General features: G+C 66.8%; 100 protein-coding genes, 4 tRNA genes and 1 other RNA gene (2 of these 105 only partly in view). 44 read left to right on the forward strand and 61 right to left on the reverse strand.

Annotated features, from left to right (window positions below; translation table 11 throughout):
• On the reverse strand, window positions 1-299 hold the start of the coding sequence (locus tag ACPYN9_RS03375) for a replication-associated recombination protein A (RefSeq protein WP_424463906.1). Its footprint begins 1,027 nt before the window's first position; only the first 299 of its 1,326 coding nucleotides appear in the window; it begins with the start codon at window positions 297-299; its stop codon lies beyond the left edge, outside the window.
• A 69-nt stretch (window positions 300-368) separates the two neighbouring features.
• On the opposite strand from ACPYN9_RS03375, the gene ACPYN9_RS03380 reads away from it, so the two are divergent.
• Window positions 369-1,148: a peptidylprolyl isomerase gene (locus ACPYN9_RS03380; protein WP_424463908.1), complete on the forward strand. Its 780-nt coding sequence runs from the start codon at window positions 369-371 to the stop codon at window positions 1,146-1,148.
• Window positions 1,149-1,296: 148 nt separating this feature from the next.
• The gene (locus tag ACPYN9_RS03385) at window positions 1,297-2,529 is read left to right on the forward strand and encodes a DUF349 domain-containing protein (protein ID WP_424463910.1); all 1,233 of its coding nucleotides are present in this window, start codon (window positions 1,297-1,299) and stop codon (window positions 2,527-2,529) included.
• A 589-nt stretch (window positions 2,530-3,118) separates the two neighbouring features.
• Here the strand turns inward: ACPYN9_RS03385 and ACPYN9_RS03390 are convergent.
• The 14 genes from ACPYN9_RS03390 to ACPYN9_RS03455 all read right to left on the reverse strand — a co-directional run bounded on the left by ACPYN9_RS03390 (window position 3,119) and on the right by ACPYN9_RS03455 (window position 18,178).
• Window positions 3,119-5,353 carry a RelA/SpoT family protein gene (locus ACPYN9_RS03390; protein WP_424463911.1) on the reverse strand — a complete coding sequence of 745 codons (2,235 nt, stop codon included), beginning with the start codon at window positions 5,351-5,353 and terminating at the stop codon, window positions 3,119-3,121.
• An 85-nt stretch (window positions 5,354-5,438) separates the two neighbouring features.
• Complete coding sequence (gene secF, locus ACPYN9_RS03395) at window positions 5,439-6,509, reverse strand: protein translocase subunit SecF (protein WP_424463913.1); 1,071 nt, start codon at window positions 6,507-6,509, stop codon at window positions 5,439-5,441.
• Window positions 6,509-8,269: a protein translocase subunit SecD gene (secD, locus tag ACPYN9_RS03400; protein ID WP_424463915.1), complete on the reverse strand. Its 1,761-nt coding sequence runs from the start codon at window positions 8,267-8,269 to the stop codon at window positions 6,509-6,511. The genes secF and secD overlap by 1 nt, the downstream gene beginning before the upstream one ends.
• A gap of 58 nt (window positions 8,270-8,327) precedes the next feature.
• The gene (yajC, locus tag ACPYN9_RS03405; protein WP_424463917.1) at window positions 8,328-8,723 is read right to left on the reverse strand and encodes a preprotein translocase subunit YajC; all 396 of its coding nucleotides are present in this window, start codon (window positions 8,721-8,723) and stop codon (window positions 8,328-8,330) included.
• Between the two features lie 123 nt (window positions 8,724-8,846).
• On the reverse strand, window positions 8,847-9,881 hold the full coding sequence (ruvB, locus tag ACPYN9_RS03410; protein ID WP_424463918.1) for a Holliday junction branch migration DNA helicase RuvB: 1,035 nt from the start codon (window positions 9,879-9,881) through the stop codon (window positions 8,847-8,849).
• Window positions 9,878-10,501: a Holliday junction branch migration protein RuvA gene (gene ruvA, locus ACPYN9_RS03415; RefSeq protein ID WP_424463920.1), complete on the reverse strand. Its 624-nt coding sequence runs from the start codon at window positions 10,499-10,501 to the stop codon at window positions 9,878-9,880. The genes ruvB and ruvA overlap by 4 nt, the downstream gene beginning before the upstream one ends.
• 4 nt (window positions 10,502-10,505) lie before the next feature.
• Window positions 10,506-11,132, reverse strand: a complete 627-nt coding sequence (gene ruvC / locus ACPYN9_RS03420) for a crossover junction endodeoxyribonuclease RuvC (protein ID WP_424463921.1) — start codon at window positions 11,130-11,132, stop codon at window positions 10,506-10,508.
• 5 nt (window positions 11,133-11,137) lie between these two features.
• Entirely contained in the window at window positions 11,138-11,902 is a 765-nt protein-coding gene (locus tag ACPYN9_RS03425; protein WP_424463923.1) for a YebC/PmpR family DNA-binding transcriptional regulator, read from the reverse strand.
• Window positions 11,903-12,051: 149 nt separating this feature from the next.
• Window positions 12,052-13,356, reverse strand: coding sequence for a M18 family aminopeptidase (locus tag ACPYN9_RS03430; protein WP_424463925.1), 1,305 nt, complete (start codon window positions 13,354-13,356; stop codon window positions 12,052-12,054).
• A gap of 50 nt (window positions 13,357-13,406) precedes the next feature.
• Window positions 13,407-14,003: a pyridoxal 5'-phosphate synthase glutaminase subunit PdxT gene (gene pdxT, locus ACPYN9_RS03435; protein WP_424463926.1), complete on the reverse strand. Its 597-nt coding sequence runs from the start codon at window positions 14,001-14,003 to the stop codon at window positions 13,407-13,409.
• A 6-nt stretch (window positions 14,004-14,009) separates the two neighbouring features.
• A complete protein-coding gene (gene pdxS, locus ACPYN9_RS03440) occupies window positions 14,010-14,927 on the reverse strand; it encodes a pyridoxal 5'-phosphate synthase lyase subunit PdxS (protein ID WP_424463928.1) in 918 nt (305 codons plus the stop codon).
• Between the two features lie 119 nt (window positions 14,928-15,046).
• Window positions 15,047-15,619 carry an HIT family protein gene (locus tag ACPYN9_RS03445; RefSeq protein WP_424463930.1) on the reverse strand — a complete coding sequence of 191 codons (573 nt, stop codon included), beginning with the start codon at window positions 15,617-15,619 and terminating at the stop codon, window positions 15,047-15,049.
• Window positions 15,616-17,538 (reverse strand): threonine--tRNA ligase, encoded by a 1,923-nt coding sequence (gene thrS / locus ACPYN9_RS03450; RefSeq protein ID WP_424464123.1) that lies wholly within the window; start codon window positions 17,536-17,538, stop codon window positions 15,616-15,618. Before thrS ends, ACPYN9_RS03445 begins: the two co-directional genes overlap by 4 nt.
• Before the next feature lie 214 nt (window positions 17,539-17,752).
• Window positions 17,753-18,178 carry a hypothetical protein gene (locus ACPYN9_RS03455; RefSeq protein WP_424463932.1) on the reverse strand — a complete coding sequence of 142 codons (426 nt, stop codon included), beginning with the start codon at window positions 18,176-18,178 and terminating at the stop codon, window positions 17,753-17,755.
• Window positions 18,179-18,425: 247 nt separating this feature from the next.
• On the opposite strand from ACPYN9_RS03455, the gene ACPYN9_RS03460 reads away from it, so the two are divergent.
• Window positions 18,426-19,514: a fatty acid desaturase family protein gene (locus ACPYN9_RS03460; RefSeq protein ID WP_424463934.1), complete on the forward strand. Its 1,089-nt coding sequence runs from the start codon at window positions 18,426-18,428 to the stop codon at window positions 19,512-19,514.
• A 66-nt stretch (window positions 19,515-19,580) separates the two neighbouring features.
• Here the strand turns inward: ACPYN9_RS03460 and ACPYN9_RS03465 are convergent, their stop codons facing one another.
• Window positions 19,581-20,408 (reverse strand): alpha/beta fold hydrolase, encoded by an 828-nt coding sequence (locus ACPYN9_RS03465; RefSeq protein WP_424463936.1) that lies wholly within the window; start codon window positions 20,406-20,408, stop codon window positions 19,581-19,583.
• Between the two features lie 104 nt (window positions 20,409-20,512).
• Here ACPYN9_RS03465 and ACPYN9_RS03470 point away from each other — a divergent pair, with 104 nt between their 5' ends.
• The gene (locus ACPYN9_RS03470) at window positions 20,513-21,076 is read left to right on the forward strand and encodes a TetR/AcrR family transcriptional regulator (RefSeq protein WP_424463938.1); all 564 of its coding nucleotides are present in this window, start codon (window positions 20,513-20,515) and stop codon (window positions 21,074-21,076) included.
• A gap of 37 nt (window positions 21,077-21,113) precedes the next feature.
• Here the strand turns inward: ACPYN9_RS03470 and ACPYN9_RS03475 are convergent, their stop codons facing one another.
• From ACPYN9_RS03475 to ACPYN9_RS03490, 4 genes are all read right to left on the reverse strand, one after another.
• Window positions 21,114-22,043, reverse strand: coding sequence for a helix-turn-helix domain-containing protein (locus ACPYN9_RS03475; RefSeq protein ID WP_424463940.1), 930 nt, complete (start codon window positions 22,041-22,043; stop codon window positions 21,114-21,116).
• A 317-nt stretch (window positions 22,044-22,360) separates the two neighbouring features.
• Window positions 22,361-22,432: transfer RNA gene (locus ACPYN9_RS03480), tRNA-Val, on the reverse strand.
• 6 nt (window positions 22,433-22,438) lie between these two features.
• Window positions 22,439-22,509, reverse strand: a tRNA-Cys gene (locus ACPYN9_RS03485).
• Between the two features lie 64 nt (window positions 22,510-22,573).
• A tRNA-Gly gene (locus ACPYN9_RS03490) sits at window positions 22,574-22,645 on the reverse strand.
• Between the two features lie 344 nt (window positions 22,646-22,989).
• On the opposite strand from ACPYN9_RS03490, the gene ACPYN9_RS03495 reads away from it, so the two are divergent.
• The 6 genes from ACPYN9_RS03495 to ACPYN9_RS03520 all read left to right on the forward strand — a co-directional run bounded on the left by ACPYN9_RS03495 (window position 22,990) and on the right by ACPYN9_RS03520 (window position 28,987).
• Window positions 22,990-23,062, forward strand: a tRNA-Val gene (locus ACPYN9_RS03495).
• Window positions 23,063-23,764: 702 nt separating this feature from the next.
• Window positions 23,765-24,607: a ribose-phosphate pyrophosphokinase gene (locus ACPYN9_RS03500; protein ID WP_424463942.1), complete on the forward strand. Its 843-nt coding sequence runs from the start codon at window positions 23,765-23,767 to the stop codon at window positions 24,605-24,607.
• Window positions 24,608-24,634: 27 nt separating this feature from the next.
• Window positions 24,635-26,176 (forward strand): nicotinate phosphoribosyltransferase, encoded by a 1,542-nt coding sequence (locus ACPYN9_RS03505; RefSeq protein ID WP_424463944.1) that lies wholly within the window; start codon window positions 24,635-24,637, stop codon window positions 26,174-26,176.
• The gene (locus ACPYN9_RS03510) at window positions 26,173-26,802 is read left to right on the forward strand and encodes a hypothetical protein (RefSeq protein ID WP_424463945.1); all 630 of its coding nucleotides are present in this window, start codon (window positions 26,173-26,175) and stop codon (window positions 26,800-26,802) included. Before ACPYN9_RS03505 ends, ACPYN9_RS03510 begins: the two co-directional genes overlap by 4 nt.
• A 261-nt stretch (window positions 26,803-27,063) precedes the next feature.
• Window positions 27,064-27,744, forward strand: coding sequence for a hypothetical protein (locus ACPYN9_RS03515; RefSeq protein ID WP_424463947.1), 681 nt, complete (start codon window positions 27,064-27,066; stop codon window positions 27,742-27,744).
• 223 nt (window positions 27,745-27,967) lie between these two features.
• Window positions 27,968-28,987 carry a hypothetical protein gene (locus ACPYN9_RS03520; protein ID WP_424463949.1) on the forward strand — a complete coding sequence of 340 codons (1,020 nt, stop codon included), beginning with the start codon at window positions 27,968-27,970 and terminating at the stop codon, window positions 28,985-28,987.
• A 131-nt stretch (window positions 28,988-29,118) separates the two neighbouring features.
• Here the strand turns inward: ACPYN9_RS03520 and ACPYN9_RS03525 are convergent, their stop codons facing one another.
• The 5 genes from ACPYN9_RS03525 to ACPYN9_RS03545 all read right to left on the reverse strand — a co-directional run bounded on the left by ACPYN9_RS03525 (window position 29,119) and on the right by ACPYN9_RS03545 (window position 31,738).
• Entirely contained in the window at window positions 29,119-29,355 is a 237-nt protein-coding gene (locus ACPYN9_RS03525; RefSeq protein WP_424463951.1) for a hypothetical protein, read from the reverse strand.
• A gap of 2 nt (window positions 29,356-29,357) precedes the next feature.
• Window positions 29,358-29,738 carry a hypothetical protein gene (locus ACPYN9_RS03530; RefSeq protein WP_424463953.1) on the reverse strand — a complete coding sequence of 127 codons (381 nt, stop codon included), beginning with the start codon at window positions 29,736-29,738 and terminating at the stop codon, window positions 29,358-29,360.
• A complete protein-coding gene (locus ACPYN9_RS03535) occupies window positions 29,735-30,406 on the reverse strand; it encodes a hypothetical protein (protein ID WP_424463955.1) in 672 nt (223 codons plus the stop codon). Before ACPYN9_RS03535 ends, ACPYN9_RS03530 begins: the two co-directional genes overlap by 4 nt.
• 32 nt (window positions 30,407-30,438) lie before the next feature.
• Entirely contained in the window at window positions 30,439-30,669 is a 231-nt protein-coding gene (locus tag ACPYN9_RS03540; protein WP_424463957.1) for a hypothetical protein, read from the reverse strand.
• 235 nt (window positions 30,670-30,904) lie between these two features.
• Window positions 30,905-31,738, reverse strand: coding sequence for a hypothetical protein (locus ACPYN9_RS03545; RefSeq protein ID WP_424463958.1), 834 nt, complete (start codon window positions 31,736-31,738; stop codon window positions 30,905-30,907).
• A gap of 392 nt (window positions 31,739-32,130) precedes the next feature.
• Between ACPYN9_RS03545 and ACPYN9_RS03550 the strand changes: the two genes are divergently transcribed.
• From ACPYN9_RS03550 to ACPYN9_RS03560, 3 genes are read left to right on the forward strand one after another with little or no spacing between them, the layout of a single operon-like run.
• Window positions 32,131-32,628 (forward strand): hypothetical protein, encoded by a 498-nt coding sequence (locus ACPYN9_RS03550; protein WP_424463960.1) that lies wholly within the window; start codon window positions 32,131-32,133, stop codon window positions 32,626-32,628.
• 9 nt (window positions 32,629-32,637) lie between these two features.
• Window positions 32,638-33,867 carry an amidohydrolase family protein gene (locus ACPYN9_RS03555; protein ID WP_424463962.1) on the forward strand — a complete coding sequence of 410 codons (1,230 nt, stop codon included), beginning with the start codon at window positions 32,638-32,640 and terminating at the stop codon, window positions 33,865-33,867.
• A gap of 39 nt (window positions 33,868-33,906) precedes the next feature.
• Window positions 33,907-34,794: a DUF5996 family protein gene (locus ACPYN9_RS03560; protein WP_424463964.1), complete on the forward strand. Its 888-nt coding sequence runs from the start codon at window positions 33,907-33,909 to the stop codon at window positions 34,792-34,794.
• A 70-nt stretch (window positions 34,795-34,864) separates the two neighbouring features.
• On the opposite strand, the gene ACPYN9_RS03565 is transcribed toward ACPYN9_RS03560, so the two are convergent.
• Together ACPYN9_RS03565 and ACPYN9_RS03570 are read right to left on the reverse strand one after the other, a co-directional pair.
• A complete protein-coding gene (locus tag ACPYN9_RS03565; RefSeq protein ID WP_424463966.1) occupies window positions 34,865-35,083 on the reverse strand; it encodes a DUF3263 domain-containing protein in 219 nt (72 codons plus the stop codon).
• Between the two features lie 77 nt (window positions 35,084-35,160).
• Window positions 35,161-35,724, reverse strand: a complete 564-nt coding sequence (locus ACPYN9_RS03570) for a hypothetical protein (RefSeq protein ID WP_424463968.1) — start codon at window positions 35,722-35,724, stop codon at window positions 35,161-35,163.
• Window positions 35,725-35,865: 141 nt separating this feature from the next.
• Here ACPYN9_RS03570 and ACPYN9_RS03575 point away from each other — a divergent pair, with 141 nt between their 5' ends.
• Window positions 35,866-36,069: a hypothetical protein gene (locus ACPYN9_RS03575; RefSeq protein WP_424463969.1), complete on the forward strand. Its 204-nt coding sequence runs from the start codon at window positions 35,866-35,868 to the stop codon at window positions 36,067-36,069.
• 79 nt (window positions 36,070-36,148) lie between these two features.
• Here the strand turns inward: ACPYN9_RS03575 and ACPYN9_RS03580 are convergent, their stop codons facing one another.
• A complete protein-coding gene (locus ACPYN9_RS03580; RefSeq protein WP_424463971.1) occupies window positions 36,149-38,554 on the reverse strand; it encodes an ATP-dependent DNA ligase in 2,406 nt (801 codons plus the stop codon).
• A gap of 93 nt (window positions 38,555-38,647) precedes the next feature.
• Between ACPYN9_RS03580 and ACPYN9_RS03585 the strand changes: the two genes are divergently transcribed.
• Window positions 38,648-39,691 (forward strand): Ku protein, encoded by a 1,044-nt coding sequence (locus ACPYN9_RS03585; protein ID WP_424463972.1) that lies wholly within the window; start codon window positions 38,648-38,650, stop codon window positions 39,689-39,691.
• A gap of 125 nt (window positions 39,692-39,816) precedes the next feature.
• Entirely contained in the window at window positions 39,817-42,603 is a 2,787-nt protein-coding gene (locus tag ACPYN9_RS03590; protein WP_424463973.1) for an ExeM/NucH family extracellular endonuclease, read from the forward strand.
• Window positions 42,604-42,717: 114 nt separating this feature from the next.
• Here ACPYN9_RS03590 and ACPYN9_RS03595 read toward each other — a convergent pair whose 3' ends face one another.
• From ACPYN9_RS03595 to zapE, 4 genes are all read right to left on the reverse strand, one after another.
• Window positions 42,718-43,605, reverse strand: a complete 888-nt coding sequence (locus ACPYN9_RS03595; RefSeq protein WP_424463975.1) for a hypothetical protein — start codon at window positions 43,603-43,605, stop codon at window positions 42,718-42,720.
• A gap of 167 nt (window positions 43,606-43,772) precedes the next feature.
• Window positions 43,773-44,273 carry a DUF456 domain-containing protein gene (locus ACPYN9_RS03600; RefSeq protein WP_424463976.1) on the reverse strand — a complete coding sequence of 167 codons (501 nt, stop codon included), beginning with the start codon at window positions 44,271-44,273 and terminating at the stop codon, window positions 43,773-43,775.
• 114 nt (window positions 44,274-44,387) lie between these two features.
• Complete coding sequence (locus ACPYN9_RS03605) at window positions 44,388-45,620, reverse strand: ammonium transporter (protein ID WP_424463978.1); 1,233 nt, start codon at window positions 45,618-45,620, stop codon at window positions 44,388-44,390.
• A 161-nt stretch (window positions 45,621-45,781) separates the two neighbouring features.
• The gene (gene zapE, locus ACPYN9_RS03610) at window positions 45,782-46,798 is read right to left on the reverse strand and encodes a cell division protein ZapE (RefSeq protein ID WP_424464125.1); all 1,017 of its coding nucleotides are present in this window, start codon (window positions 46,796-46,798) and stop codon (window positions 45,782-45,784) included.
• A gap of 167 nt (window positions 46,799-46,965) precedes the next feature.
• Between zapE and ACPYN9_RS03615 the strand changes: the two genes are divergently transcribed.
• The gene (locus tag ACPYN9_RS03615) at window positions 46,966-47,409 is read left to right on the forward strand and encodes a SufE family protein (protein WP_424463979.1); all 444 of its coding nucleotides are present in this window, start codon (window positions 46,966-46,968) and stop codon (window positions 47,407-47,409) included.
• Here the strand turns inward: ACPYN9_RS03615 and ACPYN9_RS03620 are convergent.
• Window positions 47,406-48,587 carry an alpha/beta hydrolase family protein gene (locus ACPYN9_RS03620; RefSeq protein WP_424463981.1) on the reverse strand — a complete coding sequence of 394 codons (1,182 nt, stop codon included), beginning with the start codon at window positions 48,585-48,587 and terminating at the stop codon, window positions 47,406-47,408. The two genes, ACPYN9_RS03615 and ACPYN9_RS03620, sit on opposite strands and share 4 nt — an antisense overlap.
• Window positions 48,588-48,691: 104 nt before the next feature.
• Between ACPYN9_RS03620 and ACPYN9_RS03625 the strand changes: the two genes are divergently transcribed.
• The 4 genes from ACPYN9_RS03625 (at window position 48,692) to ACPYN9_RS03640 (ending at window position 53,962) form a co-directional block, all read left to right on the forward strand.
• Window positions 48,692-49,297 (forward strand): DUF3000 domain-containing protein, encoded by a 606-nt coding sequence (locus ACPYN9_RS03625; protein ID WP_424463982.1) that lies wholly within the window; start codon window positions 48,692-48,694, stop codon window positions 49,295-49,297.
• Window positions 49,287-50,513 carry a ribonuclease D gene (locus ACPYN9_RS03630; protein ID WP_424463984.1) on the forward strand — a complete coding sequence of 409 codons (1,227 nt, stop codon included), beginning with the start codon at window positions 49,287-49,289 and terminating at the stop codon, window positions 50,511-50,513. Before ACPYN9_RS03625 ends, ACPYN9_RS03630 begins: the two co-directional genes overlap by 11 nt.
• 93 nt (window positions 50,514-50,606) lie before the next feature.
• Complete coding sequence (locus ACPYN9_RS03635) at window positions 50,607-51,815, forward strand: thiolase family protein (protein WP_424464127.1); 1,209 nt, start codon at window positions 50,607-50,609, stop codon at window positions 51,813-51,815.
• A 5-nt stretch (window positions 51,816-51,820) separates the two neighbouring features.
• Window positions 51,821-53,962 carry a 3-hydroxyacyl-CoA dehydrogenase NAD-binding domain-containing protein gene (locus tag ACPYN9_RS03640; protein ID WP_424463986.1) on the forward strand — a complete coding sequence of 714 codons (2,142 nt, stop codon included), beginning with the start codon at window positions 51,821-51,823 and terminating at the stop codon, window positions 53,960-53,962.
• A gap of 78 nt (window positions 53,963-54,040) precedes the next feature.
• Here ACPYN9_RS03640 and ACPYN9_RS03645 read toward each other — a convergent pair whose 3' ends face one another.
• The 5 genes from ACPYN9_RS03645 to dut form a co-directional block, all read right to left on the reverse strand.
• Window positions 54,041-55,192: a glycerol dehydrogenase gene (locus tag ACPYN9_RS03645; protein WP_424463988.1), complete on the reverse strand. Its 1,152-nt coding sequence runs from the start codon at window positions 55,190-55,192 to the stop codon at window positions 54,041-54,043.
• 155 nt (window positions 55,193-55,347) lie between these two features.
• Window positions 55,348-58,164, reverse strand: a complete 2,817-nt coding sequence (gene acnA / locus ACPYN9_RS03650; protein WP_424463989.1) for an aconitate hydratase AcnA — start codon at window positions 58,162-58,164, stop codon at window positions 55,348-55,350.
• A gap of 119 nt (window positions 58,165-58,283) precedes the next feature.
• Window positions 58,284-59,033, reverse strand: a complete 750-nt coding sequence (locus ACPYN9_RS03655; protein WP_424463991.1) for a DUF3159 domain-containing protein — start codon at window positions 59,031-59,033, stop codon at window positions 58,284-58,286.
• Window positions 59,030-59,779, reverse strand: a complete 750-nt coding sequence (locus tag ACPYN9_RS03660) for a DUF3710 domain-containing protein (RefSeq protein WP_424463992.1) — start codon at window positions 59,777-59,779, stop codon at window positions 59,030-59,032. Before ACPYN9_RS03660 ends, ACPYN9_RS03655 begins: the two co-directional genes overlap by 4 nt.
• Complete coding sequence (gene dut, locus ACPYN9_RS03665) at window positions 59,766-60,227, reverse strand: dUTP diphosphatase (protein ID WP_424463994.1); 462 nt, start codon at window positions 60,225-60,227, stop codon at window positions 59,766-59,768. Before dut ends, ACPYN9_RS03660 begins: the two co-directional genes overlap by 14 nt.
• A gap of 75 nt (window positions 60,228-60,302) precedes the next feature.
• Between dut and ACPYN9_RS03670 the strand changes: the two genes are divergently transcribed.
• Window positions 60,303-60,767, forward strand: coding sequence for a DUF3093 domain-containing protein (locus tag ACPYN9_RS03670; protein WP_424463996.1), 465 nt, complete (start codon window positions 60,303-60,305; stop codon window positions 60,765-60,767).
• 73 nt (window positions 60,768-60,840) lie between these two features.
• Here the strand turns inward: ACPYN9_RS03670 and ACPYN9_RS03675 are convergent, their stop codons facing one another.
• The gene (locus ACPYN9_RS03675; protein WP_068483549.1) at window positions 60,841-61,137 is read right to left on the reverse strand and encodes a DUF4193 domain-containing protein; all 297 of its coding nucleotides are present in this window, start codon (window positions 61,135-61,137) and stop codon (window positions 60,841-60,843) included.
• 213 nt (window positions 61,138-61,350) lie between these two features.
• On the opposite strand from ACPYN9_RS03675, the gene sepH reads away from it, so the two are divergent.
• On the forward strand, window positions 61,351-62,445 hold the full coding sequence (gene sepH, locus ACPYN9_RS03680) for a septation protein SepH (protein WP_424463998.1): 1,095 nt from the start codon (window positions 61,351-61,353) through the stop codon (window positions 62,443-62,445).
• Between the two features lie 17 nt (window positions 62,446-62,462).
• Here sepH and ACPYN9_RS03685 read toward each other — a convergent pair whose 3' ends face one another.
• On the reverse strand, window positions 62,463-63,614 hold the full coding sequence (locus ACPYN9_RS03685; RefSeq protein WP_424463999.1) for an alkaline phosphatase family protein: 1,152 nt from the start codon (window positions 63,612-63,614) through the stop codon (window positions 62,463-62,465).
• Between the two features lie 71 nt (window positions 63,615-63,685).
• On the opposite strand from ACPYN9_RS03685, the gene ACPYN9_RS03690 reads away from it, so the two are divergent.
• The gene (locus ACPYN9_RS03690; protein ID WP_424464001.1) at window positions 63,686-66,217 is read left to right on the forward strand and encodes a DNA gyrase/topoisomerase IV subunit A; all 2,532 of its coding nucleotides are present in this window, start codon (window positions 63,686-63,688) and stop codon (window positions 66,215-66,217) included.
• Between the two features lie 92 nt (window positions 66,218-66,309).
• On the opposite strand, the gene ACPYN9_RS03695 is transcribed toward ACPYN9_RS03690, so the two are convergent.
• Complete coding sequence (locus ACPYN9_RS03695; protein ID WP_424464002.1) at window positions 66,310-68,409, reverse strand: DNA gyrase/topoisomerase IV subunit B; 2,100 nt, start codon at window positions 68,407-68,409, stop codon at window positions 66,310-66,312.
• Window positions 68,410-68,630: 221 nt separating this feature from the next.
• On the opposite strand from ACPYN9_RS03695, the gene ACPYN9_RS03700 reads away from it, so the two are divergent.
• Together ACPYN9_RS03700 and ACPYN9_RS03705 are read left to right on the forward strand one after the other, a co-directional pair.
• Entirely contained in the window at window positions 68,631-69,311 is a 681-nt protein-coding gene (locus ACPYN9_RS03700; protein WP_424464003.1) for an alanine racemase C-terminal domain-containing protein, read from the forward strand.
• Window positions 69,308-70,360, forward strand: a complete 1,053-nt coding sequence (locus tag ACPYN9_RS03705; RefSeq protein WP_424464005.1) for an alanine racemase — start codon at window positions 69,308-69,310, stop codon at window positions 70,358-70,360. Before ACPYN9_RS03700 ends, ACPYN9_RS03705 begins: the two co-directional genes overlap by 4 nt.
• 41 nt (window positions 70,361-70,401) lie before the next feature.
• Here the strand turns inward: ACPYN9_RS03705 and ACPYN9_RS03710 are convergent, their stop codons facing one another.
• Together ACPYN9_RS03710 and ACPYN9_RS03715 are read right to left on the reverse strand one after the other, a co-directional pair.
• Window positions 70,402-71,160 carry a type 1 glutamine amidotransferase gene (locus tag ACPYN9_RS03710; protein ID WP_424464007.1) on the reverse strand — a complete coding sequence of 253 codons (759 nt, stop codon included), beginning with the start codon at window positions 71,158-71,160 and terminating at the stop codon, window positions 70,402-70,404.
• On the reverse strand, window positions 71,157-72,440 hold the full coding sequence (locus tag ACPYN9_RS03715) for a Mur ligase family protein (RefSeq protein WP_424464008.1): 1,284 nt from the start codon (window positions 72,438-72,440) through the stop codon (window positions 71,157-71,159). The genes ACPYN9_RS03710 and ACPYN9_RS03715 overlap by 4 nt, the downstream gene beginning before the upstream one ends.
• A 227-nt stretch (window positions 72,441-72,667) precedes the next feature.
• On the opposite strand from ACPYN9_RS03715, the gene ACPYN9_RS03720 reads away from it, so the two are divergent.
• Complete coding sequence (locus ACPYN9_RS03720) at window positions 72,668-72,907, forward strand: DUF7455 domain-containing protein (protein ID WP_424464010.1); 240 nt, start codon at window positions 72,668-72,670, stop codon at window positions 72,905-72,907.
• A gap of 105 nt (window positions 72,908-73,012) precedes the next feature.
• Here ACPYN9_RS03720 and ACPYN9_RS03725 read toward each other — a convergent pair whose 3' ends face one another.
• The 3 genes from ACPYN9_RS03725 to ACPYN9_RS03735 form a co-directional block, all read right to left on the reverse strand.
• Entirely contained in the window at window positions 73,013-74,413 is a 1,401-nt protein-coding gene (locus ACPYN9_RS03725) for an RNA polymerase sigma factor (protein WP_424464012.1), read from the reverse strand.
• A gap of 131 nt (window positions 74,414-74,544) precedes the next feature.
• Window positions 74,545-75,861, reverse strand: coding sequence for an MFS transporter (locus ACPYN9_RS03730; RefSeq protein ID WP_424464014.1), 1,317 nt, complete (start codon window positions 75,859-75,861; stop codon window positions 74,545-74,547).
• 118 nt (window positions 75,862-75,979) lie between these two features.
• Entirely contained in the window at window positions 75,980-76,894 is a 915-nt protein-coding gene (locus ACPYN9_RS03735) for a proteasome assembly chaperone family protein (RefSeq protein ID WP_424464016.1), read from the reverse strand.
• A 102-nt stretch (window positions 76,895-76,996) separates the two neighbouring features.
• On the opposite strand from ACPYN9_RS03735, the gene ACPYN9_RS03740 reads away from it, so the two are divergent.
• From ACPYN9_RS03740 to sucB, 3 genes are all read left to right on the forward strand, one after another.
• Entirely contained in the window at window positions 76,997-78,463 is a 1,467-nt protein-coding gene (locus ACPYN9_RS03740) for a leucyl aminopeptidase (protein WP_424464018.1), read from the forward strand.
• A gap of 91 nt (window positions 78,464-78,554) precedes the next feature.
• The gene (lpdA, locus tag ACPYN9_RS03745; protein WP_424464020.1) at window positions 78,555-79,955 is read left to right on the forward strand and encodes a dihydrolipoyl dehydrogenase; all 1,401 of its coding nucleotides are present in this window, start codon (window positions 78,555-78,557) and stop codon (window positions 79,953-79,955) included.
• A gap of 32 nt (window positions 79,956-79,987) precedes the next feature.
• The gene (gene sucB / locus ACPYN9_RS03750; RefSeq protein ID WP_424464022.1) at window positions 79,988-81,466 is read left to right on the forward strand and encodes a 2-oxoglutarate dehydrogenase, E2 component, dihydrolipoamide succinyltransferase; all 1,479 of its coding nucleotides are present in this window, start codon (window positions 79,988-79,990) and stop codon (window positions 81,464-81,466) included.
• A gap of 18 nt (window positions 81,467-81,484) precedes the next feature.
• Here sucB and ACPYN9_RS03755 read toward each other — a convergent pair whose 3' ends face one another.
• Window positions 81,485-83,155, reverse strand: coding sequence for a hypothetical protein (locus tag ACPYN9_RS03755; protein ID WP_424464024.1), 1,671 nt, complete (start codon window positions 83,153-83,155; stop codon window positions 81,485-81,487).
• Window positions 83,156-83,270: 115 nt separating this feature from the next.
• Between ACPYN9_RS03755 and ACPYN9_RS03760 the strand changes: the two genes are divergently transcribed.
• Window positions 83,271-83,990, forward strand: coding sequence for a DUF4191 domain-containing protein (locus tag ACPYN9_RS03760; RefSeq protein ID WP_424464026.1), 720 nt, complete (start codon window positions 83,271-83,273; stop codon window positions 83,988-83,990).
• A 37-nt stretch (window positions 83,991-84,027) separates the two neighbouring features.
• On the opposite strand, the gene ACPYN9_RS03765 is transcribed toward ACPYN9_RS03760, so the two are convergent.
• Complete coding sequence (locus tag ACPYN9_RS03765; protein ID WP_424464028.1) at window positions 84,028-84,453, reverse strand: RDD family protein; 426 nt, start codon at window positions 84,451-84,453, stop codon at window positions 84,028-84,030.
• Between the two features lie 166 nt (window positions 84,454-84,619).
• Between ACPYN9_RS03765 and glnA the strand changes: the two genes are divergently transcribed.
• Window positions 84,620-86,044: a type I glutamate--ammonia ligase gene (gene glnA, locus ACPYN9_RS03770; protein ID WP_424464029.1), complete on the forward strand. Its 1,425-nt coding sequence runs from the start codon at window positions 84,620-84,622 to the stop codon at window positions 86,042-86,044.
• Between the two features lie 130 nt (window positions 86,045-86,174).
• Window positions 86,175-86,504, forward strand: coding sequence for a hypothetical protein (locus ACPYN9_RS03775; RefSeq protein WP_424464031.1), 330 nt, complete (start codon window positions 86,175-86,177; stop codon window positions 86,502-86,504).
• A gap of 47 nt (window positions 86,505-86,551) precedes the next feature.
• On the opposite strand, the gene ACPYN9_RS03780 is transcribed toward ACPYN9_RS03775, so the two are convergent.
• Together ACPYN9_RS03780 and ACPYN9_RS03785 are read right to left on the reverse strand one after the other, a co-directional pair.
• Window positions 86,552-89,569 carry a bifunctional [glutamine synthetase] adenylyltransferase/[glutamine synthetase]-adenylyl-L-tyrosine phosphorylase gene (locus ACPYN9_RS03780; RefSeq protein WP_424464032.1) on the reverse strand — a complete coding sequence of 1,006 codons (3,018 nt, stop codon included), beginning with the start codon at window positions 89,567-89,569 and terminating at the stop codon, window positions 86,552-86,554.
• Between the two features lie 3 nt (window positions 89,570-89,572).
• A complete protein-coding gene (locus ACPYN9_RS03785; RefSeq protein WP_424464034.1) occupies window positions 89,573-90,910 on the reverse strand; it encodes a glutamine synthetase family protein in 1,338 nt (445 codons plus the stop codon).
• A gap of 75 nt (window positions 90,911-90,985) precedes the next feature.
• Between ACPYN9_RS03785 and panB the strand changes: the two genes are divergently transcribed.
• Complete coding sequence (gene panB, locus ACPYN9_RS03790; protein ID WP_424464035.1) at window positions 90,986-91,813, forward strand: 3-methyl-2-oxobutanoate hydroxymethyltransferase; 828 nt, start codon at window positions 90,986-90,988, stop codon at window positions 91,811-91,813.
• A gap of 28 nt (window positions 91,814-91,841) precedes the next feature.
• On the opposite strand, the gene ACPYN9_RS03795 is transcribed toward panB, so the two are convergent.
• Entirely contained in the window at window positions 91,842-92,030 is a 189-nt protein-coding gene (locus ACPYN9_RS03795) for an SPOR domain-containing protein (RefSeq protein WP_424464037.1), read from the reverse strand.
• A gap of 12 nt (window positions 92,031-92,042) precedes the next feature.
• Here ACPYN9_RS03795 and map point away from each other — a divergent pair, with 12 nt between their 5' ends.
• Both map and ppgK read left to right on the forward strand, forming a co-directional pair.
• Window positions 92,043-92,915, forward strand: coding sequence for a type I methionyl aminopeptidase (gene map / locus ACPYN9_RS03800; protein ID WP_424464038.1), 873 nt, complete (start codon window positions 92,043-92,045; stop codon window positions 92,913-92,915).
• 44 nt (window positions 92,916-92,959) lie between these two features.
• Window positions 92,960-93,742, forward strand: coding sequence for a polyphosphate--glucose phosphotransferase (ppgK, locus tag ACPYN9_RS03805; RefSeq protein WP_424464040.1), 783 nt, complete (start codon window positions 92,960-92,962; stop codon window positions 93,740-93,742).
• 68 nt (window positions 93,743-93,810) lie between these two features.
• Here the strand turns inward: ppgK and rnpB are convergent.
• An RNA gene (gene rnpB, locus ACPYN9_RS03810) (RNase P RNA component class A) lies at window positions 93,811-94,195 on the reverse strand.
• 325 nt (window positions 94,196-94,520) lie between these two features.
• Here rnpB and ACPYN9_RS03815 point away from each other — a divergent pair.
• The 3 genes from ACPYN9_RS03815 (at window position 94,521) to ACPYN9_RS03825 (ending at window position 98,035) form a co-directional block, all read left to right on the forward strand.
• Window positions 94,521-95,837 carry an ABC transporter substrate-binding protein gene (locus ACPYN9_RS03815; RefSeq protein WP_424464042.1) on the forward strand — a complete coding sequence of 439 codons (1,317 nt, stop codon included), beginning with the start codon at window positions 94,521-94,523 and terminating at the stop codon, window positions 95,835-95,837.
• A gap of 108 nt (window positions 95,838-95,945) precedes the next feature.
• Window positions 95,946-97,076, forward strand: a complete 1,131-nt coding sequence (locus ACPYN9_RS03820) for a carbohydrate ABC transporter permease (protein ID WP_424464044.1) — start codon at window positions 95,946-95,948, stop codon at window positions 97,074-97,076.
• Entirely contained in the window at window positions 97,073-98,035 is a 963-nt protein-coding gene (locus ACPYN9_RS03825; protein WP_424464046.1) for a carbohydrate ABC transporter permease, read from the forward strand. The genes ACPYN9_RS03820 and ACPYN9_RS03825 overlap by 4 nt, the downstream gene beginning before the upstream one ends.
• A gap of 261 nt (window positions 98,036-98,296) precedes the next feature.
• Here ACPYN9_RS03825 and ACPYN9_RS03830 read toward each other — a convergent pair whose 3' ends face one another.
• The 3 genes from ACPYN9_RS03830 to ACPYN9_RS03840 all read right to left on the reverse strand — a co-directional run bounded on the left by ACPYN9_RS03830 (window position 98,297) and on the right by ACPYN9_RS03840 (window position 101,251).
• Complete coding sequence (locus tag ACPYN9_RS03830) at window positions 98,297-99,445, reverse strand: ABC transporter ATP-binding protein (protein WP_424464048.1); 1,149 nt, start codon at window positions 99,443-99,445, stop codon at window positions 98,297-98,299.
• Between the two features lie 148 nt (window positions 99,446-99,593).
• Entirely contained in the window at window positions 99,594-100,328 is a 735-nt protein-coding gene (locus ACPYN9_RS03835) for a zinc ribbon domain-containing protein (protein ID WP_424464050.1), read from the reverse strand.
• A gap of 98 nt (window positions 100,329-100,426) precedes the next feature.
• The gene (locus ACPYN9_RS03840; RefSeq protein WP_424464051.1) at window positions 100,427-101,251 is read right to left on the reverse strand and encodes a Nif3-like dinuclear metal center hexameric protein; all 825 of its coding nucleotides are present in this window, start codon (window positions 101,249-101,251) and stop codon (window positions 100,427-100,429) included.
• A 174-nt stretch (window positions 101,252-101,425) separates the two neighbouring features.
• Between ACPYN9_RS03840 and ACPYN9_RS03845 the strand changes: the two genes are divergently transcribed.
• A complete protein-coding gene (locus tag ACPYN9_RS03845; protein WP_424464053.1) occupies window positions 101,426-102,412 on the forward strand; it encodes a LacI family DNA-binding transcriptional regulator in 987 nt (328 codons plus the stop codon).
• Window positions 102,413-102,442: 30 nt separating this feature from the next.
• Here ACPYN9_RS03845 and ACPYN9_RS03850 read toward each other — a convergent pair whose 3' ends face one another.
• The 6 genes from ACPYN9_RS03850 to ACPYN9_RS03875 are packed head-to-tail and all read right to left on the reverse strand — an operon-like array spanning window position 102,443 to window position 108,675.
• Window positions 102,443-103,369, reverse strand: a complete 927-nt coding sequence (locus tag ACPYN9_RS03850; protein WP_424464055.1) for an aldose epimerase — start codon at window positions 103,367-103,369, stop codon at window positions 102,443-102,445.
• 3 nt (window positions 103,370-103,372) lie between these two features.
• Window positions 103,373-104,827, reverse strand: coding sequence for a phytoene desaturase family protein (locus ACPYN9_RS03855; protein ID WP_424464056.1), 1,455 nt, complete (start codon window positions 104,825-104,827; stop codon window positions 103,373-103,375).
• Complete coding sequence (locus ACPYN9_RS03860; RefSeq protein WP_424464057.1) at window positions 104,824-105,351, reverse strand: hypothetical protein; 528 nt, start codon at window positions 105,349-105,351, stop codon at window positions 104,824-104,826. Before ACPYN9_RS03860 ends, ACPYN9_RS03855 begins: the two co-directional genes overlap by 4 nt.
• Window positions 105,348-106,139 carry a glycosyltransferase gene (locus ACPYN9_RS03865; RefSeq protein WP_424464058.1) on the reverse strand — a complete coding sequence of 264 codons (792 nt, stop codon included), beginning with the start codon at window positions 106,137-106,139 and terminating at the stop codon, window positions 105,348-105,350. Before ACPYN9_RS03865 ends, ACPYN9_RS03860 begins: the two co-directional genes overlap by 4 nt.
• Entirely contained in the window at window positions 106,136-107,608 is a 1,473-nt protein-coding gene (locus ACPYN9_RS03870; protein ID WP_424464060.1) for a PIG-L family deacetylase, read from the reverse strand. Before ACPYN9_RS03870 ends, ACPYN9_RS03865 begins: the two co-directional genes overlap by 4 nt.
• The gene (locus tag ACPYN9_RS03875; RefSeq protein WP_424464062.1) at window positions 107,605-108,675 is read right to left on the reverse strand and encodes an acyl-CoA dehydrogenase; all 1,071 of its coding nucleotides are present in this window, start codon (window positions 108,673-108,675) and stop codon (window positions 107,605-107,607) included. Before ACPYN9_RS03875 ends, ACPYN9_RS03870 begins: the two co-directional genes overlap by 4 nt.
• 208 nt (window positions 108,676-108,883) lie before the next feature.
• Between ACPYN9_RS03875 and ACPYN9_RS03880 the strand changes: the two genes are divergently transcribed.
• The 4 genes from ACPYN9_RS03880 to ACPYN9_RS03895 form a co-directional block, all read left to right on the forward strand.
• A complete protein-coding gene (locus tag ACPYN9_RS03880; protein WP_424464064.1) occupies window positions 108,884-110,689 on the forward strand; it encodes a glycoside hydrolase family 15 protein in 1,806 nt (601 codons plus the stop codon).
• Window positions 110,679-111,566, forward strand: coding sequence for an SMP-30/gluconolactonase/LRE family protein (locus tag ACPYN9_RS03885; RefSeq protein ID WP_424464065.1), 888 nt, complete (start codon window positions 110,679-110,681; stop codon window positions 111,564-111,566). The genes ACPYN9_RS03880 and ACPYN9_RS03885 overlap by 11 nt, the downstream gene beginning before the upstream one ends.
• A 99-nt stretch (window positions 111,567-111,665) precedes the next feature.
• Window positions 111,666-112,466 (forward strand): SDR family NAD(P)-dependent oxidoreductase, encoded by an 801-nt coding sequence (locus ACPYN9_RS03890; protein ID WP_424464066.1) that lies wholly within the window; start codon window positions 111,666-111,668, stop codon window positions 112,464-112,466.
• Between the two features lie 77 nt (window positions 112,467-112,543).
• Window positions 112,544-112,749, forward strand: partial view of an SDR family oxidoreductase gene (locus tag ACPYN9_RS03895; protein WP_424464068.1) — the beginning only. It continues 688 nt past the right edge of the window; the window shows 206 of its 894 coding nt (coding positions 1-206); its start codon is at window positions 112,544-112,546; its stop codon lies beyond the right edge, outside the window.

Genomic DNA, 112,749 nt, shown 5'->3' on the forward strand with positions numbered 1-112,749 from the left:
TCGTCCATGACCTGACGCACGTCCTTGACGCCTGCCGAGATGGCCGAGAGCTGCGTGAAGCGCTTACCTGAAGTGTGCGCGATCGCCTGCGCGAGCGTGGTCTTGCCGGTTCCGGGGGGTCCCCACAGGATGACGGACGTCCCAGCCCGCGCGTCCTGATCCGGCGAAGCGAGCGCGCGCAGCGGTGAGCCGGGCCGCAGCAGGTGCCGCTGCCCCACGACCTCGTCGAGAGATCTCGGGCGCATCCGCACCGCAAGGGGCGCAGTCGTGCCCGCAAGGCTTGGCGCGTCACCGGTCATGAGGCCCGATGTTAGTAAACTCCCCTCTGGTGCCTGCACGGCATGCTGAAGACGAGCGAATGAGGCACAGTGGCAACTTCGGATAAGAACACCCGAGAGCAGCGTCGGCGTACCCGCGAGTACGAGGCGCGCGTCGCCGTCCACGAGCGCGGCGTTCGTCGACGGAGCCGGGACAACCGAGTCTGGACGATCGCTCTCGTGGTGGTCGCACTCGTGGTTGGCGCACTGCAGGTCTTCTACTTCACCGGAGGACCAGGAGCATCCGCACCGGTCGCCGACGCGACCGCGACGCCTACCGCCACGCCGGCCAGCGAGGCTCCCGATCCTTCCCTCGCCGAAGACCGCACCTGGACCGGTGAGATGACCTTCAACGACGACATCACGCTGGACATCGAGCTCGACGGTGCCGCCGCCCCGCAGGCCGTCGCGAACATGGTCGCGCTGAGTGGCGAGAACTACTTCACCGACACCTCCTGTCACCGCCTCACGACGGAGGGCCTCTTTGTGCTGCAGTGCGGCGACCCGACGGGCACCGGCACTGGCGGACCCGGCTACAGCTGGGGCCCCATCGAGAACGCGCCGGAGGACGGTGTGTACCCCGCCGGGACCATCGCGATGGCCCGCCAGGGCGGCAACGCCGAGAGCATGGGCAGTCAGTTCTTCATCGTGTACGAGGAGACCACCCTGCCAGGCGACGCGGCAGGCGGCTACACGGTCATGGGCCAGGTTACGGGCGGCCTCGACCAGCTCATCTCCGGGATCGTTGACGAAGGTGTCGATCCAGCATCTGGCGCCGGTGACGGTGCACCGCTTGCTCCAGCGGTGATCACCTCGCTCTCGTTGAAGTAGCGCGTCGATCGCTCCCGCGTGCGGCATCGAGACTCCCGCCGCACCGAGAGACTGGGCATGCGCTGGTGAAGGAATCCTCCGCAGTGTCCTAGCATGGGGAGTCAGTCGCGCAAGCTGCGCAAACGCCTACCGTGAGGGAATACCCGCCATGTCTGCACTCCCCCAGAATCCGTGGGGCCGCGTCGAAGAAGACGGCACCGTGTACGTGATCGAAGAAGGTACTGAGCGCAAGGTCGGCCAGTACCCCGACGGCACGGCCGAGGAAGCTCTCGCGTACTTTGTCCGCAAGTTCTCCGACCTCGAAGGCCAGGTCTCGCTGCTCGAGCAGCGCGTCAAGAACGGCGCGCCCGCCTCCGACATCGCGAAGTCGGCCAAGCACCTCAGCGCGCAGCTCTCCGGGGCGAACGCCGTGGGTGACCTCGCCGCGCTTCGCTCGCGCCTCGAGGCGCTCGGGGGCACGGTGAGCGAGCTCACGGAGCAGCAGCGCGAGGCCCAGCAGGAAGAAATCGCTGCCGCGCTTCAAGAGCGTGAGGCGATCGTCGTCGAGGCCGAGCGCCTGGCTGCCCAGCCGCCGGCGTCCATCCAGTGGAAGCAGACGACGGCGAGTATCGACGAGCTCTTCTCGAAGTGGAAGGCCCACCAGCAGGACGGGCCCCGCCTGCCGAAGGCCGAAGCCAACGCGCTGTGGAAGCGCTTCCGCGGTGCACGCAGCACGCTCGAGCGTGAGCGTCGCGCGTTCTTCGCTGAGCTCGATGCGAGCCACAAGACGGCCCGGGATGCGAAAACCAAGATCCTCGAACGTGCCGAGGCCCTCGCTCCTCGGGGTGCTGACGGTGTCGCCGAGTACCGGCGTTTGCTCGACGAGTGGAAGGCCGCCGGGCGAGCTGGCCGCAAGTACGACGACGCGCTGTGGAACCAGTTCAAAGCGGCTGGCGATGTGCTCTTCCAGGCGAAGGGCGAGGTCGACGCGGCCGAGAACGAGGAGTACGCGGCGAACTACGAGGCGAAGGCTGCACTCCTTGAGGAAGCGTCCCCCATCCTCCAGCTGACCGACCGGCGCGCCGCGCGCGAGAAGCTTGCCGATATCCAGCGGCGCTGGGACGAGATCGGACGCGTTCCGCGCGAGAACTTCAAGGCGACAGAAGACCGCCTCCGCGCCATTGAGCAGCACGTGCGCAAGCTCGACGACGACCACTGGCAGAAGTCGAACCCAGAGCGTCAGGCGCGAAGCCAGGGGCTGCACAGCCAGCTCACTGAGGCGATCGAGAAGCTCGAGGCCGAGCGTGCCGACGCCGAGGCGCGTGGCGACCAGCGTGCCGTCAAGGAGGCCGAAGAGGCCCTTGAGGCACGACGGGTCTGGCTCGGAGCGATCGGTAGCTGAGCGGCGCACTCTCCACAGCTCGCTGAGCTGTTCGGAGTAGGCCGGCAGAGTGGGGCAGGATGCGAACGTGCATCCTGCTCCATTGCTTCGTCTGCCGGAGGTCGAGCTCCAGGCGATGGTGCGAGACGGGCACATCGTCCGGTTCGGTCACCCCGGTGCGGTCGGGTACATCTCGGTCGCCGAGCGCATCACCGCAGCAGACCGAGCGAGGACGCTGCAGCCGCTGCTCAGCGGGAGGTTCGCCGTTGGCGGGGCCTCGGCAGTCTGGGTGCACGCCGGGGGCCCAGCCCCCAGCCACGTCACGCTGGCGACACCGCGCGGTTTTCGGCCGCCGAAAGACGCCACGACCTGGGTGAGATACCGGTCGACCGCACCGTCCGACGACGCCGTCGTTGTACTCGGGGGTGTGCGCGTCGTGCGACCGTGGCGAGCGCTGCTCGACCTGCTGCATGACCCGGCGGCGACCCAAAACTCAATCGACCGAGCGGTGCACCTGCTCGGCCTTGACCCGGAGGCGTTGCTCGCACGGCAGGCCAGCGGTCGGCGTCCTTTCGCGACACAGGCCAGGCAACGCGCCGCCCTCGCGAAGCTACTGCGTCTTGACTCTGTACACGTCGTAGACCCCGTCGATGCGCCTGACGGCGTTGAGCACGCGGTCGAGGTGCGTGGTGTCCCCCATCTGGAAGGAGAACTTGCTGATGGCCAGGCGTGCCTTTGAGGTGTGCACGGTGGCGGACAGGATGTTCACGTGGTGCTCGCTCAGCACTCGAGTCACGTCGCTGAGCAGACCGGAGCGGTCGAGCGCCTCGACCTGGATATTGACAAGGAAGACGCTCGATGAGCTCGGCGCCCACTGCACCTCGATCATGCGTTCGGGCTCGCGGAGCAGGCTGGCCACGTTATTGCAGTCGGCGCGGTGCACCGAGACGCCCTGACCTCGGGTCACGAAGCCGAGGATCTCGTCTCCGGGCACCGGCGTGCAGCACTTGGCCACCTTGACCAGGATGTCGGGTGCTCCGCGCACGAGCACACCGGAGTCGCTTGTGGTCGGGATGGTCGTGCCTGGCGTGAACTGCGGGGCCTCGTCGGCTGCGGGAACATCCTGTTCCTGACGCAGGGCGGCCTGCAGCTTCTCCATGACCGACTGGGTCGAGACGTGACCGTCCCCGACGGCGGCGTACAGGGCGGTGACGTCGAGGTAGCGGAGATTGGAGGCGACCGAGGAGAACGCCTCCTGCACGTGGTCCTTGTTGAGCGGCAGGCCTGCCTTGCGGAGGGCCTTCGCGACGGAGTCCTTGCCCTGCTCGATGGCCTCGTCTCGGCGTTCTTTGGAGAACCACTGTCTGATCTTGTTCTTGGCGCGAGCACTCGCGACGAAGGTCAGCCAGTCCTGCTTCGGGCCCGCGTCGGGATTCTTCGAGGTGAAGACCTCGACGACATCGCCGTTCTGCAGCTTCGAGTCCAGGGGAAGCAGACGCCCGTTGACCTTGGCGCCCATCGTTCGGTGTCCCACATCCGTGTGGATCGCGTAGGCGAAGTCGACGGGCGTCGCGCCGGCGCTCAGCCCGATTACCTTGCCCTGTGGCGTGAAGACGTACACCTCCTTCGCCCCGAGGTCGAAGCGAAGGGAGTCGAGGAACTCCCCCGGATCGGTCGTCTCCTGCTGCCAGTCACTGAGGTGCTTGAGCCACGCCATCTCGGTGCGCGTCTCGTCGGCCTTGTCCTGCTTGCCGGACTGGGCGTTCTGCTTGTACATCCAGTGCGCGGCGACGCCGAACTCGGCGCGACGGTGCATCTCGACGGTTCGGATCTGGATCTCGACGGGTTTGCCGTCCGGACCGATGACCGTCGTGTGCAGGGACTGATAGAGATTGAATTTAGGGGTCGCGATGTAGTCCTTGAAGCGACCCGGCATCGGGGTCCACCTCGCGTGGATCGCACCGAGCACGCCGTAGCAGTCGCGCACCGAGTCGACGATGAGACGGATGGCAGTGAGGTCGTAGATCTCGTCGAAGTCGCGACCGCGCACGATCATCTTCTGGTAGATCGAGTAGAGCTCTTTCGGGCGACCGTAGACATCGCCGCGCATCTTGAGCTGGCGCAGGTCCGACTGCACCTCAGCGATGACGCGTTGCACGTATTTCTCGCGCTCCGGCTGCCGGTGTGCGACGAGGTTCTTGATCTCGGAGTAGATCTTGGGGTTGATGACCGCGAACGAGAGGTCCTCGAGTTCGTTCTTCATCGCCTGGATACCCATGCGGTGCGCCAACGGCGCGTAGATCTCGAGGGTCTCCTTGGCCTTGCTCTTGGCCTTCTCCGGAGACATGAAGCCCCAGGTGCGGGCGTTGTGGAGTCGGTCAGCGAGCTTGATGACGAGGACACGGATGTCCTTCGACATCGCGACGACCATTTTCCGGACGGTCTCGGCCTGTGCGTTGTCGCCGTACTTCACCTTGTCGAGCTTGGTGACGCCGTCGACGAGCATCGCGATCTCGTCGCCGAAGTCAGAGCGGAGCTCCTCGAGGGTGTACTCGGTGTCTTCGACGGTGTCGTGGAGGAGAGCTGCGGCGACCGTGATCGATCCGATGCCCAGATCGGCCAAGATCTTCGCGACCGCGACGGGGTGGGTGATGTACGGTTCGCCGCTGCGACGGAACTGCCCCTCGTGTGCGTCCTTCGCGACCTCGTAGGCGCGTTGCACGAGCGCGGTGTTCGCGCGCGGATCGTGCTTCCTCAGCGATTTGAGGATCGGCTCGAGGACGTGCACGGGCTGCTTCGCGAACATTCGCGGCATTCGCCAGCGCAGCGAGGAGACTTCACTCATGCAGCACCTCCATGTGAATCATCACCCTGGTCGGCGCGAGCACGCGGACCAGGGTGATGACAAGCTATCACCGTGCGGGCTGTTCTCAGGACGCCGAGGCCTTCGGCGCCGGCTCAGCGGTGTCGGCGTCTTCGTCTAGGTCCTCGTCGTCCTCGATCGAGGCCTCCGAGCGGTCCTTCTGTGCGCGAGCTCGTGCCGTGAGGATGCGCTTGTCGGTTCGAGCGATCTCCGGCTCGCGTGAGCGAAGCGCTGCGTACAGCGGACCGGCGAGGAAGATCGTCGAGAGCGCTCCGACGAAGATGCCGATGAAGAGCGCGAGGGCGATGTCGCGGAGCGTGCCAGCGCCCATCAGGAAGGCGCCGATGAAGAGGATCGCGCCGACGGGGAGCAGCGCCACGACCGACGTGTTGATCGATCGCACGAGCGTCTGGTTGATGGCCAGGTTCACGAGCTCACCGAAGGTGCGCGAGGACTCCGCGTTGTAATCCTCAGCGTTCTCACGGATCTTGTCGAACACCACGACGGTGTCGTAGAGCGAGTAGCCGAGGATCGTGAGGAACCCGATGACCGCCGCTGGCGTGACCTCGACACCGGTGACGGCGTAGACGCCGGCTGTGACGACCAGGTCGTGCGCGAGGGCGACGAGTGCCGCGATCGACATCTTCCAGGTGCGGAAGTAGAGCGACATGAGGACGGCGGCGATGGCGACGAAGACAGCGAGGCCGATGACCATCTGGCGGGTGATGTCCTGCCCCCAGGACGGCCCGATGGTCGAGAGGTTGACGTCCTCAACGGGAACCGAGTACGCCTCTGCGAGCAGGGCGCGAAGCTCGGTGTTGGCGTCTTCGGACAGCGAGTCCGTCTGCACTCGGATCGCGCCGTCGCCGAGTACGGCGACCTTCGCCGGTGTCGGCGTGAACTCCGCTGCTGCCGCGATCGCGGGCTCCTGCTCATCCGTTGCCGGTTGCGAAACGAGGAACTCCGATCCGCCGGTGAACTCAATGCCGAGCTCGAGCCCGCCTCGGAAGATCGGGACCAGGATCGAGATCAGGACGGCGATGCCCGCGATGGCGAACCAGATCTTTCGCTTTCCGACGAAGTCGAAGGAGCGCTCACCGGTGTAGAGGTCGTTGCCGAGCGTCTGGAACTTGCTCATCAGGCCTTCTCCCCATTGCTTGTCGTCGAGGTCTGATCTGGGGTCGTGGACCCGGCCGCGACGAGGTCGTCGTTGGCCTTCTTCGCGGCCTCTGCTTTTCGCTCGGCGAGCGTCTGGCGCTTCGTAGCCTCGCGGCTCGCGCCGCGCTTCTTCTGCTCAGGAGCACGGAACGTGCCGCGGCCCCGGTAGACCGCACCCAGCGAGCGGGGGTCGAGGCCGGATGCCGGGTGGCCGTCTGCGAAGAACGAGGTGCGTGCCAGAAGGCGCATCAGCGGATGCGTGAACAGGGTGACCACGATGATGTCGATGATCGTCGTGATGCCGAGGGTCAGCGCGAAGCCTCGGACGTTGCCGACCGCGACAAACAGCAGCACGATCGCGACGAGGAAGTTGACCGCGTCGGAGGCGAGGATCGTGCGGATGGCGCGAGTCCAGCCGCCCTCGACTGCCGAGACGAGGCCCTTGCCGTCGCGCAGCTCGTCCTTGATTCGCTCGAAGTAGACGATGAAGGAGTCAGCAGTGATGCCGATGGCGACGATGAGGCCCGCGACACCCGCCAGGGAAAGCCGGTACCCCTCTTGGTTGGAGAGGTAGGTCACGACGATGTAGGTCAGTGTCGCCGCAATCGCGAGCGACGCAACGGTCACCAGGCCGAGGGTTCGATATTGGAAGAACGAGTACACGACCACGGCCGCCAGACCGATCAGACCGGCGATGAGGCCGTTGACGAGCTGGGAGCTACCGAGGGTCGCTGAGATCGTCGAGGTGGACTGTGCGACGAAGTTGAACGGCAGCGCGCCGAACTTGAGCTGGTCGGCGAGTGCCTTCGCGCTCTCCTCGTTGAAGTTGCCGGAGATCTGCGGCTTGCCGTCCGTGATGGCCGCGTTTGTCGTCGGCGCGACGATGACCTTGTTGTCGAGCGTGACGGCGAACCGGTTCTGGTTCTCAGTGAGGCCGACGAGTCGCTCGGTCACCGCGGCGAACTCCTGCGTGCCCTGGGCGTCGAACTCGATGTTGACCGCCCACTGGTTGGTGGTCGCACCCGTGCTGGTCGTGGTGAGGCCGCTCGAGGCGTCAGCGATGCGCTCACCCGTGACCTCGACCGGACCAAGGACGTACTTCTCGGTTCCGGTGTCGTCGCAGGTGATGAGTGGCTTGGTGGGGTCGATCTCTGCGGCGGGCGCGAGATCGGCGCAGTTGAACTGCAGGAAGTCGACGTAGGTCTGCTCGGTGACCCAGTTCAGGTCGCTCGCGTCGGTCGGCTCGGCCGTCGGTGTGGTCGAGAGCTCTTCTGGAAGCTGGTCCGCAGGAATCGCCTGGCTGTTCGCCGCCTGGTCTGCGACGAGCACCGCACGGAACTCGAGCTTCGCAGAGTTCTCGATGCGGTCGCGCGTGAGCTGATCCATCTCGCCGGGAACGGAGACGACGATGTTCCGGCCGCCCTGCGTGGTGATCTCAGCTTCCGAGACGCCTGACGCGTCGATGCGCTGACGGATGATCGAGACCGCCTGCTGCATCTGCTCGGAGGAAGGATCTGCCTGCCCCTCGGGCAGCTGTGCCGCGAGAACGACCTGTGTCCCGCCCTCGAGGTCGAGCGCGAGACGCGGAGTCCACTGACCGCCCTGGGTGGCGACCGCCAGCCAGTTGAGGCCAACGAGGGCAAGGATGAGGATCAAGAGCCACGTGAGCGTGCGCCAGGCGCGCTGGACGATGCCAGCACCCCGACCACGACGCGCCGATGACGTTGTCGACTTCGCCAAGAGAGTTCTGCCTTCTGACCTCGAGACGAGGCCCGTGCGTGAGAGGTGAGGGAGTCGCCTACGCCTTGTTGATGTTCGGACCGGACTCGGAGCCGTTGTCGCCGTCGCGACGCTCCGCCTCGGCGTCAGCCTCGACGTCGGAGCGCTCCTCGACCGTCTCGTGCTCGGCGAGCGCCGAGGCGTCGTCCGGAACCGCTGGGGTGAGGATGTTGGCGATCGTCATCGAGTGCACGCGCAGCCGGGTGCCCGGCTCGGACTCAATGGTCGTGATGTTGTTGTCCTCATCGATGTCGACAATGGTGCCGTAGACGCCGCTCTGCGTCATGACGTCGGCGCCGATGACAGCGCTGCTGCGCATCTCCTGCTGCTGCTGAGTCCGCTTCTTGTTGCTGCGCCACATGAAGAAGATCATGACGCCGAGGAGGACGAGGGGAAGAAGAAGCGTGAGATCCATTGGGTGCCTTTCTGGCAGTCCGTACTACGACTATGCACGCCCGGAACGACGGCAAACGCATCTAGTGTACGTCGCACACGGTCGGATGTCGCTCAGCTGAGTGTCGAAGGTTGTGCGGCGGCGCTAGAGGTCGAGCACAGGTCCCTGCGATGCCGCTCCCCCTGGCAGGGCTCGACCGAGATGCGCGTACGCGTGCTGTGTCGCGACGCGTCCACGCTGGGTTCTCGTGACCAGCCCCGTTCGCACCAGGAAGGGCTCCACCACACTCTCGACCGTCTCCGCTTCCTCGCCCACCGAGACGGCCAGCGACCGGACGCCGACGGGACCTCCGCCGAAGCGATCGATGAGCGCCTGCAGCACCGCTCTGTCGAGGCGGTCGAGGCCGAGCGCGTCCACGTCGTACACCAGGAGTGCGTGCTGCACCGCCTGCTCGTCTGCGTCGGTCTCGTGCACCAGTGCGTAGTCGCGCACGCGCCGCAGGAGCCTGTTGGCGATGCGCGGTGTGCCGCGGCTGCGTGTCGCGATCTCCGCCAGGGCCGCGTCGTCGATGCGGAGGTCGAGGAGGCGCGCTGCTCGCGCGAGCACTCGCTCGAGCTCCTGGTCTTCGTAGAACTCGAGGTGCGCCGTGAAGCCGAAGCGGTCGCGAAGGGGGTTCGGGAGGAGCCCCGCGCGCGTGGTGGCTCCGATCACGGTGAACGGTGCAAGCTCGAGCGGCACGCTCGTGGCTCCGGCCCCCTTGCCGACCATGATGTCAATGCGGAAGTCCTCCATCGCGAGGTAGAGCATCTCTTCGGCCGTGCGCGCCATGCGATGGATCTCGTCGATGAAGAGCAGCTCACCCGGCACCAGGCTCGAGAGCACGGCGGCGAGGTCGCCGGCATGCTGCAGTGCTGGGCCGCTCGTGAGACGAATCGGCTGCCCGGTCTCCTCCGCCACGATGAGCGCGAGTGTGGTCTTGCCGAGTCCGGGAGGTCCCGCGAGCAGGATGTGGTCGGGTGTGCGGCTCTGCATCGCCGCGGCCTTCAGCAGCAGCTCCAGTTGCACGCGCACCTTCGCCTGGCCGACGAACTCCGCGAGGTTCGCTGGCCTGAGCGCGCCCTCGAAGGCGATCTCAGCTTCGGACTCCGGTGCCTCGGGGATGCGCGATGCGTCGGTCATGAGCGGCTCCCGGCGGGCCCGAGCAGCTTGAGCGTGGCGCGGAGGAGCGTCGCCACGTCTGGGTTTTCGCCGTCGAGGGCCTTGGCGGCGTCTTCGACAGCTGGGGCTGCTTGACGTTCTGCGTAGCCGAGCCCCAGGAGCGCCTCGACGACATCACGGCGGAGCGCTACGGAACCGCTCGCGGCTCCCTGCCCGTCGGGTGCGGTCCCCGGTGCGGCGGCGAGCGCGATCTTGCCCGCGAGCGACAGGATGATGAGCTTGGCCGTTTTCGGGCCGATGCCGCTGACGGCGGTGAAGGCCTTGACGTCCTCGTCGGCGACGGCGCGGGCCACTTGCTCCGGTTCGAGCTGCGCGAGCACCCCGAGCGCGGACTTCGGACCGACGCCGGTCACCGTGATGAGGTGCTCAAAGATCTCCAGCTCTTCCGGTCGTTGGAAGCCATAGAGCGTCCAGGCGTCCTCGCGCACCACGAGGTGGGTGCGCAGCAGCACCTCGGTGTCCAGGCGGAGCTGCAGTGCATGCGCCGGAGTCACGTGCACCTGGTAGCCGACGCCAGCGGCCTCGATCGTGACCGTGGTGGCGGTCCGGTACAGCACCTGGCCGCGAAGGGAAGCAATCACCGGACTACCGTACGCGGCGGTCGCGAGATTTTGCGGCACGCTCGGCGGCGAGCCACGCGCTCTGCGCCGCGGTCGGCGCATCCCTCTGGTGGGAGGCATTGCCGGACTGCTGCGGCGCGGACGCTCGCGTGGCGGCGGCGCTGGCGGCGCCGAGGGGGGACTTCCAGGCGGAGCAGATGGCCAGAGCGAGCGCGTCGGCGGCGTCGGCCGGCTTCGGGATGGCGTCGAGCCTCAGGATCCGCTGCACCATAGTTCCGACCTGCTGCTTTTCGGCGGATCCGTAGCCGGTGACAGCCGCCTTGACCTCGGATGGCGTGTGGAGCGCTGAGGAGATGCCCCGCCGCTCCGCGGTGACCAGCACCACGCCCGAGATCTGCGCGACCCCCATCACGCTCGGCAGGTTCTGCTGGGCGAACACGCGTTCCAGCGCGATCGAGTCAGGCTGAAAGTCGTCGAGAATCTTGTCGATGCCGTCGGACAGCACGCGAAGCCTGCGCGGCAGCTCGTCGCCCGGAGACGAGGTGACGACGGAGACGTGCACGAACTCCAGACGCTGGCGTCCGTGCACGTCGACGATGCCGAGACCGCAGCGGGTGAGACCCGGATCGATGCCCAGGATGCGCCGCGGCACGCTGGCTACTCGTCGTCTTCTGAGAGCTGCTGCTGGACCTCGGCCGAGACGTCGATGTTCGTGAAGATGTTCTGCACGTCGTCGCTGTCCTCGAGCGCGTCGATGAGCCGGAACACCTTGCGAGCGGTTTCCACGTCCGCTTCAACCTTGACGTTCGGCACGAACTCGGCGTCAGCGGAGTCGTAGTCGATGCCGGCGGCCTGGAGCGCCTCGCGAGCACTGACCATCTCGCTCGCCTCGGTGCGGATCTCGAACACGTGGCCGTGGTCGATGACCTCCTCCGCCCCCGCATCAAGCACGACCTCGAGGACGTCGTCTTCGGTCGGGGTCTCCTCGTGCGGGACGACGATGACGCCCTTGCGCTCGAAGTTGAAGGCCACCGAGCCTGGGTCTGCCATGTTGCCGCCATTGCGGCTCATCGCTGTGCGGACCTCCGCCGCTGCGCGGTTCTTATTGTCGGTGAGGCACTCGATCAGCAGGGCGATGCCTCCGGGCCCGTAGCCCTCGTACATGATCGTCGTGTAGTCGACCGACTCGCCGGTGAGGCCGGCACCGCGCTTCACCGCGCGGTTGATGTTGTCGATCGGGACGCTCGTCTTCTTTGCCTTCTGAATGGCATCGGCGAGCGTGGGGTTGCCGGAGACGTCGGCACCGCCGATCTTCGCCGCGACTTCGATGTTCTTGATGAGCTTGGCGAACGACTTCGCGCGGCGCGCGTCGATGACGGCCTTCTTGTGCTTGGTCGTCGCCCACTTGGAGTGTCCGGACATCTGTTCTCCGTTGTTCTAGCGCGTCTCGCCCGAGGCGGGCGCCTGCTGCTGATCGTGTGTACGCCGACCCGGCGGCCCAGAGACGAGGCGGCACGGTACGTGGTCGGCGAGCGGTCTGCCCGCCAGTTTACTCCGGCTTCTGTGAGGAGCTACGCCTGCTCCGGCCAGGCACCGGCGAGGAAGACGGCGAGCGCACGCTCGAGCGCCTCGATGTCCGCGATCGCCGCAAGCTCGCGCGCCGAATGCATGGAGAGGATCGGGATCCCCACGTCGACCGTGGAGACGCCGAGCCGTGTCGCGGAAATCGGGCCGATCGTCGAGCCGCAGGGCATAGCGTTGCTCGAGACGAACTTCTGAACCGCGACGCCCGCGTTCTGGCACACGCCCTTCCAGAGGGCGCTCCCCCGCGCATCCGTCGCGTAGCGCTGGTTCGCGTTCAGCTTGAGGAGCGTGCCGCGCCCGGCGATCGGGCGCGTGGCGTCGTCGTGCTTTTCCGAGTAGTTCGGGTGGATGCTGTGGCCGAGGTCACTCGAGACGAGCCAGGATGCTGCGAGGGCGCGCCGCTGCTCGGCAGGACCCGCGCCGAGCCCCTCTTGGATGCGCGCGAGCACGTCGCCAAGGAACGGGCCTGCGGCGCCGGACCGGCTGGCTGAGCCGACTTCCTCGTGATCGAAGGCCGCGATCACGGGGATGACCCCGCTCGGCACCGTCTCGACGAGGGCCGTCGTCGCCGCGTGCACGCTGACTAGGTTGTCGAGCCGAGCGCCCGCGAAGAGTGCCTCGCCGCTGCCGAAGAGCTGCGCCTGCTGCGTGTCGGCGAGAAATAGGTCGTAGCCGGTGACGCTTCCGGGTTCGACGCCTGCATCGGCGGCCAGCGCCTCGAGCACGCCGCCCGCAGACTCGAGGCCGAGTACGGGATGCGTATGACGTTGCGGGTCGAGCACCAGGCCCCGCTCGTTGACGCCGCGGTCGAGGTGGATGGCGAGCTGCGGGATGCGCGCCACCGGTCCGGTGGCCGCGAGCACCGTTGTGCCATCGGCGAGCGCCAGGCGCCCGGCGACACGCAGCTCACGGTCAAGCCAGGAGTTTAGTAGCGGGCCACCGTACACCTCGACCTCGAGCCGCTGCCACCCGTGCGAGGCCGACTCTGGCGTCGGCTTGAGCTTGAATCCCGGCGAGTCCGTGTGCGCGCCCACGATGGCGAACCGCGTCGTCGGCGTCGTCGACTCGGGCACGCGCCAGGCGATGACCGCGCCATCCCTGACGACCACGTAGCCACCGGGTTCGGACGGCCACTCCTGCCGTTCGTCGAGCGGCGTGAATCCCGCGTCCTCGAGACGCCTCGCGACTTCAGCGGCGGCGTGGAAGGACGACGGCGCGTCTCGGATGAACGAGCCGAGCGATTCGCTCACCTGCTTGCTCCGTGCGGACTTGCTCGGTCGGCGTCTCGCCATGCGCTGCTCCTTGCTCGCTGTCGGATCGTTCGGTCGTGGATGACTGCAGGCTAGCCTGCGTGTTCAGCAACCCTGTCGAGGAAGTATTGGTGGAATCGCGGCTCGCCGTTCATCTCGGGGTGGAATGACGTGCCGAGGAGGTTGCCCTGCGCGACGGCCACGACGCGGCCGTCCGGAAGAGCGGCCATGACCCGAGCGCGGGAACCGACCGCATCCACGACCGGGCCACGAATGAAGGTGGCATGCACTGCCGGCTCCCCGAGCTCCGGAACGTCGAGTTCCGTTTCGAACGACTGGTTCTGCGAGCCGAAGGCATTGCGCCGAACGGTCACGTCGAGTCCGCCGAAGCTCTGCTGTCCGGAGATCGCGTCGACCACCCTGTCGGCCAGCATGATCAGACCGGCACACGTGCCGAACACGGGCATGCCGTCCTCGATCCGTTTCCTGATGGGGCCGGCGACCTCGAAGAGGCGCGAAAGCTTGTCGATGACGCTCGACTCTCCCCCGGGGATGACCAAGCCGGCGACGGCCTCGAGCTGGGCCGGCGTGCGCACCAGGACCACGTCGGCGCCGAGGTCCGTGAGCACCCGTTGATGCTCACGGACGTCGCCTTGCAGCGCGAGGACGCCGACCGTCGGGGACGCCAAGCCTCGCTACCAGCCGCGCTCTGCGAGACGGTGCGGCGCGGGGAGGTCGGCGACGTTGATGCCGACCATCGCTTCGCCGAGTCCGCGCGACGCCTCTGCAATGACCGCCGGGTCGTCGTAGGAAGCGGTCGCCTTGACGATCGCAGCGGCGCGTTGCGCCGGGTTTCCCGACTTGAAGATGCCCGAGCCGACGAAGACGCCGTCCGCGCCGAGCTGCATCATCATGGCTGCGTCAGCAGGGGTTGCGACGCCACCAGCCGTGAAGAGCACGACGGGGAGCTTGCCGGTCTCGGCGATCTCTCGGACCAGCTCGTAGGGCGCCTGCAGCTCCTTGGCTGCCACATAGAGCTCGTCGCGCGTCATCGAGGTCAGGGCGGCGACTTCTGCTCGGATCTTACGGATATGCTTCGTGGCCTCGGAGACGTCCCCGGTGCCAGCCTCGCCCTTCGAGCGGATCATTGTAGCGCCCTCGTTGATGCGCCGCAGCGCCTCGCCGAGGTTCGTGGCACCGCACACGAACGGCGTCGTGAACTGCCACTTGTCGATGTGGTTCACGTAGTCGGCCGGGCTGAGCACCTCGGACTCGTCGATGTAGTCAACGTCGAGCGCCTGCAACACCTGGGCCTCGACGAAGTGGCCGATGCGAGCCTTCGCCATCACGGGAATCGAGACCTCGGCAATGATGCTCTCGATGAGGTCCGGGTCGCTCATGCGAGCGACGCCACCCTGCGCCCGGATGTCGGCGGGCACACGCTCGAGCGCCATGACGGCGACGGCGCCGGCATCCTCCGCGATGCGTGCCTGCTCGGCCGTCACGACGTCCATGATCACGCCGCCCTTGAGCATCTCGGCGAGGCCACGCTTGACCCGGTTCGAGCCCCTGGTGCCGTCGGCGTCCACGAGAGGTGCAGTGCTTTCGCTCATGTTGTCCTTACTTTCCGCATGCAGCAAGTGCAAGGCGGTTCGGGTGTGAATTGTGCTCAAGTGTAGACGCGGTCGCGAGCCGGAGTGGTTGGGCGAATGCCCAACGAAATCGTCGAGGTTCAGGCCTTCGGCCAGGCGTCGGCGAGCGCCTGACGGGTTTCTCCGAGCAGGGACGGGAACGCCTTGGTCTTCGCGATGATCGGGAAGAAGTTCGCGTCGAACTGCCATCGAGGCACGATGTGCTGGTGCAGGTGCCCGGCGATGCCTGCGCCCGCGAGTCTCCCCTGGTTCATGCCGATGTTGAAGCCGTCGACATTCGACACCTCGCGCAGCACCCGCATCGCCGTCTGCGTGAGGTGCGCGATCTCGAGGACCTCCTGCTCCGACGCCTCGTCGTACATCGCCACGTGGCGGTACGGGCAGACGAGCAGGTGTCCAGAGTTGTACGGATAGAGGTTCATCACCACGAACGCATGCTCGCCTCGGGCGACGATGAGCGACTTCTCGTCGTCCATCGTCGGCCCGACGCAGAACGGGCACGCGTCCTTGGCAGGATCCTGGCCGTCCTGGATGTAGGCCATCCGGTGCGGCGTCCAGAGCCGTTGGAACGAGTCGGGCACCCCGGCGAAGTCGGCGGAGCGCTCGATGTCGAGGGCGTCCAGCTCTCCCTCGGGGAACCCGAGCGCGCTCATGCCAGGTCTTCTGCCGTGTTCACGAGCAGGTGGTCGTCGACTGCACTGCGGACCAAGCGGATCGCCTCGTCGACGGGAACACCGTTGCGCTGCGTCCCGTCGCGGAAGCGGAACGAGACCGTGCCCGCGGCGCGATCGTCCTCACCAGCGATGAGCTGGAACGGCACCTTAGCCTTCGTGTGGTTCCGGATCTTCTTCGGCATCCGGTCATCGGAGGCGTCGAGCTCGGCGCGCACGCCGTGCGAGCGCAGTTCATCCACGATTCCCTGCAGGTAGTCGCCGTACTGCTCGGCAACGGGGATCGCGACGAGCTGGACCGGCGAGAGCCAGACCGGGAACGCACCCGCGTAGTGCTCGACGAGCACTCCGAAGAAGCGCTCGATCGACCCGAAGAGCGCCCGGTGGATCATGACGGGACGCTGGCGCGTGCCGTCGGGAGCCGCGTATTCCATGTCGAAGAGTTCCGGCAGGTTGAAGTCGAGCTGGATGGTCGACATCTGCCAGGTGCGGCCGATCGCGTCGCGAGCCTGCACCGAGATCTTCGGGCCGTAGAACGCCGCTCCGCCCGGATCCGGGACGAGATCGAGGCCGGATGCGGTGGCCACTTCCTCGAGCGTGCGCGTCGCCTCCTCCCACGTCGCGTCGTCGCCGACGAACTTCTCGGGGTTCTTGGTCGACAGCTCGAGGTAGAAGTCGTCGAGGCCGTAGTCCTTCAACAGCGAGAGCACGAACTTGAGCGTCCTGCCCAGTTCGTCTCGCATCTGCTCGCGCGTGCAGTAGATGTGCGCGTCGTCCTGCGTGAAGCCGCGGGCGCGGGTCAAGCCGTGCACGACGCCCGACTTCTCCATGCGGTAGACCGTGCCGAACTCGAACATCCGCAGCGGGAGCTCGCGGTACGAGTGGGCGCCCTGGTTGTAGATGAGGTTGTGCATCGGGCAGTTCATGGGCTTCAGGTAGTAGTCCTGGCCCTGCTTCGTGACGTTGCCCGCCGCATCCACTTCCTCATCGATGCGCATGGGCGGATACATGCCGTCTCGGTACCAGTCCAGGTGGCCGGAGATTTCGTAGAGGCGGCCTTTCGTAATGTGCGGGGTCGAGACGAAGCTGTACCCCTCTTGCACGTGGCGCTTGCGCGAGTGCTCTTCCATCTCGAGCTTGATGATGCCGCCCCTTGGGTGGAAGACCGGGAGGCCTGAGCCGAGCTCGTCGGGGAAGCTGAAGAGGTCGAGCTCACGGCCGAGGCGACGGTGGTCGCGCTTCATGGCCTCCTCGGTGCGCTCCTTGTACGCGCGCAGTTCGTCCTTGGTCGGCCAGGCCGTGCCGTAGATGCGCTGCAGCTGCGGGTTTTTCTCGGAGCCGCGCCAGTAGGCCGCTGCCGAACGGAGGATCGCGAACCCGTTGCTGAGCATGCGGGTCGAAGGTACGTGCGGGCCTCGGCAGAGGTCCTTCCAGTAGACCTCGCCCGTCTTCGGGTCGACGTTGTCGTAGATCGTGAGCTCGCCCGCGCCGACCTCGACCGACTCGTTATCGGCGTTGGCTCCGCTGCCCTTGAGGCCGATGAGCTCGAGCTTGTACGGTTCGTTCGCGAGCTCGGCCCTGGCCTCCTCGTCGGTCACGACTCGACGCACGAAGCGCTGGCCCTGGCGCTGGATGCGCTGCGCCTCTTTCTCGATGGCCTTCAAGTCTTCCGGAGTGAACGGCGTCTCGACATCGAAGTCGTAGTAGAAGCCGTCGGTGATGGGTGGGCCGATGCCGAGACGGGCGTCGGGGTTGATCTTCTGCACAGCCTGGGCGATGACATGCGCGGCCGAATGACGAAGGATGCTGAGGCCTTCTTCGCTGTCGATCGACACTGGCTCTGCGACGGCGCCGTCCGGCACCTCGCGGGCCAGATCGACGAGCTCGCCGTCGAGCTTCATCGCGACGACGGAGCGGTCAGTGAAGAGCTCGAAGCCGGTCGTCGTCGCGCCGCCGGCTTCGTCCTGGCGGGGTTCGGTCTCGAGGTCAACGGGATCGCTGGTCACGATGCTCCTTGTCGTTAGGCATGAACAAGGAGCCACTTTATCGCGGGCCGACGCGCTCGCCGCGCAGAGTGGCACCGCGGCGCTGACCGCACGCCGGTGCGCTCGGCGCTCATTTCGAGTGGCGCTCACCCTTCGCCGTGAAGGTGCCGATGTCTTCGGGTTCTGCGGATGCGGTCGTCGGCCGCTGTGCGCGGCCACTGTCGTCTGCCGGACCTGAAGGCGCGGAAGAGCTCGTGGGTCGAGAGGAATTGGCCTCAGACTCGGCCTTGCCATCGCGCCCGAGGGTGTCGACCAAGCCGTTCAAGGCAAGGAGGGCGAGGCGGATCTTCTGGTGATGGCGCCCCTCGGTCTTCGCGTCCAGCTTCTCGGCGAGCTTGACCGCCTGGCTCTTGATGACGCTCTCGCGACCCGTGACGACCTTCTTGAGACCGGTGTGCACGGCCTGCACTCGAGCCCCCGAGTTCGCCGATTCCCGCATCCGCTCACTCTTCTGTGAGCCCCCGCTGCTGCCGGCTGCTCCGCCTGTCGACGACATGGTTCCTCCAAGTGCGCCCACTGGCGCTGTCCGTGATGGCACCAAGATACGCGCGATCGAGATACATCGCGTGTGAAGACGCTGGGTGACGTGTCGGCCGGATACACAGCCAACTTCGCCGCACATCCGGCTAGCCTGAAGACAGCGATCGGCAGATGCCTTTGGCGTACGTACAACCAAGGTTGCCGATCGAGGGGATCCTCACATTACGACTTCATCTTCCGCGCTCCCCCAAGCTTCCGGACACGTGCAAGGCCTCGGCCGCATTCGGACCACGAAGCCCCGCACACCGGGAGCGAAGTCCGTCACGCAGAGCTACAGCGCCGTGTCGAAGGTCATCCGCGAGATGGGCCTGCTGAAGCGCACGCGATGGTTCTACGGAATCCTCGCTGGGGGCCTGCTCCTCGCACTGGGCGGAGCCGTGACCGGCTTCATCCTGCTTGGCGACAGCTGGTTCCAGCTGCTCATCGCCGCAGCGCTCGGCATCATCTTCACGCAGTTCGCGTTCATCGCACACGAAGCCTCGCACCGCCAGGTGCTCGAGTCGGGGCCAGGCAACGACCGCCTCGGCCGTCTGCTCGCCGCCGGTGTCGTCGGCATGAGCTACAGCTGGTGGATGACGAAGCACACCAAGCATCACGCGAACCCGAACAAGATGGGCAAGGACCCGGACATCGACTTCGACACCATCTCGTTCACCGAGGAGGATGCGAAGAAGCAGACCGGTCTGCTCGCCGTCATCACGCGAAAGCAGGGATACCTGTTCTTTCCGCTTCTGACCTTCGAGGGCTACAACCTGCACTTCCGCTCGATCAAGTCGCTCTTCGCGCGGCAGCCCATCAAGGGACGCTGGGTCGAGTTCACCATGATCGCGCTTCGGTTCGCGATCTACTTCGGAGCGATCTTCTGGCTGCTGCCCCTGGGCATGGCCTTCGCGTTCGTCGCCGTCCAGATGGCCGTCTTCGGCGTCTACATGGGTGCATCCTTCGCCCCGAACCACAAGGGCATGCCGATCATCCCCGCTGACGTGAAGATGGACTTCTTCAGCAAGCAGGTGCTCACGTCACGCAACGTCAGCGGAGGTTGGTGGGCGAGCGCGCTCATGGGCGGCCTCAACTACCAGGTCGAACACCACCTCTTCCCCAGCATGCCGCGACCTCACCTGGCGCGAGCACGCGAGATCATCCGCGAGCACTGCCAGAATCTCGAGGTTCCCTACGCCGAGACGACGCTGGTCAAGTCCTACGGCATCGTGATCGAGTATCTGAACCGAGTCGGCTTGCAGGCTCGCGACCCCTTCGACTGCCCGCTCGTCAACCAGTTCCGACGAGTCTGACGTACCTCAACCGCCGAGGCCCACCCGATGCATTTCGGGTGGGCCTCTTGCGTTGCCGCGGACGAGCTACTTCTGGATGAAGTCGACCAGGATCGGCGTGATCTCTTCGGCGTGCGTCCATAGAAGCCCGTGTGGTGCGCCTTCGATCTCGTGGTACTCAGCCTCGGGGAAGGCGGCATGGAACGCCCTGCCCGTGGCGTCGATCGGCAGGATGTTGTCGGCCGTGCCGTGCGCGATCAGCGACGGCTTGCCACTTGCCTGGACCGCAGCGACGTCGCCGGTGAAGTCCTCGATCCACGTCGGAACGACGGCGTAGGCGGCGACGGGGGCGCTACCCGTTGCCGTGTTCCAGCTCGCGGTCACCGCCTCCTGCGAAATGCGCGAGCCAAGGTTCTCGTCGAGGTTGTAGAAGTCGTTGTAGAACTCCGTGAACCAGGCGAAGCGATCGCCTTTCGCCTTTGCGGCGATGCCGTCGAAGAGTGACTGCGGCACACCCTGGCCGAGCATGCCCGGCTCGACGGATGCGAGGAACGCGAACTTCGCGACGCGCTCGTGCCCGTACAGCCTGGTGTAGCGCGCGAGTTCGCCGGTGCCCATGGAGAAGCCCACGAGGATGACATCGGTGAGGTCGAGCGCGGTGAGGACCTCGTTGAGGTCCGACGCGAACGTGTCGTAGTCGTACCCGGTCTCCACCTTGGATGAACGGCCAAAGCCGCGGCGGTCGTAGGTGATGACTCGGTAACCGGCCGCGCGGATCTCGCGAGCCTGACGCTCCCAGGACGAGCCGTCCAGCGGGTAGCCGTGGATCAGCACGACCGCCTGTCCGGTCCCGTGGTCTTCGTAGTAGAGCTCGATCGGAGTCGAGTTCTCGCTTCCGACGGTGATGAATGCCATGGTGGCGCTCCTCGTTCTCAAGGCCCGGAGAACGGTCGTTCCCTGGTGCGTGCCCTACACTAGAGAACCAGCGTTCTCCACGCAAGCCAGAGAGGAAGGATGCGATGAATTCGCCTAGTCATGAGCGGATCGTGCAAGCCGCGGACGAACTGTTCTACGCCAAAGGGATTCAGAGCGTCGGCATGGATGCCATTCGCGCGGCCGCAGGTGTATCACTCAAGCGCCTCTACGCCGAGTTCGGCTCGAAGGAAGACCTCCTGATTGCCGTGCTCGACCACCGCTCGGCGATCTGGGACCGCGGCCTGCAGGAAGCATCCGCCGCAGCCGAGACGCCTCAGGCCAAGCTGCTTGCGGTGTACGACTTCCTCGACGACTGGTTCCGCACCGACGAGTTTCGCGGCTGCGGGTTCATCAATGCCTTCGGCGAACTCGGCAGCGAGTCGCCCAGGGTTGCGGAGACCGCCAGGGCTCAGAAGCAGGCCTTCCAGGCGTACGTCGCGGACCTCGTCAGGGAGCTCGGCGCCCCTGCGGAACTCGGGGCCCAGCTGGCGCTCCTGGCCGAGGGCGCGCAGACGACTGCGGCCATCAACGGAACGCCTGACGCGGCCGCACACGCACGATCAGCGGCCCGGCTGCTCATCTCAGCCACTCTCGGCCAACAGGCCTGAAGAAAATCTCACGGACGCCGCCGACACCTCCCGCCCGTCACTCAGAAGGCAGCCCGATGACGGCCTCCCCCTCGGTTGCCCGCGGAGCTTCGAGCAGGGCCTTCCGCATCGCCCTCGGTGACGGGAAGCCGGACCTGTTTGCTACATCTGCGGCCGACAAGGTCGCATCCTGCTGCCAGAGGAGCTGAGCGATCGACGCGCGACTGCGGCGGATGGCCCAGACGACGGTGTCGTCGGCCGCGCTAAAGTGCAGCTGCAGCTTCCTGGGCGAGACGTGGAACCTGGCAGCCACTGTCACCGAGGTCAGCTCGGGGTCGGCTGCATGGAGGCGGATGTAGCGCGACGCTGAGCAGTAGAGGTCAGGCTCGTGCGTCGTGCTCACGCGCTCGATCAGCGACCGAGCGAGCGTGGCGGCGACGTGGTGCAGTGTGTCGCCGATGGCCCCGCTGGCGGGGACGGGTGCTTGGGCCAGCCCGTAGCAGGCCGCGAACGCGAAGGTGTTGAGCGACGGGTCGGTGAGTCTCGTGATCGGGTCTCCGGTCACGCCCTCGATCCCGCCCGCGTCGATGGGGAGATCAATGCTGAAGAGGATGTTCTCATTGCGTTCCGCGGTCGAAGCGAGACTCACTGGTGACGTGCCCGGGGAGATCGCCACGACCTCCCCACGGGCCAGCTGCACGGAACGGTCTTCGACCTCGACGAGCGTCTGCCCGCTGTTCACGAAGACGAAGAGCGTTCGTGACGAGATGTGTCTGCCGCCGCGGGGAACCACGAAGCTCGCCGCTGGTACGTTCGCCCAGGCTGAGATGAACCCCGGCGCTCGCAGGGCGGTGATACTGAAGGGCCGCGTGCTGTCGATTGCCTTCAGCTGCATGCCCGTTCCCATCAGTAGGGCAGCGAACTGCGTCGCGTCGCTCGAGTCTCGAAGCTGAATCTGATCGAAGTTCGGGGAGGTGACGCGAGCCAAATCAGCACTCATTTCATTCGGTCAGTGCGCTACGGGCGCACACCATCGGGACGGTCTACACGTCGTTGTTCGCGGCGAGACCCCTGGTCGATGGGATCGATGTGCACGGCGCGGCGGTGACACAAACACGGATCCCGATCGACCGTAGCGGGGCCGACGCACAGTCCTCTGTACGCACCGGTCGTGGTGCGTCGATGTGCATGGTTCATGCGGAAACGCGTGCCACACGTGCAGCGGTTCGAAGGGGGCGCTTCGGGCGCAGGTGGGGGTCATTCCGGGTAAGCAAAAAGCCCCCGGCGAACCAGGGGCTTTTCTCGTGGGCGATACTGGGATCGAACCAGTGACCTCTTCCGTGTCAGGGAAGCGCGCTACCGCTGCGCCAATCGCCCATTGCGAGGTGACGACGGGATTCGAACCCGTGTGGACGGCTTTGCAGGCCGCTGCCTCGCCTCTCGGCCACGTCACCGTGTTGTGGGTTGAAACCCGTGCAAACTCGATCAGGTGTCTTCCACCAGATTGAGTCACACTCGAGCGGATGACGAGATTCGAACTCGCGACCCTCACCTTGGCAAGGTGATGCGCTACCACTGCGCCACATCCGCATTGCGCTTGTCTCGGGAACTTCCGTTCCGGCTTGACCAGCGCGAGAATGACTCTATAGGAACTCAGGCCGCGATACAAAATCCACCGGTGTAATTCGGGAAAACCCCAGGTCTTATCGGCAAGTCGTGGAGACGGACTGCCGCTCTTCACCGCTGTGGGGTGCCTGAAGGTGTCACTCGTCGTGCCACGACGGTCCGGATGGCGGTGCGTTGACGTAGGACGCAGAACCGTGTCCCAGTGGGACTCCCGCTCCCCCGCGGGAGGCTCGTCGACGACACGAGCGCCACGATGGCTGAGGTGTTCATCCAGCGCCGAGATCTATGGCATGATTACTTCTCGTCGCGGGTGATTGGCGCAGTTGGTAGCGCGCTTCCTTCACACGGAAGAGGTCGTGGGTTCGAGTCCCGCATCACCCACCGCGTGGAACCCCCTGGTCAGGGAGACATTTGGTCTTTCTGGTCCGGGGGTTTTTGCTACCCAGATGACCCCAAATGGCGGTTCAATGCGGGCACCGATCCAGGCCCAGTCTGTCAGTGCGTCATCATCTTCGGCCGCGGGGACTGTGCAACGGCCGTGCCTGCGGCCGTTGGCGAACGAGAGCGAGACTTCCACGTCTGGCCTCAGCTGGATCTCGCGAGGTGCATCCCGTCCGCTCGATCGCCAGCGCCAGATATACGAACCCTCCCGGTTGCAGGGTTAGGGCGAGACAGTTCGGGACCTGCTCGGTGATCTCCTGGTTTGCGTCGATGTACTGGCCTGCACCAGTCACACCGCCCGGACAGTAGCTGCGCGATGCGCTACTCGCGACGGTGTGGATCAGTGCCAACGCGAGTAACCAGAGCGAGTACCTGCGCACTTCGAGAAGCCACCCTCGGCCGATGGCGGTGTCCAAGGCGGCAGAAGGAGCCAGGTCTGGATTCGGGTTCGCGGTCATCGTTGCCTCACTTCGTCGTTCGGTGTGTGAGCGCGCGTTCTTCATCACGGTCCCAACCGAGGCTGGGTGCTTTCCGGACGGCAATGGACGCGCGCCTGCTCGTGGCCTGCGGGTGGCGCCACCTACGACTGAAACACCCAGAGATCCTATTCGTAAATCTACGAATAGCTGGTACGCTCGTGGCATGAGCATCCACTTCCAAGCCCTGCATCCAGCCGGATGGCGGGCCGCCAGCGCGATCCGCGTCATGCGCTTCCCAGGCGGCGAGCTCTCCCTGACGATCCCCCTCGACTCCCCCGAGACTCCGGCATATGCCGTCGTCACCGGGGCGGACTTCGACGACTATGTGGCGCTCGGCCTCTGGGCTGACTACGCGCATCAGTCGGGCCATCGAGCCATCGCCCTTATTCCGTACTTGCCCGCGGCTCGCGCGGACCGCGGCGTTCCGTTCGGGGCGAAGGTCTACGCCGAACTCATCAACAGCTTCCGGCTCGATCAGATCCTCACCTTCGACCCACACTCCCCCACGGCACCAGCGCTCTACGACAACCTGAAGGTCATCGACTCGGCACCGTACGTGCGCCGAGCGACCATCGGACGGGTCGGGACGCCCCACGACTACGTTGGCGTCATCGCTCCAGACGAGGGCGCGGTCGAGCGGGCGCAGCGCGCAGCGACCGCGCTGCACCTGCCGTTGTTCAAAGCGGAGAAGCACCGCGACTTCGAGACCGGCAAGCTCTCGGGTTTCTCTTGCGAACGGCTTCCCGGCGAAGGGCGACTGCTCGTCGTTGACGACATCTGCGACGGTGGCGGCACGTTCATGGGCCTCGCGGAAGCAACCGGCGTATCCCAAGAGCGGCTGACACTCTTCGTCAGCCACGGCGTGTTCTCCGGCAACGCACCCGAGCTCCGCAAGCACTACTCGGAGATCATCACCACCGACTCCCACCCAGGCGCCCACCGAGACGGCGTCGCCACGGAGCTCCTCTCCATCCGCAACATCCTCGCGCCGTTCATCGAGCGCTGAGCCGAACTGAACCGAAAGGACACCACCGTGGACTTCACACCCGTCGCCCCGCTCTTCCAGACCGACGCGTACAAGCTCGACCACCGCCGCCAATACGAACTCGCCGGCAACGTGACCCGCGTCTACTCCAACTACACCAACCGCGGTAGCCGCATCCCCGACATCGACAGGGTCGTGCACTTCGGCCTGCAGGCGTTCCTCGAGACCTACGCCGCAAGCTTCGAGCCATTCTTCGCCGCCGATGAGGACCACGTTGCCGCGGCTTACGACGCGCGGCTCACACAGATCCTCGGCCCCAATCAGATCGGCACCGACCACATCCGCGCACTCCACCGCCTCGGCTACCTTCCCTTGCGCTTTGCCGCCGTCCCCGAAGGAACCGCCGTCCCGCTGCGAATCCCCTCCTTCACGATCGAGAACACGCACCCGGACTTCTTCTGGCTCACGAACTACGTCGAGTCCGTCCTGAGCGCGGAAGTTTGGCAGGCGTCGACGGCCGCGACGATCGCGAAAGCCATGCGAGAGACCCTCGATGCAGGGGCGGAACGAACCGGCACCGATCCGGCCACGGTCGACTGGCAAGGGCACGACTTCTCCTACCGAGGCATGTCCTCGAACGAGACCGCGGCGATGACGGGAGCGGCGCACCTCCTCAGCTTCACCGGCACAGATTCGCTCGTCAGTCTCGACTGGATCGAGCGACACTACGGCGGCAACTACGTTGCGGGCAGCGTTGCAGCCACCGAACATTCCGTGATGTGTGCGGGAATCGCGACCGTCGGCGAGCAGCAGCTCTTCGAGAACCTCCTCGACCTCTACCCAACCGGCATCGTCTCCGTTGTCTCCGACACCTTCGACCTCTGGAAGGTACTCACTGAGTATCTGCCCGCGTTGCGAAACGAGATCCTCGCGCGGGACGGCAAGCTTGTCATCCGCCCCGACTCCGGCGACCCCGTCGACATCCTCTGTGGGGCGCCGCTGAGCACGCCCCCGCTCGAGGGTGGGGGCCGTCAGGCCTCCGACCCGCGAGACCTTCAGGAGCCTGCGCAAAAGGGTGTCATCGAGCTCCTCTGGGACACCTTCGGCGGCACCGTCAACGACGCTGGCTTCAAAGTGCTCGACAGCCACATCGGGGCAATTTACGGCGACTCGATCACTCGTGAGCGAGCGGCAGAGATCATCGACCGGCTCGCAGCGAAAGGATTCGCGTCCGGCAATGTCGTGTTTGGTATGGGTAGCTACGGCTACCAGTACCAAACCCGCGACACCTTTATGTCGGCCATCAAAGCGACGTGGATCGAGGTCGACGGACGTGCGGTCGACATCCGCAAGGACCCGATCACTGACAGTGGCACCAAACGCAGCGCCGCAGGCCGCCTCAGCGTGGTCACCGCGCCCGGCGGCAAGCTTGCCCTCATCGAGCGTGCGACGCCAACCGAAGAGGCCGAGTCGCTCCTGCAGCCGATCTGGGAGGATGGCATCTTCATCCGTAGGCAGGACTTCGCCGATGTCCGGACGGTCCTCGCGGAGCAGACCGTCTTGACCAGCAAGGAGTTCGCACGCGCATGAGCACCGCCTTCGACCAGCCCCTCGTCGCCATGGACGCTCTGCCCGTCCGGTTCCGGGGCGGCCGGATCGAAATCGGGCTCGCCGAGCGTGCGAACGCACCGCACGCCGGGGAGGCGGCGATCCCCGGCGTGCTCCTGCTCCCCGGCGAGCACGGTGACGGGCCCGTGCTCCGCGCGATCCGCACGAAAGCCGGCATTCCCGACGACGACGTGCGCGCTACCAGACAGCTCGGCTGGTTCGACGGAACCATGCGTGACCCCCGCAGCGCCACGATCTCGCTCACCAGCCTGGTCTTCCTCGCCCCAGACGCCGAGGACGGGACGCTCGAATGGCGCACGATCGAGCAATGCGGAAACCTCCCCTTCGATCACACCGCCATCGTTCACTCGGCGATCGCTCGACTCGGCGCGATCGTCTGGAGCGACTGGGACGTGACGCGGTCGCTGCTTGGCGAGAAATTCACCACCGGCCATGCCCTCGAGCTCGGCGCCGAACTGGGCGCGGAGCCCTACGATCGGCCCAACTTCCGACGCTGGCTCGAACGCACCGGGAGACTCCGCACCACGACGGACACGACTGGGCTCAAACTCACCGGTCGGACGAGCGTGTGGGAGTGGGAGGACTGAAGCTCGTCTCCGCAGGCCCGAAAGGGGTCCGTTGATTCCGACGCGGTCGACACGCTTGCCGGTCAGGTCTAGGACAGTTCGTCCCACCGCCTAGACCGAGCAGAAGGTTGGCTTTTACGTTTGGCGGGCTGTCACCAGAGAGTATGGTCGCTCCTCCCACGGAGTCGGACAACCAATCCCGCTCCCTGTCGTGACTGCCCTCCCTGATGCGGCGAACCCTCATTCTTCGCAGCATCTCAACGACGCAAAGGCGACAGAGACATGACAGAAACAACGTCGAGGCGCGCCGTCATCGGCGCAGCTGTATGGTCCGTGCCGGTGGTTGCTGCAGCCGCGGCGGCACCGTTGGCAGCAGCATCGCAGTGCGCTGAATGGCGAATCCATTCCGGCACCTACTACTGGATGCAGTTCGGCGGCATCAACAACAACGGAACCTGGAACTCCAACTCAGGCACGCTCACCGTCTACATGGCAGCAGGAACCGACACTCGAGGGGCCCTGTCCTACAGTGCGGCCGCCACCGGCATCAACGCTGCCACCACACAACATCGCTGGACCGTGACCGTCCCATACCGAGTCTCGTGGACCACCGTTCCCGCCGGGTACTCGGCCCCAACCGAGACGAACGCCGGCGGCGGCAACTGGACCTACACCTCGCAGAGATTGGGCACGATCCCCACGAGGGCCGCCGTGACACCTCTGGGCACGATCCCCACGAGCCAGTCCGCGCAGAACGCCATTTCGACGTCGAACTACTTCATCGGCTCGGCCTACCAGCTCCCGTTCGCGAACAACCAGCAGGTCACCGACGGTCCGACATACGCGATTCCCGTCACCACGACGACAAACTTCGCGCTGACGTTCCCAGCGTCTTCGTGCAACACCGGACCCATCTCGCGAAGCCTCAGCTACACGATCCCCGTTCGCCCGACTCGGGTCTGAGGCGCCCACGCCCGGAGCCCCGGCACGTGCTTCCTGGCAGGCGCTACAGGGCGCGGTGTCCGTCCCGCACTGGGAAGGCATCCCGGGTGCACGCTCCGGCGGCGACGGGGGTGCCGGATCTCAGATGAACGCGCAGCTGGCGCGTTACTTTCTCCTCGACATTTGGCGAGCCCAAGGCGTGAGCGGGGGTCTCGGATAATGGTGTCCAGGAGGGAAGGTGCGGATGACGATGCAGCAGGGTTCGGGGGTACCTCCGGGCGCCGGACGTGATTTCCCCCGGAAGGTGGGGGCGACCGCGTACACGCCGCTGGAGGCGATGCTGGATGCTGAGGTGGTGTCCTGGCACCCGCCCTACCGCGCGGAGGTCCGTTCGATCAGCGAAGGCATTCGTCCGGAAGCGCGACGCCTCTTTGACGCAGACACGGCGCGGCTGCTCGCGGAGGATCCCGGTCGGCAAGATCTGATCGCCCCGGCGCAGTGGCGCAACGGGTTGCGGATCCTCGGTTTCCTCGCCGCCGCTGCGACACTCGCCGGCATCGTGATCGCCGCCGGCATCAGCCCACGCAACCAGCCCTCCGTGGACGCCTCGGTCGTTGCCGTCACAGTCGGCGTGACCAGCACGCTGGCGTTGCTCCTGGTCGGCGCATCCATGCTGTTCCCCGCAAAGATGGGCGTCCCGAACCGGCTGGCGTCGATCAGCTTGTGGCTCGGCACCGTCGGGGCGTTCGCGTCGGCTGGCGCGCTGCTGCTGCGCCAGGACACGTGGTCGCCGTCGACGCCCGGCTGGCTGCTGCTCACCGCGGCGTCCGGGCTCGGGCTGCTGGTCCTCGCCGTCGTCGTCGCCATTGCCCGCCGGCCCTCCAAGCATGGCCCGGCGCCGGTCACCGAAGCCGATCTCAGGAAGCTGCGGATCCGGGCCCTGCACACGGCACTCGAGCACGCGATGGAATCCGCTTCCGAGGCCTGGCATCGTCTTGACGAGCAGACGCAACGAGGCCTCGAGCGAGGCCGCGAGAACGCCGTCGCCGCGCTGCTGGACGCGAGGGGTCCGAAGTTTCAGCCGGAGTGGCTGCGATCTTCCGCGCCAGGGTCCGTGGGCCTTCCGTTCGCCGCCGACAAAGCGCACGAGATCCTGCACCTTGGGGATGCGCAACTCACGGCTCGCGAGACAGGTGGCCCGTACGGTTACTTCGTCGAGCAGAGCAGGCGGGCAGCTGAGGAGCACGACCACAAACGCGGGTGAGACTGGACGATGGTGGTCTGGACGCGCAGTCCAGTCCGAGATCGCGTGCGTCGCCCCGTGACCCGGATCATGTGGTCGTATTCGCTCGTGATCACCTCGCTCATGCGGCCGACGAGCTCAGCATGACCGGCTTACGGCTCCGGGGTGCCGAGGTAGGCGGGCTCGCCCGGGGTGACGCCGAAGAACAGCGGGTCGCTCGGTGATTCCTCCCGCGGGAAGTAGCCGTTCGCGAGGGTCACTCCCCCGAACATGTCGTTGCTGAGCGCTCTCCGGTCGCCAGCCCAGCACTTCGTGTCCGCGGAAACGAGCACAGAGCCGTTGGCGATGAAGGTGACCATCAGGAGCGAGAAGTCGCCCTGCTTGCGCACGATCACGTCCGTCGACTGCGCAGTGCCGAGCCGAGGTCTTGGCCTTCCACGCTGTATCCGGCCTCGGACAAGTGTGCTGCGACGGCCGCGCTCAACGCCGGCTGAGCGGCGGGGTCGACGGAGGTCGTGCGGGTGAGGTCGAACTTGTAGCCGTTGTCGCCGCAGCCAGCACCGGAAGGTTGCATGCCGTAGGAGGACGGCTCTGCGTGCCAGGGTCCGTCGAAGATGAGCGCCTGGACGTCATTCGTCACGGCGCGGTAGTCGAAGTAGTGCTGCTTCGCATCGGCAAACAGCACAGCACCGGTCGGCGCGGGCTCAGAGCACCCGGCAAACGAGAGGACCGCGATGGCGGCCATCGCGGATGAGACCAATGTGCGCCTCATCGCTGGGTCCGATCTGCTCCGGCGAAGAACGACCGCACGCGCGCCCAGAGCGGGTCCGCTTCGGAGACGCCCGACACGAGCCGGGTCACCCCGCCCGCCTGGCCGAACCCGGACAATCCGCTGATGACCGCAACCATCGCCGTCGCCGCGGTGAATGAGGTCACCCCGGCACCCAGGTCACGCACCACGAGCGCGACTCCCGCGACGCTGACGAGCAGCGCCAGCGTCGCAGTAGCGAGCCGAGCGAAGATACGCGGCTCGAAGTTGATCGTTCGCGCTTGCAGCCAGCCTCCGGGTCGCCGCTGCCGGCCGGCACGCAGATACGGCAGCCGCAACCACCAGATTGCGGCGACGATCAGACGCCGCCCGGTCCACCACAGCCGCAGCAAAAGAACGATGCCAGTGACCCCGACGAGTGCCGCGACGACGGTCGCGATGAGGTCTACACCGACCAATGCTCCGCTGAGCATCGCCACAGTCCCGACCAGAGCAACCGCAACGAACGACCCGACCGATGCGAGGACGAAGGCGAGGACCCCGAGGCCCCACCTGGACCAGCGCTCGAAGTCACGCCTCAGCTCCGCGGCGCCACGGTCGGCGTCTGCGGGCGAACCCTCATCGGACTCGGCGGCCGCGATGAGGGGCATCGAGGCGGGTCGGATCAACATGGCATCACGTCCTCAGGCTATCGACCAGGTGGTCAGCAACTCTGCGCGGTCGGCTTCATCGTTCGCGCGTGCTGGGCGTCTTTGCGGCGACGCCGGATCGCGGCCACCGCGAGCAGCGTCCACGCGACTGCGAGCACAGCCCAGGCGATCCCGAACAGCGCGGAGCCGGTGACGAAGGAGGTCACGCTCAGTGCCACCCAGCCGACCGCGAGCGTTCCGCTCACCCAGGGGTTGATGGACGAGTCCCACCACGCACGACGCATTTGCTTCACCGTCTTGAAATCGATGATCTTCCACCCTCCTTCACCTTCACCTGCACCTTCACCTGCGCCTGAGCCTGCGCCTGCGCGTGCAGCATGAGCGTGCGTCACTCGGCGGAGCCGATGATGCCGATGAGTTTCGTCAGGACGCGGATCGTATGTGGCAGGCAGTGACGACACCGGAGGCGTGCCGGGCCGTCACTGCAGGAGACAGCGAGCTGAAGGCGAGCCAAGTCCGTTACGGGATAGGCGTGTAGTCCGCGATCACGAACGCAGGGACACCGTAGCCGTGGAATCTGTTGTTGTTGTTGTACCAGGCGACTTCTCGGAGCGCCGTGTAGTTGACGGTGAAGCCCTCGCCCGGGTTCAGCTGCGTGATCGGAACGGAGATGGTGAAGATCGAAGCGGAATCATCAGTCGTCGACATCGTCGAGGCACCGTCGCTCCGAGTGAAGACGAAGTCGTTGCTTCCGAGCAGGGGGCGGTGAGCGGAGAATGGCGTCCTGGCGAGGCGAGACCTCCCCGTAGCCCAGATCCCCGGCGTCACGAGCGTCGTTGCGTAGCCCGGGTTGCCTTCCTGTGGTCGTTGGAGGTTCGGGAGAAGGCGGGTGTCTTCGTTGAGCCACCGGCCCGCTGTATCCGACCACTGAGCGGCATACGCTTCGCGGACGGGGGTCGTCGTCGGCGAGTTTCCGCACCAGGGAAAGACGACCACGATGTTGCTCAGCCGGAAACCGGCGGTCGCTGGGAGCACCCACGAGGCGACCGCGTCATTGCCAACCCAGCGAGAGGGCAGTTCGCCATCGACGCTGAAATCGCTCGGTGAACGGACCGGCTCGGAACCTGAATAGGTCAAAGTGAAGGGCGAGTCGATCGGAATCTGCGACGCCATGTTCCAGATGCCGAGGTGGTACATGTCACCGCCGACGACGCCGCGGCGCTCGAGACCGCTCGCCGCCGACATTGGTGCTGCAACTGCTGCGGCCAGAACGGGCGCAGACCACGCGGCGCCACGCAGCACAGCCCGTCTGGATGGTCGGTTCTTGACTGAGCGTGATGCTGACTGCTTCATGGATTCTCCTCATGCGGGTGAGTGCCCGCGTAGCTAGCTCGACGGTGTCGCGCGCGCCGCGACTCGGCGGCTCTTGGATGTTCAGAAACGGTGGGATAGCGACTTGGATTCGCTGACTTCTGCTTCGCTTGGTGGCTGTTCGCCCGGTCAAACATGAAACACTTGACCCCCGACTCTCGTGACTCAGGACTCACCTACCAGCGCTTCGCAGGCTAACACGTCGGACACACGGATCTGCACGTTCGGATCGAATCGACACAAATCGTTCGCATTCTGCGCAAAACTGGCTTCACATATCCGGGTAATCGGTTGAGCGAGTCCGATGACAGAGCGCAACCCTCCCAACCGGCCGCTCCCCTGGTGCGACAAGCGCCGCATCGTAGACTGTTCCGATGCACGGCACAGCCGGATTCGGGTTCTACATCAGCGAGGCGATGGCACGAACGAACCGTGCCGTGGCAGAGCGAGACCGCGGGCACGCGGATCCGCACGGGCTTGCCTCGTCCTCCGGTGCGGCCACGGAGACGCGGCCTGGCGGAGTGCTGGTCATGGCGAGGCTCGTCTCCGCTGACCCTCTCGACGAAGCGCGCGACTACGCTGAGGCGCTGCGGACGGACCTGGTTCGGGTCGACACGTACGGGCATCCCGCCGCGATCGCGGGTGGCGCGTTCTTCACCTCAGCGGAGACTGTGCGCGGTCACACCGTCGCCCAGCTGGTGATCACCCCGGTGCACAACACATCGCTGTCACTGTGGACCAGAGCCGGGGCAACCCTGGTGACAACAGTGCTCGCAGACTCACACGGCACTCACGCCGTGATCGAAACGGCAGGCGGCCGCAAGATCGAGATCTGGCAACCTCCGGCCGCTCCCGCTGCCGGCGCTCCGTAGGCTCTTCCCATGGTCCGCAGCTCACCCCCGTCGCTCAGAGTCAAGAACGCCCGCGTGTGGGGTGGCGAGCCGGTGGACATCGTTATCCGCAACGGCCGCATAGCGTCGGTCGACCGCGTCACGCGGAACGCGCCAAGCGCGCCAAGCGACGCCGAGTTCGACGCCGGGAATCTGCTCGCACTGCCGGGCCTCGTGAACGCGCACGCGCATGTCGATAAGAGCTGGTGGGGAAAGCCGTGGGAATCGTTCGGAGGCGAACCAGGCACTCAGGGCCGGATCGCCCACGAGCGGTCCCGCAGGGATGCGCTCTCGATTCCGAGCGTGGAGACATCGCTGCGCGTCCTCATGCAGTCGTTGCGAACCGGAACGACGCGGATGCGAAGCCATGTCGATGTCGACCTCGGGGTGGGGATTCGCGGCATCGAGTCGGTTCGGGAGGCCGCCGATCGACTCGGAGGCGCCGTGGAGGTGTCGATCGTCGCCTTCCCCCAAGACGGCGTCATCCGGCGCCCAGGAGTGCTCGAGCTGCTGGAGCGGGCGGCCGCCGAGGGCGTCGACCACATCGGCGGTCTCGACCCGGCGCTCATCGATCGAGACCCGGTCAGGCAGCTGGACGGCCTGTTCGAGATCGCGGGGCGACGCGGGTGCGGCCTCGACATTCATCTCCATGAGCCAGGGGACCTCGGCGCGTTCGAGTTCGATCTCATTCTTGACCGCGTCGAACGCGATGGGCTCGGCGAAGGCCGCGTCAACATCGCGCATGGGCTCGCGCTGGTCGATGTCGATGCGCCTCGCCGCCGCGACCTGCTGCAGCGCATGGGCGAGCTGGGCGTCACGATGACCACCGTCGCGCCGGTTCGCATGCGGCAGCTCCCCCTACACGAGCTCGACGAGGCCGGCGTGCGCTTCGGGTTCGGCACGGACGGCATTCGCGATCTTTGGAGTCCGTACGGTGACGCCGACCTCATGGGCATCGCCTGGCAGTATGCGCGCGCCGGCGGTTTGGTTCGCGATGAGGACCTCATTCGTACCCTGCAGATCGCGACGCGCGATGCTGCCAAGTTCGTGACGGCCGAGTCCCACAATCTGCAACCGGGCGACCGCGCCGACATCGTGCTCGTCGACGCCGAGAACCCGATGGATGCGCTTGTCCGACGCGTCACACGCTCCGCGGTGATCGCCGGTGGTCGAGTGGTGGACCTGGATGATCTCCAAACTGCACCGTGGGAAGCCTTGTGAGACATACGGCTCCCCGGGCCGCTCCGCTAGTGTCGTCCCGTGACCACTCGCCCTCTCCTCGCCGTCGACAGCTGGACCGAAACTCGCGACACCCTGCACCGCTGGCTCCAGGTCGTCGGGAAGATCCGCATGGTCAGCACCCCGCACGTGAACCACTGGTGGAACGTCACCTTGCATGTGACCGCCCGGGGCCTCGCGACTGGTCCGCAATACGACGGCCACGAGGTGTTCGACATCGAGTTCGACTTCGTTGGGCACCGGCTCGTCGTGCGACACGGAGACGGCCGCGAGCGTGCCCTCACCCTCGAGCCGATGACGGTCGCCGACTTCACCGCACGTCTCTTCTCGCTCCTCACTGATCTGGGGCTGCATCCGCGCATCCACGGAGCGCCGAATGAGGTCGAACTCGCCATCCCCTTCGCTGAGGACACGACGCATGCGAGCTACGACGCCGCGGCCGCGCACGCGTTCTGGCGCCAGCTGGTGGATGCGAACCGCGCGCTCTCAACGTTCCGATCGGAGTTCACGGGCAAGGTAAGCCCCGTGCACTTCTTCTGGGGCGCCATGGACCTCGCTCTCACCCGGTTCTCCGGTCGCGAAGCCCCTCGGCATCCGGGTGGCGCGCCGAACTGCCCGAACGAGGTCATGGTGGAGGGGTACTCGCACGAGATCTCCAGCGCCGGGTTCTGGCCAGGCGGCGGGAAGGAAGGTGCCTACTATTCGTACGCCTATCCGGCGCCCGATGGCTTTGCTGGCGCGGAGGTTCCCGAGGGTGCCTTCTGGCACGCGGAGCTCGGCGAGTTCCTGCTGCCCTACGAGACGGTGCGCGAGGCAGCGGACCCGGATGCGCTGGTCCAGCGCTTCCTGGGGGCGACCTACGATGCGGCCTCTGACCTCGCCAGGTGGCCCGGCGTCCAGGCTTCCTGAGCGTTCTGGCGACGGGCGGTGCGGCGAACGCGCACGACCGGGTGGCGGTTCCGCGCCGCCGTCGGGCCGTTCAACGTCGCGGTGTCTTCTCTCGGCGTTGGTTCCAGAAGCGATACACCAGTTCTGGGTACTCGGCCATGACATCGACGTCGGCCACGAGCTGTTCGAGCCTCGCTTCGTAGCCCTCAGGCGTGAGGCCGAGCTTGCGAATCTGTTCGAGTTTCGCCAGGTCGCGGCCCGGGTTCGCAGCCTCGAACTCCAAGAGCGCCCTTGCTCGTGCGGTGATCATGGCAGAAGACTAGGTGCTGACCCATCGAGCGCCTTGACGCTTGCTTTTCCTGTGCAAGCTGGGTAATGCGGCCGGGTTCAGCTCGTGACGTGACGAATCCCGACGAACTGCATGCGGTCCTCGCCGTAGAAGCACGACTGCAGCGCGAAATCACCCTGCAGGCCGATCAGCGCCTCGGTCGTCTCCCAATGCTTGGCCGTGTGGCGAACGTCGACGACCTCGTAGATACCCGGCTGCCCTTCCACCTCGAACTGCGTGCCGACCTGCCAGTTCAGCACGATGTCGCCGCCGCAGTTGTTGTGCGCTGCGTAGACCGCGGGAACACCGACCGTGTTCCGGTAACTCGTCATCTCGATGAACGACCCGTCGCACACGTCGAGCTCGGCCTGTCCGCCCTCGACTCCGAGCCGAACGCTCGGGAGCTGTACCTCCGCAGCAACATTGTTGACGGCCGCCTTCACCTGCCCGTAGCCCCGTTCGACCGTGGTCGGTGCGAAGAGGGACATGGCGAGCACGATCGCGCCTGCGAGGATGAGCATCGTGCCGAAGATCCCGAGCATGGCGTTGCCGAACGTGCGGCGACGCCTCCGCGGCGACACCGCCCGGGCGTGGGCAGGCGGCGCGGGACGGGTGCTGGTCATCTGCAGTGCTCTCCTCGCGGTCGGACGATCCCGATTGTTCACCAGCACCTTATGGCCTGCGTGTGAATCGCGACAGCAGCCGTGCAGCGTCAGCCGGTCGGCACTCAAGTTCGTCACGGCTGACCTGCGTACGGTCGGAGCATGTCAGATCAGCGAGCGACCCCAGAACACGAGAACGACGCACCCCTCGACGCGGCCAACGAGCGGCTAGAAGCCGAGTCCCTGCAGGGACTCGGCACGGGAGAACCGAACCGCGAGCGTCCTGACCAGCCACCGACTCAGGTCAGGGAAGACGCTGCGCACCACCGCGACGACAGCGTGCCACCTGCTGGCGTCAACGGCTAGCGGATGCACCGGGCCGGGTTCACGAGTGTGAGCCCGGCCTTCGCAGTGCCGCTCGCAACCCGTGTGCGTTGCGCGCCGCTCAGGGACCTTCGAGCACCACTTCGTCAGCTTTCTTGTCCGGACGCCATCCGCGCCAGCTCGGCTGCCTGAGGCGGCCACCAGCGGTCCACTCCGCGAACTCGACCTCCCCCACGAGCTGAGGTTCTACCCACACCGCGCCGCGAGCATCCGCTGCCGGAATGTCGACGAACGGCGAGGTTGTTCGGGACAACGGTGCAAGCTCGCGAGTTGCGCGCTCGAGGTCGCGATCGCTGAACCCGGTCCCGACTCTCCCGATGTAGGTGAGGCCGTCGTCGCCGGGTAGGCCGAGCAGCAGCGAGCCGATCCTGCCTGAGCGGCGCCCCCGCCCCGGACGCCATCCGCCCACGACCGCTTCCTGGGACCGGTGATGCTTGACCTTGATCCAGCTGTCCGAGCGGCGGCCGGGACGATAGACACTGTCGAGCTTCTTGGCGACGATTCCTTCGAGGCCGAGCTCTAGGCTGCTGGCCAGAGCGAGCTGCGCGTTCCCCTCGACGGCCGGAGGGATGCGCATCCCCCGCCGCTCCGACACGGAGCCCTCCAGCAGCGCCCGGCGCTCCGAGTAGGAGTGCTCGAGCAGGCTGGCGCCCTCAAGCGAAAGCAGGTCGAACACGAAGAAGTGCACGGGGACCACCTTCACGCCGCGCTCGACATCGCGAGCAGCGCGAAGCCCCATCCTCGCCTGCAGCCGGCCGAAATCCGGCCGGGACCGCCGATCGAGGGCCACGATCTCACCGTCGAGCACGCCGGACCGTCCCCCGAGGCACGCCGTCACTGCCTCGACGACTTCCGGGTAGGCGACCGTCACGTCGTTGCCGTTTCTCGTCCGTAGGCGCACGTCGTCGGCATCGACGGCTGCGACGATGCGGATGCCGTCCCACTTCATCTCGAACGACCACTCGTGCTCGTCCTCGAAGGCTGCCGTCTCGCGCGCCGAAGCGAGCATGGGTGCGACGGATCGCTCCCGGGCTGCTGTGAGCTTCCGACCATCACCCAATGGCCCCGCGGAGGCGTCCGCCCGGGATGCGCCCGGGTCCATGCGGTGCAGCAGCCAGTTGCGTTTCGTGTCGCCGCTTCCGTTCGTGTGAATGAGCGCGAGCTTTGTCGGCTCGGCGAGTCCACCGTGGGCCGCGCCGTTGAGCGTGACGATGATCTCGTTCCGCTCCCGCCACTTCTCGAGCTCGTAGGTGCCTGCGTCCCAGATGTAGACCTCTCCGGCCCCGTACTCGCCCTTGGGGATCGTTCCCTCGAACGTTGCGTACTCGAGCGGGTGGTCCTCGGTCTGCACGGCGAGGTGGTTCTTCTTCGGGTCCGTGGGAATGCCCTTCGGAACAGCCCAGGACACCAGCACGCCGTCGTGCTCAAGGCGGAAGTCGTAGTGGAGCCGCCTCGCATGGTGCTCTTGGATCACGAAGCTGCGGCCGATCGATGACTGCGGTGAATCCCTGGGCACCGGCTCTGTGGTCTTCGCGGGATCACGCATCTCCCGGTAGGTCACGAGCCTGTCCTCCCGTGCCGCGTCGGCAACGGGCGCGAGGGGATCTTCACGCGTGCGCATCCGCGCGAGCACCTCGTTGTATTCGAGGTGGCGCAGCTTGGTCGAGGCAAGCTCGCGCCAGGTTCGCGGTACGGCGACCGTGGGTCGCGCGCGGCCGCGCAGCGAGTACGGTGCGATCGTCGTCTTAGCGCCGCTGTTTTGACTCCAGTCGACGAGCACCTTCCCGTCCCTGAGCGACTTTTTCATGTCGCTCACGACCAGCTCGGGGTTGTCGGCCTCCAGCGACCTGGCGAGCTCGCGAGCGACCATCGAGACCTGCTCCGATGTGTGGGATCCGTCGAGCGCCGCGTAGAGGTGGATGCCCTTGCTCCCGCTCGTCACCGGCAGTGGTTCGAGGCCCATGCCCTGCAGGATGCTTCGCGCCAGCCGGGCCACCTCCGCGCACTCGATGAGGCCGGCGCCCTCACCGGGGTCGAGGTCGAGCACGAGGCGGTCCGGGTTACGCGGGTGGCCGTCTCGGCCGAAGCGCCACTGCGGGACGTGCAACTCGAGCGCCGCAACTTGGGCGAGCCACGAGAGGGTCGCGACGTCCTGCACCAGCGGGTACTCGTTCCGGTGATCGTGATGCTCGATGCCCTCCCTTGGCACCCAGCTCGGCGCACTCGCCTCAAGGTTCTTCTGGAAAAAGACCTTGCCTGGCCGTGCTGTAGTGCCCACCCCATCGACCCAGCGCTTGCGTGTGACCGGACGCTGGCGCACGTGCGGAATCAGGAACGGAGCGATCTTGGCGTAGTACGTCAGCACGTCCGCCTTTGTGGTGCCGGTCTCCGGGTACAGCACCTTGTCGAGGTTCGTGAGCGTGATGCGGTGGCCCTCGACCATCACCGTCTGCTTGGAGGACACCATCGGCCAAGGATGCACCCGTCGCCTGGGCCGACGACCGGCGAATACTCAGCGTCGGCTCTGCCGACGGGTCGCTGCGTGGGCTGTACTGGATGCATGAGATCCATCTGGAAGGGCTCCATCGCGTTCGGGCTCGTGAACGTGCCGGTCAAGCTGTACAGCGCAACCGAAGACCACGACGTGCACCTGCACCAGGTGCACGACAAGGACGGCGGGCGCATCCGCTACCAGCGGCGCTGCGAGGTGTGCGGCAAGATCGTCGACTTCGAGCACATCGACAAGGCGTACGCCGACGAAGACCGCACGGTCGTGCTGACGGAAGAAGACCTCAGCTCGCTGCCGGAAGAGCGCAGCCGGGAGATCGATGTCGTCGAGTTCGTGCCGAGCGAGCAACTCGACCCGATCATGTTCGACCGCAGTTACTTCCTCGAGCCGGACTCGAAGTCGGCGAAGGCCTACGTGTTGTTGCGACGGACGCTGGAGAAGACGGATCGAACGGCGATCGTGCACTTCTCGCTTCGCCAGAAGTCGCGGCTCGGTGCACTCCGCACCCGCGGCGACGTGCTCATGCTGCAGTCCCTGCTGTGGGACGACGAAGTGCGGGAGGCGAAATTCCCGTCCCTCGACGAACGCGTGCGGATCTCTGCGAAGGAACTCAAGATGTCGGCCTCGCTCGTTGACTCCTTCGCCGCGGACTTCGCACCCGACCGCTTCACCGATGACTACCAGGAGCAGCTCCAGCAGCTCATCGATGCCAAGCTCGCCGAGGGCGACGCGCTCGACACGGCCGCGACGTTCGGAGAACCGGACGGCGAAGAGGACGGGGGCGGTGAGGTGATCGACCTCATGGAGGCGCTGCGCAGGAGCATCGACAAGGGGAAGCGCACGCCGGCGTCGGCGGGCCGCGAGTCGAAGCCCAGTGGCAAGAAGGCCAGCGCGAAGGAAACGTCCGTGAAGAAGGGGGGCCGCAAGAAAGCAGCGGCGCAGAAGGCTGGCACGAAGAGCGCGAGCCCCAAGAAGACGGGCGCCGGCAAGACGAACGCGACGAAGACCCCGAGGAAGAAGGCCACCAAGGAAAAGTCGGCGGGCAAGAAATCTTCGACCAAGAAGGCGGCCTCGACGAAGACGGCAGCCGCGTAGCTGCAGGGCTGAGCGTCCGGCGCGCGCCCGTTCACCTGGCGTTCACGCGCGTGAAGGCACCGGGTACACCCCTCCGGGTACGGTGACGGGAACCCCGTCAGCGACGCACGCCCTGGAGGAAACACGTGACTCGAACTTGGCAGAAGCTCCTCGCGGTGGGAACCGCGACGACGCTGGCCGGAGGCGGCCTACTCGTCGCCGCAGCGCCCCCGACCTTCGCCGCTCCGAGCGGCACCGAGCTCGTCATCAACGAGGTCTACGGCGGTGGTGGCAACGCTGGCTCGCTCTTCTCGAACGACTTCGTGGAGCTCTACAACCCGAGCTCGGCACCGATCACCGTCGATGGCTGGTCGGTGCAGTACTTCTCCGCAAGTGGCAATCTGGGCGGCACGGCGAGCCTGTCGGGGTCCGTCGCGCCAAAGACGCACTACCTCGTGGCCCTCGCCGCGGGAAGCGCTGACACCGGTGCACTGCCTGCTCCCGACGCGACCGGCGAGATCGCGATGGGGGCGCGCGGCGGCATCGTCGCGCTCGCGACGACGGAAGAAGCGGCGACACTCGCCGAGTCCGGCGCGTCAGTGCCTGAAGCCGTCGTCGACCTCGTCGGATACGGCAGCGCGAGTGCCTTCGAGGGTACGGCTCCAGCTCCGGAGCTGAGCAATGCGCTGAGCGCTCAGCGCTTGGCAGGCGGCATCGACACCGACAAGAACTCGACCGACTTCGTTGCCGCGGCCCCCACGCCCGAGAACTCCGCTGGGGGCTCCACCGAGCCACCCGCGCCGACGACGACCTCGACTCCGACCGCTCCACCGGTGGCAGCACTGGTTTCAATCGCAGAGATCCAGGGCACAGGGGCCGCGTCACCCCTCGTCGAACAGACCGTCACCACCGAGGGCATCGTCACTGCGGTGTACGCGGAGGGTGGACTCGGGGGCTTCAACATCCAGTCCCCCGGTGCGATCGATCCTGAGACACACACCGCCTCCACCGGCGTCTTCGTCTACGCACCCGCCGCCGCTGCCACGGTAGACATCGGCGATCGCGTCGCCGTCACTGGCCGAGTCGGCGAGCGCTTCGAGTCGACGCAGATCAGCGCCACCAGCGTCGAGCAGCTCGAACGCGGCCCGCAGCACGTCGTCGAACCAGCCCAGATCGTGTGGCCAGAGACCGACGAGGAGCGCGAACGCTACGAAGGGATGCTGGTCGCCCCTACTGGCACTTACCGCGTGACAGAGAACTACGCGCTCAACCAGTACGGTGAAATCGGGCTGTCGGTCGGCGACCGACTGCTCGTGACCCCGACCGAGGTGGGTGCGCCCGGCAGCGCGGAAGCCATCGCGCAGGCTGAGTACAACGCGGCCCACAGCGTCATCCTGGACGATGGCGCATCCACCGACTTCCTCCGCCGAGAGGGCGGGAGCATGATCAACGCCGATATCCCGCTCCCCTACCTGAGCCTGGAGACACCCGTCACGGTCGGAGCGACGGCCACCTTCACGGAGCCCGTCGTGGTGCACTACTCGTTCGACACCTACCGTTTCCAACCGACGACGCCGCTGACCGGGGCGGACGGCGCCCCGGTGGCGTTCTCAGACGCTCGCGAGGTCGCCCCGGAGCCGGTCGGCGGTACGCTGCAGCTCGGCACATTCAACGTCCTGAACTATTTCACCAGCCTTGGCGTCGACTACTGCGAACCGGGCCAGAGCTACACCGACCGCGCTGGAGACCCGGTGAGCGCCAACGGTTGCCTCCCGCGTGGCGCATGGGACGAGGAGAACCTCGCGCGGCAGGAAGCCAAGATCGTGGCCGCGATCAACCAGCTCGACACAGACATTGTCGCCTTGGAAGAGATCGAGGATTCGTCCGATTTCGGGAAGGACCGCGACGCGGCCCTCGTCGACCTCGTCGCCGCGCTCAACGCGGAAGCCGGCACTGCGCGCTGGGCACACGTGCCATCACCGGCCGAAGCGCCCACCAACGGCGACGATGTCATCCGAACGGCGTTCATCTACCAGCCTGCGACCGTGGAGGTCGTCGGATCATCCAGCATCCTCGACGACCCCTCCTTCGTCAACGGGCGCGCCCCGCTCGCGCAAACCTTCGCAGATCCAACGACGGACACGGAGTTCATCGTCGTGGCCAATCACTTCAAATCAAAGGGTGGCTCTGGCGAGGGCGACAACGCAGACAATGACGACACCGTCGGGCCAGCGGGCGCAGTCGGCGGCTGGAACGGAGACCGGACCCGCCAGGCGCAAGCGCTTGTCGCCTTCACCAAGCAGCAGCGCGTCGAGCAGGGCACCGACCTTGTGTTCCTCACGGGCGACTTCAACAGTTACTCGCAGGAGGATCCCATGCGCGTGCTCGGCGATGCCGGCTTCGAGAACCTCGGGGATGCGCGCAATAAGACAACGGGAGCGCCCGGCTCTGCAGGCACCGAGTACACGTACAACTTCGACGGGGCCGTCGGGTCCCTCGACCACATCCTGGCGAGCGGCCCAGCCGTCCAGTACGTCACGGGTTCTGAGGTCTGGACGATCAACGCCTACGAGCAGGTTGGCTTGGAGTACAGCCGTAACAACTCCAACGTCACGCAGCTCTATTCCGAAGATGTCTATCGATCCTCCGACCACAACCCGAGCTTGATCGGGCTCAACTTCGCGGCCGAGGCGACCCCGGCACCGACGCCCACTCCGACCCCAACGGAAACCGCCGGCATGACCCCAACCACCTCCGGCCCCGTCGGCGGAGGTGCAGAGGAACCGAGCCCGTCGGGCGTCCCCGGCGCTGACGGCGACCATCTCGCAACAACCGGCGCCGAGATGACCACGGCTCTGCCGCTCGCAGCAGGCGCGCTCTTCCTCGCCGGGGCGATCACGCTGCTCCGCAGACGCCGCGGGGACAGCGTCTGAGGGAGCCACTTCGGCGGTCTCCCCGCCCGCCCAGCGCGAAAACCGGCCGTGATGCACATCGCACCACGGCCGGTTTGCTCGTTCGGGATCGTACGAGCGAGCGACGTACGGGCGTTAGTTGCCTGCGTCGTCGCCGGAGCTCTCAGACGGCGTCGGCTCGCCCGTCGGCTGCGGCTCCGTGGGCTCGTCCGTCGGTTCCGGCACGGGCGGCTCGGTCGGGGGCGCGGTGACCACCGGCTCCGTGGGCGTCGTTCCGCCCCCGGAACCGTCAGGAACGGGCTGGCCCGTGAGGTCGGGCTGCACGGGCGTTGACGGCTGTGGCGCCTGCGTCGGGGTATCGTCACCCGAGTTGTCGACTGGCTGCTCCGGAACAGCTGTGTCGTCGTCGACCTGTTGTGATTCAACGGCCGCGCTATGCGAGGACTGCGCAGCGGTGGCCTGGCGAACCACTGCGGAGATACCGCTGGTCCGCGCGCGGTCGTCGCTCGCCTCGGAGAGCTCGATGAGCGCCGCGTCGTACGCCGTCAAAATCTCGGCAGTCGCGAGGGTCACCTGCAGGCGGTGTTCGCGGCCGAGTGCGAGCGTGCTCGAAGCCATGCCGCCCACGGCAGTCTGCAGGGCCGTGTACGAGGTCTGCAGCGCGTCGGAGTCGGACGCAGACGCGGTCGCGCTCAGTGCGTCCTTGACCTGGCTCAGCGCTTCCTCGAGGGCCGCCTTCTCGACGGTGCCGACGCGTTCGGCAGGAAGACTCGAGAGCGGCTGAGCGAGCATGTGCAGGTTGACGACCTCGCTGGCGCTGGCTGTGGCAACGGCAGCGTTCGCGCTTTCGGGGACAGCGACAGTCCCGATGGGTGCCGCGACCTCAGCACCATGACCATTCGTGACCGTCAGTGCGGCCACGACGGCTCCCACCGCGATGACGCTCATCGTCGCGGCGGCGAGCTCACCTGGGCGCTTCTTCACGAACGCCAGTACGGCGTTCGAGGTCTCCCCGTTCGACATCCGGCTCCTCTAAGACGTTCTGCTGCCGCCGACACGGGCGCACAGCTTTCTCCAGAGTAGAGCGCTCCGGACGAAAGTCGAAGTCAGAACTGCCCGCGCGTCCAGGAAACTCTGAGGCGGACGCCTCATCCGAAGCCAGACAGGGAGCTCAAGACTGTTCGGGATGCTCAGGCCCAGACGAAGTGGACAAAGATTGATACGGCGAGGATCGTGACGGCGACAAGGGCGCACATGAGTTCAATGGCCATGCCAAGGCCGAGGGCCTTGACGGCGGTCCAGCTGGAGTCCAGTGCAGGGCGAAACTCTCGGACCCGGGCGTACTCAGACGCCACGAGCCCGACGGCGAAGCCGATCGGCAGGCCAAATGCCGGGAGCACGAACAGCCCGACGATGCCAGCGCCTAGCCCGATGAGCACCGAACGACTCGGCACCTGCTTCTTGCGCAGCCCGCGCCCCGTGAGCACCCAGCCAATGATCATCCCGGTCACGAGCAACGCGGCACCGACGGCGAACGCGACCCAGACGGGCCAGCTGCCGGCGAAGATCGCCCACACCAGGAAGCCGATGACGATCGTGATGCTGCCGGGAAGCACCGGGACGATGATGCCGACGATGCCGACGATGGCGAGAAGCACGGCGACGATTGCGGCGATCACGGGTGCACTCATGTCTTCAACCGTACCGGGTCACCGTGACCCGCTTCCCCGGCGCCGGAGCAGACGAGAACGGGGGCCACACATCCACGAGCGTGGATGCGCGGCCCCCGAGGGCTGCCCGCGCGGTTAGCGCGACAGCGCGTAACCGGTCTCGCCGTGCACGACCACGTCGACGCCGGCCACTTCGTCCTCGTGGCGCACTCGGAAGCCAAGGGTCTTCTGGATGGCCCAGGCCACGAGGAAGCTCACTGCGAACGAGTAGAGGAGAACACCCAGGGACGCGATGAGCTGGACGATGAGCTGCTCGACGCCGCCACCGGTGAACAGGCCGGTGTCGAAGGCGAAGAGTCCGGGCCAGATGGAGCCGACGAGTCCACCGACGAGGTGGAGTCCGACAACGTCCAGCGAGTCATCGAAGCCAAGCTTGAACTTCAACTCGATCGCGAAGGCGCACAGTCCGCCGGAGACGAGGCCCAGCAGCAGCGCCCAGCCGGGGGTGAGGACGGCACATGCCGGCGTGATGGCAACGAGGCCCGCGATCGCGCCAGATGCGGCGCCGATGGAGGTCGCCTTGCCGCTACGCAGCTTCTCGACCATGATCCAGCCGAGGATACCCGCGGCCGGTGCGGCGATGGTGTTGATGAAGAGCAGACCGGGGCCGGGGAACTCCGTGCCACCGAGGTCGCCCCAGGCAGCCCCGACGTTGAAGCCGAACCAGCCGAACCAGAGGATGGCCGTGCCGAGGAGCACCAGTGGCACGTTGTGTGGCTGCGTGATGCCCTTCGCGAACCCGACGCGCTTGCCGAGGACGATGGCGAGCGCCAGTGCAGCGGCACCTGCGTTGATGTGCACTGCGGTGCCACCGGCGTAGTCGATGACCTCGATGCCCTCGAAGCCGAGCTGCGTCCCGAGCTGCATGATCCAGCCGCCGCCCCAGACCCAGGCCGCCACGGGGAAGTACACGAAGGTCGCGAAGATGCCGGCGAAGAGCATCCACGAGCCGAACTTGGCGCGGTCGGCGATGGCACCCGAGATGAGCGCCGTCGTGATGATCGCGAACGTGCCTCCGTAGGCTGCGCCAGCTGTCGCGTTGCTGTCCTGGATGAGGTTCGTCAGCGCGAAGTCAGAGAACGGGTCGCCCGCGAACTGGAAGAACGAGTCCCCAGAGACGGCGGACATGTTGTAGCCGTACAGGATCCAGAGCACGGCGACGAGGCCGAGAGCTCCGAACGAGAGCATCATCATGCTCACGACGCTCTTCTCCTTGACCATGCCGCCGTAGAAGAGGGCGAGTCCTGGTGTCATGAAGAGCACAAGCGCAGCGCTGATCATCAGCCAGGCGGTTCCACCGGTATCCATTGCATCCTCGCTTTCGCCACCCGTGCTGCGGCCTGGAGGACGCGTCGTCGTGACACGGAGTGGGGAGATGCATTGAGTCTGCGGAAGGCTCGTGTCACCGGTGGGGCGGTGCCGTTTCCATCATGTTTCAGAGCGGCCGAGCATGTTACGAGTCTGTGTCGTCAGCGTTCGCTGGCGTGCGTGGTGGCCACGTCGACGGATGCGGCCTGCTCCTGCGCCGTTGACGCGATGAGACGTGAGACGCAGCGCAGGTACTTCTTTCGGTAGCCGCCGTCGAGCATCCCGCCACCGAAGATCTGGTCGAGGGCGAGACCGGACGCAGCGATCGGGATCTGCGCGTCGTAGACGCGGTCAATGAAGGCGACGAAGCGGAGCGCCTCGGCCTGGTCGGTGAGCTCGTGCACGTCTGACAGCGCGAGCAGGTCGATGTCCTCGACTAAGCGGACGTATTTCGAGGGATGCACGGTCGCCAGGTGCTGCACGAGGTCGTCGAACCCGTCGTAGGCGACGGACTTGCCCTCGGCGACGGCCTCGTCGACCAGCGCATCCAGGTGCTCCGGGGTCGTCACGGTCGCGTGGCCGGACATGTCGCGGCGCCGGTAGTCGGTGCCGTCGATCCGGAGCGTGTCGAAGACGCCGGCGAGCTTCGTGATCTCGCGGAGGAAGTCAGACGCCGCGAATCGTCCCTCGCCGAGGGCGTTCGGGGGCGTATTGCTCGTCGCCGCGACACTTGTGCCCGACTCGACAAGCTCGCCGAGGAGGCGGGACATGACCATCGTGTCGCCCGGATCGTCGAGTTCGAACTCGTCGATCGCGATGAGGCTCGTGCCCTTCAGCGAGCGGACCGCCTCCGCGTAGCCGAGCGCTCCCACGAGGGCCGTGTACTCGATGAAGGTGCCGAAGTACTTGCGGCCAGGGTGCGCGTGCCAGATCGACGCGAGCAAGTGGGTCTTGCCGACGCCGAAGCCGCCGTCGAGATAGATGCCCGGTTTGACGGGAGGTGCCTTCTTCAGGAAACCGAAGAGACCTTTGCTTCCGGTTGCCGCCGCGGACTTGACTCCGGCAAAGCGCTCGCCTGCCTCGACCGCGGCAGCCTGCGAGGGGTACTCGGGGTCAGGGCGATAGGTGGAGAACTGAGCACCGTCGAACTGCCTCGGCGGCACCAGGGCCTTCACCATCTCGGCCGCGGTGACGGTCGGCGAGAGTTCGGTCAGGTGCAGCAAGCGGCCTTCGCCCACGGAGTCCTCGTACTTTCCAGTGACAGGTGCCCGGAACGGGCTTTCCAGAGCTTACCGCCAGCTGGCCGCCTGCAGGTCGCTCGGAGAGGTGACGGTACCGTTGGCGCATGCATGAGAACACGCTTCCGGAACCACTCGAAGCACTGCGCGAAGAGCTCCTTGAGGTCACGCCGCGCGAACGCCTCGAGCTCCTCGCGGAGATCGGCGCGGAGCTTCCCCCGGTTGACCCGGAGGAACTCGCGTCGTTCGAGCGCGTCATCGAGTGCCAATCACCCGTGTTCTTTGACGTCGCCCTTGCAGCGGATGCGCGTATCCGGCTGCGCATTTCGGTGCCGCCGGGCGCACCCATGACACGAGGCTTCGCGGCCGTACTTGTCCAGGGGGTCGACGGACTCGAGCCCAGCGCTCTGCTCGGGCTGCCGGAGGACCTGCCCGGCGCCCTCGGCCTCGCAGAACTTGTCTCGCCGCTGCGCCGGAGCGGCATGGTCGCCCTGCAAGCCCGGGCAAAGCGGCAGCTCCTCGAGCAACTGGCCGCGGAGCACAACGCCTAGAAGCCGGCGAGCCACCGGTCGAGCGAGTGTTCCCAGCGGCCGCTGTCCACGTTCCAGAGTCGGGTGTGCAAGGCGCGCTCGAATTCCTCGTACGTCACGAGATCCGGACGCCGCCGCGCGACCTCGCGACTCGCGTCAACCGGCACGACCGTGTCGTCGCGCGAGTGGAAGATGAGCATTGGCACGCGTAGCTCATCGAGCCGCTGCGGGATCTCGAGGTCCTCGAGACGAATGGGCGCCTCGAGCCCCAGGAGCGGCCGCGCGAACGGGCTCCCGAGCAGCCAGATACCAAGGGACGCGACCGGGCGGGGCAGCTTCATCGCCGACCCCTGATAGCGGAGGATCGACCGCCAGCTCAGCGCTGGCGACTCGAGGAAGACGCCAGCGATGAGGTCGCGGCGTCGTGCTCGGAGCGCCGCTTGCAGAACGGTGGCCCCACCCATGGACCACCCGACGAGGATGATCCGCCTGGCGCCGCGAGCGACCGCCCACTCCATCGCAGACTCGACGTCGCGCCACTCCGTGGCGCCCAGGCCGAACTTGCCGTCCGGCGACTGGGGGGCGAGCGCATCGTTCCGGTAACTGACGACCAGCGAGTTCCATCCTCGCCCCCGGAACAGCGGCACAGCGCGCAGCGGCTCGGTCATGACCGCTCCCCTGCCGTGCACATGGATAGCCCAGGAATCGCTCGCCTGCGGCGACGGAATGAGCCAGGCTGGCATGGCACCAAGCTCGGTTTGCACGTCCACCCAACTCCAGGGCAGTTCGAGGTCCCGCACCCAGAGTTGCGGCGCGGACGCCAAACGCACCGACCGCACCCGATCGAGTCGCGCCCCTTGCTCGCCCCAGAAGCGCCTCGTCACTGTTCGCTCGGACTCTCCGACGACAGCCCCGACGTTCGCCCTGCCCGTTTCTGCCGCGAAGACCAGGCTGTAGTGGCCGGGGGCCGCCGTCTCCGGCGTTCGGGCGAGCGTGACCGTCCCAGCCTGCTTGTCGACGCCGAGCAGCCGAACCGGGTCCCTTCGGCGTCGCGGCGGAGTGACGACAGCCTTGGCCACCATCGTTGCCGCCGTGCCGGCGACCGCGGCGAGCGCGACGGCGAGTGCGCCGAGCACGGCCACGGTGGTCTTCGTGGCCGACGAGGTCGGCTCGGGTGAGGGACGTTTGGCGGCTCGCATCATGACGATGATCGCGCACCTGACCCTGGGACACGCCGAGCGGGCGGGCTGCGCCCACGGCGCGCCTGATCTGGGTTGACCACGCCCAGGCCTAGTCTCGTCGCGTGGTTGTCCCGTTGCATCGATCTGCCCCGGAGTTCGAGGCCGCCGTAGAGGCGGTCCGTGCGGCCGAGTTCCGCTCTGCCCTCACGGTGAGCGAGATCCGGCCTCCAGCGAACCTGGCCCCCGAATCGCTCGCGCTCTCCGGAGACGTGCGACCCACTGCCCACGCGAGCGACTCTGAGCTCGGCACGGGCAGGTTCATCCTTCTCCACGACGAGAGCGAGCCAGAGGCCTGGCGCGGTTCCTTCCGCGTCGTCTGCTTCGCGCAGGCTCCGCTGGAGCCCGAGATCGGGGTCGATCCCTTCCTCGCGCCAGTGGCCTGGTCGTGGCTCATGGACGCCTTGGAATCACGCGGTGCCGCGTTCGAGCATCCTTCAGGGACCGCGACAACCATCAACGGACGTGGCTTCGGCGAACTCGAGAACCAAGGCGAAGGTGCGCAGATCGAGCTCCGCGCCTCGTGGACGCCTCGCGAGACCGACCTCGCGGCACACGCGGAGGCCTGGGGCGAGCTGCTCTGCCTGCTCGCCGGGATGCCCCCGGAGACCGAGGCGGACGACGGCGTCCAAGTCCTTCGCCATTTGAGGAAGGCAAAAGATGGGGCTTGATGCAGATCGCCTGAAAGCGGGCGGCCTGGAGGTGATCGAGACCGAGGCGCAGCTGCTGGAGGGCCTCGAGCGTCTCGCCGCTGGGGTGGGGCCGATCGCGGTCGACGCGGAACGCGCATCCGGCTACCGATACTCGGAGCGCGCGTACCTCGTGCAGCTGTTCCGCAGGGGAAGCGGCACGCTGCTCATTGACCCCATCGCGACCGGTTCGCTTGCGCGGATCCAGGAGCTCATCGTCGACGAGGAATGGATCTTCCACGCCGCGACGCAGGACCTCCCCTGCCTCCGCGAGCTCGGGCTCGACCCGAGCCGCATCTTCGACACCGAGCTCGCGGCCAGACTGCTCGGGTACGAGCGTGTCGGCCTCGGAGCCGTGATCGAGCGGCTGCTCGGTATCACGCTCGAGAAGGCGCACTCGGCTGCGGACTGGTCGACCCGTCCGTTGCCTGATTCCTGGCTGGCGTACGCGGCGCTCGACGTCGAGCTGCTCGTGGATGTGCGTGACCAGCTGCACCAGGAGCTGCAGGATGCGTCGAAGCTCGAGGCCGCCGAGCAGGAATTCGCGGACATCCTGACCAGGGAGCTCGGCGTCCGGAAGCCGGACGCCTGGCGACGCATCGGTGGCATCAGCAGACTGCGCAGCCCACGCGCGCTCGCCGTCGCCAGAGAGCTCTGGCTCTCCCGAGACGAGGCTGCGCGCAGCACCGACACCGCCCCGGGGCGACTCTTCCCCGATCGTGCGCTCGCAGCCGTCGCGACGGCCATGCCGCGCTCTCGGGGTGAGCTGGCGAGACTCAAGGAGTTCACCGGACGCGCATCCCGAACCCAACTGGATCGCTGGTGGGCTGCCGTCGAGCGCGGCCTCACAACCGAAGACCTCCCTGCGCAGACACCGCGCGACCCGGATCGGATTCCGCACCACCGTCAATGGGAGCAGCGCGCACCCGAGGCGGATCGGCGACTCAAGGCGTCCCGCGAGTTCCTCGTTGCGCATGCTGAGGCGTTGCATATGCCGGTCGAGAACCTCCTGACGCCCGAACTGCTTCGGCGTACCGCCTGGAACCCACGGCAGCCCGTGTCGCCCGAATCCGTCGCCGAGCAGCTCAAGGAACTTGGCGCGCGCGCCTGGCAGACCAGCGAGGTCGCACAGGGAATCGCCGGTGCCTTTGTAGAAGCTGACCAATTGACTTCCGCGCCGACCGACCAGGATTCGTAGCTTCGCACCACGCGTGAGCATCTCACCAGGCACGTCTCCATAGGATGACCGAGTCAATAGATGCTTGGAGGCAGTGTGGCCAATCGAGAAGTGTTGTTCATCGACGGCGTTCGGACCCCCTTCGGACGTGCGGGCGAGAAGGGCATGTACTGGAAGACCCGTGCAGACGACCTGGCGGTCAAGGCGATCAAGGGCCTGCTCGACCGCAACCCGCAGATTCCCCTCGACCGCTACGACGACGTCGCTATCGCTGCGACGACACAGCAGGGTGACCAGGGGCTGACGCTCGGCAGGTCCACCGCCATCCTCGCCGGCCTCCCCAACACCGTCCCCGGCCTTGCCATCGATCGCATGTGCGCCGGAGCCATGACGGCAGTCACGACGATGGGGTCAGGCATCGGCTTCGGCGCCTACGACCTGACGATCGCTGGCGGCGTCGAGCACATGGGCAGGCACCCGCTCGGCATCGGTGCAGACCCCAACCCTCGGTTCGTCGCCGAACAGCTGGTCAGCGGCGATGCCCTCAACATGGGGAAGACCGCCGAACGGCTGCACGACCGCTTCCCGCAGCTCACGAGGGAGCGCAGCGACCGGTACGCCATGCGGAGTCAGCAGAAGGCCGCTGCCGCCTACGAACATGGCCAGCTGCAGCCGGACCTGGTTCCCGTAGCGATCGAGTCGGAGGCGGGATGGGGTCTGGCCACGCGCGACGAAACCCTGCGGCCAGAGACCAACATGGAGACGCTCGCGACCCTCAAGACGCCGTTCCGTCCACACGGTCGTGTGACGGCCGGGAACGCCAGCGGGCTCAACGACGGCGCGACGGCGGCGATTCTCGCTTCGAGCGCCGCGGCCAAGGAGTTCGGGCTCAAGCCCAAGATGCGGATGGTCACCTTCGGCTTCGCGGGTGTGCAGCCCGAGGTGATGGGGCTTGGTCCCGTCCCCTCCACGGAGAAGGCCTTGCAGCGTGCGGGCCTGACGATCGACGACATCGGGCTGTTCGAGTTGAACGAAGCCTTCGCCGTGCAGGTGCTCTCGTTCCTCGACCACTACGGCATCGACGACGACGACCCCTCGGTGAACCCCTACGGCGGTGCTATCGCGATCGGCCACCCCCTCGCATCCTCCGGGGTGCGGCTCATGACGCAGCTCGCGAAGCAGTTCGAGGAGCACCCAGAGGTGCGCTTCGGGTTGACGGCGATGTGCGTCGGGCTCGGACAGGGCGGCACGGTCATCTGGGAGAACCCGAATTGGAACGGCAAGTCGAACGCACGCCGAGGCTTCGGCAAGAAGGGACGCTGAGCACCATGGCAACCGATCTCCGAGCACGCTACGCTCCCCTGCTCGCCATGAGCACCGACGAGGTTGTGACGCACTCACTGGTGCGCGACGTCACGTTGCCCAGCGGTCGCACGCTAGCCCTCATCACCCTCGACAACGGCCACGACTACACACGCCCGAACACCCTCGGTCCTGAGACACTGGCCGAACTCGGTGAGGTGCTCTCCGGCCTCCGGGCGCGGGCATCCTCGCACGACATCGACGCGGTGGCGATCACCGGCAAGCGATTCAACTTCGCAGCAGGCGCCGACCTCTCCAACGTCGGGTCGATCCCGAGTCGCGACGTCGCGTTACTGCTCGCCAAGCTGGGCCACGAGGTGCTCGGTTCACTCAGCCACCTCGGCGTGCCGACGTTCACGTTCTACAACGGGCTCGCGCTCGGCGGTGGCGTGGAGATCGGTCTCAACTCCGACTACCGCACCGTCGACGCGACCGTGCCCGCCTTCGCGCTTCCCGAGACCTTCCTCGGACTCGTCCCGGGGTGGGGCGGCGCGAGCATCCTGCCGAACCTCATCGGCATCGAGAACGCCCTCAAGGTCATCATCGAGAACCCGCTGAAGCAGAACCGCATGCTCAAGGGGCCGCAGGTCGCCGAGCTTGGCATCGCAGATGCCATGTTCCCGAGCCTCAACTTCCTCGAAGACTCGCTGGCCTGGGCAGACAAGGTCATCGGCGGGGAGATCGAGGTCAAGCGGCCGCATGCTCCCGGGCGCCTCGAGCGGCTCGCAAAGTGGGATCTCGCCATCGGCGTCGCCAGGAAAACGCTCGAGGACAAGCTCGGCACCGTCGCGCTGGCACCGTACCGGGCACTCGACCTGCTCAAGCTGGCGAAGAGCGACGACCGGTCGAAGGGCTTCGCCGCTGAGGACGAGGCGCTCGCCGACCTCATCTCCGGCGACCAGTTCGTCGCCTCCATTTACGCCTTCAACCTCGTGCAGAAACGAGCCAAGCGTCCGGCAGGTGCACCAGACAAGGCATTGGCGCGGCCCGTCAACAAGGTCGGCGTCATCGGAGCCGGCCTCATGGCGACGCAGTTCGCGACGCTCTTCGTGCGGCGGCTCAAGGTGCCCGTCGTGATCACCGACCTCGACCAGGCTCGCGTCGACGCCGGTGTCACGGCGATCCGCCGTGAGCTCGAGAAGCTCCACGAGAAGGGACGCATCGACGGCGACGAGTACGGTCGTCTGCTCGGACTGGTGCACGGCACGACCGACCGAGGTGAATTCGCTGACTGCGACTGGGTCATCGAAGCGGTGTTCGAAGAGCTTGGCGTCAAGCAGCAGGTGTTCGCCGACTTCGAGAAGATCGTGGGCCCGGAGACGGTACTCGCGACCAACACCTCCTCGCTCTCGGTCGCCGAGATCGGCGCGGAGCTCGCGCATCCGGAACGCCTCGTCGGGTTCCACTTCTTCAACCCGGTCGCCCAGATGCCGCTCATTGAGGTCGTCAAGACCGAAACGACCGACGACGCGAGCCTCGCAACCGCGATGGCGACCGCCAAGAACCTGAAGAAGACCGCGGTCATCACGAAGGATGCGCCGGGCTTCGTCGTCAACCGCGTCCTCGCGAAGGTACTCGGCGAGGCCATGCACGCCGTCGACACGGGGACGTCGTTCGAGACCGTCGACCACGCCCTTGACCGTATCGGGCTTCCCATGACCCCCTTCGAACTGCTTGAGCTCGTTGGCCTTAAGGTCGGCGCGCACGTGCTCGACACGCACCACAAGGCCTTCCCGGATCGGTTCTTCGAGTCGGAGAACCTGCACCGCCTCGCGGACTACGGCAAGCTCTACGATCGTGATGGCAAGGGGCGCGCTAAGGGCTTCGACAAGAAAGCCGTGCAGATCGTCGCGGGCGGGAAGACACCCATGACCGCCGAGTCGTTTGCCGAGCGGGTCGAGGTGGGCCTCGCCGACGAGATCAAGCGGATGCTCGACGACCAGGTCGTCGCAGCGCCGGAAGACATCGACCTGTGCCTCATCCTCGGCGCAGGCTACCCGTTCCAGGCAGGCGGCATCACGCCGTACCTCGACCGCGTCGGGGCTTCCGAGAAGGCCTTCGGTGGCACCTTCCACACCCCGCCCATTCGAGGCGCCGCGTCGCGCTGACCCGCCCTGCGACTCTGAAGGCGCCTCCTCCCCGATGACCGGGTGAGGAGGCGCCTTTGTCGTGGGCGTGCGCGAAGCTCAGTGCTTCGCGTGGTACTTCACTGGCTCGGGAAGTCCGGCCTCGCTGCGGATGCGCCGCGCAAGGCGCTCGAGCGAGGTCAGTGCCGCGATCACGTCGTCGGCAGTCACGGCGAAGGGCATGTTGTGGATTGTCTCGCCCGGCACGGTGGCCGCCTCGGCGACGAGGCGCAGCTCGTGCTTGTCGTCGGTGCTGAGCCCGATCTCCGTGAGCGTCGTCGGCAGCCCGAGCTTCGAGGTGAAGACGATGAAGTCACGGATCTCCTTCTCCGGGGCGCCCTCGAGGATGAGCTGCGCGATCGAACCGATGTTGACCTTCTCGCCGTGCTGCAGGCCGTGCGTCTGCGGCGCGGCGGTGAGTCCGTTGTGGATGGCGTGTGCGGCGGCGAGCCCGCCCGACTCGAAGCCGAGTCCAGACAACAGCGTGTTTGCCTCGATCGCGCGCTCGAGGGCGGGCGTGACCACGCCGTCCTCAACGGCATCCAGGGCCGTCGGTGCGTTCTCCCAGAGCACGTCCCAGCTGAGCTTGGCGAGCGCCGTCCCGGTCTGTGTGGGCAGTCCGCCCGCCATGGTGCTCGCGTTCGACCTGCTGGTCGCGCGCGCCTCCAGCCATGTCGCCAGGGCATCTCCGAAGCCCGCGACGAGGAAGCGCGCCGGCGCATCCGCGACGAGCTGCGAGTCGATCAGGACCAGGTCGGGGTTGCGTGGGAAGAAGCGGTACTCCTCGAACTCACCCGCTTCGGTGTACACCACGGCGAGGGCCGAGGTCGGGGCGTCGGTAGATGCGACGGTCGGCACGCTCACCCAGCGGATACCGGCAAGGTAGCCGGCGGCCTTTGCGGCGTCGATCGTGCTTCCGCCACCGACGGCGACGATGACGTCGCTCCCTCGGTCTCGGATCACTTCGACGATGCGATCGATCTCGCTCGCCGTAGCGATGCCGTTGAAGCGCTCGCGCGGGAGCTCAACGTCGCCTCCCGTGAAGGACGTCGTGAGACGCTCACCCAGGAGGTCCCAGACGAAGTCGTCGGCGAGGAGCAGAGGCTTCTCGCCGATCTGCGCCACGAACTCGCCGAGGCGTGCGAGCGCGCCCTTGCCTTGGACGTACCGGCCCGGGCTCAGCACGGTGCGGATTGGGATCTCACTGCTCATGGGGGAACTCCTTCGTCGTCGGAAATCGTCCCAACGGTAGCGAGCGCGCATGAGCGTTGGCGACTGCTCCTCTCAGCCGCAGAGAACGACGATCGTGTACAACGCCGAAGGGCGGAGCCTCTCGGCTCCGCCCTTCGGGTGTTGCGTGCTGTCTGCTATGCCGTGGCAAGCTGGCGGAGCACGTACTGCAGGATGCCGCCGTTGCGGTAGTAGTCGGCTTCACCGGGCGTGTCGATGCGGACGACCGCGTCGAACTCGATCGTCTGCTTGCCCTCGGGCGAGTCGGACGTGGGCTCGGCGACGACGTGCACGGTCTTTGGCGTGACGCCCTCGTTGAGCTGCTCGATACCCTGGATGGAGATCGACTCGGTGCCGTCGAGCCCGAGCGATGCCCAGCTCTCACCGGCGGGGAACTGCAGCGGGACGACGCCCATGCCGATGAGGTTCGAGCGGTGGATGCGCTCGAAGCTCTCGACGATCACGGCGCGGACGCCGAGGAGGCTGGTTCCCTTTGCCGCCCAGTCGCGGGACGAACCGGAGCCGTACTCCTTGCCGCCGAGCACCACGAGCGGCGTTCCGGCCTCTGCGTAGTTCTGAGCGGCGTCGTAGATGAACGACTGCGGACCATCGGCCTGCGTGAAGTCGCGCGTGTAGCCGCCCTCGACGCCGTCCAGGAGCTGGTTCTTGAGGCGGATGTTCGCGAACGTTCCGCGAATCATGATCTCGTGGTTGCCTCGGCGCGATCCGTAGGAGTTGAAGTCCTTGCGGTCGACGCCGTGCTCCGAGAGGTAGCGACCGGCGGGGCTGTCCGCCTTGATCGAACCGGCTGGGCTGATGTGGTCGGTTGTGACCGAGTCGCCGAGCTTCGCGAGCACGCGAGCACCCTTGATGTCGGTGATCGGCGTGAGCTCCATGACCATGCCGTCGAAGTACGGGGGCTTCCGCACGTACGTCGACTGGTCGTCCCACTCGAAGGTCGCGCCGGTGGGCGTCGGCAGCGAGCGCCAGCGCTCGTCACCGTCGAAGACGGCCCCGTACTCGCGCGTGAACATATCGGTGTCGATCGACGTGTCGATCGTCGACTGCACCTCGTCTGCCGAAGGCCAGATCTCGCTCAGGAAGACATCTTTGCCATCCGAGTCCTTGCCGAGCGGCTGGGTCTCGAAGTCGAAGTCCATCGTGCCGGCGAGCGCGTACGCGATGACCAGCGGCGGGGACGCCAGGTAGTTCATCTTGACGTCAGGGTTGATGCGACCCTCGAAGTTGCGGTTCCCCGACAGCACTGCGGTGACGGCGAGGTCGTTGTCGTTGATCGCCTCGGAGATCTCCTCATTCAGAGGACCCGAGTTGCCGATGCAGGTCGTGCAGCCGTAGCCGACCGTGTAGAAGCCGAGCGCCTCAAGCGAGTCGGTGAGACCGGCCTTCTCGTAGTAGTTCGTGACCACCTTCGAGCCGGGCGCGAGCGTCGTCTTCACCCACGGCTTCGCCTTGAGTCCCCGCTCGCTCGCCTTCTTGGCGAGGAGACCTGCAGCCAGCATGACCGAAGGGTTGGACGTGTTTGTGCAGCTCGTGATGGCCGCGATCGCGACGGAGCCGTGATCGATCGTGTAGTTCTGGCCGTCAGCGCCCTGCACCTGCACCGGCTTGCGGTCGTGCGAGAACGTTGGGGCGGTCTGACGCTCCTGGATGTCAGAGTCGTCGGACGACGGCGTGAGCTTCGCCGGATCGGAGGCCGGGAAGCTGTCCTCGCCTGCGACGTCGACCAGACCGAAGTCCTCTGCGGTGTAGTCGTTGAGGTCCGCGCCGAACTGACCCTTGGCCTTCGAGAGTTCGATGCGGTCCTGCGGGCGGCGAGGGCCGGCGATCGACGGGACGACCGTGGACAGGTCGAGCTCGAGGTACTCCGAGTACGACGGCTCCTTGCTCGGGTCGTGCCAGAGGTGCTGCTTCTTGGCGTACGCCTCCACGAGCTTGACCTGCTCTTCGCTGCGACCCGTGAGGCGCAGGTAGTTGAGGGTCTCGTCGTCGATCGGGAACATTGCGGCGGTCGAGCCGAACTCAGGGCTCATGTTTCCGATGGTTGCGCGGTTGGCGAGCGGCACAGCCCCGACGCCCTCGCCGTAGAACTCCACGAACTTCCCGACGACGCCGTGCTTGCGCAGGAGGTCGGTGATCGTGAGCACGACGTCCGTGGCCGTGACGCCCATCGGGATCTGTCCCTTGAGCTTGAAGCCGACGACCTTGGGAATGAGCATCGAGACGGGCTGGCCGAGCATGGCCGCCTCTGCCTCGATACCGCCGACGCCCCAGCCCAGCACGCCGAGGCCGTTGACCATTGTGGTGTGCGAGTCGGTGCCGACGAGCGTGTCCGGGTAGGCCTGCAGCACGCCGCCGACCTCGCGGACGAAGGTCACGCGAGCCAGGTACTCGATGTTGACCTGGTGCACGATGCCGGTTCCAGGCGGGACGACCTTGAAGTCCTCGAACGCCGTCTGGCCCCAGCGGAGGAACTGGTAGCGCTCTCCGTTGCGCTGGTACTCGATCTCGACGTTGCGCTCGAGGGCGTCAGCCTGACCGAAGAGATCGGCGATGACCGAGTGGTCGATGACGAGCTCTGCCGGTGCAAGTGGGTTGACCTTCTCGGGGTCTCCGCCGAGCTGGGTCACGGCCTCGCGCATGGTCGCAAGGTCGACGATGCATGGAACGCCGGTGAAGTCCTGCAGCACGACGCGTGCCGGGGAGAACTGGATCTCGGTGTCTGGGTCTGCCGTCGGCACCCACGACCCGAGCTTCTGGATCTGCTCTGCGGTCACGTTCGCGCCGTCTTCGGTGCGGAGGAGGTTCTCGAGGAGAACCTTGAGGCTGAAGGGGAGCTTCTCGAAGCCCTCAACCTTGTCGATGCGGAAGATCTCGTACTCGGTGCCGTCGACACTGAGCGTGTCTTTGGCTCCGAAGCTGTTGACTGCGGTCACGTCTCGGCTCCTTCTTTGCAACTCTGGGTGCGCGGCCCGCGCCCAGCAATCATCTCGCGTCTCGCCGTGGCTTGCCTCGAAGGGGATCCTGAGTTGATCGAGACGCTTTTATCTTGACATCAAGATACTTTACCTGGTTCACTCTGCTCCGCCGACCGCGAAGCGCTCAGTAGCGCACGAACGAACAGCACGGTGACCACAAGCACAACGGCGTACATCGGGGTTCCCATGAGCAGACGCGCGATGCCGAGCGCCTCGACGTTGCCCGCAAAATACAGCGGAAGCTGCACGATGAGCCGGAGCGCGAAGAACCCGACCCAGACGAGCGTGATCACCGACATCCAGCGGAGCAACGCTCGATCGTTCCGCCAGCTCGAGCCCTGGCCCGTGATGAGCCCCGTCACCAGACCGATGACCGGCCACCGCACGAGCACTGAGATCAGCAGAGCGGCACCGTAGGCCGCATTGGTGTAGAAGCCGACCAGGTAGAAGTTCTCACCACGTCCGGTCGTCATGGCCAGAACACCGGAGATCAGGAGTGCGATGAGTCCGGAGATCGCGGGCACGACTGGCTCTCTCTGGATCGCCCTGATGACGATGAACAGGACGCCGAGCGCGGCGGGGGCCGCGACCGAGATCCACAGCTCGGTCCCGAGCGTGAAGAGCACGAGGAACACGATCCCAGGCAGGAGCGTCTCCACGAGGCCCCTGACCCCGCCCATGGCCGCGAGCAGAGATGCGCCGCTAATGCCACCCTCGGTCAGGCGGCCGAGGGATGAGGACCTGGCTACATCCTCGAGCTTGCGCATGTTGGGCGCATCCGATGGGGTCTTGCCCTGGTCGGCGGCCTCATCGGCGGAGTGCGTCATGCGTTCTCGGCCTCCCCGGAAGCCGCATCCTCGGTGGCGGTCTTGGACGTCGGGTCGGCCATGGCCTTCGGCACCACGAGCGTCAGCAACTCTCTCGGCGGCAGCGGCGCGTCTCCGCGCACCACCACGACGCTCCTGAACAGGTCGACCAGCTCGACTCGGGTGGCCTCATCACGCAGGGCCTTCCCCGTCAGCACGCCGCGCAGGAACCAGCGTGGACCGTCGACGCCGAAGAAGCGCGCCGACCTGGTCTGCGTCGATGCCGCCCCCTTGACGACAACGGGGATCTTGGTGTCCAGGACCGGACCGAGGATGCCGTCGACTTCCTCCGCAGTGCCGCCCTGTTTGCGAACCTGCTCCGCGAGCTGCGCCATGATCGAGTGCCAGAGGCCCGTCGACCGCGGCGCGGCGAAGGCTTGGATCTGCATCGTCGACTCCCGGTAGTCGAGCGCGACGGCGACCAAGCGCTTCGTCTTCTCCTCGACCTCGAGGCGCAGACCGAGGCCCTCGCGCGCTGGGATGCGGAGCGCACCGAGATCGACGTAGCGCTTCGCAGGGCTTGCCTCGCTGATGTCGAAGGGTCCGCGCGTCTCACGGTCGGCCGGGGCCGACTTCGCGTCCTCGTCCTCGAACTCTTCGAGGTCCTCGTCGAGTTCGACCTCGTCGCTCTGCTCGTCCTCAACCGTGAGCTTGACCGCCTTCTCAGGCTTCTCTTCCTCTTTCTTGAGGAAATCAAACAGTCCCATGCTGGGCCTCCTGGTCAGATGAATAGCCGGTGGAGCCGAAGCCGCCCTCGCCTCGCTCTGAAGCGGAGAGCTGCTCGGTCTGGATGAAGCGCACCGGAGCCAGCTGCATCACGACAAGCTGCGCGATGCGGTCGCCAGGTGCGATGGAGTAGGTCTCAGTGGCATCGGTGTTGAGCACGATCACCTTGATCTCGCCTCGATAACCGGAGTCGATGGTCCCTGGTGCGTTGACGAGGGTGATCCCGTGCCTGGCGGCGAGCCCGGAACGTGGCATGACGAAGCCGACCGTGCCCTCCGGCAGCGCAAGGCGCACACCGGTGCCGACGACAGCACGCTGGCCCGGGGCCAGGGTCGCGGATTCGGAGGCGATCAGGTCGGCCCCGGCATCGCCCGGCCGGGCGAACGCTGGGACGACACCGGCGACGGGCACATCTATGACGAAGCTCACCGTACGAGCCTAGCCGAGGCGTGACCGGATCGTGATCTGACAGCGACGCACGAGAAAGCGTGATGCAATATCGGCATGCCAGTTTTCCATGAGCGCTTGTGGCCATCTGCCTGGGTCTACGCCGTCGGCTTCCTCATGGTGCCCGCAGTGATCCTCGTGTTCACGCCGATCAACTTCTGGATCGGGGCGGCGATCGCGGTGACGCTCTACGCGGCGTTCCTCACGCTCATCCTGGCCTACTCACCGATCATCGAGGTGACCGCGACCCAGGTGCGGGTCGCCGGCGCCCACGTGCCACTGAACTTCACCGGCCAGTGCATCCCGCACACGACGCGCGAACGCGCGCGGCAGGCGGCGGGGCCGCAACTCGACCTGCGCGCCTGGCTCTGCATCCGCGGTTGGATCCCCACCTCGCTCACTATCGAGATCACCGACGACGCCGACCCGGTGCCCTACTGGCTCGTCTCCACGCGCCGCCCGACCGAGCTGGCCTCCGCGATCACGGAGGCTCGAGCGCTCAACCGTCGCCAGGCGAACTGAACGTCGCGCGCCCTAGAAACGAGCGAAGCCGCATCCGAATCGGATGCGGCTTCGCTCGTGTGTGCGCCTCGAGTCAGGCGGTTGCGCAGTCGTGGCAGACGGGCCCGAGGGCAGAGGTCTTCTCGAGCTGCGAGCGGTGCTTGACGAGGAAGCACTCGACGCAGGTGAACTCGTCGGCCTGCGGCGGGATCACCACCGTCTCGAGCTCAACATCCGCGAGGTCTGCCGCTGAGAGGTCGAAGCTGCCGGGGTTGTCGGCATCTTCGGCGTCAACGCTGCCGGAGAGACGATCCGGCACTCGCTCCTTCAGCGCCTCGATGGACTCTGCGTCATCGTCGGTCTTGCGAGGTGCGTCGTAGTCGGTCGCCATACCTATCCAAATCTCTTCAACGAGGGGAACTCCCCCAGGCGCGGCAATTGTGCACGACTCAGGGGTGAAACTCAAACCGGAATGACCTGTGTTCGCGGGGAGCGAGACCAAATGCGCACCTGACTTGGGCGGCGCGCCCCAGGGCTCCCCGTTTCCGCCGCGACGACGTGTGATGCTGTGCCCCAAGAATCGGCAACGCCAAGGAGTACGAGCATGCAAGAGCTCAGGTTCATCGACCTGGATGAAGGTGCCCTCGTCGTGTCCGGAGATGACGGCCAGCGCTTCCGCGTCGTCATCGACGAAGCGCTCCGTGACGCCCTGCGTCCGCGCATCTCCACGCGCGTGGACGCCCCTAAGGTGCCACCGCGGGCCATCCAGCAGCTTGTGAGGGCCGGGAAGAGCATCGACGAGGTCATCGAGCTCACCGGCGCCGCCCGCGAGGACGTGGTCCGGTTCGAGGGGCCGGTGCGCGCCGAGCGCGACTACGTCGTCCGTCAGTCCCGGGCGGTGACGGTCCGCCTGAAGACGGAGTCCGACCCACTGGGCCAGGACGGCACGACCTTCGGCGAGGTCATCGACGACCGGCTGGACTCATCAGCCGCCACCTCGGTGATCTGGGATGCGTGGAAGGACGAGGAGGAAGGGTGGCGAGTCGGGCTGTCGTTCGCGGTCGATGAGATCGCGCGCGAGGCGCTCTGGGGCTTCGAACCCAAGACGCAGGCCCTGACACCGCTGAATCCGACCGCGACGACGCTGTCTCAGCAGGGTGAGCCCACTTCGCTCGGGAGCCCCCGATTGCGTGCCGTCGTCGAGACGTCCAAGCGCGAAACGTCGCCCTCTGCCCAGGGCGAGCCCGCAGCGAAGGAACCGGTCTCCTGGATCGGCGCCGCCGCATCCCGACTCGAGCGCGCGACCGAGCAGCAACACCATGAGACGGCCGACCTGCTTGAGGCGCTGCGCAGACGCCGAGGTGAGCGCGTTCCGCAGTCGTTCGAAGACGAGGACAACGACACCGAGGAACCCCAACTCGAGGACGGACCCTCCGCATCTGCCGACCGTGAGCCGACCCCGGTGAAGGTGCTGACCCCACGGAGCCGCGACGAAGACCGCTTCGAAACCGAGACGCTCGAGCCGAGCGACCTCGGGACCGGCGGCGTCAGGGCTGTCGACGTGCCCCTGGACGGGCTCGATGAGCCGAAGCAGGCCCCGGAGGAGTCCGCGCACGCGAAGCAGTCCCCGAAGCGGTCGGGACGTGCGGCCATGCCCAGCTGGGACGAGATCGTCTTCGGGACCCGCAGCGACGAGTAGTCACCAGCGCGCACCGCTCAGCGCGCGAAAGCTCCAGCCCGCACCAGGGGAACGATGGTCTCCTCCGGTGTGATCGATCCGTGCTGTCCGATGACCAGGCGGGCACCCGATTGCATGGACGAGGCGTAGTAGGTGACGCCCTTGGTCGCCGCCACGATGACGTCCCCGATGCGCTCCGCGGCAGTTGGCGAGACCGACGGTCCGTACCAGCCCGTCGCGGTGGCTTCCCCCCGGGTGAGTACCGCGGCCCGCGACCCCTGCGACTCCTGCCATCGGGCCTTGAGCGCGTCCGGCGTGACTGCCGACGACGAGTCGGACCCGAGGTAGAGGTGCCTGAGTCGAGGCTCACCCGCCATCGCGACCACGCCATCAAAGAGCGGGTCGTCATCTTCGACATCGATCTGGCGATGCCTGGGGATGTCGATCATGCCGTGGTCTGCGGTGACCAGGATGCCGGTGGCAGCATCCACGCCTCGGTCGAGGCTGCTGAACGCCGCGTCGAGTTCCTCGAGCCTCGCGAGCCAGGCCTCTGACTCCCAGCCGTGCGCGTGTCCTGCCTGGTCGAGTTCAGCGTTGTACAGGTAGATGAGCGCACGTGGATGCGCCTCGAGCGCCTCGAGGGTCACGTCGACACGTTCCTGCATCGTGGCGCCCTCCAGGTAGCGTGCGCCGCGCAGCGAGGCGTGCGTCAGCCCCGAGTCCCGGTACTGAGGCATGCCGACGACGATGCTCTCGACGTCTGCGCCGCCATCGCGCAGCTCCTCGAAGACCGTCCGCTGCAGCTGCCACGTCGCCGGGTCCATGCCGTCACCCCAGCCCGAGAGCTGGTTGCGGATCACGCCGGCCTCGCGATCGAACAGCGAGTACCCGAGCAGTCCGTGCTCGCCGGCCCTGGTGGCGGTCGTGAGCGATGTGATCCCGGCGACCGTCGTCGACGGGAACGAGAAGGCAGTGTCCTTCTTCCGCCAGTTCGTCGTGAGGTGCCGTGCGTGGCCGGCGCGAGCGCGCAGCATGCTGGCCCCGAGTCCGTCGACCAACATGACGACGACGGAACGGACCCCGGGGAGTCCGAGCGCACCGGTTTCACCCCGGAGCGCGGCGATCGAATTCGGCAACACGTCGGAGAGCGTCGGGCGACCGCTCGCCGCGCTGAATAGCATGGACGACATCCGTCCCAGTCTCCCACAGGGACGCCTGGCCCCTTGGCTTCCACATCGATCACGGCCTTCCGACAGGTGACATGAGCACAACACGCAACGACGACTCCACCGCGAGCGAGCAGCGCATCGAAGACATCGACGTCTCAGCCGAGATGCAGTCCTCCTTCCTCGAGTACGCCTACTCAGTCATCTACGCACGGGCGCTGCCCGATGCGCGCGACGGCCTCAAGCCCGTCCAACGCCGCATTCTCTACCAGATGGCCGAGATGGGGCTGCGCCCCGATCGTGGGCACGTGAAGTCAGCCCGAGTCGTCGGCGAGGTGATGGGTCGCCTCCACCCGCACGGAGACACCGCGATCTACGACGCGCTCGTCCGCATGGCACAGGGCTTCGTGCAGCGTGTGCCGACGATCGACGGTCACGGCAACTTCGGATCGCTCGACGACGGGCCGGCCGCACCGCGATACACGGAGGCGAGGCTCGACGCCACCGCGCTGGCGCTCACCGCCGAGCTCGACGAGGACGTCGTCGACTTCGTGCCCAACTACGACAACTCGACGACCCAGCCCGAGGTGCTGCCTGCGGCGTGGCCGCATCTGCTGGTCAACGGTGCCAGCGGCATCGCGGTCGGCATGGCGACGAACATGGCGCCCCACAACCTCGGCGAAGTCATCGCGGGCGCGCTGCACCTGCTCGAGCATCCCGGGGCCACCCTCGACGAGATCATGCAGTTCATCCCGGGGCCGGACCTGCCCTCCGGTGCGAGGATCACCGGCCTCGACGGCATCCGCGACGCCTACGCGGGCGGACGCGGATCGTTCCGCACGCGCGCCACGGCAAGCATCGAACGCGTCACCGCACGCAAGTCAGGCATCGTCGTCACCGAGCTCCCCTACATGGTGGGCCCGGAGAAGGTCATCGAGAAGATCAAGGACGGGGTGCAGGCGAAGAAGCTCGCCGGCATCAGCGACGTCGCCGACCTCACCGATCGGAAGCACGGGCTGCGCCTCGTCATCGAGATCAAGACCGGGTTCGACCCCGAGGCAGTCCTCGAGCAGCTGTATCGCCACACCCCGCTCGAGGACATGTTCCACATCAACAACGTGGCCCTCGTCAACGGCGGTCCGCAGACGCTCGGGCTCATCGAGCTGCTGCGCGTCTACCTCGACCACCGCATCCAGGTTGTGCGTCGGCGCAGCGCGTTCCGTCTCGCTCGCAAGCTCGAGCGCCTTCACCTGGTCGAGGGGCTGCTCATCGCGATCCTCGACATCGACGAGGTCATCCAGATCATCAGGTCGAGCGACGACGCCGCAGCCGCCGGTGAGCGCCTCCGTATCGTCTTCGACCTGTCCGAGCTGCAGTCGGAGTACATCCTCGAGCTTCGTCTGCGTCGCCTCACAAAGTTCTCGCGCATCGAGCTCGAGTCGGAGCGCGACCAGCTTCGGCAAGAGATCGCCGAGCTCGAACGGCTCCTTGCCGACGAGAAGCTGCTGCGTGCACGCGTCGGCGCGGAGCTCCAGGAGACCAGCGACCGCTTCGCGACGCCGCGCCGCACGCTCCTCACCGAAGGACAGGGCACTCCCCCGAAGCGAGGCAAAGCGGTCGAGACAACGCAGTTGCAGCTCGCCGATTCCCCGACCCAGGTGCTGCTGTCGACGACGGGGCGCCTGCTGCGCGTCGACACCCCCGAGGCCGAAGCGCGCCTGCAGCAGCCACCGAGGCGGAGCAAGCACGACGCTGTTCGCTCGCACGTCACAACAACCGTCCAGGGCGAACTTGGCGCCGTCACGAACCTCGGCCGGCTGCTCAGGGTTCCCGTCGTCGCGCTTCCCTCTAGCCCGCAGGGCTCTGTGCTGCTGTCTGCCGGCGTGAAGGCGCACGACTTCGTGGGCTTGACCTCCCCGAAGGAGCAGGTCGTCGCCTTGGTGCCGATCGATCAGGAGACGCCCATCGCGCTGGGCACCAGGCTCGGCGTTGTGAAGCGTGTGACCGGGATCGACTTCGGGAAGAACCGTGAACTCGAGATCATGACGCTCAAGGCTGGCGACGAAGTCGTCGGCGCGGCGCTGGCCTCCGATGAGGATGAGCTTGTGTTCGTCACGGATGACGCGCAGCTGCTCCGCTTCTCGGGCAAGCTCGTTCGGCCCCAGGGTCGCTCGGCGGCGGGCATGGCGGGCATGAAGCTCAGCGATGGCGCGGTCGTCATCGCCTTCTCGGTGGTCGCCGCGGCCAACCTCGAGATCGCTGAGGTCGCGAGCGTTGCCCGCAACGAGGATGCGCTCGAAGGCACCGACTCAGGAACCGCGAAGGTCTCGAGCCTCGGGGAGTTCCCCGCGAAGGGGCGCGCGACCGGAGGGGTGCGGGCCCAGCGCCTCCTGCGCGGTGAACGCCGCCTCAGTGCAGCATGGGTCGGACCGGGCACGCCGTTCGGCAACGCGCGCGACGGTGCCGTTCGCGCCCTGCCACCTGGCGGCGCGAAGCGAGATGCGTCCGGGACGCCGCTTGATCAGGTTGTCGACCTCATCGGGCGCGGTATCGGGGACCCGACGCCGCTCGCCGAGCCGCGTGCCGACGGTGGCGAGCCAGGCGACGGGGACACGTCCCCCGCCTAGGCGAGCGCCAGCGCAGACTCACCGGCTACAACGCGAACGACGGAAGGCAGGCTCCGCTGGGAGCCTGCCTTCCGTTCTTCACGACCTGGGGATCACACGTCGATATCTGCCCGCGCGACCTGCTCGGAGCCGTCGATGATGAACTCCTTGCGCGGCGCCACGTCACTGCCCATCAAGAGATCGAAGACGCGCTCCGCATTGTGCGCATCCGCATTCGTGACGCGTCGCAGCAGTCGCGCACTCGGATCCATGGTCGTGTTCCAAAGCTGGTCCTCGTCCATCTCACCGAGGCCCTTGTAGCGCTGGATGGGGTCCTGGTACCGCTTGCCCTGCTTTTCGAGCTTGGAGAGAAGTGTGTGCAGCTCCTTCTCGGAGTAGGTGTAGACGGTCTCGTTCGGCTTCCGTCCGGCGTGCATGATGACCACGCGGTGCAGCGGCGGCACCGCGGCGAAGACACGACCTGCGTCCAGCATCGGCCGCATGTACCGGAAAAAGAGCGTGAGCAGGAGGGTGCGGATGTGCGCGCCGTCGACGTCGGCGTCGCTCATCAAGATGACCTTGCCGTAGCGCGCCTGGCCGAGATCGAAGCTCCTGCCCGATCCGGCTCCGACGACCTGGATGATCGACGCGCACTCAGAGTTGGACAGCATGTCCGAGATAGAGGCCTTCTGCACGTTGAGAATCTTGCCTCGGATCGGCAGGAGCGCCTGGAACTCGGAGTTCCTGGCAGGCTTCGCGGTCCCAAGCGCCGAATCTCCCTCGACGATGAAGAGCTCGCTCTGCGCGACGTCGTTCGAGCGGCAGTCGACAAGCTTCGTCGGGAGCGACGAGCTCTCGAGCGCGTTCTTGCGGCGCTGCGTCTCCTTGTGCGCCCGCGCGGAGAGCCGAGACTTCATCTCCTGCACGACCTTGTCGAGCAGGAGATTCGTCTCTGCCTTGTCCTGCCGCTTCGTCGATGCGAACTTCTCCGTCAGCCCGGCGTTGACCGCTTTCTGCACGATGGCACGAGCTGCGGGCGTGCCAAGCACTTCCTTCGTCTGACCCTCGAACTGAGGTTCCGGGATGCGCACCGTCACGACCGCGGTGAGGCCGGCGAGGACGTCGTCCTTGTCGAGCTTGTCGTTGCCAGCTTTGAGCCGGCGTGCGTTCTTCTCGACCTCGGCGCGGAAGAACCGGAGCATCCCCTGCTCAAAGCCCGCGAGGTGCGAACCGCCCTTCGGCGTCGAAATGATGTTGACGAAGCTCTTTACCGTCGTCTCGTAGCCGGTGCCCCAGCGCAGGGCGAGGTCGACGTGCATGGTGCGCGCGACCTCCTTCGTCACGAGCTGGAGCCCCTCGTCGTCGAGGACGGGGATCGTCTCGGTGAACTCACCGCTGCCCTCGATCCGCCACGTGTCCGTCGTCGGTGCGTCAGGAGCAAGGAAGTCCGCGAACTCCGTGATGCCTCCGTCGAACCGGAACTGCTGCGTCGTCGGCGCGGCCGACTCGTCGCGCGCATCCTCGATCACCATCTCGAGGCCTGGCACGAGGAACGCCGTCTGCCGCGCCCGCTCCGCAAGGTCGTTGGTCTGGAAACTCGCCTCGCGAATGAAGACCTGCGGGTCGGCCCAGTAGCGCACACGCGTGCCGGTGACGCCGCGTTTGGCCTTGCCGATGACCCGAAGCTCACTGGTGTCGGTGAACGGAACGAAAGTCGAGCTCGGGCTCGGGCCAGATGCGTCGTCTTCGAAGATGCCAGGCTCCCCGCGGCGGAAGCTCATGGCGTAGGTCTTGCCGCCACGGTCCACCTCGACGTCGAGACGTGCGGAGAGCGCATTCACGACCGATGCCCCGACGCCGTGCAGGCCACCCGCCGAGCCGTAGTTGCTCGCGCCGAACTTGCCGCCGGCGTGCAACTTCGTGAACACAACCTCGACGCCGCTGAGGCCGGTCTTAGGCTCAATGTCGACCGGGACGCCGCGTCCGTCGTCCTCGACGCTGACGGAGCCGTCACCGTGCAGCTGGACGCGAATGCGCGAGCCATGACCGGCGAGCGCCTCATCCACCGAATTGTCGATGATCTCCCACAGGCAGTGCATCAGGCCTCGGGAGTCTGTCGACCCGATGTACATACCGGGCCTTTTCCGAACTGCATCGAGCCCGTCGAGCACCGAGAGGTGTCTGGCTGAGTATGCGTCTCCGGAATTCGCCACCGAGGTCCACGTCCTTCTTCTGCGTTGTCATGCGGATGAGCTCGGCACCGCCGCCAGACGGCGACAGGCCACCTCTCAGCGTAGACGGGTTGTTCGGTTTGGCCGCGCTCCCACACCAGGCTGGCCGCACGCGCGCCTCAGCGAGCGACCAAAGGGCCGATGTTAGCCTGACCACGCCCAGCGACGACCAGAGAGGGCACGACGTGCAGACTCCAGAGCCGGTGCGCAGACGCATCCACATCGATCTACGAGCGATCCGCGAAAACGCGACCCGGCTGCTCGGGTCGGAGACCGCGAGTTACGCCGATCTTCGGGCAGACGCCTACGGGCATGGCGCGATCCGCGTCGCCGAGGCACTCGACGGCGTCGGCTTCGCGGGCTTCATCGTCTCCCCAGAACTCGACCAGACGTCCCTGTCGCACCTACGCACGAGGACGCTGGGCGCAGACGCAGTCAGCTCCGACAAGATCTCGGGCGGCTCGCTCTTCGGCCTCAGCGATCGCGCCTATCGGCCCGCCATGCGTGTCAGCGCTGAAGTGCTTGCGGTGAAGGACGTGGAGGCCGGCGAAGGCGTCTCCTACGGCTACAGCTACGTTACGACCACGCGAACGCAGCTCGCCCTCGTCGGGGTCGGCTACGCCCACGGGGTCGTGCGACGCGCATCCAACACCGCCCCCGTCCTCATCGGCGGCCAGACGCGAACGATCGTCGGCGCCATCTCGATGGACCAGTTCTCGGTCGACCTCCTCGGCGCAGACGTCGCGCCCGGCGACCTGGCCGTCCTGTTCGGCGACCCGGCGGTCGGCGAGCCGAGCATCCTCGACTGGCAGCACGCCACGGGGCTCAGGGCTTCTGCCATCGCCAGCCGAATGAGCCCGCGATTTGAACGGAGCTACACATGAGTCCCGCCATCGCGCACGTGGACCTCGACGCCATCGACCACAACCTCAGAACGCTGCACGCCCTCGCGCCCCGTGCAGAGCTCATGCTGGCAGTCAAGTCGAACGCGTACGGGCACGGCCTGCACGAAGCCGTGCGCACCGGCCTCGCCGCGGGGGCGTCTTGGTTCGGCGTCCTCGAGCCGAACGCCGGCATCGAGCTGCGCGAAGCGGGCGTGGAAGTCCCCCTCTTCGCGTGGATGCACGGCCAGGACACCGACTTCGCTGCGGCGGCTGAGGCACGAGTCGACTTGGGGGTGCAGACGTTCTGGCAGCTCGAGGCGATCGCCGCCAGCGCGCCTCGCGTCCGCCCCAGAGTGCACCTGAAGATCGACACCGGGCTGCATCGCGGTGGCGCAGACCAGCCGCGCTGGGCGGAGTTCGTGTCCGAGGCTCTGCGCCTGCAGGCTGCGGGCAAGCTCGAGGTGGTCGCCGCGTGGAGCCACCTCTCCGACACGTCGCACAGCGCTGACCTCGAGTCGACGGCGCGCTTCAACGCGGCCGTCGACGAGGCGCGCGCGCTCGGTGCGCAGTTCGAGCTGCTGCACCTCGGCGCCAGCGCCGCCGTGATCGACCTCCCGGAGGCCCACTTCGATCTGGTGCGCGTTGGCATCGCCGCCTACGGCATCTCACCGTTTGGCGACCGCAGCGCCGCTGACCTTGGACTGCGGCCCGCGATGCAGCTCCGAGCGCCGGTCCTGGATGCCCGCCACGGGCTGGCCAGCATCGCGATCGGTTTCGGAGACGGCATCCAGTCGGATCCGGATGCGGGAGCCTACGTCGTGGTCGACGGTCACGCCGCCCCTGTCATCGAGGTCGGCGTCGATGAGACCGTCGTCGCCCTCCCGAGCGGAGCCGGAGCCGTCGGCGCCGGCAGCGAGTGCATCGTGTTCGGCGACGGCTCGTCCGGCGAGGCCACCGCGGAGCAATGGGCGATCTGGGGCGAGACGGTGGGCGACGAGATCGTCACGGGGCTCACCGGCCGTGTGACCAGGAGCTACTCCGGCGCCTGAGACCGATGCGTTGGTGGGGACGTCACCGCCCCCACCACGGGTTAGGACGCCGGGACGGACACGCCGATACGACGCATGAGCGCCTGCCTGGCGTTCCGCGACCACAGGTCGAGACGGGCGAGCTCCTCGCCGCCGTCTCCCAGCGAGCGGTCGGCATCCCGACGCTCGACAGCGACCTCGATGAGCTGATCGGCGAGACTCGGGTTCAACGCGAGCACCGGGCCATGCAGGTGCGTTCCGATCGACGCAGCATGCCTGACGCCCTCAGCTCCCGCGTTCTCAGCCCCGGATCCGCCGTTGCCGAAACCTCGCACGACGTCGCCGAGCGCCTTCACACCGGTGTCGAGGGTTGTCACCGCGTTGTGATTGGCGAAGCCCGCCAGCAAGCCGTTGTCGGTCCGTACGACCGTTTCAGCAACACTCTGCGAGGGTTCTCGCACCGCTCGCGAGCCGAAGACACCGAGTCCCTCGAGCTCCCCGTCGTCGTGGGTGATGCTCGTGCCGAGCAACTCCCAGCCGCCGCCGATGGCGAGCAGGGGAAGCCCCTCCTCAGTGAGGTCGCGAAGCTGGGTCGCGTGGCGAAGCGCATCCGCCTGCACCGTCTGCACTGCGGCGAGCGGTCCCGAGCCGACATGCAACAGATCGAGGTCACCCGGGAGGGCCTCAGCTCCCCGCCCAACATTGACGACCTCGACGTCCAGTCCCCTAGCTCTCGCGCGCTTGGCGAGCACGGTCACATTCCCGACGTCTCCGTTGATGCCGAGTTCGACCGGGTAGAGGTGCGCGATCCGCAGCTTCATGAGTTGACCTTCCCCTCGATGCCGGATTGCCCGAGTCGCCGACGGATCGACATCATCTGCTCGTAGTTCACGATCATCGTCTTCATGCCCCTGCTGGGCTTCGGGAGCGCCAGGAACTTCTCGAGGGCCTCGCCAAGGCTCGGCTCCACGAGCCCGACCCGGATGTCGCCGTAGCCGAGCCTGGCGGCGATCTGCCAGGCCTTCGTGCCGGAGACGACGTCGACGTGGTCGAGTCTGCTCAGATCGGCGCCGAAGATCCACGACGGGTCTGGTGTGCCCTCGTCGACGGAGAAGAAGACCTGCTCAGGTGCTTCCTCAAGCGCATCAAGGTTCATCTGCAGGCTCGGCGGGTTCTTCATCATGATGATCTCGATGTCCTCGCCGCGCACGCTCATGACCTCGCCGCGGCCGTAGACCGTCTGCGACTCTCCCAGCGCCTCCGCGACGAGCGCAGGTACGAACGAGTCGCCGAGGATGCGCTGTGCGGTCGCGGTCGCACCCGCCGCGTCGAGCGCGTAGTGCAGGCCGCGAGCGGGAAGGCGGATGGACAGCTCCTCTTCACCGATGCGAAGCGTCGCATCCCTGCCGTTCAGCGCCACGACCTGCACGGCTCGGTCGCCCGCTGCGACCTCGACGCTGGCCGCCGAGATGTCATCGAAGTTCGACAGTCCGTTCGGGGACTGCTCGATGAGCTCCGGCGCGACTCCAAACCAGACCGCCGGCGCCTCGAGCGACGGTGGAAGGCTCCGCAGGGATGCGTCGTCGGCGTTCAGCACGCTGAAGTCGCCGCAGGCGGCTGCGATGGTGCGCAGGAACTCTGTGACCCGAGAAGGATCGTAGAAGCGATTCAGTTGGTCGACCTGCACGTTCAGCAGCAGCACACCCCGCGGATGAAGGTGCCGGAGCAGGCGCGGCCCATAGGCCTCGTCCACCTCGAGCACGGCGATGTCAGCGCGGAGGTTCCCGTTGACATCGACGTCAGGGAGCATGGAGGACGCGATGCCCTGGGGCAGGTTGCCGCCCGAGGAGTTTGTGAACACCCTGAGGCCGTGACGCCGCAGCATCCTGGTCAGGAAGTGCGTCGTCGTCGACTTACCGTTCGAACCTGAGACGAAGATGACGCCCAGCGGGAGCTTCGCCACTGCCGTCTCGAGGAAGTCCGGAGAGATGGCCAGCGCCACTCTGCCCGGCACTGCGGAGCCACCTCCGCGGAGACGCATCGCTCCGCGCGCGCTCCGTCCGAGACCGACGGCGACCATTCGCCGCAGCTTGCCACCCATGCACACTCCTGTTTCCGCGCAACGTCTGCGCATCCGTCGACACGACGAGAGACCCCGGTCTCGCCGACCGCGGCCAGTATCTCACGGCCATCCAGCACGGCCTCTGTCGTCATGCCGTCGGGCCAGTGCTACGCGCAGGGCGAACCTGACCCCGCAAAGCGCACACGATTCCGGTCCGCGTGCTCTAATTGTCGTGATCGTCAGATCACTGAAGCTTTGGAGGCATCATGACGGAGAGCACAACGGCCCTGCGCACCGACTCGGCGCCCATCGCCGCAACAGACCGTTGCGACGCGTGCGGAGCCCAGGCATACGTCCGCGTCCAGCTGAGCGCCGGAGAACTCCTCTTCTGCGCCCACCACGCGACACGCCACGAGGAGAAGCTGCGCCAGCAGGCCGTCGCGTGGCACGACGAGACCTCGCGCCTGCACGGCGAGAAGGCCGCAGCAGGCCAGTCCGCGGAGTAACCGCCTACGACGAGTTCGACCCGCCGACAACGCCGCGAACGACGAAGGCCCGGATGCGATTGCATCCGGGCCTTCGTCGTTCAGCCGTTTCGTCGGCGGTCCTCGTTACTCGAGGTAGTCGCGCAGTGACTGTGAGCGAGACGGGTGGCGCAGCTTGGCCATCGTCTTCGATTCGATCTGACGGATGCGCTCGCGCGTCACGCCGAACGTGTCGCCGATCTGGTCGAGCGTCTTCGGCATGCCGTCTCCGAGACCAAAGCGCATGCGGATCACGCCTGCCTCCCGCTCCGCGAGCGAGTCGAGGAGGGACTCCAGCTGACGCTGCAGCATCGTGAAGCTGACGGCGTCCGCAGGGACCACTGCCTCGGTGTCCTCGATGAGGTCACCGAACTCGCTGTCGCCATCCTCGCCGAGCGGGGTGTGGAGCGAGATCGGCTCGCGACCGTACTTCTGCACCTCCACGACCTTCTCCGGCGTCATGTCGAGCTCCTTGGCGAGCTCTTCCGGCGTGGGCTCGCGGCCGAGGTCTTGCAGCATCTGCCGCTGGACGCGCGCGAGCTTGTTGATGACCTCGACCATGTGCACGGGGATGCGGATCGTGCGTGCCTGGTCGGCCATCGCACGGGTGATTGCCTGCCGAATCCACCAGGTGGCGTACGTGGAGAACTTGAAGCCCTTCGTGTAGTCGAACTTCTCGACAGCGCGGATAAGGCCCATATTCCCCTCCTGGATGAGATCCAGGAACTGCATGCCGCGGCCGGTGTACCGCTTCGCCAGGCTCACGACGAGTCGGAGGTTGGCTCCCAGCAGGTGGCTCTTGGCGCGATCGCCGTCACGGGCGACCCACTTGAGCTCACGAACGAGCTGCTTGTCGAGCTCGCCCTCTTGCTCCTTCAGCTTCTCGGCGGCGAAGAGGCCAGCCTCGATGCGCATGGCGAGGTCGACTTCCTCGGCCGCGTTCAGCAGCGCGACCTTTCCGATCTGCTTCAGGTAGTCCTTGACCGGGTCAGCGGTCGCGCCAGTGATGGCCGCGGAATAGACCGGGGTCTCTTCCTCGTCGTCGCTCGGCGTGAGGACGATGGCTCCCTGCACGCGTGCCTTCTCGGCGTCTGCCTTCGCGTCCTTCGGATCGGCGGGCTTCACGGCGTCGTCGTCGGAGTCAGCCGCGTCCGCCGAGTCGGCGTCCACTTCGATCTCGTCGATCTCGACCTCGACCTCGTCTTCGGGCTCGTCACCCTCGGCCTTCTTCTTCGCAGCCGCGCGCTTTCGCGGCGCGGCCTTGCCAGCCCCGTCGTCCGCGGCGGCGGTCTTGCGCTTGGCCGGCGCGCGCTTCGCGGCGGGCTTCTTCGCCGCCGCGGCGTCGTCGGTGGTGCTCTCGGCGTCGACGGCCGCGCCTGCCTCGGCGCTCGCCTTCTTCACCGGCGTCGCGCGCTTGCGCGCCGGCGCCTTCTTGACTTCCTCGGTTGCATCTGCAGTCGCCGTGGTAGCTCCCGTGCGTGTCGCCATGTTCAGACCCCTCTCGTCACGGTGCGGGCATAAGGAAGGCCCTTGTCAAGTCTGCACAAAGGCAGACCCGCAGGGTCCATCCGTCGATTATGGCACGGTTTCCGTCGAAACTCTGGATCGACGCCGTGGATTCACATCCCGCGCCTGCCCGACCCGAACCATCTCCTGCCTACAGCAACCCAAATGGGGTCGATGATTATTCCCTCGTCCCGCGCCATCCGACCGCGAGTTCGGCGGCGGCTCAGCAGCAGCCCCACGAGCCCAACGAGCATCACGGCCGGGATCACCCAAAACGCGAGCTTGTACTGCGCCCACTCCACCTGGGCCGCGACCCCGATACCAAGCGCGTCAAGCGCGATGCCGATGAGGAACATCGTCGTAAAGCTGGCGACGAAACCGCCCACGTTGACGATGCCGGATGCGGAACCGAGGCTCGAGGCGGGGTTGAAGGTGCGCGCGTAGTCGAACCCAATGGCCGACCCCGACCCGCCGATCCCCATCACGACCAACAAGAGCACAAGCAGCCACAGCGGGGGCGTGCCGGGCCACAGGAGCATCGCACCCCAGACGGCCATGATGAGCAGAGCGCAGAGCAGGACGAGGTTCGAGCGCCGAAGCGGGTAGCGGCCGGTCAGCACTCCGAGGAACGGGCCGAGAATCATCCCCGCGACAACGATGACCGGCAACAAGGACGACGCGACCGCTGATTCGAGCCCGAGCCCTTGCGTCATGAGCGGGTATCCCCAGAGGAGCCCGAACACCGTTCCCGGGAACTGCGTGGTGAAGTGCGCCCAGAAGCCCAGCCGCGTGCCCGGACGACGCACAGCCTGACCGACCTTCCCCAAAACACCCCGAACGCTGATGGCCTCCCCCGCGCGGCGAAGGTCAGGACTGTCTCGCAGGAAGACGGCGACGGCGATCGCGGTGATACAGGCCAGGCTCGCCACGGAGAGGAACGCGGGGGTCCAGGAGGTGGAGCGCAGCAGGAAGCCGAACGGGATCGCGGAGAGCACCTGCCCGAGCTGGCCCAGATTGCCATACCACTGCACGAAGATCGGCACCCGTCGCGGCGGGAACCAGGCGGCGATGATTCGCAGCCCAGAGACGAATGTCGTCGCATCCCCAGCCCCGACGAGCATCCGCCCGACCACGGCGACACCAAGGTCCGGTGCCACAGCGACGACGAACTGCCCGGCGGACATCAGGAGCGCGCCCGCGAGGATGAGTCGTGATGGGCCGAACCTGTCGAGCAGCATGCCGACGGGGATCTGCAGGGCTGCATACACTGCGAGCTGCGCGACGGCCAGTGTGGAGAGGGCGGTCGCCCCGACGTCGAAGCGCTCGCTCGCGAGAACCCCAGCGACCCCGAGTGACGAGCGCTGCGTGACAGCGACCATGTAGGCGATCGCCGTGATGGCGAACATCGCGGGGGCAAGACGACGGTTCATCTCGTCCATTGTCTCGCGCTCGAAGCCCGCGCTGCGCACAAGGAGCATCCGGACGGTCTGGGGCGCGCATGGGGGGCAGCGCACCCAAGTCGATGCAGACCCCTCAGGGGCGGTCGCCTCAGGCCTCGTCGTCGCGACCCAGCGCCAGGTACCGCTCGATCTCCGCGGCCAGCTGGTCCGCTGATGGCAGCTCCCCCGCCGCATCCTCGAAGTCGTTCGAGACCGAAAGGTTCTGCAGGTACGCGTCGTGCTGAGTCTCGAGCGCCTGGATGAGCTTCTGGCCGTCAGGGTTCGACTCGAGTTCCGCGTCGACGCCTGCTCTGAACGTGCGGTCCCGCTCCCGAAGCGCCTCCGTCGCGATCATGCGCCCAGTGGCACTGCCGAGCGCCGACAGCGCTGCAACTGCCCCCGCAGGCACGGAGGAATCCGCGACGTAGTGCGGGATGAGCATCGCGAGGCTCAGCACCGGGTGCCCGAGCTCTTCGGCCCGTACCTGGAAGTACTGCATGACATGGGCTGGGGCCTCCGTCGTGGGGTTCCAGACCGACAGGGAGTCGACGAGCTCCTCACGGTTGCCGGTCGCCGCGATGCGGATCGGCCGGGTGTGCGGCACCGGCATGGGAACCGCGTGCACCCACGTCGTCGAGGAGACCTCGAGCGCGTCGACAGCGCTCACCAGCGCCTCGCTGAAAAGGCGCCATCGGTAGTCGGGTTCGAAGCCAGACAGGAACAGGAACTCCTGCCCAAGCTCGTCGGTCACGAGGCGCAGGTCGAGGCGTGGCTCGGAGACGGACTTCACGCGCCCGTTCGACACCGAGACGACAGGCCGGCGAGCGCGGTAGTCGTAGAGCTCGTCGACATCGAACTCTGCGACGATCCTGGCCTCGTCGTCCAGGTTGATGATCTCATCGGAGACCTGCGCCGCCACGGCTCCAGCATCGTGACCGCCTCGCAGCGCAACGATGAGGGGCAGGCCCGCAGGAACGTCGTGCCATGCGGCAGCCACTCGGAAGATGCGCTCAGTCTCGCTCATGTCTCCAATGCTAGAACCGAAGGCTGACCCTGGAGCGGGCGTTCGCGCTTGGCGCACGACCAGGCCGGGCGAGCGTCCGGAGCGCGCAATAGGCTGTCTCGCATGACGCTCGCCACCCTCGAAATCGCCGAATCCGCCTCCGACGCACAGCTCCTGGTGCTTCCCGTGCTCCGACTCGATGACTCGCTCACGATCTCGGCGCCTCCCGGGCTCCCGGACCTCGAGCCGCACCTCGAGGCGACCGGGTTCCGGGGCAAGAGCGGCGAGACCCAGAGGCTCGCTATCCCCGTCGATGGCGGGGTCCGAGCTGCGATCGCGATCGGTCTCGGCGACGGCTCCGACGAGGAACAGGCTCGCCGCGCAGGCGGCTCGCTCGCCCGTGCGGCCGGTGCGCCGTCGATCGCGATCGACGCAGACACCCTTGAGCCGCGCATCCGCGAGGCCCTCCTGCTCGGCGCCCTACTCTCCAGCTACCGCTTCACCGAGTACAAGTCGGAGACCGACGAGGACGCGGTCTCAACGATCACGGTCGTGACCACCGATGCGGCGAGAGCCGAGCTCGAGAACGCGAGGGCGACGACAATCGCGCGCGCCGTGGCGCTCGTGCAGGATGCGGTGAACACGCCACCAAACGACCTCCCGCCGGCAGCGCTCGCACAGATCGCGCTCGACGTCGCCACGCAGCACGGCTTCGAGGCGCGCGTCTGGGATGAGCAGCAGCTTCGCGACGGCGGGTTCGGGGGCCTCACGGCGGTCGGCCAGGGCTCATCGCGAGGCCCGCGACTCGTGCGCCTCGCCTATCGCCCCGCGGCTGCCCAGGCGCACATCGCCCTCGTTGGCAAGGGCATCACCTTCGACACTGGGGGCCTCTCACTGAAGCCGGCCGGCTCCATGGTCGGCATGAAGTTCGACATGGCTGGCGCCGCCACCATCATCGGCGTGCTGCAGGCGGCGGCGACCCTCGGGATCGACGTCGCGATCACCGGCTGGCTCTGCATCGCGGAGAACATGCCCTCGAGCACCGCGACGCGACCGGACGACGTCGTCACGATCTACGGCGGCAAGACCGTTGAGATCACGAACACCGACGCGGAAGGCCGCATCGTCATGGCTGACGGCATCGCGGCCGCCAGCGAAGAGCATCCCGACCTCATCGTCGACATCGCGACGCTGACGGGGGCCCAGGTCGTGGCACTCGGTGACCGCACCACGGCGGTCATGGGCAACGACGACGCATGGATCTCGAAGGTACTCGAAGCCGCACGCTCCGTCGGCGAGCCGGCGTGGGCCATGCCAATCCCCGAAGAGGTCGGCGAGACGCTCAAGTCGCCCGTCGCGGACCTCGCGAACATGCGGTCGGGGAACCGCTCAGCCGGGATGCTCGTCGCCGCCGCGTTCCTCGAACGATTCGTGGGCGAGCGGGCAGACGACAGCGGAGCGATCCCCTGGGTGCACCTCGACATCGCAGGACCCTCCAACAACGGCTCAGCGCCGTACGGCTACGTGCCGAAGGGGGCCACCGGCGTCATGGTCCGAACGCTTATCGCCCTTCTCGAGTCCCGCGCCTGAGCTGGTTCTTCCTGCCAGTTCGACGCGTGTAGGCTTCCCTGAGGGGTAATTTCGCCGCGCGTGGCGACCACAAACCGGCCGCCGCTTCTCTATGAATTCCATTGAGGGAGTTTTCCGGGTGTCAGAACACAATTTCGACCTCGTCGTCCTCGGCGGAGGAAGTGCGGGATACGCCGCAGCTATCCGCGCCGTTCAGCTGGGCTCAACCGTCGCTCTGGTTGAGAAGGACAAGCTCGGAGGCACGTGCCTCCACCGTGGTTGCGTGCCTACCAAGGCCATGCTCCACGCCGCTGAGCTTGCCGACAACGCACACGAAGCCGCATCCGTCGGCGTGCTGACCGAGTTCCAGGGTGTCGACATCGAGAAGGTCAACGCCTTCCGCGAGGGCATCGTCGCCAGCAAGTTCAAGGGACTCCAGGGCCTCCTTAAGGCCAAGGGTGTCACCGTCTTCCAGGGAGAGGGCAAGCTTGTCTCCCCCACGACCGTGCAGGTCGGCGACGACACGCTCACGGGCAAGAACGTTGTGCTCGCGACCGGCTCGTTCTCGCGCTCGCTTCCCGGCCTCGAGATCTCGGGCAACGTCATCACCAGCGAGCAGGCCCTCGAGCTCACTTGGCTCCCGAACCGCGTCGTGATCCTCGGCGGCGGCGTCATCGGACTCGAGTTCGCCAGCGTCTGGCGCTCCTTCGGTGTCGAGGTCACGATCGTCGAGGGCCTCAAGCACCTTGCTCCCGCCGAAGAAGAGTCGGTCTCGAAGCAGCTCGAGCGTGCGTACAAGAAGCGCGGCATCGACTTCAAGCTCGGTGTGCGCTTCAAGGGCGTCACGCAGGACGACTACGGCGTGCACGTCGAGCTCGAGTCCGGCGACGTGCTCGACGCGGACCTGCTGCTCGTCGCAGTCGGCCGCGGCCCAGTGACCGCTGGCATCGGCCTCGAAGAGGTCGGCGTGACCACCGACCGCGGCTTCGTGCCGGTCGACGAGACGCTGCAGACCAACGTCCCCGGCGTCTACGCGATCGGCGACATCGTCCCAGGCCTGCAGCTCGCCCACCGCAGCTACCAGCACGGCATCTTCGTCGCCGAGCAAATCGCGGGTCTGAACCCCGTGCAGGTTGAGGACATCAACATCCCGAAGATCACGTACTCCGACCCCGAGATCGCCTCGGTCGGCTACTCCGAGGTCAAGGCGAAGGAGAAGTTCGGCGACGACGCCATCTCCACCGCCGAGTACAACCTCGCGGGCAACGCCAAGAGCTCGATCCTCGGCACGAGCGGCACCGTGAAGCTCGTTCGCGTGAACGACGGCCCGATCGTCGGCGTCCACATGATCGGCGGCCGCGTCGGCGAGCTCGTGAGCGAAGCTCAGCTCATCGTCAACTGGGAGGCCTACCCAGAGGACGTCGCGCACCTCATCCACGCCCACCCGACGCAGGGTGAGACGATCGGCGAGGCTGCGCGCCTGCTCGCCGGCGTCCCTCTGCACGCACTCTGACCAGCCAGAACCACTCAAGGAGAACCCACATCATGAGCGAAGACGTAACGCTCCCGGCACTCGGCGAGAGTGTCACCGAAGGAACCGTCACCCGCTGGCTGAAGAGCGTCGGCGACACCGTCGAGGTCGACGAGCCGCTGCTCGAGGTCTCGACCGACAAGGTCGACACCGAGATCCCGTCGCCCATCGCGGGCGTCCTCGAGGAGATCCTCGTCGGAGAAGACGAGACCGTCGAGGTTGGCGCAGTGCTCGCGCGCCTCGGCGACGGCTCCGGTGCCGCCGCGTCCGACGACGCAGCCCCAGCTGAGGAAGCCAAGGCTGAGCCCGAGGTCGAGGAAGCCGCCGAGGCGACCTCGCAGCCAGCCGCGGCTCCCGCCGCCGAAGAGGCACCCGCCGAAAAGGAAGACGAGGGATACGCGGAGCCGGCTCCCGAGAAGGAGACGACCTCCGAGGCCCCGGCGCAGCAGGCCGCGACGCCCGCCGCGCAGACCGCGCAGCAGTCCGCATCCGCTCCCAAGCCGCCGGCACAGCCGAAGCAGCCCTCGCAGCCGAAGCAGGGCGGCGACTCGGCGCAGGCAGCATCGAGCTCCGACCCGCGCTACGTGACCCCGCTTGTTCGCAAGCTCGCGGCCGACGCAGGTGTGGACCTCACCAAGGTGCAGGGCACCGGAGTCGGCGGCCGGATCCGCAAGGAAGACGTGGTCGCCTTCGCAGAGTCGAACAAGGGGTCCGCGCCGGCTCAGGCCGCCGCGGCCGGCACGCCGGGCGAGCCCACGCCGTTCGAGGTCTCCGAGTTGCGCGGCACGACGGCGAAGATGTCGCGTCTGCGCAAGGTTGTCGCGGAGCGCGCTGTCGCGTCCATGAACTCGACGGCCCAGCTCACGACGGTCGTCGAGGTCGACGTGACGCGCATCGCGCAGCTGCGCGACCGCGTCAAGGGTGACTTCCACGCGAAGACGGGCAACAAGCTCTCGTTCCTGCCGTTCTTCACGCTTGCTGCGGCCGAGGCTCTCCAGAGCTTCCCGATCATCAACTCCACGGTTGACGGCGACTCGAGCGTCTACCCGGAGACCGAGAACATCGCGATGGCGGTCGACACCGAGCGCGGTCTGCTCACGCCCGTCATCAAGAAGGCGTCCGAGTTCGACATCGCCGGCCTCGCGGGTCAGATCGCTGATCTCGCCGAGCGCACGCGCGACAACAAGCTCCTCCCGGATGAGCTGGCCGGTGGCACGTTCACGGTCACGAACACGGGCTCGCGTGGCGCGCTGTTCGACACCCCGGTCGTGTTCCTCCCGCAGAGCGCGATTCTCGGCACCGGTATCGTGGCGAAGCGCCCCGCGGTCGTCAAGACGGCTGACGGCCAGGAGTCGATCGCGATTCGCTCGCTGGTGTTCCTCGCCCTGAGCTATGACCACCGCATCATCGACGGTGCAGACGCGGCGCGGTTCCTGTCGCAGATCAAGCACCGCCTCGAAGAGGGCGCGTTCGAGGGCAACCTCGGGCTCTAGCCAAGCTCAGCGGGCGGCTCACGCCACTCGCACATCACGCAGGCGCCAACCGGCCTCCCCACGAGCGATCGTGAGGGAGGCCGGTGGTGTCTCGGCACCTTGCACCGCGTCGCTCGACCAGAGGTCGATGACGGCGAAATCGCCATAGCGGTCACGAAGCGTCGCCGCGGTGAGGCCGAGCAGCTCGTCCTCGGCTCCCGCACCGCGCGCGAGATCTGCGTGCAGACCCGGCGCATCGCTCTGATACAGCTCCTCAAGACAACCGGGAGCACTCGCGCTGAGGCAGGCAGCGCGACCCGCGACGAGCGCCAGGGCCGCCGCAATTGGATCATCGCCGAGCGCGACGCTCTGCCACTCTTGTGGCGTCGCCTCGTCCGGCGCCTCGGCGTCTTCTTGAGCTGCTGTCGCTGCGGGCGATGTGCCCTGCAATGCCAGCCCCTCCGGCGGGGTGGTCTCGGAGTCCGCGGCCAGCGTGTCGTTCGCGGCGACCGACTCCCCACCGGTCTCCAGATCGAGCGTCCAGAGGCTCACAGCGCAGACGCACATGATCACACCCGCCACGGCCGCCACCCGGTACGGCGTCCTGACGCGCGTGAGCCAGCCACCTCCGGATCCTGTCCGGTGACGTGCACGCTGCGACCTCCTCCGTGAATCCTCGCGGTTCCCGCCAGGCCGTCCCCCACGGTTGCCGGGGAGACGTGCGGATCTCGCCGCGCTTCGCCCGCCCATCCCAGCGCCGACCGTGTCGCCGTCGAGCAGCGACTCCGCTGCAATCGGAGCGTCCGCATCCCCCAGCGCGTCTCCGTCCGTCTCCTCGAAGGAATCCCACGACGGAGTGCGCTCCAACGGCGCGGCCAGCACCGCGCGGCGTGGTCCGTGCTCTCCGGACGAGGGATCAATGACCTCACTCGGGTCCTGCCAGGAGAAGAGCGCGTCGAGCAGTCGGCGGCCGAGCTCGTCATCGACCTCTCCCGAGAGGCAGCGATCAAGTTCGCGCTCCAACGGCGCCGGGAGCTCAGTGACGCTGGGCAGCTGCGCAAGCACGAGGTCAGCCACCGCCTCGAAGGTCCTCCAATCTCGCGCAACACTCACCGTTGCGCGGCTCTGCTCCGCCGGCAGCTTCGCCGCTGCCTGCCACCTCGTGAAGATCGGGCGGCCGAGGTCGGTCAAGCGCACGTCCCCGCATCCGAACGGGCCCACCGATACTCCGTGCCGGTGCAGCTCGCCCATCGTCTCCGCTAGGGCGGCGAGAATCGTCACGATCTCTCCCGTCGAGAGCGGCGTCGGTCGATCGAGGAGCTGCTCGAGGCTCGAGCCCGCCGCAGCCTCGAGCACGGCCACAGCCTGCCCGTCATCAGTCGTTCCGATATCGAGGACCGCTGGAACACCCGGTGCGTCGAGCTGCTCGAAGAGTTCGCACAGCTCGCTCAGGCTCGGACCGTCACCAGGCTCCCCCTCGATCAGGAGCTCGACCACCCCCTCGGGCGCACCTCGACCGACGTCCCAGGCTGGTTCCGTGCTCCCGGAAAGCCAGTCCTGATCGTCGAGTGCTGCTCGCTCGCGAGCGACGGCGAGGTAGCGCCGCCAGGTGCCGGTGCCACTGAGCACCTCGACGACTCGCCAGCCCGCGATATCCAGGTACTCGGCGCCACGCCGCCGTTCAGTTCTTCGGTGATCTCTTGCCTGCACACCGCGAGTCTGGTGGCCACGATGCCCCCCTGCGCGGACGACTTCTCTCCCTGTGGAGAAGTCGTCACCGATCGAAGGTGAATACGCGGTGAAGTGCCGGTATTCTAGGAACACTATGGCGAACTCTCCACAAGCCAGCGCAGCAGCGGAAAAAGAGCCGGGTCGCTTCAAGCAGATCTGGCAAGTTCTCAAGATGACGGTCAAGTACGACAAGACCGCACCTTGGATCATGGCCGCTGCCGTGCTCGTCCCTCTGATCATCGCAGCGCTCGTGAGCATCTTCCTGCCCGGCTCGAACGCGCTCATCTGGATCCTCACGATGATCCTCGGCCTCATGGTCGGCCTGCTCCTCTTCATGTTCACGCTCAACTGGCGAGCCGAGCGCGTCGCATTCGGACAGCTCGAAGGTCGCGCGGGAGCCACCGGACAGGTACTCACCAGCGCCATGCGCGGAACCTGGCAGACCAGCGAGATGCCGGTGGCCTTCAACGCAAAGACGCAGGACGCCGTCTACCGTGCAATCGGCAAGCCCGGCGTCGTCATCTTGACCGAGGGCAGCAAGGCGGGCACGAAGCGCCTGCTCGACGACGAGCGACGCAAGACCGCTCGCATCCTGCCGAACGTTCCGATCCACCACTTCCACGTGGGCACGGGAGACGACGACGTCAAGCTCGTTCGCATCCGCAAGACGCTGAACAAGCTCCCCAAGAAGCTCACGAAGCCTGAGATCGTCGCGGTGACCAGCCGCCTGAAGGCGCTCGGCAGCAACGCGCTGCCGATCCCGAAGGGCATCGACCCGATGCGCATGCGGTCGTCGCGTTCGCAGATGCGCTGACCCGACGCGTCACCCGCCTGAGGCTCGCCCTGCCGCTCTACACGAGCCGCAGGGCGAGTTTCGTCATGATGTCGTGTCCGCCGCGCTGATCGCTGTCCCAGACGAGCATCGGGAGCACCAGCGTCACGAGCAGCTGCCGGAACAGTGGTCGCACGTAGCCCGGCGCCGAACCGTCGAGGCTGGTCACGCGCATCCGGAAGAGGAGGTGGCCGATCGAACCCCCGAAGAGCATGATGCCGACCGCCGTCATCGCGAAGAACAGCAGTAGGATCGCGATCGAGTCGTAGTCGAAGAGCAGGTAGGCGAGCCCCGCGGCGACCGCGTAGTCCACGATGAGCGCGGGGATGCGGCGACGCATCGGTGCGATCGAGCCGCGGCCCTCTTCCGGATATCCAAGGCGGTAGCCCGGGTAGCGGTTGTTCTCCGGTCGAGCGAACTCCGGATTCGTTGACTGAACGGGCATCGTCCAAGCCTACCGCCGACCGGACTCGGCTCCCCGCGTCGAAACCACCTCTATCACGCTCTGCGTAACGTGCGCGAAACATAACAGTGACCACGGGGCAACAGCGAGTGGTTAGCTTGTGACAGGACCCCGTCCGCCAACACCTTCGACACGACCCGGAGAAGCCATGTTCAAAGAACCGTCTGAAGTCCTCGCCTATATCGCCGATAACGATGTCAAGTTCCTCGACATCCGCTTCACCGACCTCCCGGGTGTGCAGCAGCACTTCAACATCCCCGCGTCGACTGTCGATGAGGAGTTCTTCTCCGTCGGCCAGCTCTTCGACGGCTCCTCGATCCGCGGCTTCGCGTCGATCCACGAGTCCGACATGCAGCTCATCCCCGACGTGACGACGGCGTACCTCGACCCGTTCCGCGAGGCGAAGACGCTCATCATGGTCTTCGACATCTATAACCCCCGTACCGGCGAGATCTACCACCGTGACCCGCGTCAGGTTGCGAAGAAGGCTGTCGACTACCTCTCCTCCACGGGCATCGCGGACACCGCGTTCTTCGCACCAGAGGCCGAGTTCTACATCTTCGACGACGTGCGCTACTCCGTCACCTCGAACCAGAGCTTCTACTCGGTCGACTCCGAGGAAGGCGCCTGGAACTCCGGCCGCGAGGAAGAGGGCGGCAACCTGGGCAACAAGACGCCGTTCAAGGGTGGCTACTTCCCCGTCTCCCCCGTCGACAAGACCGCAGACCTGCGCGACGACATCACGCTGAAGCTCATCGAGGCAGGCTTTGTCCTCGAGCGCTCGCACCACGAGGTCGGCACCGGCGGCCAGCAGGAAATCAACTACCGCTTCGACACGATGGTCAGCGCGGCAGACGACATCCTGAAGTTCAAGTACATCGTCAAGAACACCGCTGAGCAGTGGGGCAAGTCGGCGACGTTCATGCCGAAGCCGCTCTACAACGACAACGGCTCCGGCATGCACACGCACCAGTCGCTGTGGAAGGACGGCGAGCCGCTCTTCTACGACGAGGCCGGCTACGGCTCGCTCTCCGACACCGCACGCTGGTACATCGGCGGTCTGCTCGCGCACGCCAACTCGCTGGCCGCCTTCACGAACCCGACGACGAACTCCTACCACCGTCTCGTCAAGGGCTTCGAGGCTCCAATCAACCTGGTCTACTCGGCCGGTAACCGCTCGGCTGCGATCCGCATCCCGATCACCGGCTCGAACCCGAAGGCGAAGCGCATCGAGTTCCGCGCTCCCGACGCATCGTCCAACCCGTACCTCGCGTTCGCCGCTCAGCTCATGGCTGGCCTCGACGGCATCCAGAACCGCATTGAGCCGCACGAGCCGGTCGACAAGGACCTCTACGAGCTTCCCCCGGAGGAGGCGAAGAGCATCCCGCAGCTCGCGACCTCGCTGCCGGAGGCGCTCGCAGCTCTCGAGGCTGACCACGAGTACCTGACGAAGGGCAACGTCTTCACGCCGGAGCTCATCGAGAACTGGATCAACTACAAGACGGTCAACGAGGTGCAGCCGCTCGCGCAGCGCCCGCACCCGTACGAGTTCGAGCTCTACTACGGCGTGTAGTCAGCCGCTGAGCACCCGCGGCTGAGCCGCGGCGAACGACGGAGCCCGCCTGGTCTTCCCATCGAGGAAGCCCAGGCGGGCTCTTGTGTTCCTCCCAGGAACGCAGCGCACGACCTGTCAGGCTGGGTGGATGGATGAAGACGAGCTCCGAGCGCAGGCGCTTGCCGCGATCGACCACCACAAGAGGCTCGCGGCGAGCATCCACGCGGCAGCGGTTCGCCGACTGTCCGCTGATCCGCAGAGCGAGGACTGGCTCGTTCACAACGCCGACGTCGATCGCTACATCGACGAGCTGCTCGCACACGAGTTCACAACGGCGAAGTCTGCGCTCCAGGCGCTCGCCGCCCACGAGGCGCAGCACGCGGTCGGCATCGGGAGGCAGTCGGGACTCGACGCGGTACTGATTGCCGACAGTCTCGAGCGCGCCATCCTCGATCAGCAGGCGACCACGGACGAATGACCTGAGGGGCGACCTGCGTCACCCCGGAGCCGGAGCGGTGCGCGATGCTACTCGCCGTAGAACAGCCGCTCGAAGACGCGACGGGCACGGCGCGTCTCCCCCAGGTAGTCGTCCTCGAGGTGTGGCCCCGACCCGGGGGCATATCCGAGCGCCCTCGCGACGGCATCAAGCGTGGGGCCGTCTTGCGGGAGCAGGTCTGACTGCTTGTTCGTCGCCAGGTAGAGCGCCGAACGCACGCGCGAAGCGAGCAGCCACGCATCCCGCAACTGATTGGCGTCACCCGGCGTCAGCAACTCCGACTCCTGCGCGGCGTCGAGCGTGCCCAGCGTCGAGGTGGTCCGCAGCGCTCCCGTGTGCATCGCATGCTGCAGCTGCAGCGTCTGCGCCAGCCACTCGACGTCGCTCAGCGAGCCGCGCCCGAGCTTGAGGTGACGCGTCGGGTCGGCGCCCTGCGGGAGACGCTCGTTCTCGACCCGCGCCTTGATTCGGCGGACCTCCGTGAGGCCCTCGTCGGAGAGCTCCTTGCCGTAGCGAACCTCGTCGACGAGCTCCATGAAGCGGTCGCGGACGTTGGCGTCGCCGACGACGTCCTGCGCCCTCAGGAGCGCCTGAGTCTCCCAACCGAGCGACCACCTGGCGTAGTAGCTCCGGTACGCGGAGAGGGAGCGCACGAGCGGGCCGGATTTGCCCTCGGGCCGGAGCCCGGCATCGAGATCGATCGGCATGCGCGGGTCCGCAGTGAACTCTACGATGCGGTGCACCAGCGCGAGGGCGCGGCGGCTCGCCAGGTCAGGGTTCGTGAAGTCGCCCGGCTCGAAAACGTACAGCACGTCGAGATCTGAGCCGAAACCGAGCTCGCGGCCGCCGTAGCGTCCCATGGCGATGATCGCGAACGGCGGGTACTCGACCTTGTCGATTCGCCGCACCGCGTCGTAGGCGCCCTGGAGGGTTGCCGTCGCGATATCGGAGAGGCCCGCGCCGGTCTGCTTGATGTCGATGAGGCTCAGCAGACCACCGATTGCGAGACGCAAGACCTCGCGCCTGCGGAACGTGCGGAGTGCCCGTCGCAGCGAGACCTCGTCGTCGTGACGACGGATGGTGGTGGCCACCTCGTCGAGGAGCGCGTTGAGCGATCGTGGCTTGAGCCGTGCGTCGTCATCGAGCCACTTGACCGCCTCAGGGTAGAGCTCGAAGAACTCGGCGGCGAACTTCGAACCGGACAGCAGTTGCGTGAGCCGCTTCGCCGCAGCCGAGCTGTCGCGCAGCAGTCGCAGATACCAGGCGGTGTCGCCAAGTCGCTCGGAGAGCTTCCGGAAGGCAAGGAACCCGCTGTCGGGATCGCTGCCCTGTGAGAACCAGTCGATGAGCACCGGGAGCAACGTGCGCTGCATAATGGCGCGCCGAGAGACACCCTTCACGAGCGCCGTGATGTGTGCCAGCGCCCCCTTGGGATCGAGGAACCCGATCGCGCGCAAGCGGGCCTCGGCCTGATCGGAGCTCAGGGCGAAGCCCTCCGTCGGCAGCGCCGCGACCGCAGACAACAGCGGGCGGTAGAACACCTTCTCGTGCAGTCCCCGGACACGAAGCTTCACGCGCTGCCACTCGTCGGTGAGCTCCCGAGAGTTCGCGAAGCTCGCCGAACGGGCGAGCACCGCACGTTCGATGTCGCTCGTCGGCATGAGGTGGGTGCGCCGAAGCGCGCGAAGCTGGATGCGGTGCTCGAGCAACCTGAGGAACTCGTAGTCGGACGAGAACTGGTTGGCGTCATCGCGACCGATGTAGCCGCCCTCGCTCAGCGCGTCGAGCGCCGCGAGCGTCGAACGCTCGCGCACGCTCTCGTCGTGCTGGCCGTGCACGAGCTGCAGCAACTGCACGGTGAACTCGATGTCGCGCAGCCCTCCCGGACCGAGCTTGATCTGAAGATCGACTTCCTGGGCCGGGATGTGGTCGGTGACGCGTTCGCGCATCGCTCGGACCTGGTCGACGAAGTCGGTTCTGCTCGCGCTCGCCCAGATGAGCGGCTCCACCCGCCGCTCGAAGTCCGCGCCGAGGCTGAGGTCGCCCGCCATGGCGCGTGACTTGATGAGGGCCTGGAACTCCCAGTTCTTGGCCCAGCGCTCGTAGTACTTCGCGTACGAGTCGATCGTCCGGACGAGCGCACCGTCCTTGCCTTCGGGGCGCAGGTTCGCATCCACTTCCCAGAGGGCCGGCTCGACGTCGGTCGAGTCGATGACGCGCATCGTGAGGCTCGCGAGGCGAGTGCCGATCTCGACGGCCTTCGGTACCGGGACGCGCTCAGTGTCAGATGACTCAGCCACGAACATGATGTCGACGTCGCTGATGTAATTGAGTTCTTCCGCACCGGCCTTGCCCATGCCGATGATCGCCAGCCGCACGCACTCGACCTGCTCCGCGGGGAATCTTCCGAACCCGCTCGGAGGGGATTGCGTCTCGGCGCGGGCGACCATGATGGCCGCGTCCAGAGTCTCACCGGCAAGGTCGGCCAGGGCTCGGCTCACCTCACGGACGCAGCCGCGCTGGTCGTCCTGCGCGAGGTCGAATGCGGTGATGCGGGCCAGCTCAGTGCGGTAGCGGATGCGCAGCGAGCGGATGGCCTCGGGGCCGGTCAGCTGGGCGACCGCCATGCCGAACCCGCCGTCAGCATCGGCGCGCTCAGCGTCGACGCCGACGCTCGCCGCCATGCGTCGCTGCAGCTCCTCGCGGGTCGGCAGCTCCACCTCGCCCGATTGGACGACTTCCATGGTGCGCGGATGCCTCAGGAAGAACTCCGCGAGCCCCGTCGACGCCCCGAGCAGGCGGACCACAGTCTTCGCATTCGGTCGCTCGGCGAAGAGCGAGTCGACGGCGCTGGGATGCTGTCTCGCGAGGTACACGAGCCACTGCAGCGCCTGGTCTGGATCGGCTACGCGCTCGTCAACGACGGCGAACACGTCGTCAGCGCGCACCCTGGTGAGCTCTGCGAGCTCGAGCAGGCGAGGTTCCGCTTCGCTGGGCGCGGCGAACCCCGCCCTCGCGAGGCGTGTCCGGAGTCCGTCTGACCTCACGGCTTACAAGGCGTGCAGGTTCGAGGCGAGCTCGAACGGCGTGACCTGGGCTCGGTACTGCTTCCACTCCGCACGCTTGTTCGCGAGGAAGTACGCGAAGACCTGCTCGCCGAGTGTCTCGGCCACGAGCTCAGAGTTCTCCATGATCGAGATGGCCTCGTTGAGGCTCGATGGCAGCGGGGCATAGCCGAGTACGCTCCGCTCGCGCGGCGACATCTCCCAGATGTCGCCCTCGATTTCCGCAGGCAGCTCGTACTCCTCGGCAACGCCCTTGAGGCCGGCCGAGAGCAGGACCGCGTAGGCGAGGTAGGGGTTCGCTGCCGAGTCGATGCCGCGGTACTCGACACGGGCCGAGCCACCCTTGTTGGGCTTGTAGGTCGGGATCCGCACGAGTGCTGAGCTGTTGTTGTGACCCCAGCACGCGTAGCTCGGGGCCTCGTCGCCGCCCCAGATGCGCTTGTACGAGTTGACGAACTGGTTCGTAACCGCGGTGATCTCGGGGGCGTGCTTGAGCAGACCAGCGACGAAGTGCCGACCGATCTTCGAGAGCTGGTACTCAGCGCCCGGCTCGTGGAAGACGTTTGTGTCGCCCTCGAACAGCGAGACGTGCGTGTGCATGCCGCTGCCGGGGTGCTGCCACATTGGCTTCGGCATGAAGGTCGCGTAGACGCCCTGCTCGATGGCGACTTCCTTGACCACGGTGCGGAACGTCATCACGTTGTCTGCCGTGTTCAGCGCGTCGGAGAAGCGGAGGTCGATCTCGTTCTGGCCGGGGCCGGCCTCGTGGTGGCTGTACTCGACGGAGATGCCGAGGTCTTCCAGGATGCGGACCGCGCGACGGCGGAAGTCATGCGCGGTGCCACCGGGAACGTTGTCGAAGTAGCCGGCATTGTCGGCGGGCACGGGCTCGCCGCCGAGCGCCTCGTCGGCCTTGAGGAGGTAGAACTCGATCTCGGGATGCACGTAGAAGGTGAAGCCCTGCGCGGACGCCACGTCGAGCGCACGGCGGAGAACGCGACGTGGGTCGGTGACCGACGGCTGCCCGTCTGGCGTCGAGATGTCGCAGAACATGCGAGCGGTCGGGTCGATCTCGCCTCGCCACGGAAGCATCTGGAACGTCGAGGGGTCCGGGTGCAGGAGCATGTCTGCCTCGGACCGTCTCGTGAACCCCTCGACCGCCGAGCCGTCGAGGCCGATGCCCTCGTTGAAGGCGCCTTCGACCTCCGCCGGTGCGATGGCCACGGACTTCAGTGTTCCGAGAACATCCGTGAACCACAGGCGGATGAACTTGATCCCGCGCTCTTCGATCTGGCGGAGTACGAAGTCCTGCTGCTTGTCCACTCGGGCTCCAATTCTTGTTGTGCGCCTCCCCCTAGGCTACTGGGCCGGAGCCCGCGCCGCCGTATGATGGCCTGCATGTCTCAGGCCAGTGCACCGAAGCGAGTCCGAATTCGACACTTCCAGACGGCCAAGGCCGCAGGCGAGCGCATCACCGCACTCACCAGCTACGACGCCATGACCGCTGCGGTCTTTGACGAGGCGGGCATCGACGTCCTCCTGGTGGGCGACTCGGCCGCGACCACCGTCCTCGGTGAGAGCTCCACGTTGCCGGTCACCGTCGACGAGCTGATTCCCATGGCGCGCTCTGTCGTGCGCGGCGTGTCGCGAGCCCTCGTCGTCGCCGATTTGCCGTTTGGGAGCTACGAGCGCGGGCCCGACCAGGCGCTCGACACCGCCGTCCGATTCATGAAGGAGGCCGGCGTCCAGGCCGTCAAGCTTGAGGGCGGTGTGCGCTCGCAGGCCACGATCACGCGCATCGTCGAGGCCGGCATCCCCGTCATGGCACACATCGGCTACACGCCGCAGAGCGAGCACGGTCTCGGGGGCCACGTGGTCCAGGGGCGCGGGGAGGCCGCAGACCGAGTGCGAGCGGATGCGCGCGCCGTCCAGGAGGCCGGGGCGTTCAGTGTGGTACTCGAGATGGTCCCCGCCGTGCTCGCGGCCGAGATCACGAGTGAGCTCGTGATCCCGACCATCGGCATCGGCGCCGGCGCGGAGTGCGACGGGCAAATCCTCGTGTGGACCGACGCCATGGGACTCGGCACCGGCCGGGTGCCCCGCTTCGTGCGGAAGTACGCCGACCTGCGCACGACGCTCCTCGACGCAGCCTCTGCGTATCGCGACGAGGTCAAGTCGGGCGCCTTCCCGTCTGCCGCAGAGAGCTTCGAAGACCAGACGAGCTAACTGTGACGCGGCGACGTGGAGCGCTGGGTCAGCGGTCTTCTTCCGCCTCTTCCTCGGCCCACGCCTTGGCGCGCTCCTGCAGCTTCTCGGGGGCGCGCTTCGCCTCAGCCTCGGTCGCGAACGGTCCGACGAGCTCGGAAGCGAGGGACTGCTTTCCGACCTCGACCTCTCCCGTGCGGGAGTTGTACCAGAATTCCTGTGCATGCGTATCGGTCATAGGCTCAAGCGTATGCCGAAAGACCCGAGAACCGGACTCCTCACGCCGGGACGACGCACAGCACCACGAACCGTCCCGAACGCGATCGCGCGGCCGCCGTACGTCGGCAAGCCCGCGCCGGATAAGTGGGATGGCGGCGACGTCTACACACCGGCCGAGGTCGAGCGCATCTCGCGCGCATCCTCGATCGCAGCCGACGCGCTCCAGCACCTCGAGCAGTTCGTCGTGCCTGGCGTCACCACCGATGAGCTTGACGCCATCGCCTTCGAGTACGTGACCTCCCGAGGTGCCTACCCTTCGACACTCGGCTACCGCGGATTCCCGAACTCGAGCTGCACCTCCCTTAATGAGGTCATCTGCCACGGCATCCCGGACGACACGGTCGTCGAATCGGGCGACATCCTCAACATCGACATCACCGCGTTTTTCGACGGGATGCACGGCGACACGAACCGGATGTACCTCGTTGGCGATGTGGATGTCGAGTCGCGGATGCTCGTCGAGCGCACCCACGAGGCGATGATGCGCGGGATCAAGGCGGCCAAGCCAGGCCGAGAGGTCAACGTCATCGGCAGGGTCATCGAGAAATACGCTGGACGCTTCGGCTACGGCGTGGTGCGCGACTACACCGGACACGGCGTCGGCGGGGCGTTCCACTCCGGCCTGATCATCCCCCACTACGACGCGCCCCAGTACCGCACGGTCATCGAGGAGGGCATGGTCTTCACCGTCGAGCCGATGCTCACGCTCGGCACCGCAGACTGGCGGCTCTGGGACGACGGCTGGACCGTGGTCACGGCAGATGGCTCGCGGTGCGCACAGTGGGAGCACACGGTGGTCATCACGGCGGACGGCGCCCGCATCCTCACCACCCCGAAGGACTGACCCTCGAATCGAGCGCGGCTCGCCTCCCCGATATGCTCACTCGCATGGGGAAGAGCAAAGCCACGAAGGCCATCGGTATCGACATCGGCGGGACCGGCATCAAGGGAGCACTCGTCGACCTGCGAACCGGAGAGCTGCTCTCCAAGCGGCGGAAGGTGCCTACACCCGTCGGCGGCGACCCGCGGGAGGTCATCGAGGCCACGATGGAGATCGTCCGCAAGATCTGGGAGAAGGACCTGGACGGCGACACCGACGTTCCCGTCGGCATCAGCGTCCCTGCGATCGTCAAGCACGGCGTCACGCGGTCGGCGGCGAACATCTCGCCGAGGTGGATCGACTTCGCCGCCAGAGCCGCGTTTTCCGAGGCGGTCGGCCGCGAAGTCGCCCTCGCCAATGACGCGGATGCGGCGGGAATCGCCGAGGTGCGCTTCGGGGTCGCGCACGGCCGACTCGACAGCGTCATCATGACGACGCTCGGCACTGGCATCGGCACGGCCATGTTCTACGGCGGCCACCTGTTCCCGAACTCGGAGCTCGGGCACATCAGCATCGGCGAGCACAGCGACTACGAGAAGTTCGCGTCCTCCAAGGTGCGAGAGCGCGAAGAGCTCTCCTTCGCGGAGTGGGGCGCACGACTCACGCCCTACTACCGGCAGCTTGAGGCTCTCTTCTCTCCCGACGTCTTCATCGTCTCCGGCGGCATCTCGAAGCAAGCCGACGAGTTCCTCCATTACATCGACGTGGACACGCCCATCGTCGTCGCCGAATTCATGAACAACGCAGGCATCGTCGGATCAGCCTGCCTCGCGGCCGAGCACTGGGTCTAGCCCGGGCGGGACGACATCGGCGGGGGCCGGAAGCGCGTTCGCTTCCGGCCCCGCCGCGTCGAAGGTGAGGAGCAGGTCGACCGATACGCCGGGTTCTGTACCGACCGAAGCCGGTGACGGCCATCTCTCTCGCTCGCACGTTGCCGCGCGAATCTAGCGGCCTACCCGGGGACTCGGCGAGCAGCGTCAGCATCCCCTGTATGGCCTTGCTCCGGACGAGGTTTACCGTGCGACACCTGTCACCAGGCGCCCGGTGGGCTCTTACCCCACCCTTTCACCCTTACCCTTTCGTCCCGAAGGACGTGCTGTCTCTCAAGAGACACAGCGGGCGGTCTGCTTTCTGTGGCACTATCTCGCGGGTTTCCCCGGGTGGGCGTTACCCACCGTCCTGCTCTCTGGAGCCCGGACGTTCCTCGGCATGGTTGCCCATGACGCGACCGCCTGGTCGACCTGCTCTCCGAAGATTCTACCGCTCCCCGACAGCGGCAGGGAATGACAGGTCAATATCGCCTGACCATCACGAATGACACGTTTCTGCCCCATTCACCGAAGACCGAAAACCTGACGATTCTCGTGACGTGGGAGATCCGTTCATAACGACTTAGTGAACGGCGTGGATCAACTGAGGAGTTCGTGTACGCTCCAAAAGCGCACGGCATTTCCACACGCAGATCTCAGGAATGTCGTGGCTGAACCGCCGCGCTCCAACAGCGATTCTCGGGCAATGACTGCCCAGAACGACGGTTCGCTCACAGTCAAGGACTTAAGGAGGAGTTCAATGACAACATCCACGAAGCGGCGCGCCGCAACTGCGGTTGCCGCACTCGCGATCGCCGGTCTCGGGCTGACCGCCTGTTCCGGCGGCCCCGGAGTGCAGGACAACTCTGGCGCGCCCAGCGATAACAAGGTCACCATCTACGGCACGATCGTCGACGCCGAAGCAGAGCTCCTTGAGGAGTCCTGGGCAGGCTGGGCCGAGGAGAACGGCATCGAGATCGTGTACGAGGGCTCCAAGGAGTTCGAGACGCAGATCTCTGTCCGTGCGCAGGGTGGAACCCCGCCGGACATCGCGATCTTCCCGCAGCCTGGGCTCATGGGCGACCTCGCCAGCACGGGCCTTCTCACTGAGGCGCCAGAAGGCGTCGTCAGCAACCTCGAAGAGTACTGGTCCGAAGACTGGAAGACCTACTCCTCGTACGACGGCACGGTCTACGGCGCGCCACTCATGGCGAACCTCAAGGGCTTCGTCTGGTACTCCCCCAAGTTCTTCAAGGACAACGGCTATGAAGTGCCGAAGACCTGGGAAGAGCTCGTCACGCTGACCGGCGAGATCCAGAGCAAGACCGGCACCGCACCGTGGTGCGCCGGCTTCGGCTCCGACGCCGCCACCGGATGGCCGGGCACTGACTGGGTCGAAGACCTCGTCATCCGCATGCACGGTCCAGAGGTCTACGACCAGTGGGTGGCCAACGAGATCCCCTTCACGGACGAGCGCATCCAGGCGTCGTTCAACGAGGCGGGCAAGATCCTCACGAACCCCGACTACGTCAACGCCGGCTTCGGTGACGTTCGGTCCATCAACTCGACGGCGTTCGGCGACGTGGCTCCCAAGCTCGTCGACGGCACGTGCGCGCTGCACCACCAGGCGTCGTTCTACGACGGCTTCATCACGGAAGCCGGCGGCACCGTCGGCGAGGACGGCGACGTCTGGGCCTTCATGACTCCCCCGGCTGAGGGCAAGGAGCCCGCAGTCACCGGTGGTGGCGAGATCGTCGGCGCGTTCAACTCCGACGAGGACACCGTCAAGGTGCTCGAGTACCTGTCCAGCCCGGAATGGGCCAACAGCCGCGTCGCACTCGGTGGCGTCATCAGCGCCAACACCGGCCTCGACCCGGCCAACGCCAAGAGCCCGATCCTCCAGGAGTCCATCCAGATCCTGCAGGACCCGGAGACGACCTTCCGCTTCGACGGCTCTGACCTCATGCCTTCGGCAGTCGGCGCTGGCACCTTCTGGAAGGGCATCATCGACTGGATCAACGGCACGGACGTCAACACCGTGACGACCCAGATCGAGTCCGGCTGGCCCTCCAGCTAAGCACCCGTGTGGAGCACCCGGCACCCGCCGGGTGCTCCATACGCATTCCACCGCACGGACGACGACGTCCCCCGCGAACGTGCTTGTCTGCCACCCTGGAAGGTCACAATGGCAAGTTTCTTCACATGGCTGGCCCAACTGCCGCCACTCTTGCAAGTCCCGATCGTGATCATCGCGTTCCTCGCGGTGGTTGCGCTCATCGTCTACTTCGTCGAGCTCGCACCGCGACCCGGCACCAAGTACACCGTCCTGCGCCTTGTTGTCTGCATCGCAGTCCCCGTCGCGCTCGTGTTCATCCTCGGCACTTACACGTGGGCTGCCATCATCGCCATCGTGCTCGGGGCACTGCTCTTCTGGCTTGACCACAGGTCGCGCGAAGGCGCTGGCTACCTCATCGGCCTCATCGGCTTCCTCGCTCCGGCCCTCATCCTCGTGATCGTCGGCCTCATCGTGCCGAGCATCCAGACCACCGGTCAGGCGTTCACGAACAAGGCTGGCGACTTCGTCGGCTTCGAGAACTTCATCTGGATCTTCACGCAGCCGAGCGGCATCCGCACGGTCGTCAACACGATCATCTGGGTCGTCGTCACGCCCATCCTGTCGACCATCGCTGGCCTCGCCTACGCGGTCTTCATCGACAAGTCGCGCGGCGAGAAGTTCCTCAAGGCGCTCGTATTCATGCCAATGGCCATCTCGTTCGTCGGCGCGTCGATCATCTTCCGGTTCATGTACACGGCCCGACCGGCCGACCAGGACCAGATCGGCCTCCTCAACCAGATCCTCGTCTGGTTCGGCGGGCAGCCCTACGACTTCCTGGCGGAGTCGCCGCTCAACACGTTCTTCCTCATCATCGTGCTCATCTGGGTGCAGACCGGTTTCGCGATGGTCGTGCTCTCGGCGGCCATCAAGGGTGTGCCGATGGACCAGATCGAAGCCGCCTCGCTTGACGGCGCCAACCCCTGGCAGCGCTTCATCAACGTGACGGTCCCCGGCATCCGCTCGTCACTCATCGTCGTCGTCACGACGATCTCCATCGCGTCGTTGAAGGTCTTCGACATCGTCCGCACGATGACCGCAGGCGCCAACGACACGAGCGTCATCGCGAATGAGATGTACACGCAGTTCAAGACCTTCGAGACCGGACGATCGGCCGCGTTCGCGGTCGTCCTGTTCGTGCTCGTGCTGCCGATCATCATCTACAACGCGAACCAGATGAAGAAGCAGAGGGAGATCCGATGAGTGCCATCGTTCCAGTCGAACTTCCCGTCGACGACAAGACGGCGGAGCAGCTCGCGCGTGGTGAGAAGAGCACCAGCGCCAAGGTCAAGAAGAACCTTACGAGCCGCTGGGCGACCGTGGCGGCGATCACGATCGCCGTAATCTGGACCATCCCGACCTTCGGTCTGTTCGTGTCCTCGTTCCGCCCGAAGGCCGAGGTCGTCAGCACCGGCTGGTGGACGATCTTCGAGAACTGGGGCCTCACCTTCGACAACTACGTCGAGGTGCTCGCTGCCGGCAACACCCAGCTGACGATGGCGCAGGCGTTCCTCAACTCCATCGTCATCGCGCTGCCGGCAACGGTCATCCCGCTTGCGATCGCCCTCCTCGCCGCCTATGGGTTCGCGTGGATGGACTTCAGGGGCAAGAACTGGCTGTTCATCCTGGTCTTCGCACTGCAGGTCGTGCCGATCCAGATGGCGCTCGTTCCGCTCCTCCAGCTCTTCGCCCGTGGCGAGATCTTCGGGGTTCCCGTGATCGCCGCCTTCGGAGCGGACGCTGGCTTCGCTCAGGTCTGGATCGCCCACTCGATCTTCGCCATGCCGCTCGCGATCTTCCTGCTGCACAACTTCATCGCGGAAATCCCGCGTGAGGTCATCGAAGCAGCGCGGGTCGACGGCGCCAGCCACGGCCAGATCTTCTTCCGCATCATCGTCCCGCTGACGCTGCCCGCCGTGGCCTCGTTCGGTATCTTCCAGTTCCTCTGGGTCTGGAACGACCTGCTCGTCGCGCTTGTCTTCGCCGACGGGGCGGTGGCACCGATGACGAAGCTGCTCGCCGAGATCACTGGTTCCCGTGGTCAGGAGTGGCCGCTGCTCACCGCAGGTGCGTTCCTGTCCATCCTGGTGCCGCTCATCGTGTTCTTCTCGCTGCAGCGCTACTTCGTGCGCGGCCTGCTGGCAGGCTCGACAAAGGGCTAGGCAAGGTCCGGGTTCCTCCTACGGAACCGCACAGAAGAGGGGGAGCCGACCGGCTCCCCCTCTTCTGTTATGCCTGGGGCTCCCCCGTCCGCGCATCTCGATGCCATCACCACGAGAGAGCGGGGCACGCAGGAGAGCCGTCGGTGCCGTGGCGCATGCGCGTGCATCTCGAGTCGCAGGGCAGCTGGGAAGCCGCCAGACAGCAGAACGCCCTCCGCAGATCGTCTGATCTGCGGAGGGCGCCTGTCTCAACGAAGCGTCTTAGTTCGCAGCTCCGCTCGCCAGGGCGTCGTTCGCCTCCTGCAGGCGAATGGCCTCGGTGAGGGCGCCACTGATGCGCTGCTCGGTCTCCGGGTCGAAGATGTGGATGTGGTCGTTGTCCGTGGTGACGTAGATCGTCTCGCCGACCTCCGGGTGGCTGCGGCCGTCGACGCGCGCGACGATGTCCGTGCGCTTGCCGTCGATGACCGAGTGGCCGTAGAGGTAGCCCTCCGCGCCGAGCTCCTCGACGAGGTCGACCTCGACCTTGAGGCCTGGCTTCTCCTCACGGGAGATGATGATGTCGTCGGGGCGGACGCCGACCGTGGCCGTGCCGGACTTGAGCTTCGCGAGGGTCGCGCGCTCGAGCGGGATGATGTCGGTGCCGAAGCGGACGCCCTCTGAGGTGAGGTCGGCGCCGAAGATGTTCATGGACGGGCTGCCGATGAAGCCTGCAACGAAGACGTTCTTTGGCTTCGCGTAGAGCTCACGCGGCGTTCCGACCTGCTGCAACACGCCGTCCTTGAGCACGGCGATGCGGTCGCCCATCGTGAGCGCCTCGGTCTGGTCGTGCGTGACGTAGACCGTGGTGACGCCGAGGCGGCGCGTGAGGCTCGCGATCTGGGTGCGCGTCTGCACGCGGAGCTTCGCGTCCAGGTTGGAAAGCGGCTCGTCCATGAGGAAGACCTGAGGGCTTCGGACGATGGCGCGACCCATGGCGACACGCTGGCGCTGACCACCGGAGAGGGCCTTCGGCTTGCGGTCGAGGTAAGGCTCGAGGTCGAGGATCTTGGCAGCCTCGAGGACGCGCTTGGCGCGCTCCTCTTTGTTGACGCCGGCGATCTTGAGCGCGAAGCCCATGTTCTCGCCGACCGTCATGTGCGGGTACAGCGCGTAGCTCTGGAAGACCATTGCGATGTCGCGGTCCTTCGGGGGCAGGTGGGTGACGTCACGGTCGCCGATGAGGATGCGTCCGCGGTTCACCTCTTCGAGGCCTGCGAGCATGCGCAGCGACGTGGACTTGCCGCAACCGGACGGGCCGACGAGGACGAGGAATTCTCCGTCGTCGATCTCGAGGTCCAGGCTGTCGACCGCGGGCCGTGCGCCCTCGGTGTAGATGCGCGAGGCGCTTTCAAAGGTCACAGTTGCCATAGGAGTACTCCCTCATTACCGGCAGGTACGTGCCGGACGATCCGTAGTAATAGGTGAGGAGCAACGATGCGTTTCACGTAAGCGACGCCGTCGGCGCTCCACGACCGAGTATGTCAGAACTCGGCCGCGGGCGCTCGACTTTCTGCCATTAGAGGGAGGACTTCTCGGTCCGGACCAGGATCGCGCCGGAGTCCGGGCAGATCACGACGTCATCGGGAGCTGCGCGCCGGATCTTTTCCAGCTCGGGGCGATCAAGCGCAACGTTTGTGCCGGTCGTGATGATGCCGATCAGCTCGGCCGCTCCCACGCCGTATCGCTCGCGCTGCTTCTCGTAGAGCGCGACCAGATCCGCGGGTAGCGTCGCGAGCACGCTGGTCCGCTGCTCGGAGAGGACCCGGTACTCGCCCTTGAGATTCTCGCGCGCGGCGTCCCGGAGGACAGTGAGCTCGGCAGCGCGATCTTCGACGGCCTTCTGCGCGTCGAGTGCACCCTGGTGGGCGGCTGTCTCCTCTTCAACCCGCTGCATGACCTCGAGCTCGCCGTCTTCGAGGATCGTCCGCCGCCGTTGCAGCACTTCGATCTCCCGCTGCAGCGCCTCGATGTCCTTCCGACTCGAGGCCTCCTGCAGACGACTGTCGTCTCGCTTCAGGCGAGCCTCGACCGTCTCGACGTCGGATTCGATCTTCCGAAGCTCACTGCGTGAGTCCTCGAGCTGGCCCAGCAGCCGCACGACTTCCGCACGGTGTCGCGTGCGCTCCTCGTCGAGAGCGTTCAAGTGGTGCTGCTCCGGCAAGTTCTTCGCCACGTGCTGCACTCGGCGTCGTTTCGTGTCGACCTCAGCGAGCTCAAGCAGGCGTCGCTGGTCGGCCTCGCTGGCCTTCATGCTCGGCTCGTGTTCTTGTCAGTGATGGCGTTCATAGTGTCCTCATTTTGTCGTGAAGTCGTGTGGCACCGACGCGGCGCGCGGCTCAGCCGTTGGCGTCATTGGGGAATCGCGAAGTCCCATGGGTCGGTCCGAAGCTCGGACACTTCGACTCGAAGGTCCGGAAACGCAGCGAGCAGCTCGCGCTGGGCGTGCTCGAGCCAGAGCCACTCACTCGCCCAGTGCGAGGTGTCGATGAGGGCGGGGCCGCTTCCGTTGGCGAGCGCCTGTTCCAGGGCCTCTGACGCCGGGTGGTGTCGAAGGTCGCTGGTGATGTAGACATCAGCGGCGCGCACGGCGGGGTGATCGAGGAGCGAGTCGCCCGCTCCCCCGCAGAGCGCAACCGTCGAGACTTCGCGGTCGAAGGATCCGGCTGCGCGGATGCCCGTGGCGGTCGCGGGGAGGATGCTGGCGAGCCTCCGGGCGAGTGTCCCGAGCGTCGTCGGCGTGCTGAGAACCCCGACCCGTCCGAGCCCTCGGTCTGGGTTCGCAGCGGAGGGAACGATTGGCCGCGCCTCTTCGAGCCCGAGGGTGGCAGCGAGCGCCGCGGATGTGCCGGTCTCGACGACGTCGGCGTTGGTGTGCGCGGCGATGAGTGCGCAATCGGCCCTGATCAGGCGGGCGAGCAGTGCCCCCTTGGCGGTTGTCTCCGCAACGGTGGTGACGCCGCGCAGCAGGAGCGGATGGTGCACGAGCAGCAGGTCTGCTCCGCTGTCCACCGCCTCCTGAACCGTGAGCTGCACGGCGTCGACGGCGAGGAGTAAGCGGCTGACCTCCGCGTCGGGCGAGCCGGACACCAGACCGACCGAGTCCCAGGACTCGGCTCCCGATGTGGGCCAGTTCTCTTCAACAAAATCGAGCAGGTCGCGAAGTCGGGTCACCATAGGGTGATCCTAACGGCGACGTTCGGCACCACGGCGGGGTTTCGGCGTAGAGTGTGCAGTTCATGGACCCGTCCCCCGGGTGTCCTACTATCAGCGTTTCCCCCAGGAGACCTCTTGTCAGAACCTCAGCGTCCAGCTGTCCCAAATTCCGCAAAGCGTCCGACTATTCGTGACGTGGCAGCGGTGGCTGGCGTGTCCAAGTCTCTGGTCTCCTTGGTCTACAGCGACCCTGAGAAAGTCAGCGAAGCCCGCAAGAGTCGCGTGCTCGCGGCCGCCGAGGAGCTCGGCTTTCGCCCGAACCTCTTGGCCCGCTCGCTCGCGACGAATATGAGCGACTTCATCGGAATTCTTGTGGCCGATCCGGTGAACCCGGTCTTTGCGGAGATCATCGACGCCGCAAGCCTTGAGTTCGACCGAGCAGGCCGCCGCGGGCTCATGACCACGGCAGTGCTTCCGCAGTCTGGAACGGTGCGCCGTCTCAACGAGGGCACGATCGCCACGCTCAGCGATCTGCGTCCGCGCAGCGTGCTCATCGCCGGGTCCCTCCCCGACGTCGCCTCGCTGGGATCGCTCGCCGAGGATCGCCCGGTCGTCGTGGCTTCTGGCGTGGCGGAGGGGCTGCCGAATGCGGGCAGCGTGCGCACCGACGACAGGAAGGGCCTCGCGCTGCTCGTCGACCATCTCACGTCGCTCGGGCACCGCGACATCGTCCACCTCGGGGGCCTCACCGCCGTCGGTCGGAGCCGAGCAGACGCCTACGAGGAATCGATGGCGCGTCACGGCCTGGGGAGCTTCGTGCATGTGCAGGAGAGCGACTTCACTGAGCTCGGCGGCTATATGGCCGCCACGAGTGTTCTCGCACGGTCGCCTCGCCCGACCGCGATCATCGCACCCAATGACCTGGCTGCGCTCGGCGTGCAGCGTGCCCTCGACGAGCGTGGGCTGACACCTGCGGATGTGGCGCTCACCGGGTACGACAATTCCTTCCTGGCCTCGATCGCCGGCGTCTCCCTGACCTCCGTCGATCCGCACAACGCGGTCATCGGCCGCGAGGCCGCACGATGGCTTGTTGAGGCGGAGGCGGGCAAGGACTCGCTGCCGAACGAGCTGCTGGTCGAACCGCGTCTCGTGATCCGGCGGTCGTCCGGCAGCGGCATCTAGCGCCCCGCTTCCCCAGAGGAGGGCCGCAGTTCAGCCCGAGTACCTGACGCCCCAGGCTGCGGTCCACGTGCCGCCGGCCTCGATGCGCGTGAGGTCGATACCGGAGTTGAGCGCATCCGGCGGGGCCGTCATGGGCTCGGCGGCAAACGCGAGCCCGGTGCCGCCGTGCCGTCCGTCCGTTCGAGGGAAGTCGCTGGGCGTGTAGAGCTGGAGGTGACGGAAGGCATCGTCGCCCCACAGTTCAAGGCGGGCCCCGGCGGCAGATTCGATGGCGAGCAACACACGGTCGCCGCTCGCGCGGACCCGGAACGCGTAGTTGAGGTCGAGGTCTCCAACCCGGCGGCCTGCGGTCAGGTCGAAGGGGCCGCCGATGTCGACGGCTTCCGTGTCGACGGGCAGCAGGCGGTCATCGAGGCACACTCGCTCGACCAGGTCGGCGGTGACGACCAGATCGGCGATGGGCTCCTCGCCGAGGCGGAAGTACGGATGCGCGCCAACGGCGAACACGGCAGGCCCGGTTCCGAGGTTGGTGACGGTGTGCGTGACCTCGAGACCGTTCTCCGTCGCTCGGTAGCGAACGTGGTGTCGCAGCGTGAACGGCCACCCGTGCTGCGGGAACGCGGTCGCGCCGAGTTCGATGGCGGATCCCGTCGTGCTCAGCACCGCGTATTCGGTGTTTCGCAGGAGCCCGTGGGAGGCGTTACCTTTGCTCGGCTCGGTGAGGTCGAGCTGCTGCGTTGTGCCCTCGTGGTTCCACCGACCGTCTCGAACCCGATTCGGCCACGGAAAGAGGGTGATGCCTGCACCGAAGGGCGGGAGCACGTCGTCGCCGAAGTCCTCGACGAGCAGGACGCCGTCGACCTCGAGCGAGCGAAGCACCGCCGCGACGGTGCCGACGGAGACGCGGGTCGCCGCGTGCTCGAGATGATGCTGGGTGCCGGTGACGGGTGGATGCATGGCTCAACCGTAGCGTCCGGTCCGGACGCCGACGCCCCGTGGCGCCAGGTCGTGGAGTACCGCCCTTGCTGCGTGCATGCCCGGCATGCCGTGGACGCCTCCACCCGGAGGTGCGGACGATGAGCAGATGTAGAGTCCGCGCCGCCCCGCTCGGTAGGGGTGGAGCGTCGGTGCGGGCCGGAAGATCTGCTGCGAGCCTGCGAGCGACCCACCTCCAATGTCGCCGCCGATGAGGTTCGGGTTCCATGCTTCGAGCGCGCTCGGGCTCCATTCGCGCCGCTCACGGACGAGGTCGCCGAAGCCGGGCGCGAAGCGCTCGATCTGCGCTTCGAGGAGGGGGCGCACCGCATCCGACGCGCCGTTCGGCACGTGCGCGTAGGTCCAGAGCACCTGCTTCCCGTCCCGGGTGCGGCTGGGGTCGGCGTTCGACTGCTGCGTGACCATCACGAACGGACGTTCGGGCATCCGTCCGCGGTTGACGGCGCGCTCTGCAGCGACGATCTCCTCCATGCGCCCGCCGACGTGCACCGTCCCGGCACCCGCGACCCGAGCATCCGACCACGGCACGACGCCATCGAGCAGGTAGTCGATCTTGTGCACACCCGCGCCATACCGCCACCGCCGCAGGTGCGCGGCGTACCGAGGTTCCAGCTGCTCGGGCGCGATGCGGAGGACCTGGGCCGGAGTGAGGTCGAGGAGTACGGCATTGGCCCGTGGCAACTCGCGAAGGTCGGTGATCTCCGTTTCCGTCTCGATGCGGCCGCCGTTGTCGAGCAGCACGCGGGCCAGGGCATCCGTGATTCCGGAAGAGCCGCCGCGTGCGACGGGCCACCCCGTGCTGTGTCCGAGCGCCCCGAACGTTATGCCGAAGGCGGCGGTGAGGAGCCGGGTGAGCGGCAGAGTCGCGTGGGCGGAGGAACCGGCCAGAAGTGCTTTCGCCGCCCCGCTTCTGAACGCGAGGCCCGCGAGAGTCGCGGCGGGGAGCGCGCCGCGGATGCCGAGTCGCACCATGTCGACCGGATGCGGGGGGATGCGCAGGAGGGGGCCCATCGTGTTTTCAACCGTCTCGAACGGACGCTGGGCGAAGTGCTCGTGGAGTCGGCGCCATGCCGGGCCGTCAACGCCGAGCTCGCGGACGGTCTCCTCGATGTCCCTGTGTAGCATTGCCGCACGCCCGCCGGGAAGCGGATGCGCCATGGGGATGTCGGGATGCACCCACTCGAGGCCGTTGCGTTCGAGCTCGAGTTCCCGGAACGCGGGGCTCGCGATGCCGAACGGGTGGGCGGCTGCGCCGAGATCGCTCACGAAACCGGGACCGAAGAGCTCGGCGGAACGCGCGGCGCCGCCGATCTGTGCGTCACGCTCGTAGACGGTGACCTCGATGCCCCGCTTCGCGAGCAGGGCTGCCGCGGTGAGGCCGTTCGGCCCCGCCCCGACGACGATCGCGCGTGGGCTCATCGCCCGGTGCCGGAGCTGGGTTCGAGCTCGAGGAAACGCTCTTCGACGGAGTCCTGGCTGATGCTCTGGATGAGGTCGATCTGGATCTGCGCTCGGGCCTCGAGTTCCTTGAGCCCCGCGAGCAGCAGGCGTTCGTCGCGGGGCTGCAGAGCGATGAGCGCCTCCCACATCGAGAGCTTGGCTCTGACCATGCCGGTGAGCGTGTCGAGTTCGAGCTGCGTGCTCGGGCGTTCCCTGAGCCGCAGGACGTTAACCGGGTTGAACGTTCCGGCCACCCTCGCCGCGTTCGTGAGCCACAGCTTGAGCAACGATTCGCGGTAGCCGAGCTGCTCGATGAGCGATCGCAGGTCACGTCGGTCGGATGCGATGTGCGCGACCAGCAGCCGCATCGTCTGCTCGTGCTTGGTGCCCTGCCAGGTGGCCGTTGCGGACTTGAACGCCCTGAGCCCGGCTTCGGATGCCAGCAGGTGAGCGTTGAGGTACCCCGCGTACACCTCGTGGTCGAATCCTCGGGACGGTGTCATCGCATGCTCCTCTCGGTGGTCGTGTGCTGATTCTCGCGTGGACGCTGCGCTGGATCACAAAGGTCGCTGAGGAAACTCGCGAAGCCGCCGGGCGTGCGCCCGATCCGACGCGCTGACGTGACGACGGGCATCCGCTCGCTGGCGACGATGACCGCGCCGGCCGCCTCGGCCGCAGCCACCAGCTCGACGTCCTCGTGTTCTCGGACGGGCGGAAAGCCTCCCGCGAGGAGGTAGGTGGATGCCCTGACTCCCAGGTTGGCACCGTGGATGTGCGGGCGGCCTTCGTCGTCGGCGTAGCTCGAGCGCCATCGTGCTCCCAGTTCGGCGTCGTCAGGTGCGGCTGCGAGGCTGACCGTGCCGAGCAGTATGTCGGCGCCGTCGTCCGCGATCTGGAGGTGAGAGACCAGCCAGTCCGCCGGCACCATCGAGTCGGCGTCGGTCGAGGCAATCCAGGTGACCCCTGCCTCGGGCGCGACGGACGGGGCGTCGGGAGTGAGCGCCGCTCGCACGCCTGCGCGGCGGGCCGCTCCGACCGAGCCGCGCAGGCATTCGACGACACGGATGCGCGGGTCGCGTGCCGAGGCCCGCCCAGCGATCAGCGCGCTCGCGTCTCGACACGTGTCGAGCACGATGATCGCCGTGACCCGAGGGCCTGGGGTCGTTCCCGAAGCGCCGAGCGAGTCCATGGCGAAGGTCAGAGCCCACAGGCAGGCCTCAAGCGTGAGCTCCTCGTCGCGGACGGGCACGACGACGACGATCTCCCGGATGGGCGTGGGACGGGCGGTCATCGCCGTTCACCGGCCTCGGGTGGCATGTCTGCTGGCGGGACGTTCCCGAGGCGGCGCAGGCAGGAGCTCCTGTCGCCGTCTGCAGTGTTCTGGAAAACGTCGACGAGCGTCTCGGCCTGGGCGTAGCTGCTCAACCGGCGCATCCCGAGGCCAGCGACGAGCTCGTGCACCGTGTCGCCGTCCAGCGGCCACCCGACGATGGGGCCTCGCCAGTGGCAGAGCAGCAGGACGCCCGTGGGCGTCAACGCACGCCGCGACCTGGCGATCAGCTCGCACAGCTCGTCCTCGGCCAGGTAGTAGCCCGTCTCGGACAGCACGATGAGGTCGAACTGCGTAGCTTCCTCGCCAAGCCTGTCCCACTGCTGCGGCAAGGTGGCCTGGGTGAGCGTCACGTTCCGGTGCTGCGCGAGCCGTGTCTCGGCAAGTTCGAGGGCGGCACGGCTCGCATCCACGGCCAGGACCCGGTCGCTTCGTGCGGCGAGGGCAACCGTGCATTCGCCGATGGAGCATCCGATCTCCAGCGTGCTCGTGAAGCGCTCCGCCGGCAGCATCGCGAGCACCAGCGCCTGCTTGCGCCGCTCGTACCAGCTCGACCGGAGCTGCCAGGGGTCGGCCGAGTCGCCGTGCACGCCGTCGAAGACGGCGCCGGCGAAGTCGGAGTCCTGAGTCGCGGGGGCCGTGATGCGGAACACCTCGGCGGCGCGCCGGAAGTGCGCAAGGTGGCCCGACGAGAGCACGGGCGCATCTCGGTCGCGGGCCGACAGTGGGTGCAATTGGGAGACGTGCGCGGCGATGGCGGCCGCCTTACGCGACTGCGTCCGCGCCGAAAGCGGCAGCCTCGCCCAGTGACGCCACTCCGTGTCGGTGTCTGGCCGGGCCCAGTGCCAGAACCAGATCGGGAACTCGAGCAGCAGCGCCCCGGCGTCACGGGCGCAGCGGGCGAGCGCTCCGCCGACGGCCTCGTGGTCTGGATGCCCGTCCCGGCGGTACGGCGCGGCGATCACCACGCGGTCGCCACGGGCTTCGCGCACAATCGCGCGCGCGGCTGCCTCGATGCGTTCGGCTCGTTCGGAGAGACCGCCATCCGGCAGGGCAAGGTCGACGGTCGCGAGCCGTTCCGACTCGGGATCGAGGAGCTCGAGCGCCCGGTCGAACTCGGCCCGCCGCCTGACGCCCAGCTGTTCCGGCGTCACGTCGCCGGAGTGTGGGTGGGAGGCCTCGCCCAGCGTGCAGAGCAACACGGTCACGCGGGCACCCGTTTCGAGGGCCGTGGCGATGAGACCTCCGGCCCCGAGGCATTCGTCGTCCGGGTGCGCGGCCCCGACGAGCAACAGCGCGCCTGGACCCAGTTCCTCGTCGAGGCTGCCCGGGAGCAGCGGCGGCAGCGCATCGATGCCCGCGTCCCGCCATTCGTGCTCTGGCGTGCCTTCCTGCCGGTGTGTGAACCCCGGCGCAGCTGCCCCAATCACGAGGGGAGCCCGACGCCGGCGTGGGCCGGCCACTCGCTGGAGCCGTGTCCGTTCGCGTGCAGCAGCGAGCCGAGTGCTTCGTCGTCGCGCGCACCGTGATGCTGGGCGAGATACATCTGAAGATCGGCGACGCGCCTGGCGTGCCTCGCGTCAAACGCCAATGGCCCCGGCCCGAGTGCCTCGCCGCAGATCGCGATGAGGCGCCGACAGGTGCTCGCCACGTTGGCGCGCACTCGAAGCGCAAGCGCCCAATCGGCGGTACCGGCGTCGATGCGGTCGGCCGCGTCGTCGAGCTGCACTCGGGCGGCGTGAAGGAGGCGGTCTGCTTCGCCGAGCCACGCAAGTGCGAGCTGGTCCGGGGCGCGGGTGGACGCCGCAACGGTCAGCGTCTCCCCGAGCGCGACGGCTCCGCCGAACCAGACTGAGGCAACGCAGATCCCGCCCCACGCGAATCCGGGGCGGGCGGTGTACCAGTCGGGGCCAGCGCCGACGACCGTGGCTGGGGTCGACGAGAGCTCGATCGGTCCACTCGGCACACCGCGGAGTCCGGTGAACGGCGCACCGCCGAGGTGCGGCATGACGGAGGCGTGCGTGAGGTCAACGATGAAGATCCATTCGCCCTCGGAATCCCTCGCGGTCACGAGCGCTCGATCGAGGTGCGCCGCCAGGGAACACCAGCGTTTCGTGCCGGACAGCTCTGCCCTGCGCCGCTCCCCCGTTCCTGAAAGCTCGGCAGTCCAGGTGACCTCGACCGGTGAAGCTGCGGCGAACACGCCCCAGGTCGCCCCGGGCTCCGCGGTGTGGTCTGCCTGGGCGAGGATCGCGGCGGCATCGAAATGCGGCTCGACAACGCGCGCCGCGGTCACATCCTCAGCGGCGATGCCAGCGAGCAGCTGCACGAGGGCACGAGTCTTGCCCTCGCCGGGGACAGGCGGGCTCGGCAGGTCCCGAAGGGCGCGGAGAAGCGGAACCGCGTCACCATCGCAGGCCGCTGCCGCCGCCAGCAGCGACTCGCAGCCTGGCCAGAAGCCCGGTTGGACGGCGGTCGGTCGGGGTGTTCCTGACACTGCGCTTCCTTCCGACGAGACCGCAGGGCGGAGGAGAATCACGTCCCGACCCCCTGCACGCTACGCAGGTCGTCCGCAAGATCACAGGAGGGTTGACACCCCTCGCGCCACGGGGTAACCACGCGCCCACGAGTAGCCGCATCCACTCAGGGACGCGGAGGAAACTCCCACTGAGCGAGCCGCGGCGTCACGTAGCGTCGTGACCCTTATGACGCAGACTCCCCCAGGACTCCCTCTCCGCGACTATGCCGCCATCGGCGACGGCCGCACCGTCGCACTGGTCGCGCCCGATGGTCGAATCGACTGGCTGCCGCTCCCCAATCTCGACTCCCTGCCGGCGTTCGCGCGCATCCTCGACGACGAGGCGGGCGGATGCATCGAGCTTGCACCGACCGTCGACTTCGAGTCTTCGCGGCGGTACATCGAGCAGACGAACGTGCTCGAGACGACGTTCCGCACCGCCGACGGCGTCGCAGTGGTGACGGATGCGATGGTCACCGGGGTCGCCGGTCGCCTGCCATGGGCGGAGCTCGCGAGACGAATCGACGGGGTCGAGGGATCGGTGCCGTTCAGCTGGCGCGTGGCGCCCGGAACAATGCTCGGCACGAGATCACCGTGGCTGGACCGGGTCGGCGACCACACGATCATCCGCTGCGGCGAACTCTCGCTTGCGGTCGTCGGGACCGAGCACGGGCCGGCACCCGCCGACCCATCGCTCGGAACCCCGGCCGAGCTGCACGGCGATTTCATGGTCACCGCGGCGTCTCGCCACCTTCTCGTCCTGACCGCTACCGACGGCGAGCCGCTGCGCGTACCCGACCCGACGAACGTCGACAAGGGCATCGACCGGACCGTACAGAGCTGGCTCAGCTGGTCCGAGGAGTTCTCCTACGACGGCCCATGGGCAGACCAGGTGCAGCGCAGCGCCCTTGCCCTGAAGCTCCTCATCTACAGCCCGACGGGTGCCATCGCCGCAGCCGCGACAACCTCCCTCCCCGAGAACCCAGCTGGGGGCAAGAACTGGGACTACCGCTTCGCCTGGATCCGTGACCTCGCGTACACCGCCCACGCGCTTGTCTGGTTCGGCCTCAGGGAAGAGACCCACGCCGCGATCTCCTGGCTGCTCCGCACCATCCGAGAGCAAGACCCCGACATCTACGTGATGTACACCCTGGACGGAGGCACCTGCGCCGGGGTCGAGCACTACGACGTGCCCGGATGGCGCGGCAACACGCCGGTCGTGACCGGCAACCCGGCGCAAGGACAACTGCAGCTCGGCATCTACGGCGACCTCATCGCGATCAGCCGCACCTACGTCGACGATGGCAACCTGCTCGACGTCGAGACCGCCCGGCTCCTCGCGAAAGTCGCCGACAAGGCGTGCGACGACTGGCGCAAGCGCGACGCGGGCATGTGGGAGCTCGGCGAAGACCAGCACTACACCTCCTCCAAGATGGGCTGCTGGCAGGCGCTGACCGACGCCGTGGCGCTCGCGGAGGGCGCCCACCTCGAGGGTGACGTCGACCGGTGGCGAGCGGAGCGCGACCGGATCCGCGAGTGGACGCTCGAGCACTGCTGGTCGGCCGAGCGCGGCGCCTACGTCATGTACCCGGGCTCCGACCGACTCGACGCCTCCGTGCTGCTGCATGCCCCGAGCGGCTTCGACCGCGGGGAGCGGATGTCCTCCACCATCGATGCCCTCACCGCGGAGCTCGGTGCCGGGTCGCTGCTGTACCGCTATTCCGGAGTCGCCGCCGAGGAACACACCTTCGTGGCGTGCGCCTTTTGGCGCGTCTCGGCGCTCGCGTGCGTCGGGCGATACGACGAGGCCGTCGAGGCGATGCACGATCTCGTCGCGCAGACGAACGACGTCGGCCTGCTCGCAGAGATGATCGCGGCGGGCGACGGGGCGTTCTGGGGCAACCTTCCGCAGGGGCTGAGCCACCTCGCACTCGTCAACGCGGCGCTCCTTCTCCGGGAGCTGGCGCCGAAGGAGGCCGTCCGTGACGAGTGATCCGACTGTCTTCCGCGAGCTCCGCTCCATCCTTGTCGAGAGCATTTGGTGGGATGCGCGCACCGCGGAACTCGCGTGGGTGGACATCACCTCGGGCTCCTTCCACCGAGGCCGAATGGACGGTGCACGCGACGGAAGCGGGGATCGCGTCGTCGCGCTGCCCGCACCGGTCAGCGCCGTGCAGCCGGCTCGCGGCGGCGGATTCGTCGCGGCACTCCAGGACCGAATCGTCGAGCTCGACCCAGAGGGCAGGGTCACGAAGACCGTCGCCTCCGTCGAGCACTCGCACGGCGGCATCCGCTTCAACGAAGGCAAGGTCGACCCGTTCGGCCGATTCGTGGTGGGATCCATGAACACGACCACGACCGCGCCCGACGGCGCGCTCTACACGTTCGATGCGGACGGCACCGTCCGCATGCTCCTCGGCGGCTTCCACACGACAAACGGGCTGGAGTGGAGCGACTCCGGTGACACGATGTACGTCACCGACACCTCGACCCAGACGATCTACCGAGCGAGCTACGGACCAGGGCCCGACGACCTCGGTGCGCTCGAGCCTTTCGTGAAGGGGCGAAACTCCGACGGTCTCGCTCGCGCTGCGGACGGCACGTTCTGGAACGGGATCTACGGCGCCGGGAGCGTCGCGCGCTGGGCGGCCGACGGCGCCGCGCTCGCCGACGTGTCAATGCCAGCGGCGAACGTGACGTCCGTCGCCTTCGGAGGGCCAGAGCTCTCGACGCTCTTCATCGGGACCGCCCGCGAGAACCTCACCGAGAACGACCTCGTCGAGGCGCCGCTCAGCGGGTCGATCTTCGCGCTCCAGGGCGCCGGTCGCGGCCGAGCCGCCAACGAGTTCGGCACCACGACGCCGCGCTGAGCGCCGTCACTCACTGCGCCCATCCCCTGCCCTCAACCTCTCGACCCACCTCTCACGCAGCACCACACGACACAAAGCACCAAGACGGGAGACCTCAACATGGACCTAGGCATCACCGGAAAGAAAGCACTCATCACCGGCGGCGACTCCGGCATCGGCTGGGAGACCGCGAAGCAGCTCCTCGACGAGGGAGCGATCGTCGTCCTGAGCGACCAAGACCCGGACTCGCTCGCCGAGGCCGCCGCGAAGCTCAACGCCCCGGAGGGCCGCCTCTTTGCACACGCGGCCGACATCACGAAGCTCGACGAGCTCGCCGAGCTGCACGGCTTCGTCCAGGAGCACGTCGGCGACATCGACATCCTCGTGCAATCGGCCGGCATCACGGGCGCGCAGGGCCTCTTCCACGAGATCGACGACGAAGGCTGGACCAAGACCGTCGAGATCGATCTCCTCGGGCCTGTGCGTCTCGTGCGGCAGTTCCTCCCCTCGCTCCGCAAGGGCGGTTGGGGCCGCATCGTGTTCCTGGCCTCGGAGGACGCTGTTCAGCCCTACGACGACGAGCTGCCGTACTGCGCCGCGAAAGCCGGCATCCTCGCCCTGTCGAAGGGGCTCTCAAGGAGCTACGCCTCAGAGGGGCTGCTCGTGAATGCCGTCTCCCCGGCCTTCATCTCGACGCCGATGACCGACGCGATGATGGAAAAGCGGGCCAAGGAGCTCGACACCAGCGTCGACGAAGCCATCGAGTCGTTCCTCGACGAGGAACGCCCGTACATGGAACTCGGTCGCCGCGGCGAGCCGAGCGAAGTGGCATCCGTCATCACCTTCCTCTGCTCCGACCGCGCATCCTTCGTCAACGGATCGAACTACCGGGTCGACTCCGGGTCGGTCGCCACCATCTAAGCACGACCGGAAGCGTTCGCACCGCTTCCTCCCACGCTTTCCCCTCATCCCGAAGCACCAACCCCCAGGAGCCTCACATGGCAAACCAATACACCTTCACCGACCCGACCAAGCTCTACAGCGACATCGAGCCCAACTCCGACGATCAGACCGAGCCCGGCCTCGACTCGAAGCTGCGCGACACCGCAGACCTCGGCGAAAGCACCTACGAAGGCACGGGGCGCCTGAAGGGGCGCCGTGCGCTGGTCACCGGCGGCGACTCCGGGATCGGAGCCGCAACCGT

The sequence above is a fragment of the Pseudoclavibacter helvolus genome (assembly GCF_049707175.1).
Classification (GTDB): Bacteria; Actinomycetota; Actinomycetes; order Actinomycetales; family Microbacteriaceae; genus Pseudoclavibacter; species Pseudoclavibacter helvolus_A.

Excerpts from the sequence above, each read along its gene's own strand:
- ACPYN9_RS03385 (WP_424463910.1), top strand. The coding sequence starts at position 1,297 with ATGTCTGCACTCCCCCAGAATCCGTGGGGCCGCGTCGAAGAAGACGGC.
- ACPYN9_RS03390 (WP_424463911.1), bottom strand. The coding sequence starts at position 5,353 with ATGAGTGAAGTCTCCTCGCTGCGCTGGCGAATGCCGCGAATGTTCGCG.
- secF (WP_424463913.1), bottom strand. The coding sequence starts at position 6,509 with ATGAGCAAGTTCCAGACGCTCGGCAACGACCTCTACACCGGTGAGCGC.
- yajC (WP_424463917.1), bottom strand. The coding sequence starts at position 8,723 with ATGGATCTCACGCTTCTTCTTCCCCTCGTCCTCCTCGGCGTCATGATC.
- ruvB (WP_424463918.1), bottom strand. The coding sequence starts at position 9,881 with ATGACCGACGCATCGCGCATCCCCGAGGCACCGGAGTCCGAAGCTGAG.
- ACPYN9_RS03425 (WP_424463923.1), bottom strand. The coding sequence starts at position 11,902 with ATGTCCGGACACTCCAAGTGGGCGACGACCAAGCACAAGAAGGCCGTC.
- ACPYN9_RS03430 (WP_424463925.1), bottom strand. The coding sequence starts at position 13,356 with ATGGCGAGACGCCGACCGAGCAAGTCCGCACGGAGCAAGCAGGTGAGC.
- pdxS (WP_424463928.1), bottom strand. The coding sequence starts at position 14,927 with ATGAGCGAAAGCACTGCACCTCTCGTGGACGCCGACGGCACCAGGGGC.
- ACPYN9_RS03445 (WP_424463930.1), bottom strand. The coding sequence starts at position 15,619 with ATGAGCGCGCTCGGGTTCCCCGAGGGAGAGCTGGACGCCCTCGACATC.
- thrS (WP_424464123.1), bottom strand. The coding sequence starts at position 17,538 with ATGAAGCTCGACGGCGAGCTCGTCGATCTGGCCCGCGAGGTGCCGGAC.
- ACPYN9_RS03455 (WP_424463932.1), bottom strand. The coding sequence starts at position 18,178 with ATGTCGTCGACAGGCGGAGCAGCCGGCAGCAGCGGGGGCTCACAGAAG.
- ACPYN9_RS03465 (WP_424463936.1), bottom strand. The coding sequence starts at position 20,408 with ATGGCATTCATCACCGTCGGAAGCGAGAACTCGACTCCGATCGAGCTC.
- ACPYN9_RS03470 (WP_424463938.1), top strand. The coding sequence starts at position 20,513 with ATGAATTCGCCTAGTCATGAGCGGATCGTGCAAGCCGCGGACGAACTG.
- ACPYN9_RS03500 (WP_424463942.1), top strand. The coding sequence starts at position 23,765 with ATGAGCATCCACTTCCAAGCCCTGCATCCAGCCGGATGGCGGGCCGCC.
- ACPYN9_RS03510 (WP_424463945.1), top strand. The coding sequence starts at position 26,173 with ATGAGCACCGCCTTCGACCAGCCCCTCGTCGCCATGGACGCTCTGCCC.
- ACPYN9_RS03515 (WP_424463947.1), top strand. The coding sequence starts at position 27,064 with ATGACAGAAACAACGTCGAGGCGCGCCGTCATCGGCGCAGCTGTATGG.
- ACPYN9_RS03520 (WP_424463949.1), top strand. The coding sequence starts at position 27,968 with ATGACGATGCAGCAGGGTTCGGGGGTACCTCCGGGCGCCGGACGTGAT.
- ACPYN9_RS03530 (WP_424463953.1), bottom strand. The coding sequence starts at position 29,738 with ATGAGGCGCACATTGGTCTCATCCGCGATGGCCGCCATCGCGGTCCTC.
- ACPYN9_RS03535 (WP_424463955.1), bottom strand. The coding sequence starts at position 30,406 with ATGTTGATCCGACCCGCCTCGATGCCCCTCATCGCGGCCGCCGAGTCC.
- ACPYN9_RS03540 (WP_424463957.1), bottom strand. The coding sequence starts at position 30,669 with ATGCGTCGTGCGTGGTGGGACTCGTCCATCAACCCCTGGGTGAGCGGA.
- ACPYN9_RS03545 (WP_424463958.1), bottom strand. The coding sequence starts at position 31,738 with ATGAAGCAGTCAGCATCACGCTCAGTCAAGAACCGACCATCCAGACGG.
- ACPYN9_RS03550 (WP_424463960.1), top strand. The coding sequence starts at position 32,131 with ATGCACGGCACAGCCGGATTCGGGTTCTACATCAGCGAGGCGATGGCA.
- ACPYN9_RS03555 (WP_424463962.1), top strand. The coding sequence starts at position 32,638 with ATGGTCCGCAGCTCACCCCCGTCGCTCAGAGTCAAGAACGCCCGCGTG.
- ACPYN9_RS03565 (WP_424463966.1), bottom strand. The coding sequence starts at position 35,083 with ATGATCACCGCACGAGCAAGGGCGCTCTTGGAGTTCGAGGCTGCGAAC.
- ACPYN9_RS03570 (WP_424463968.1), bottom strand. The coding sequence starts at position 35,724 with ATGACCAGCACCCGTCCCGCGCCGCCTGCCCACGCCCGGGCGGTGTCG.
- ACPYN9_RS03575 (WP_424463969.1), top strand. The coding sequence starts at position 35,866 with ATGTCAGATCAGCGAGCGACCCCAGAACACGAGAACGACGCACCCCTC.
- ACPYN9_RS03580 (WP_424463971.1), bottom strand. The coding sequence starts at position 38,554 with ATGGTGTCCTCCAAGCAGACGGTGATGGTCGAGGGCCACCGCATCACG.
- ACPYN9_RS03585 (WP_424463972.1), top strand. The coding sequence starts at position 38,648 with ATGAGATCCATCTGGAAGGGCTCCATCGCGTTCGGGCTCGTGAACGTG.
- ACPYN9_RS03595 (WP_424463975.1), bottom strand. The coding sequence starts at position 43,605 with ATGTCGAACGGGGAGACCTCGAACGCCGTACTGGCGTTCGTGAAGAAG.
- ACPYN9_RS03600 (WP_424463976.1), bottom strand. The coding sequence starts at position 44,273 with ATGAGTGCACCCGTGATCGCCGCAATCGTCGCCGTGCTTCTCGCCATC.
- ACPYN9_RS03605 (WP_424463978.1), bottom strand. The coding sequence starts at position 45,620 with ATGGATACCGGTGGAACCGCCTGGCTGATGATCAGCGCTGCGCTTGTG.
- zapE (WP_424464125.1), bottom strand. The coding sequence starts at position 46,798 with ATGGTGAAGGCCCTGGTGCCGCCGAGGCAGTTCGACGGTGCTCAGTTC.
- ACPYN9_RS03615 (WP_424463979.1), top strand. The coding sequence starts at position 46,966 with ATGCATGAGAACACGCTTCCGGAACCACTCGAAGCACTGCGCGAAGAG.
- ACPYN9_RS03620 (WP_424463981.1), bottom strand. The coding sequence starts at position 48,587 with ATGCGAGCCGCCAAACGTCCCTCACCCGAGCCGACCTCGTCGGCCACG.
- ACPYN9_RS03630 (WP_424463984.1), top strand. The coding sequence starts at position 49,287 with ATGGGGCTTGATGCAGATCGCCTGAAAGCGGGCGGCCTGGAGGTGATC.
- ACPYN9_RS03640 (WP_424463986.1), top strand. The coding sequence starts at position 51,821 with ATGGCAACCGATCTCCGAGCACGCTACGCTCCCCTGCTCGCCATGAGC.
- ACPYN9_RS03645 (WP_424463988.1), bottom strand. The coding sequence starts at position 55,192 with ATGAGCAGTGAGATCCCAATCCGCACCGTGCTGAGCCCGGGCCGGTAC.
- ACPYN9_RS03655 (WP_424463991.1), bottom strand. The coding sequence starts at position 59,033 with ATGACGCACTCCGCCGATGAGGCCGCCGACCAGGGCAAGACCCCATCG.
- ACPYN9_RS03660 (WP_424463992.1), bottom strand. The coding sequence starts at position 59,779 with ATGGGACTGTTTGATTTCCTCAAGAAAGAGGAAGAGAAGCCTGAGAAG.
- ACPYN9_RS03670 (WP_424463996.1), top strand. The coding sequence starts at position 60,303 with ATGCCAGTTTTCCATGAGCGCTTGTGGCCATCTGCCTGGGTCTACGCC.
- ACPYN9_RS03675 (WP_068483549.1), bottom strand. The coding sequence starts at position 61,137 with ATGGCGACCGACTACGACGCACCTCGCAAGACCGACGATGACGCAGAG.
- sepH (WP_424463998.1), top strand. The coding sequence starts at position 61,351 with ATGCAAGAGCTCAGGTTCATCGACCTGGATGAAGGTGCCCTCGTCGTG.
- ACPYN9_RS03685 (WP_424463999.1), bottom strand. The coding sequence starts at position 63,614 with ATGTCGTCCATGCTATTCAGCGCGGCGAGCGGTCGCCCGACGCTCTCC.
- ACPYN9_RS03690 (WP_424464001.1), top strand. The coding sequence starts at position 63,686 with ATGAGCACAACACGCAACGACGACTCCACCGCGAGCGAGCAGCGCATC.
- ACPYN9_RS03705 (WP_424464005.1), top strand. The coding sequence starts at position 69,308 with ATGAGTCCCGCCATCGCGCACGTGGACCTCGACGCCATCGACCACAAC.
- ACPYN9_RS03710 (WP_424464007.1), bottom strand. The coding sequence starts at position 71,160 with ATGAAGCTGCGGATCGCGCACCTCTACCCGGTCGAACTCGGCATCAAC.
- ACPYN9_RS03715 (WP_424464008.1), bottom strand. The coding sequence starts at position 72,440 with ATGGGTGGCAAGCTGCGGCGAATGGTCGCCGTCGGTCTCGGACGGAGC.
- ACPYN9_RS03720 (WP_424464010.1), top strand. The coding sequence starts at position 72,668 with ATGACGGAGAGCACAACGGCCCTGCGCACCGACTCGGCGCCCATCGCC.
- ACPYN9_RS03725 (WP_424464012.1), bottom strand. The coding sequence starts at position 74,413 with ATGGCGACACGCACGGGAGCTACCACGGCGACTGCAGATGCAACCGAG.
- ACPYN9_RS03730 (WP_424464014.1), bottom strand. The coding sequence starts at position 75,861 with ATGAACCGTCGTCTTGCCCCCGCGATGTTCGCCATCACGGCGATCGCC.
- ACPYN9_RS03735 (WP_424464016.1), bottom strand. The coding sequence starts at position 76,894 with ATGAGCGAGACTGAGCGCATCTTCCGAGTGGCTGCCGCATGGCACGAC.
- ACPYN9_RS03740 (WP_424464018.1), top strand. The coding sequence starts at position 76,997 with ATGACGCTCGCCACCCTCGAAATCGCCGAATCCGCCTCCGACGCACAG.
- lpdA (WP_424464020.1), top strand. The coding sequence starts at position 78,555 with ATGAATTCCATTGAGGGAGTTTTCCGGGTGTCAGAACACAATTTCGAC.
- sucB (WP_424464022.1), top strand. The coding sequence starts at position 79,988 with ATGAGCGAAGACGTAACGCTCCCGGCACTCGGCGAGAGTGTCACCGAA.
- ACPYN9_RS03760 (WP_424464026.1), top strand. The coding sequence starts at position 83,271 with ATGGCGAACTCTCCACAAGCCAGCGCAGCAGCGGAAAAAGAGCCGGGT.
- ACPYN9_RS03765 (WP_424464028.1), bottom strand. The coding sequence starts at position 84,453 with ATGCCCGTTCAGTCAACGAATCCGGAGTTCGCTCGACCGGAGAACAAC.
- glnA (WP_424464029.1), top strand. The coding sequence starts at position 84,620 with ATGTTCAAAGAACCGTCTGAAGTCCTCGCCTATATCGCCGATAACGAT.
- ACPYN9_RS03775 (WP_424464031.1), top strand. The coding sequence starts at position 86,175 with ATGGATGAAGACGAGCTCCGAGCGCAGGCGCTTGCCGCGATCGACCAC.
- panB (WP_424464035.1), top strand. The coding sequence starts at position 90,986 with ATGTCTCAGGCCAGTGCACCGAAGCGAGTCCGAATTCGACACTTCCAG.
- ACPYN9_RS03795 (WP_424464037.1), bottom strand. The coding sequence starts at position 92,030 with ATGACCGATACGCATGCACAGGAATTCTGGTACAACTCCCGCACGGGA.
- map (WP_424464038.1), top strand. The coding sequence starts at position 92,043 with ATGCCGAAAGACCCGAGAACCGGACTCCTCACGCCGGGACGACGCACA.
- ppgK (WP_424464040.1), top strand. The coding sequence starts at position 92,960 with ATGGGGAAGAGCAAAGCCACGAAGGCCATCGGTATCGACATCGGCGGG.
- ACPYN9_RS03815 (WP_424464042.1), top strand. The coding sequence starts at position 94,521 with ATGACAACATCCACGAAGCGGCGCGCCGCAACTGCGGTTGCCGCACTC.
- ACPYN9_RS03820 (WP_424464044.1), top strand. The coding sequence starts at position 95,946 with ATGGCAAGTTTCTTCACATGGCTGGCCCAACTGCCGCCACTCTTGCAA.
- ACPYN9_RS03825 (WP_424464046.1), top strand. The coding sequence starts at position 97,073 with ATGAGTGCCATCGTTCCAGTCGAACTTCCCGTCGACGACAAGACGGCG.
- ACPYN9_RS03830 (WP_424464048.1), bottom strand. The coding sequence starts at position 99,445 with ATGGCAACTGTGACCTTTGAAAGCGCCTCGCGCATCTACACCGAGGGC.
- ACPYN9_RS03835 (WP_424464050.1), bottom strand. The coding sequence starts at position 100,328 with ATGAAGGCCAGCGAGGCCGACCAGCGACGCCTGCTTGAGCTCGCTGAG.
- ACPYN9_RS03840 (WP_424464051.1), bottom strand. The coding sequence starts at position 101,251 with ATGGTGACCCGACTTCGCGACCTGCTCGATTTTGTTGAAGAGAACTGG.
- ACPYN9_RS03850 (WP_424464055.1), bottom strand. The coding sequence starts at position 103,369 with ATGCATCCACCCGTCACCGGCACCCAGCATCATCTCGAGCACGCGGCG.
- ACPYN9_RS03855 (WP_424464056.1), bottom strand. The coding sequence starts at position 104,827 with ATGAGCCCACGCGCGATCGTCGTCGGGGCGGGGCCGAACGGCCTCACC.
- ACPYN9_RS03860 (WP_424464057.1), bottom strand. The coding sequence starts at position 105,351 with ATGACACCGTCCCGAGGATTCGACCACGAGGTGTACGCGGGGTACCTC.
- ACPYN9_RS03865 (WP_424464058.1), bottom strand. The coding sequence starts at position 106,139 with ATGACCGCCCGTCCCACGCCCATCCGGGAGATCGTCGTCGTCGTGCCC.
- ACPYN9_RS03880 (WP_424464064.1), top strand. The coding sequence starts at position 108,884 with ATGACGCAGACTCCCCCAGGACTCCCTCTCCGCGACTATGCCGCCATC.
- ACPYN9_RS03890 (WP_424464066.1), top strand. The coding sequence starts at position 111,666 with ATGGACCTAGGCATCACCGGAAAGAAAGCACTCATCACCGGCGGCGAC.